This is a genomic window from Saccharopolyspora tripterygii, assembly GCF_054778355.1.
Genome location: NZ_BAAGZP010000008.1, coordinates 1 through 115,343, shown reverse-complemented (window position 1 = coordinate 115,343; position 115,343 = coordinate 1). Strand labels below are relative to the sequence as shown.

Annotated in this window: 100 protein-coding genes, 4 tRNA genes and 1 pseudogene (1 of these 105 running past the window's edge); 64 read left to right on the top strand and 41 right to left on the bottom strand. The window is 69.8% G+C overall.

Annotated features, from left to right (window positions below; genetic code table 11):
* A protein-coding gene (locus ACYVF3_RS05965; protein ID WP_461153181.1) for an N-acetylmuramoyl-L-alanine amidase crosses the window boundary here: on the top strand, positions 1–991 show its 3' portion. It extends 158 nt beyond the left edge of the window; 991 of the gene's 1,149 nt are visible here — the last part of the coding sequence; its start codon lies off the left edge, out of view; the stop codon is at positions 989–991.
* An 88-nt stretch (positions 992–1,079) separates the two neighbouring features.
* Here ACYVF3_RS05965 and ACYVF3_RS05960 read toward each other — a convergent pair whose 3' ends face one another.
* A complete protein-coding gene (locus tag ACYVF3_RS05960) occupies positions 1,080–1,706 on the bottom strand; it encodes a GNAT family N-acetyltransferase (protein ID WP_461153180.1) in 627 nt (208 codons plus the stop codon).
* A 382-nt stretch (positions 1,707–2,088) separates the two neighbouring features.
* Here ACYVF3_RS05960 and ACYVF3_RS05955 point away from each other — a divergent pair, with 382 nt between their 5' ends.
* Positions 2,089–3,426, top strand: a complete 1,338-nt coding sequence (locus ACYVF3_RS05955) for an aminotransferase-like domain-containing protein (protein WP_461153179.1) — start codon at positions 2,089–2,091, stop codon at positions 3,424–3,426.
* Between the two features lie 79 nt (positions 3,427–3,505).
* Positions 3,506–4,456: a D-alanine--D-alanine ligase family protein gene (locus tag ACYVF3_RS05950; RefSeq protein ID WP_461153178.1), complete on the top strand. Its 951-nt coding sequence runs from the start codon at positions 3,506–3,508 to the stop codon at positions 4,454–4,456.
* Positions 4,457–4,602: 146 nt separating this feature from the next.
* Here ACYVF3_RS05950 and ACYVF3_RS05945 read toward each other — a convergent pair whose 3' ends face one another.
* From ACYVF3_RS05945 to rpmH, 8 genes are all read right to left on the bottom strand, one after another.
* Positions 4,603–5,613, bottom strand: a complete 1,011-nt coding sequence (locus tag ACYVF3_RS05945) for a ParB/RepB/Spo0J family partition protein (RefSeq protein ID WP_461153177.1) — start codon at positions 5,611–5,613, stop codon at positions 4,603–4,605.
* Complete coding sequence (locus ACYVF3_RS05940) at positions 5,610–6,539, bottom strand: ParA family protein (RefSeq protein ID WP_461153808.1); 930 nt, start codon at positions 6,537–6,539, stop codon at positions 5,610–5,612. Before ACYVF3_RS05940 ends, ACYVF3_RS05945 begins: the two co-directional genes overlap by 4 nt.
* Before the next feature lie 62 nt (positions 6,540–6,601).
* Entirely contained in the window at positions 6,602–7,297 is a 696-nt protein-coding gene (gene rsmG / locus ACYVF3_RS05935; RefSeq protein ID WP_461153176.1) for a 16S rRNA (guanine(527)-N(7))-methyltransferase RsmG, read from the bottom strand.
* A 286-nt stretch (positions 7,298–7,583) separates the two neighbouring features.
* Positions 7,584–8,147 carry a Jag family protein gene (locus tag ACYVF3_RS05930; protein ID WP_461153175.1) on the bottom strand — a complete coding sequence of 188 codons (564 nt, stop codon included), beginning with the start codon at positions 8,145–8,147 and terminating at the stop codon, positions 7,584–7,586.
* A gap of 33 nt (positions 8,148–8,180) precedes the next feature.
* Positions 8,181–9,101, bottom strand: a complete 921-nt coding sequence (gene yidC / locus ACYVF3_RS05925; RefSeq protein WP_461153174.1) for a membrane protein insertase YidC — start codon at positions 9,099–9,101, stop codon at positions 8,181–8,183.
* A gap of 5 nt (positions 9,102–9,106) precedes the next feature.
* Positions 9,107–9,436: a membrane protein insertion efficiency factor YidD gene (gene yidD / locus ACYVF3_RS05920; protein WP_461153173.1), complete on the bottom strand. Its 330-nt coding sequence runs from the start codon at positions 9,434–9,436 to the stop codon at positions 9,107–9,109.
* A 17-nt stretch (positions 9,437–9,453) separates the two neighbouring features.
* The gene (gene rnpA, locus ACYVF3_RS05915) at positions 9,454–9,885 is read right to left on the bottom strand and encodes a ribonuclease P protein component (protein ID WP_461153172.1); all 432 of its coding nucleotides are present in this window, start codon (positions 9,883–9,885) and stop codon (positions 9,454–9,456) included.
* Between the two features lie 12 nt (positions 9,886–9,897).
* The gene (gene rpmH, locus ACYVF3_RS05910) at positions 9,898–10,041 is read right to left on the bottom strand and encodes a 50S ribosomal protein L34 (protein WP_461153171.1); all 144 of its coding nucleotides are present in this window, start codon (positions 10,039–10,041) and stop codon (positions 9,898–9,900) included.
* A 666-nt stretch (positions 10,042–10,707) separates the two neighbouring features.
* On the opposite strand from rpmH, the gene dnaA reads away from it, so the two are divergent.
* From dnaA to ACYVF3_RS05855, 11 genes and pseudogenes are all read left to right on the top strand, one after another.
* Complete coding sequence (gene dnaA, locus ACYVF3_RS05905; protein ID WP_461153170.1) at positions 10,708–12,585, top strand: chromosomal replication initiator protein DnaA; 1,878 nt, start codon at positions 10,708–10,710, stop codon at positions 12,583–12,585.
* A gap of 1,220 nt (positions 12,586–13,805) precedes the next feature.
* Complete coding sequence (dnaN, locus tag ACYVF3_RS05900; RefSeq protein ID WP_461153169.1) at positions 13,806–14,930, top strand: DNA polymerase III subunit beta; 1,125 nt, start codon at positions 13,806–13,808, stop codon at positions 14,928–14,930.
* Positions 14,931–15,102: 172 nt separating this feature from the next.
* The gene (gnd, locus tag ACYVF3_RS05895) at positions 15,103–15,990 is read left to right on the top strand and encodes a phosphogluconate dehydrogenase (NAD(+)-dependent, decarboxylating) (protein WP_461153168.1); all 888 of its coding nucleotides are present in this window, start codon (positions 15,103–15,105) and stop codon (positions 15,988–15,990) included.
* A 228-nt stretch (positions 15,991–16,218) separates the two neighbouring features.
* Positions 16,219–17,406 carry a DNA replication/repair protein RecF gene (recF, locus tag ACYVF3_RS05890; RefSeq protein WP_461153167.1) on the top strand — a complete coding sequence of 396 codons (1,188 nt, stop codon included), beginning with the start codon at positions 16,219–16,221 and terminating at the stop codon, positions 17,404–17,406.
* A 91-nt stretch (positions 17,407–17,497) separates the two neighbouring features.
* Entirely contained in the window at positions 17,498–18,085 is a 588-nt protein-coding gene (locus ACYVF3_RS05885) for a DciA family protein (RefSeq protein WP_461153807.1), read from the top strand.
* Between the two features lie 387 nt (positions 18,086–18,472).
* Positions 18,473–20,446 (top strand): DNA topoisomerase (ATP-hydrolyzing) subunit B, encoded by a 1,974-nt coding sequence (gyrB, locus tag ACYVF3_RS05880; RefSeq protein WP_461153166.1) that lies wholly within the window; start codon positions 18,473–18,475, stop codon positions 20,444–20,446.
* A gap of 49 nt (positions 20,447–20,495) precedes the next feature.
* On the top strand, positions 20,496–22,991 hold the full coding sequence (gene gyrA / locus ACYVF3_RS05875) for a DNA gyrase subunit A (RefSeq protein ID WP_461153165.1): 2,496 nt from the start codon (positions 20,496–20,498) through the stop codon (positions 22,989–22,991).
* Between the two features lie 77 nt (positions 22,992–23,068).
* Positions 23,069–23,962 (top strand): DUF3566 domain-containing protein, encoded by an 894-nt coding sequence (locus ACYVF3_RS05870; protein ID WP_461153164.1) that lies wholly within the window; start codon positions 23,069–23,071, stop codon positions 23,960–23,962.
* Positions 23,963–24,088: 126 nt separating this feature from the next.
* Positions 24,089–24,162: transfer RNA gene (locus tag ACYVF3_RS05865), tRNA-Ile, on the top strand.
* Between the two features lie 79 nt (positions 24,163–24,241).
* Positions 24,242–24,349: pseudogene (locus tag ACYVF3_RS05860) on the top strand (DLW-39 family protein); the annotation flags it as partial.
* A 45-nt stretch (positions 24,350–24,394) separates the two neighbouring features.
* A tRNA-Ala gene (locus ACYVF3_RS05855) sits at positions 24,395–24,467 on the top strand.
* A 169-nt stretch (positions 24,468–24,636) separates the two neighbouring features.
* Here ACYVF3_RS05855 and ACYVF3_RS05850 read toward each other — a convergent pair.
* Positions 24,637–25,203, bottom strand: a complete 567-nt coding sequence (locus ACYVF3_RS05850) for a hypothetical protein (protein WP_461153163.1) — start codon at positions 25,201–25,203, stop codon at positions 24,637–24,639.
* A gap of 163 nt (positions 25,204–25,366) precedes the next feature.
* On the opposite strand from ACYVF3_RS05850, the gene ACYVF3_RS05845 reads away from it, so the two are divergent.
* Entirely contained in the window at positions 25,367–25,915 is a 549-nt protein-coding gene (locus ACYVF3_RS05845) for a peptidylprolyl isomerase (protein WP_461153806.1), read from the top strand.
* Positions 25,916–25,942: 27 nt separating this feature from the next.
* Positions 25,943–26,860: a rhomboid family intramembrane serine protease gene (locus tag ACYVF3_RS05840; RefSeq protein WP_461153162.1), complete on the top strand. Its 918-nt coding sequence runs from the start codon at positions 25,943–25,945 to the stop codon at positions 26,858–26,860.
* A gap of 1 nt (position 26,861) precedes the next feature.
* On the opposite strand, the gene ACYVF3_RS05835 is transcribed toward ACYVF3_RS05840, so the two are convergent.
* Both ACYVF3_RS05835 and crgA read right to left on the bottom strand, forming a co-directional pair.
* Positions 26,862–27,272 carry a PH domain-containing protein gene (locus tag ACYVF3_RS05835; RefSeq protein WP_461153161.1) on the bottom strand — a complete coding sequence of 137 codons (411 nt, stop codon included), beginning with the start codon at positions 27,270–27,272 and terminating at the stop codon, positions 26,862–26,864.
* A 240-nt stretch (positions 27,273–27,512) separates the two neighbouring features.
* Complete coding sequence (gene crgA, locus ACYVF3_RS05830) at positions 27,513–27,779, bottom strand: cell division protein CrgA (RefSeq protein WP_461153160.1); 267 nt, start codon at positions 27,777–27,779, stop codon at positions 27,513–27,515.
* Between the two features lie 155 nt (positions 27,780–27,934).
* On the opposite strand from crgA, the gene ACYVF3_RS05825 reads away from it, so the two are divergent.
* Genes ACYVF3_RS05825 through ACYVF3_RS05815 form a run of 3 tightly spaced genes read left to right on the top strand, consistent with a single transcriptional unit; the run spans position 27,935 to position 29,613 of the window.
* Positions 27,935–28,768, top strand: coding sequence for a class E sortase (locus ACYVF3_RS05825; RefSeq protein WP_461153159.1), 834 nt, complete (start codon positions 27,935–27,937; stop codon positions 28,766–28,768).
* Entirely contained in the window at positions 28,768–28,923 is a 156-nt protein-coding gene (locus tag ACYVF3_RS05820) for a hypothetical protein (RefSeq protein WP_461153158.1), read from the top strand. The genes ACYVF3_RS05825 and ACYVF3_RS05820 overlap by 1 nt, the downstream gene beginning before the upstream one ends.
* A 51-nt stretch (positions 28,924–28,974) precedes the next feature.
* The gene (locus tag ACYVF3_RS05815; protein ID WP_461153157.1) at positions 28,975–29,613 is read left to right on the top strand and encodes an aminodeoxychorismate/anthranilate synthase component II; all 639 of its coding nucleotides are present in this window, start codon (positions 28,975–28,977) and stop codon (positions 29,611–29,613) included.
* A gap of 72 nt (positions 29,614–29,685) precedes the next feature.
* Here ACYVF3_RS05815 and pknB read toward each other — a convergent pair whose 3' ends face one another.
* The 7 genes from pknB to ACYVF3_RS05780 are packed head-to-tail and all read right to left on the bottom strand — an operon-like array spanning position 29,686 to position 39,135.
* Positions 29,686–31,641, bottom strand: a complete 1,956-nt coding sequence (gene pknB, locus ACYVF3_RS05810; protein ID WP_461153156.1) for a Stk1 family PASTA domain-containing Ser/Thr kinase — start codon at positions 31,639–31,641, stop codon at positions 29,686–29,688.
* The gene (locus ACYVF3_RS05805) at positions 31,638–32,990 is read right to left on the bottom strand and encodes a serine/threonine-protein kinase (RefSeq protein WP_461153155.1); all 1,353 of its coding nucleotides are present in this window, start codon (positions 32,988–32,990) and stop codon (positions 31,638–31,640) included. Before ACYVF3_RS05805 ends, pknB begins: the two co-directional genes overlap by 4 nt.
* Before the next feature lie 3 nt (positions 32,991–32,993).
* Positions 32,994–34,448 (bottom strand): peptidoglycan D,D-transpeptidase FtsI family protein, encoded by a 1,455-nt coding sequence (locus tag ACYVF3_RS05800; protein WP_461153154.1) that lies wholly within the window; start codon positions 34,446–34,448, stop codon positions 32,994–32,996.
* Positions 34,445–35,869 (bottom strand): FtsW/RodA/SpoVE family cell cycle protein, encoded by a 1,425-nt coding sequence (locus tag ACYVF3_RS05795; protein WP_461153153.1) that lies wholly within the window; start codon positions 35,867–35,869, stop codon positions 34,445–34,447. The genes ACYVF3_RS05800 and ACYVF3_RS05795 overlap by 4 nt, the downstream gene beginning before the upstream one ends.
* On the bottom strand, positions 35,869–37,311 hold the full coding sequence (locus tag ACYVF3_RS05790; protein ID WP_461153152.1) for a PP2C family protein-serine/threonine phosphatase: 1,443 nt from the start codon (positions 37,309–37,311) through the stop codon (positions 35,869–35,871). Before ACYVF3_RS05790 ends, ACYVF3_RS05795 begins: the two co-directional genes overlap by 1 nt.
* Positions 37,308–37,769: an FHA domain-containing protein FhaB/FipA gene (locus ACYVF3_RS05785; RefSeq protein ID WP_461153151.1), complete on the bottom strand. Its 462-nt coding sequence runs from the start codon at positions 37,767–37,769 to the stop codon at positions 37,308–37,310. Before ACYVF3_RS05785 ends, ACYVF3_RS05790 begins: the two co-directional genes overlap by 4 nt.
* A gap of 46 nt (positions 37,770–37,815) precedes the next feature.
* On the bottom strand, positions 37,816–39,135 hold the full coding sequence (locus ACYVF3_RS05780) for a DUF3662 and FHA domain-containing protein (RefSeq protein WP_461153150.1): 1,320 nt from the start codon (positions 39,133–39,135) through the stop codon (positions 37,816–37,818).
* A 214-nt stretch (positions 39,136–39,349) separates the two neighbouring features.
* On the opposite strand from ACYVF3_RS05780, the gene ACYVF3_RS05775 reads away from it, so the two are divergent.
* The 4 genes from ACYVF3_RS05775 to ACYVF3_RS05760 all read left to right on the top strand — a co-directional run bounded on the left by ACYVF3_RS05775 (position 39,350) and on the right by ACYVF3_RS05760 (position 42,665).
* Positions 39,350–39,432, top strand: a tRNA-Leu gene (locus ACYVF3_RS05775).
* 383 nt (positions 39,433–39,815) lie between these two features.
* Positions 39,816–40,604, top strand: a complete 789-nt coding sequence (locus ACYVF3_RS05770) for an IclR family transcriptional regulator (protein ID WP_461153149.1) — start codon at positions 39,816–39,818, stop codon at positions 40,602–40,604.
* A 348-nt stretch (positions 40,605–40,952) separates the two neighbouring features.
* Complete coding sequence (locus ACYVF3_RS05765; protein ID WP_461153148.1) at positions 40,953–41,594, top strand: hypothetical protein; 642 nt, start codon at positions 40,953–40,955, stop codon at positions 41,592–41,594.
* 414 nt (positions 41,595–42,008) lie between these two features.
* The gene (locus ACYVF3_RS05760; RefSeq protein ID WP_461153147.1) at positions 42,009–42,665 is read left to right on the top strand and encodes an SDR family oxidoreductase; all 657 of its coding nucleotides are present in this window, start codon (positions 42,009–42,011) and stop codon (positions 42,663–42,665) included.
* On the opposite strand, the gene ACYVF3_RS05755 is transcribed toward ACYVF3_RS05760, so the two are convergent.
* Positions 42,666–44,000, bottom strand: a complete 1,335-nt coding sequence (locus ACYVF3_RS05755; protein WP_461153146.1) for a D-arabinono-1,4-lactone oxidase — start codon at positions 43,998–44,000, stop codon at positions 42,666–42,668. It lies immediately after the preceding gene.
* An 86-nt stretch (positions 44,001–44,086) separates the two neighbouring features.
* On the opposite strand from ACYVF3_RS05755, the gene ACYVF3_RS05750 reads away from it, so the two are divergent.
* Entirely contained in the window at positions 44,087–45,295 is a 1,209-nt protein-coding gene (locus tag ACYVF3_RS05750) for an amino acid deaminase/aldolase (RefSeq protein WP_461153145.1), read from the top strand.
* On the opposite strand, the gene ACYVF3_RS05745 is transcribed toward ACYVF3_RS05750, so the two are convergent.
* Positions 45,265–45,957 (bottom strand): TetR family transcriptional regulator, encoded by a 693-nt coding sequence (locus ACYVF3_RS05745; protein ID WP_246110356.1) that lies wholly within the window; start codon positions 45,955–45,957, stop codon positions 45,265–45,267. The genes ACYVF3_RS05750 and ACYVF3_RS05745 overlap by 31 nt on opposite strands.
* A gap of 384 nt (positions 45,958–46,341) precedes the next feature.
* Here ACYVF3_RS05745 and ACYVF3_RS05740 point away from each other — a divergent pair, with 384 nt between their 5' ends.
* Positions 46,342–49,704 carry an L-tyrosine/L-tryptophan isonitrile synthase family protein gene (locus tag ACYVF3_RS05740; protein WP_461153144.1) on the top strand — a complete coding sequence of 1,121 codons (3,363 nt, stop codon included), beginning with the start codon at positions 46,342–46,344 and terminating at the stop codon, positions 49,702–49,704.
* Between the two features lie 717 nt (positions 49,705–50,421).
* Here ACYVF3_RS05740 and ACYVF3_RS05735 read toward each other — a convergent pair.
* Positions 50,422–50,760 carry a hypothetical protein gene (locus tag ACYVF3_RS05735; RefSeq protein ID WP_145740590.1) on the bottom strand — a complete coding sequence of 113 codons (339 nt, stop codon included), beginning with the start codon at positions 50,758–50,760 and terminating at the stop codon, positions 50,422–50,424.
* Between the two features lie 503 nt (positions 50,761–51,263).
* Between ACYVF3_RS05735 and ACYVF3_RS05730 the strand changes: the two genes are divergently transcribed.
* From ACYVF3_RS05730 to ACYVF3_RS05715, 4 genes are all read left to right on the top strand, one after another.
* Positions 51,264–52,634: a helix-turn-helix domain-containing protein gene (locus ACYVF3_RS05730; protein WP_461153143.1), complete on the top strand. Its 1,371-nt coding sequence runs from the start codon at positions 51,264–51,266 to the stop codon at positions 52,632–52,634.
* A gap of 54 nt (positions 52,635–52,688) precedes the next feature.
* The gene (locus tag ACYVF3_RS05725) at positions 52,689–53,597 is read left to right on the top strand and encodes a phosphotransferase family protein (protein WP_461153142.1); all 909 of its coding nucleotides are present in this window, start codon (positions 52,689–52,691) and stop codon (positions 53,595–53,597) included.
* 181 nt (positions 53,598–53,778) lie between these two features.
* Positions 53,779–54,087: a hypothetical protein gene (locus ACYVF3_RS05720; protein ID WP_461153141.1), complete on the top strand. Its 309-nt coding sequence runs from the start codon at positions 53,779–53,781 to the stop codon at positions 54,085–54,087.
* Positions 54,088–54,287: 200 nt separating this feature from the next.
* Entirely contained in the window at positions 54,288–56,705 is a 2,418-nt protein-coding gene (locus tag ACYVF3_RS05715; RefSeq protein ID WP_461153140.1) for an L-tyrosine/L-tryptophan isonitrile synthase family protein, read from the top strand.
* Positions 56,706–56,856: 151 nt separating this feature from the next.
* On the opposite strand, the gene ACYVF3_RS05710 is transcribed toward ACYVF3_RS05715, so the two are convergent.
* From ACYVF3_RS05710 to ACYVF3_RS05700, 3 genes are read right to left on the bottom strand one after another with little or no spacing between them, the layout of a single operon-like run.
* Entirely contained in the window at positions 56,857–57,396 is a 540-nt protein-coding gene (locus ACYVF3_RS05710) for a copper resistance CopC family protein (RefSeq protein ID WP_461153139.1), read from the bottom strand.
* Positions 57,393–58,124, bottom strand: a complete 732-nt coding sequence (locus ACYVF3_RS05705) for a YcnI family copper-binding membrane protein (RefSeq protein WP_461153138.1) — start codon at positions 58,122–58,124, stop codon at positions 57,393–57,395. The genes ACYVF3_RS05710 and ACYVF3_RS05705 overlap by 4 nt, the downstream gene beginning before the upstream one ends.
* Positions 58,125–58,157: 33 nt before the next feature.
* A complete protein-coding gene (locus ACYVF3_RS05700; protein ID WP_461153137.1) occupies positions 58,158–58,655 on the bottom strand; it encodes a hypothetical protein in 498 nt (165 codons plus the stop codon).
* A gap of 459 nt (positions 58,656–59,114) precedes the next feature.
* On the opposite strand from ACYVF3_RS05700, the gene ACYVF3_RS05695 reads away from it, so the two are divergent.
* From ACYVF3_RS05695 to ACYVF3_RS05675, 5 genes are read left to right on the top strand one after another with little or no spacing between them, the layout of a single operon-like run.
* Positions 59,115–60,716, top strand: a complete 1,602-nt coding sequence (locus tag ACYVF3_RS05695) for a BCCT family transporter (protein WP_461153805.1) — start codon at positions 59,115–59,117, stop codon at positions 60,714–60,716.
* A 4-nt stretch (positions 60,717–60,720) separates the two neighbouring features.
* Entirely contained in the window at positions 60,721–61,368 is a 648-nt protein-coding gene (locus tag ACYVF3_RS05690; protein ID WP_461153136.1) for an ABC transporter permease, read from the top strand.
* The gene (locus ACYVF3_RS05685; RefSeq protein WP_461153135.1) at positions 61,361–62,572 is read left to right on the top strand and encodes an ABC transporter ATP-binding protein; all 1,212 of its coding nucleotides are present in this window, start codon (positions 61,361–61,363) and stop codon (positions 62,570–62,572) included. The genes ACYVF3_RS05690 and ACYVF3_RS05685 overlap by 8 nt, the downstream gene beginning before the upstream one ends.
* Positions 62,569–63,336, top strand: a complete 768-nt coding sequence (locus ACYVF3_RS05680) for an ABC transporter permease (RefSeq protein WP_461153134.1) — start codon at positions 62,569–62,571, stop codon at positions 63,334–63,336. The genes ACYVF3_RS05685 and ACYVF3_RS05680 overlap by 4 nt, the downstream gene beginning before the upstream one ends.
* Positions 63,337–63,344: 8 nt before the next feature.
* Entirely contained in the window at positions 63,345–64,331 is a 987-nt protein-coding gene (locus ACYVF3_RS05675) for a glycine betaine ABC transporter substrate-binding protein (RefSeq protein WP_461153133.1), read from the top strand.
* A 51-nt stretch (positions 64,332–64,382) separates the two neighbouring features.
* Here the strand turns inward: ACYVF3_RS05675 and ACYVF3_RS05670 are convergent, their stop codons facing one another.
* Positions 64,383–65,138 (bottom strand): DUF6474 family protein, encoded by a 756-nt coding sequence (locus ACYVF3_RS05670; protein ID WP_461153132.1) that lies wholly within the window; start codon positions 65,136–65,138, stop codon positions 64,383–64,385.
* Between the two features lie 177 nt (positions 65,139–65,315).
* On the opposite strand from ACYVF3_RS05670, the gene ACYVF3_RS05665 reads away from it, so the two are divergent.
* Positions 65,316–66,950, top strand: coding sequence for a TM0106 family RecB-like putative nuclease (locus tag ACYVF3_RS05665; protein WP_461153131.1), 1,635 nt, complete (start codon positions 65,316–65,318; stop codon positions 66,948–66,950).
* A gap of 122 nt (positions 66,951–67,072) precedes the next feature.
* Here the strand turns inward: ACYVF3_RS05665 and ACYVF3_RS05660 are convergent, their stop codons facing one another.
* Both ACYVF3_RS05660 and ACYVF3_RS05655 read right to left on the bottom strand, forming a co-directional pair.
* On the bottom strand, positions 67,073–67,831 hold the full coding sequence (locus ACYVF3_RS05660; protein ID WP_461153130.1) for an SDR family NAD(P)-dependent oxidoreductase: 759 nt from the start codon (positions 67,829–67,831) through the stop codon (positions 67,073–67,075).
* Between the two features lie 56 nt (positions 67,832–67,887).
* Positions 67,888–68,844 (bottom strand): aldo/keto reductase, encoded by a 957-nt coding sequence (locus tag ACYVF3_RS05655; protein WP_461153129.1) that lies wholly within the window; start codon positions 68,842–68,844, stop codon positions 67,888–67,890.
* Positions 68,845–69,004: 160 nt separating this feature from the next.
* Here ACYVF3_RS05655 and ACYVF3_RS05650 point away from each other — a divergent pair, with 160 nt between their 5' ends.
* Complete coding sequence (locus ACYVF3_RS05650; RefSeq protein WP_461153804.1) at positions 69,005–70,309, top strand: UDP-glucose dehydrogenase family protein; 1,305 nt, start codon at positions 69,005–69,007, stop codon at positions 70,307–70,309.
* A gap of 80 nt (positions 70,310–70,389) precedes the next feature.
* Positions 70,390–72,192 (top strand): gamma-glutamyltransferase family protein, encoded by a 1,803-nt coding sequence (locus tag ACYVF3_RS05645; RefSeq protein ID WP_461153128.1) that lies wholly within the window; start codon positions 70,390–70,392, stop codon positions 72,190–72,192.
* Positions 72,193–72,330: 138 nt separating this feature from the next.
* Here the strand turns inward: ACYVF3_RS05645 and ACYVF3_RS05640 are convergent, their stop codons facing one another.
* From ACYVF3_RS05640 to ACYVF3_RS05620, 5 genes are all read right to left on the bottom strand, one after another.
* On the bottom strand, positions 72,331–73,467 hold the full coding sequence (locus tag ACYVF3_RS05640) for a glycerate kinase family protein (protein ID WP_461153127.1): 1,137 nt from the start codon (positions 73,465–73,467) through the stop codon (positions 72,331–72,333).
* A gap of 18 nt (positions 73,468–73,485) precedes the next feature.
* Complete coding sequence (locus ACYVF3_RS05635) at positions 73,486–74,907, bottom strand: SLC13 family permease (protein ID WP_461153126.1); 1,422 nt, start codon at positions 74,905–74,907, stop codon at positions 73,486–73,488.
* A 224-nt stretch (positions 74,908–75,131) separates the two neighbouring features.
* Entirely contained in the window at positions 75,132–75,794 is a 663-nt protein-coding gene (locus ACYVF3_RS05630) for a response regulator transcription factor (RefSeq protein ID WP_461153125.1), read from the bottom strand.
* Entirely contained in the window at positions 75,791–77,248 is a 1,458-nt protein-coding gene (locus ACYVF3_RS05625; protein WP_461153124.1) for a sensor histidine kinase, read from the bottom strand. Before ACYVF3_RS05625 ends, ACYVF3_RS05630 begins: the two co-directional genes overlap by 4 nt.
* Positions 77,238–77,513 (bottom strand): hypothetical protein, encoded by a 276-nt coding sequence (locus tag ACYVF3_RS05620; protein ID WP_461153123.1) that lies wholly within the window; start codon positions 77,511–77,513, stop codon positions 77,238–77,240. Before ACYVF3_RS05620 ends, ACYVF3_RS05625 begins: the two co-directional genes overlap by 11 nt.
* 140 nt (positions 77,514–77,653) lie before the next feature.
* Between ACYVF3_RS05620 and ACYVF3_RS05615 the strand changes: the two genes are divergently transcribed.
* Positions 77,654–80,875, top strand: coding sequence for a glycosyltransferase (locus ACYVF3_RS05615; protein WP_461153122.1), 3,222 nt, complete (start codon positions 77,654–77,656; stop codon positions 80,873–80,875).
* A gap of 72 nt (positions 80,876–80,947) precedes the next feature.
* On the opposite strand, the gene ACYVF3_RS05610 is transcribed toward ACYVF3_RS05615, so the two are convergent.
* Positions 80,948–82,207, bottom strand: a complete 1,260-nt coding sequence (locus ACYVF3_RS05610) for a hypothetical protein (protein ID WP_461153121.1) — start codon at positions 82,205–82,207, stop codon at positions 80,948–80,950.
* Positions 82,208–82,465: 258 nt separating this feature from the next.
* Between ACYVF3_RS05610 and ACYVF3_RS05605 the strand changes: the two genes are divergently transcribed.
* Positions 82,466–83,929 carry an acyltransferase family protein gene (locus ACYVF3_RS05605; protein ID WP_461153120.1) on the top strand — a complete coding sequence of 488 codons (1,464 nt, stop codon included), beginning with the start codon at positions 82,466–82,468 and terminating at the stop codon, positions 83,927–83,929.
* Positions 83,930–83,949: 20 nt separating this feature from the next.
* A complete protein-coding gene (gene msrA, locus ACYVF3_RS05600) occupies positions 83,950–84,606 on the top strand; it encodes a peptide-methionine (S)-S-oxide reductase MsrA (RefSeq protein WP_461153119.1) in 657 nt (218 codons plus the stop codon).
* Positions 84,607–85,020: 414 nt separating this feature from the next.
* Here the strand turns inward: msrA and ACYVF3_RS05595 are convergent.
* Positions 85,021–85,093, bottom strand: a tRNA-Gly gene (locus ACYVF3_RS05595).
* 92 nt (positions 85,094–85,185) lie between these two features.
* Positions 85,186–85,584: a PPOX class F420-dependent oxidoreductase gene (locus ACYVF3_RS05590; RefSeq protein WP_461153118.1), complete on the bottom strand. Its 399-nt coding sequence runs from the start codon at positions 85,582–85,584 to the stop codon at positions 85,186–85,188.
* A 250-nt stretch (positions 85,585–85,834) separates the two neighbouring features.
* Here ACYVF3_RS05590 and ACYVF3_RS05585 point away from each other — a divergent pair, with 250 nt between their 5' ends.
* The 15 genes from ACYVF3_RS05585 to ACYVF3_RS05515 all read left to right on the top strand — a co-directional run bounded on the left by ACYVF3_RS05585 (position 85,835) and on the right by ACYVF3_RS05515 (position 99,737).
* A complete protein-coding gene (locus ACYVF3_RS05585) occupies positions 85,835–86,272 on the top strand; it encodes a DUF983 domain-containing protein (RefSeq protein WP_461153117.1) in 438 nt (145 codons plus the stop codon).
* Positions 86,273–86,311: 39 nt separating this feature from the next.
* The gene (locus ACYVF3_RS05580; protein WP_461153116.1) at positions 86,312–87,163 is read left to right on the top strand and encodes an Fpg/Nei family DNA glycosylase; all 852 of its coding nucleotides are present in this window, start codon (positions 86,312–86,314) and stop codon (positions 87,161–87,163) included.
* Between the two features lie 168 nt (positions 87,164–87,331).
* Positions 87,332–88,585: a histidine kinase gene (locus tag ACYVF3_RS05575; RefSeq protein WP_461153115.1), complete on the top strand. Its 1,254-nt coding sequence runs from the start codon at positions 87,332–87,334 to the stop codon at positions 88,583–88,585.
* Between the two features lie 9 nt (positions 88,586–88,594).
* The gene (locus ACYVF3_RS05570; RefSeq protein WP_461153114.1) at positions 88,595–89,506 is read left to right on the top strand and encodes a S49 family peptidase; all 912 of its coding nucleotides are present in this window, start codon (positions 88,595–88,597) and stop codon (positions 89,504–89,506) included.
* 304 nt (positions 89,507–89,810) lie between these two features.
* The gene (locus ACYVF3_RS05565; RefSeq protein ID WP_461153113.1) at positions 89,811–90,650 is read left to right on the top strand and encodes a LytR/AlgR family response regulator transcription factor; all 840 of its coding nucleotides are present in this window, start codon (positions 89,811–89,813) and stop codon (positions 90,648–90,650) included.
* 10 nt (positions 90,651–90,660) lie between these two features.
* Positions 90,661–91,065, top strand: a complete 405-nt coding sequence (locus tag ACYVF3_RS05560) for a hypothetical protein (RefSeq protein WP_461153112.1) — start codon at positions 90,661–90,663, stop codon at positions 91,063–91,065.
* A 104-nt stretch (positions 91,066–91,169) separates the two neighbouring features.
* Complete coding sequence (locus ACYVF3_RS05555) at positions 91,170–92,909, top strand: sodium/solute symporter (protein ID WP_461153111.1); 1,740 nt, start codon at positions 91,170–91,172, stop codon at positions 92,907–92,909.
* 351 nt (positions 92,910–93,260) lie between these two features.
* Positions 93,261–93,575 carry a DUF485 domain-containing protein gene (locus tag ACYVF3_RS05550; protein ID WP_461153803.1) on the top strand — a complete coding sequence of 105 codons (315 nt, stop codon included), beginning with the start codon at positions 93,261–93,263 and terminating at the stop codon, positions 93,573–93,575.
* Positions 93,576–93,589: 14 nt separating this feature from the next.
* The gene (locus ACYVF3_RS05545) at positions 93,590–95,206 is read left to right on the top strand and encodes a solute symporter family protein (RefSeq protein ID WP_461153802.1); all 1,617 of its coding nucleotides are present in this window, start codon (positions 93,590–93,592) and stop codon (positions 95,204–95,206) included.
* A gap of 180 nt (positions 95,207–95,386) precedes the next feature.
* Positions 95,387–95,743 (top strand): rhodanese-like domain-containing protein, encoded by a 357-nt coding sequence (locus ACYVF3_RS05540; RefSeq protein WP_461153110.1) that lies wholly within the window; start codon positions 95,387–95,389, stop codon positions 95,741–95,743.
* Positions 95,740–96,651 (top strand): DUF4328 domain-containing protein, encoded by a 912-nt coding sequence (locus ACYVF3_RS05535; RefSeq protein WP_461153109.1) that lies wholly within the window; start codon positions 95,740–95,742, stop codon positions 96,649–96,651. The genes ACYVF3_RS05540 and ACYVF3_RS05535 overlap by 4 nt, the downstream gene beginning before the upstream one ends.
* 51 nt (positions 96,652–96,702) lie before the next feature.
* Positions 96,703–97,488: a glycerophosphodiester phosphodiesterase gene (locus ACYVF3_RS05530; RefSeq protein ID WP_461153108.1), complete on the top strand. Its 786-nt coding sequence runs from the start codon at positions 96,703–96,705 to the stop codon at positions 97,486–97,488.
* Positions 97,489–97,512: 24 nt separating this feature from the next.
* Positions 97,513–98,466, top strand: a complete 954-nt coding sequence (locus ACYVF3_RS05525) for a DUF5926 family protein (RefSeq protein ID WP_461153107.1) — start codon at positions 97,513–97,515, stop codon at positions 98,464–98,466.
* 165 nt (positions 98,467–98,631) lie between these two features.
* Entirely contained in the window at positions 98,632–99,210 is a 579-nt protein-coding gene (locus ACYVF3_RS05520; RefSeq protein ID WP_461153106.1) for a SigE family RNA polymerase sigma factor, read from the top strand.
* The gene (locus ACYVF3_RS05515; protein ID WP_461153105.1) at positions 99,210–99,737 is read left to right on the top strand and encodes a hypothetical protein; all 528 of its coding nucleotides are present in this window, start codon (positions 99,210–99,212) and stop codon (positions 99,735–99,737) included. The genes ACYVF3_RS05520 and ACYVF3_RS05515 overlap by 1 nt, the downstream gene beginning before the upstream one ends.
* A 53-nt stretch (positions 99,738–99,790) precedes the next feature.
* On the opposite strand, the gene ACYVF3_RS05510 is transcribed toward ACYVF3_RS05515, so the two are convergent.
* From ACYVF3_RS05510 to ACYVF3_RS05500, 3 genes are all read right to left on the bottom strand, one after another.
* Positions 99,791–100,351, bottom strand: coding sequence for a ferritin (locus tag ACYVF3_RS05510; protein WP_461153104.1), 561 nt, complete (start codon positions 100,349–100,351; stop codon positions 99,791–99,793).
* A 271-nt stretch (positions 100,352–100,622) separates the two neighbouring features.
* The gene (locus tag ACYVF3_RS05505; protein WP_461153103.1) at positions 100,623–101,843 is read right to left on the bottom strand and encodes an arginine deiminase; all 1,221 of its coding nucleotides are present in this window, start codon (positions 101,841–101,843) and stop codon (positions 100,623–100,625) included.
* 119 nt (positions 101,844–101,962) lie between these two features.
* Positions 101,963–102,772 (bottom strand): CPBP family intramembrane glutamic endopeptidase, encoded by an 810-nt coding sequence (locus ACYVF3_RS05500; RefSeq protein ID WP_461153102.1) that lies wholly within the window; start codon positions 102,770–102,772, stop codon positions 101,963–101,965.
* 133 nt (positions 102,773–102,905) lie between these two features.
* Between ACYVF3_RS05500 and ACYVF3_RS05495 the strand changes: the two genes are divergently transcribed.
* The gene (locus ACYVF3_RS05495) at positions 102,906–103,283 is read left to right on the top strand and encodes a hypothetical protein (protein WP_461153101.1); all 378 of its coding nucleotides are present in this window, start codon (positions 102,906–102,908) and stop codon (positions 103,281–103,283) included.
* Between the two features lie 85 nt (positions 103,284–103,368).
* On the opposite strand, the gene ACYVF3_RS05490 is transcribed toward ACYVF3_RS05495, so the two are convergent.
* On the bottom strand, positions 103,369–104,151 hold the full coding sequence (locus tag ACYVF3_RS05490) for a DUF2470 domain-containing protein (RefSeq protein ID WP_461153100.1): 783 nt from the start codon (positions 104,149–104,151) through the stop codon (positions 103,369–103,371).
* 332 nt (positions 104,152–104,483) lie between these two features.
* Between ACYVF3_RS05490 and ACYVF3_RS05485 the strand changes: the two genes are divergently transcribed.
* The 7 genes from ACYVF3_RS05485 (at position 104,484) to ACYVF3_RS05455 (ending at position 114,406) form a co-directional block, all read left to right on the top strand.
* Positions 104,484–105,365: a hypothetical protein gene (locus tag ACYVF3_RS05485; protein WP_461153099.1), complete on the top strand. Its 882-nt coding sequence runs from the start codon at positions 104,484–104,486 to the stop codon at positions 105,363–105,365.
* Entirely contained in the window at positions 105,362–106,567 is a 1,206-nt protein-coding gene (locus ACYVF3_RS05480) for a fumarylacetoacetate hydrolase family protein (protein ID WP_461153098.1), read from the top strand. Before ACYVF3_RS05485 ends, ACYVF3_RS05480 begins: the two co-directional genes overlap by 4 nt.
* Before the next feature lie 4 nt (positions 106,568–106,571).
* On the top strand, positions 106,572–107,258 hold the full coding sequence (locus tag ACYVF3_RS05475; protein ID WP_461153097.1) for an IclR family transcriptional regulator: 687 nt from the start codon (positions 106,572–106,574) through the stop codon (positions 107,256–107,258).
* A 172-nt stretch (positions 107,259–107,430) separates the two neighbouring features.
* Complete coding sequence (locus ACYVF3_RS05470) at positions 107,431–108,942, top strand: cytochrome ubiquinol oxidase subunit I (RefSeq protein ID WP_461153096.1); 1,512 nt, start codon at positions 107,431–107,433, stop codon at positions 108,940–108,942.
* 9 nt (positions 108,943–108,951) lie between these two features.
* A complete protein-coding gene (gene cydB, locus ACYVF3_RS05465) occupies positions 108,952–109,974 on the top strand; it encodes a cytochrome d ubiquinol oxidase subunit II (RefSeq protein ID WP_461153095.1) in 1,023 nt (340 codons plus the stop codon).
* The gene (gene cydD, locus ACYVF3_RS05460; protein ID WP_461153094.1) at positions 109,971–113,201 is read left to right on the top strand and encodes a thiol reductant ABC exporter subunit CydD; all 3,231 of its coding nucleotides are present in this window, start codon (positions 109,971–109,973) and stop codon (positions 113,199–113,201) included. Before cydB ends, cydD begins: the two co-directional genes overlap by 4 nt.
* Positions 113,202–113,257: 56 nt before the next feature.
* Positions 113,258–114,406: a GAF domain-containing sensor histidine kinase gene (locus tag ACYVF3_RS05455; protein ID WP_461153093.1), complete on the top strand. Its 1,149-nt coding sequence runs from the start codon at positions 113,258–113,260 to the stop codon at positions 114,404–114,406.
* Here ACYVF3_RS05455 and ACYVF3_RS05450 read toward each other — a convergent pair.
* Positions 114,403–114,798, bottom strand: coding sequence for an Rv3235 family protein (locus ACYVF3_RS05450; RefSeq protein WP_461153092.1), 396 nt, complete (start codon positions 114,796–114,798; stop codon positions 114,403–114,405). The genes ACYVF3_RS05455 and ACYVF3_RS05450 overlap by 4 nt on opposite strands.
* 109 nt (positions 114,799–114,907) lie before the next feature.
* Here ACYVF3_RS05450 and ACYVF3_RS05445 point away from each other — a divergent pair, with 109 nt between their 5' ends.
* On the top strand, positions 114,908–115,291 hold the full coding sequence (locus tag ACYVF3_RS05445; protein WP_461153091.1) for an HAD-IA family hydrolase: 384 nt from the start codon (positions 114,908–114,910) through the stop codon (positions 115,289–115,291).
* The last annotated feature ends 52 nt before the right edge of the window (positions 115,292–115,343 follow it).

Here is a 115,343-nt window from a genome sequence, read left to right as displayed (position 1 = left end):
CCTGATCACCGACGGCGTCGTCGGTCCGGCCACCTATCGCGCGCTCACCGACGCGCGCTGGCGCCTCGGCGACCGCTCCCTGGCCTTCCTGGTGTCCAAGCCGATCAGCGGCGACGACGTGTTCGCCCTGCAGGAACGCTTGCTGGAGCTGGGTTACGACGCGGGCCGCCCCGACGGGATCTTCAGCGCGGAGACGGAGCAGGCGCTGCGCAGCTTCCAGCGCGACTACGGGCTCACCCCGGACGGCATCTGCGGTCCCGGCACGTTGCGCGCGCTCAAGCAGCTCGCCCCCAAGGTCCGCGGTGGTCGGCCGGTGTTCCTGCGCGAGCAGGAGAAGGTCCGCAGGGCCGGGCCGCGACTGCGCGGCAAGCGCATCGTGATCGACCCCGGCCACGGCGGCGGCGACCGCGGTGTCACCGCAGGCGACGTCTCCGAGGCCGACCTGACCTGGGACCTGGCCCGGCGGCTCGAAGGCCGGATGGTGGCCACCGGCATGGAAGCGCTGATCACGCGCGGCCCCAACGCCTGCCCGCCGGACTCCGACCGCGCCAAGTTCGCCAACGAGGCCGGCGCCGACATGTTCCTGTCGCTGCACGCGGACGCCAACCCGTCCTCGCTGGCCGAGGGCGTCGCGAGCTTCCACTTCGGCACCGGCAACGGCACCACCTCGACGGTGGGGGAGGCGCTCGCCGGGTTCCTGCAGCGCGAGATCGTGGCCCGCACCGGCATGCGCGACTGCCGCACCCATCCGAAGACCTGGGACGTCCTCCGGCTGACGCGGATGCCCGCGGTGCGGATGGAGATCGGTTACCTGACCAACGAGGGCGACCGCAACCGGCTGCTCGACCCGGCGTTCCGCGACGTGGTGGCCGAAGGCCTGCTGGTCGCGGTCAAGCGCCTCTACCTGCTCGGCAAGGACGACCAGCCGACGGGCACCTTCACCTTCGACGACCTGCTGCGCCACGAGCTGGCGCGCGCCGAGGGCGCCTGAGAACTCCTGCACCCGCTTCCAGCGGCCACTTCCGGCACGAGCGCGTTCCCGGCCGTCGGAGAGCCGCTGGAGAGCGCGCGCTGCGGTCTTAAGCGCGTCCGACCGACGGCTCCGCCGTGGTGATCGTGACCGAGGTCAGCAGGCGCTCCAGGGCGGCTTCGACGTCTTCCTTCCAGCTGATGGCCGTGCGCAGCTCCAGGCGCATGCGCGGCCACTTCGGGTGCTGGCGGACGGTCTTGAAACCGACCTGCTGGAGGAACCCGGCCGGGATCACGCAGCCCTCGGCCTCTCCGCCGAGATCACCGAAGGCCTCGACGGCCTTCACACCGCGCCTGGTCAGGTCCTTGGCGACGTTCTGCACCAGCACGCGCCCGAGACCGCCCTCCTCGAACTCGGAGGTCACCTTGAGCGCGGTGAGCAGCACGGCGTCCGCGCTCACCGGAGCGGTGGGGAAGGACGCCGCTCGCGGCACGGCAGCCGGCGGCGCGTAGATCGCGTACCCGGCGGGAACGCCGTCGACGTAGATGATGCGGCCGCAGGAACCCCACTCCAGCAACACGCTGGAGACCCAGGCCTCCTTCTCCAGCTCGGTCTCGCCGAAATCCTCCGCCTGCTCCCTGATGTGCGGCGCCAGTTCCCAGTAGACGCACCGGCGACACCTCGGGGGCAGGTGGTCGAGGTTGTCCAACGTGACGCCGACCACACGTCGCGACACCTGACCTCCCGGAAACCAAGCAGAACCCGCGCACCACAACGGCGGGAGTATCTCGCCAGAATAGGCCGCTCGCCCGCCGGACGGGAAGCACCGCTACTCACGCGAACCGCCTCGAAGGGGTGACATCCCTAACCACCTGCGCGGACAAGATCCAACGGGCGAGCTGCGGCGACGAGCGCCAGCCTGTTGTTCCACGTGAAACATCCGGCACGAGCACTCACGAATAACAGTGCCGATGCCCCGGGCGGCACGGGTCGCGGGGGTCACGGGAGAGGCCTGTTACACGAGGGATACTCATCGACGATAGGGCCTATAGAATCGCCCGATCGTTTGTACGAGCTACAAACGCGCTGGTGCGCCTAACCGAAACGGGAGCGCGATTATGTCGGATCAAGGAAGCCAACCGGACCAGACTGACCACTCGGTGGACAAGGCCGCCCGCAACCTGGACGCGTACCGGGCGCGCTACGCCGAGCGGACGGCCGGGATGACGGCCTCCGAGATCCGAGCTCTCTTCGCCGTCGCCAGCCGCCCCGAGGTGGTCTCGCTGGCCGGGGGCATGCCCAACCTCGCCGCGCTGCCGCTGGACTCGCTGGCCACCGAGGTGGCCCGGCTGGTGTCCGAGGACGGGCAGGTGGCGCTGCAGTACGGCTCCGCGCACGGGGTTCCCGAGCTGCGCGAGCAGATCTGCGAGGTGATGGCCCTCGAAGGCATCAGCGCGCACCCGGACGACGTCGTGGTGACCGCCGGCTCCCAGATGGGCTTGGACATGGTCACCCGCATCTTCTGCGATCCGGGCGACGTGATCCTGGCCGAAGGCCCGTCCTACGTCGGCGCTCTGGGCTCGTTCGGCGCCTACCAGGCCGAGGTCGTCCACGTGGCGATGGACGAGGACGGCCTGCAGCCGGAGGCGCTCCGCCAGGCGATCGCCGACCTGGAGAAGCAGAACAAGCGGATCAAGTTCCTCTACACGATCCCCAACTTCCACAACCCCGGCGGCATCACCCTGGCGGTGAACCGGCGGGCGGAGATCCTGGAGATCTGCCGCCAGGCCGACATCCTCGTGGTCGAGGACAACCCGTACGGGCTGCTGGGCTTCGACGGCAAGCCGTACCCGGCGCTGCGCAGCATGGACCCGGACAACGTGGTGTACCTGGGTTCTTTCTCGAAGACCTTCGCCTCGGGGCTGCGGGTGGGCTGGGTGCTCGCCCCGCTGGCCATCCGGGAGAAGCTGGTGCTGACGGCCGAGTCCGCCACGCTGTGCCCGCCCACGTTGAACCAGATGATCGTCTCCCGCTACCTCTCGACGCACGACTGGCAAGGTCAGATCAAGATCTTCCAGGAGCAGTACCGGGAGCGCCGGGACGCGATGATGGCCGCGCTGGAGCAGTACATGCCGGCCGGGTGCACGTGGACGAAGCCCGATGGCGGCTTCTTCGTCTGGCTGACCGTGCCGGAGGGCGTGGACACGAAGGCGATGCTGCCGCGCGCGGTGACCCAACGAGTGGCCTACGTGTCGGGCACCGGCTTCTACCGGGACGGCTTCGGCAGCCGACAGATGCGGCTCTCCTACTGCTACCCGACGCCGGAGCGGATCCGCGAGGGCGTGCGCAGGCTCGCCAACACGCTGTCCGAGGAGATGGAGCTCGTCCGCACCTTCGGTACCGTGCCGCCCAGGAGCGTGCCGGGCCCGCAGGCGCCGTCGCCCGACACCGCGTGAGTTTGACCCATCCACACGACCGGTCCACTGCGCCTCATCCGGTGCGGTGGACCGCTACTTTTCCGAGGTGCTGAAGAGAGTGTCTGATCGCTGGGTTGCCGTGCTCGCCGGCGGGCTGTCGCACGAGCGCGATGTGTCGCTGCGGTCCGGCCGCAGGTTGTCCGCCGCGCTGCGCTCGGCCGGCATGACCGTGGCCGAATGGGACGCGGACGCGTGTCTGCTGTCCCGCCTCGCCGAGGAACGTCCGGACGCGGTCGTCATCGCCCTGCACGGCGGGGAGGGGGAGAACGGTTCCGTTCAGGCGGTGCTGGACATGCTCGGCATCCCCTACGTCGGCACCGGACCGCACGCTTCCCGTCGCACCTGGGACAAGCCCAATGCCAAGGCTGAGGTGGCCCGTGCTGGGCTGACGACGCCGGACTGGGTCGCACTCCCGCACGCGACCTTCCGCGAGCTGGGAGCGCAAGCTGTGCTCGACGCGCTCGTGAACAAGCTCGGCCTTCCCCTGATGCTCAAGCCGGACCAGGGCGGCTCGGGACTCGGCGCCCAGGTCGTGCGCGACACGACGAACCTGCCCTCGGCGATGGTGGGCGCGCTGTCCTACGGCGACGCGGTCCTCGTCGAGCGCTTCATCGAGGGGACCGAGGTCGCGATCACCGTCGTCGAGGGGACGAACGGCCCGGAGGCGCTCCCGGCCGTGGAGATCGAGCCGGCCGACGGCGTCTACGACTACACCGCTCGCTACACCGCCGGGCTGACGAACTACCGCTCTCCGGCGGACATCTCGGCGGAGGCCGCCGCGGCCGCGGGCGAGCTGGCGATCGCCGCGCACAAGCTGCTCGGTCTGCGCGACATCTCCCGCACGGACGCGATCATCGACACCGACGGCGTTCCGCACTTCCTCGACGCGAAGGTGTCGCCCGGACTGACCGAGACCTCGCTGCTGCCGATGGCGGTCGAGGCCGCCGGACGTTCGCTGGGGGAGACCTACGCGGGACTCGTCGAGCGGGCCATCGAGCGCGGCAACTGACTCGCGCCGTTTCACGTGAAACAAAGAGCGGCGGACTCCGTGGAGTCCGCCGCTCTTCTCATCGCACTGGCGACCAGCCGGACCGGTCGCGATCAGTGATGTTCAGTCACTCATGGTCATCGTCACCGTGACGTAAGGCCCCGGTGTCATTCCTCATTGATTCCGCGGGCTTCTTTGCCCAAGATCATCTCGGCGATGCGCTCAAGATCGTCGACCGACCCGTACTCGATCACGATCTTGCCCTTCCGGCTTCCACGGGACACCTTCACCTTGGTGTCGAAGTGGTTGGCGAGCCGGTCGGCGAGCCGATCGAAGCCGGGGGCCTGGATCTGCTTCTTCGCCGAGGACTTCTCCTTCGCCGGCGCCTCGGACTTCTTGAGGGTCACCTGCTCCTCGGTGGCGCGGACGGACAGTCCCTCCGCCACGATCCGCTTCGCGAGGTCCTCCTGGTGCCCGAGGTCGTCCAGACTCAGCAACGCGCGCGCGTGGCCTGCCGACAGCACGCCGACGGCGACCCGGCGCTGCACTTCGAGGGGGAGGCGCAGCAGCCGGATGGTGTTGGTGATGACCGGACGGCTCCGGCCGATCCGGTCGGCGAGTTCATCGTGGGTGACTCCGAACTCGTCGAGCAGCTGTTGGTAGGCCGCCGCCTCTTCCAGCGGGTTGAGCTGCACGCGGTGGATGTTCTCCAGCAGCGCGTCCCGGAGCAGTGCGTCGTCCTTGGTCTCCCGGACGATCGCGGGGATGTACTCCAGGCCTGCCAGCTGGGAAGCGCGCCACCGGCGCTCGCCCATGATCAGCTCGTACTCATCGCCCTCGATCTCGCGCACCACGATGGGCTGCATGAGCCCGAATTCGCGGATCGAGTGCTCCAACTCGCTGAGCGCTTCCTCGTCGAAGACCTGACGAGGCTGCTTCGGGTTGGGAGTGATCGATGCGATGGCGATCTCCTTGTAGACCGCTCCCGCAACGGACCCCTGCGCCGCGTCCTCTGTTTCACGTGAAACAGAGGACTCCGGCTCGGAAGTTCCGTAGGCGGGTCCACCGCGCACCCCGGAAGTCGTTCCGCCCATCGTGGCGCCATCGGCACCCACCGGGGGAGCGCTCGGGATCAACGCGGCGATGCCGCGGCCCAGACCACCTCGTCGCTCGGTCATGCTGTCTTCCTCTCGGCACCCCGCTCCGCGATCTCTCGCGCCGCGTCCAGGTAGCTCATGGAGCCTCGTGAACCCGGATCGTAGGTCAGCACAGTCTGACCAAAGCCCGGAGCCTCGGAAATCTTCACGCTACGCGGAATCACCGTCCGCAGGGTCAGATCACCGAAATGACCACGCACCTCGGCGGTGACCTGATCGGCGAGCTTGGTGCGACCGTCGTACATGGTCAGCAGGATCGTCGAGACCCACAGCGCGGGGTTCAGGTGCGACTGCACCAGCTCGATGTTGCGGAGCAGCTGTCCCAGGCCCTCCAGTGCGTAGTACTCGCACTGGATCGGGATCAGCACCTCGTGAGCCGCGACCAACGCGTTCACCGTGAGCAGGCCGAGCGAGGGCGGGCAGTCCACGAAGACGTAGTCGAAGTCCAGCGCCTCGACGGCCTCGGCGTTCAAGGCCTCCTTCAGACGACCTTCGCGCGCCACCATCGTGACGAGCTCGATCTCCGAGCCGGCCAGGTCGATCGTGGCCGGAACGCAGAAGAGGTTGTCGGACTGGGTGCTCTTGGCGGCAGCGTCCGCAACGCTGATCTCGCCGAGGAGGACCTCGTAGACCGACGGAACGCCGCCGCGGTGCTCGACGCCGAGCGCGGTGCTCGCGTTCCCCTGAGGGTCGAGGTCGATCACCAGGACCTTGAGCCCGTGCAGCGCCAAGCCTGCCGCCAGGTTCACCGTGCTCGTCGTCTTGCCGACGCCGCCCTTCTGGTTGGCCACGGTGATGATCCGCCGGTTCTTGGGCCGGGGGAGGTCCAGCTCGTCGGGGTGCAGCACGCGGGTGGCGCGCTGCGCTTCCTCCATGATCGGAGTCCAGCCGATGTCGTCACGGCCGAAGCTCATGGTGTTGCTCTCCGGGCCGGAGGGGAATCGCATGGCGCCCATCGCGCGCCCCCTTGTTTCACGTGAAACCCGACCCGCTCCGTTTTCCTCCGGATTCACCGTCCACGTTCCTTTCTCGCTCGACGTGTCTCACGACGCCGACCGGACGAGGTTCGGGCCGCCGCGACCCGCTCCACCACGACAACGGTCGTCGGCACATCGAGTACGCCGACACCGCATGATTTGACTTCGCCACGGCCGCCACCGACCGCGGCGATCGCCGCCGCATCCCGTTCCAGTTCTTCGGCCGCGCTTTCGCCCTTCATGGCGAGGAGGAGGCCGTCCTGACGCAGCAGCGGGAGAGACCACTTCGCGAGCCGTTCCATCGGTGCCACGGCGCGAGCGGTCACGACATCCTGATCGGCAAGTCGTTCACGCACCGGACCCTCCTCGGCACGACCACGCACCACCTCAACGGTGAGCGCCAACTCGGTGATGACTTCCTGCAACCACGTCACCCGCCGAGCCATCGGCTCCAGCAAGGTGAGGGTGAGATCCGGGCGAGCGATCGCCAACGGGATGCCCGGCAACCCCGCCCCAGAGCCTACGTCCACAACCCGGCTTTCAGGTGGGAGCAACTCCGCAATCACAGCAGAGTTCAGCACATGTCTTTCCCAGAGGCGGTCCAACTCGCGGGGACCGATCAATCCGCGGCGGATTCCATGCTCCTGGAGTAACTCGACGAACCTCTCCGCCAAGTCCACTCGGTCGCCGAAAACGGTCCGCGCCGCCTCGGGCACACCTCCGGTCAAGACATTCACCCCGCTGTTTCACGTGAAACCAAAGACTTCGCGTCTAGACTGCCGGATCGAGTTCCGGGGTCGTGCACCAACCCGCTGTTTCACGTGAAACCACGCCGAACGAGTACGCCGGCGGCGGCCAACGCTCATTCAGCCAGACCAGAGTTGCAGAAGCATTGCGGCACGACTACATGCCCAACCCAACCACGGTCCGGCGAGCTCCACATGTTCCCAAGTCGACAAAAAGCCCCCGTCGGACCGAAGTCCGGCGGGGGCGGTGCAGCGGGGGAGCGGTCCGTCAGCTCTTGAAGACGACCACCTTGCGGCTGGGCTCTTCGCCCTCGCTCTCGCTGTAGACACCGTCGATCGCGGCGACCGCGTCGTGGATGATCTTCCGCTCGAACGGGGTCATCGGACGCATGCGCACCTCCTGCCCGGTCTTGAGGACCTCCTCCGCGGTCGAGCGACCGAGATCGGAGAGCTCCTCGCGCCGCCCGGCGCGCCACCCGGACACGTCGAGCATGAGGCGGCTACGCACTCCGGTGTCCTGCTGGACGGCGAGCCGGGTCAGCTCCTGCAGCGCTTCGAGAACCTGGCCGCGACCGCCCACCAGCTTCTCCAGATCCGGGCCACCGTCGATGCTCACCACGGCACGGCCGGCTTCCACGTCGAGGTCGATGTCCCCGTCGTAGTCGAGCAGGTCGAGCAGCCGCTCCAGGTAATCGCCTGCGACGTCGCCCTCCTGCACCAGCAGGGTCTCCGTGTTGGACGCCTCGGGGGAGGAGTCGGCGGGGGCATCAGTGTTGGCGGGGGCGTTGGAGCCCTCGGCGACGGCCGGGCTCTCCTGCACAGTTTCAGACACTGGGTGTCTCCTCTCCAGGGGTTCGCGACGGGGTCAGCGGGACTCGCCGGGCTTGTCCGTGTCGCGAGCGCGGTCTTCGATCACCCCGGGGATCTCACCGGGTTGGTCATCGGACGCCTTCTCAGCGGTGGTGTCGACGGCTGCCGAATCCACGATCGCGGGCGCGTCAGCGGACGCAGCCTCCTCGCGGTCGATCCGGCGGTACACCACTCGTTGCTGTCCCAGCGTCCAGAAGTTGTTCGCGAGCCAGTAGATCAAGATGGCCAGCGGGAGGAACGGACCACCGACGATAGCGAACATCGGGAAGATCCACAGCATCAGTTTGTTGGTCATCTCCGCCTGCGGGTTGGCGGCGGCCTGAGCGCTCTGCCGCTGCAACGAGTGCCGGGCGGTGAAGTGGGTGGCGATGGCGGCCGCGATCATCAGCGGAACGGCCACGACCATCATCGACAGCCGGTCCGTCCCGAAGGCCGCGAGCACCTCGGGGGCCTGGCTGAGCGTGTTGGACAGCTTCGCGCCGAACAGGTCGGCCTCGACGAAGGAGGCGACGTCGGCTGCGTTGAACACGAAGTTCCCGGCAGCGCCGGGCTTGAAGCCGTTGAGCACGTGGAAGAGGCCGATGAACACCGGGATCTGCACGAGCATCGGCAGGCAGCCGGAGAGCGGGTTGAAGCCCTGCTCGGTCTGGAGCTTCTGCATCTCCGTCGCGAGCTTCTGCTTGTCGTCTCCGTGCTTCTCCTGCAGCTCCCGCACCAGGGGAGCGAACTCCTGCATCTTCTTCATCGAGCGGACCTGGTGCACGAACGGCTTGAACAGCAGTGCCCGCAGCGTGAAGACGAGGAAGATGACCGACAGCGCCCAGGCGAACCCGCTCGACGGTTCGAGCACGTAACCGAAGACCTTGTGCCAGAACCAGAGGATGGCCGACACGGGGTAGTAGATGAAGTCCAGCACGCGGGCTACTCCTCGGCGGGTTTATCGGAAAGGCGAATGCCTGCTCGCCGCTCACGGGGTGGTGGGACCGGGTCCAGTCCTCCGGGGTGCCAGGGGCCGCAGCGCAGGAGCCTGCGGACGGTGAGCCATCCGCCGCGGAACAACCCGTGCACGGTCAGCGCCTCAACAGCGTAGGCGCTGCAGCTGGGGTAGAACCGGCACATCGGCGGCAGCAGCGGTGAGATCGCCTTGCGGTACGCGTGGACGGGACCGAGCAGGATCCAGGCGGACAGGTCGGCTTTGCGCCCCGCACGACTTTCGTCATGCGAATCGTCATGCCGCCAATCCGGTGCCATCTCCTACAACCCCGCCATCAACTGCTGCCCGGGCCATCGGAGCAACGGATGCGAAGTTTCTTCAACGCTCCGTCGATGTCCGCACCGAGTTCCCCGCTGGACGCGCTCGCCGCCGGAGGCAGCGCTCGAACCACCACCAGTGTGCCAGCGGGCAGGTCCGGGATGCGGTCTCGCATCAGGTGACGCAGACGACGGGCGACCCGGTGGCGGACCACCGCAACGCCCACGGCCTTGCTGACGACAAAACCCACCCGGGTCGAAGCAGACGAGTCCCGGGTGGGTGCCGTATTAGCTTGAGCCTCCGGCTCGGCCTCACCACTCATCCGAGCCCGGACCTGGTCCGGGCGCAGGACGTGGACCACCAAGCGGGGGCGTCCTGCCCGACGACCACGACGGACCACCAGGCGGAAGTCCTGGTTCCTGGTCAGCCGGGCTGCCGTGGGAAGCACGGCCGGACGCGATCAGGCAGAAAGCTGCGCGCGGCCCCGGCGACGGCGCGCGGCCATGATGGCCCGGCCGGCGCGAGTGCGCATGCGCAGCCGGAACCCGTGCTTCCTGGCACGGCGGCGGTTGTTCGGCTGGAAAGTGCGCTTGCCCTTGCTCACGGTCGGATCTCCCGGTTACTACAGGCACCGATGGTCGCCTTCGGACCACGGTTCGGTCTTGGTGTCCCCGGTTCTTGAAACCCGCAGGTCTGCAGGGAGCAGACCTTGAGCCGCAAGGCCGGGCGTGATGTCGGCGCGCCGACATGCCCGCTGCACAAGCGGGGGACTGTACGAGGGTACGCCAGAGCCAACAGCAGGTGCACAGCCGGGGGTGGACATCCGGCGGTATCGGCGTCATAACGAAGGCCGTGGGGCCGGGCCGAGGGGTGATCGATCTTCTCCGACGAGTCCGCGCTGGTGATCGCGACACCGCTCGTCGACACCGGAGAGCCTGCCACATCACGATCTCCACGAGGCCCCGGGGATCTGCTTGTGGCGGCAGCCGGTGCTTGTTAGCGTGCCTCCCTGCGATGCCGCAGGACCGGTAGGTGGGAGCATCGGTTCGCAGTCAGGGGGACTGACCTCGATCGCAGAGGTAGGGCGGCCCCAGGGGGAAACACCGGAACGGTCTGCCGTACCTTCATACACACGTTGTGGACAACTCTGTGGACACGTGTGTCCATCGAGTCGCCCACCAGTTCCGCGGTACCCGCTACCCGTGCAACTGTGGGGGCTGGGGACCGGGGCCGCAACTGGGGAACTCAAGCGAGGGGAGGGGAGCAGGCGGTGTCCGACCACCAAGCCGATCTCGATCGAGTTTGGGACGAGGTGGTGCAGGAGCTGTCCTCCGGCACCCTCTCGCCGCAGCAACGCGCGTGGATGCGCGTCACCCGCCCCATCGGGCTGCTCGACGGGACCGCGCTGCTGGCCGCTCCGAGCGACTTCGCGAAGGAAGCGATCGAACGCGCGCTGCGCGACCCCATCACCGATGCTCTGTCCCGCCGACTGGGCCGCGACATCTCGCTGGCCGTGAAGGTCGACACCGCGGTGCCCGCGCCGACTCGTCCGGTCGCCGCACCGGCACCGGCACCTGCGCCCGCTCCGGAGACCTGGAGCCCGCGCGGCGGGGACGACCAGTCCTCGCCCACCTACATCTCGGTGCCCGGTTTCGGCGGGGACAGCTCCTACGGCCACACCGCTCACACCGGTTCGATCGGCCACACGGGTTCCATCCCGGTCGTGCCGCCCTCCGGTTCTTCCAGCTCAGAGGGCCCGGGCAAGCACGCCGCCCCGGATCCGCAGCCGGCGCAGGCCGCGAACATCGACTTCCCGACGGCCGAGTTCAAGTGGCCCAACGGCGACATCCCGAAGCCGCAGTCCGCCAAGCCGGACCCGGAGCCCGAGCCCGAGGAGGAGGAAGAACCGGCCGCGGAGACCTCCGCCGAACCGGACCCCTCCGACTCCGACGCCCGTCAGCCCGCCGCTGACACCGGTCAGCCCGCCGCCGACGAGGGCGTGTGGCCGACCTTCGGCCGCGGCCAGGGCGGTCAGAACGCGGGTCAGACGATCCCGTCGGCCGAGCCGCAGCAGGGTCAGCCGTTCACGGCACCCAAGCACGCGCCGCCGACCTCGCAGACCAGGCTCAACGCGAAGTACACCTTCGACACCTTCGTCATCGGTTCGTCGAACCGGTTCGCGCACGCCGCCGCGGTCGCCGCGGCCGAGGCACCGGCGCGGGCGTACAACCCGCTGTTCATCTGGGGCGAGTCCGGTCTCGGCAAGACGCACCTGCTGCACGCGGTCGGGCACTACACGCAGCGGCTGTTCCCGGGGATGCGGGTCCGCTACGTCTCGACCGAGGAATTCACCAACGACTTCATCAACTCGCTGCGCGACGACCGGCAGGTGGCGTTCCAACGCCGCTACCGCGACGTCGACGTGCTGCTGGTCGACGACATCCAGTTCTTGGAGGGCAAGGAAGGAACCCAGGAGGAGTTCTTCCACACCTTCAACACGCTGCACAACTCGAACAAGCAGATCGTGGTGTCCTCCGACCGGCCGCCGAAGGGGCTGCGCACCCTGGAGGACCGGCTGCGCACCCGGTTCGAGTGGGGTCTGATCACCGACATCCAGCCGCCTGAGCTGGAGACGCGGATCGCGATCCTCCGGAAGAAGGCCGCGCAGGACAGGATGAACGCGCCAGCCGACGTGCTGGAGTTCATCGCCTCGCGCATCGAGCGCAACATCCGCGAGCTGGAAGGCGCGCTGATCCGGGTCACGGCGTTCGCGTCGCTGAACCGGCAGCCGGTCGATCTGCAGCTGGCCGAGATCGTGCTGCGCGACCTGATCCCCGACTCGCAGACCCCGGAGATCACCGCGCCGACGATCATGGCCGTCACCGCCGACTACTTCGGCGTGACCATGGACGACCTGTGCGGACCGGGCAAGACGAAGGCGCTGGCCCAGGCGCGGCAGATCGCGATGTACCTGTGCCGGGAGCTGACGGACTCGTCGCTGCCCAAGATCGGTCAGTACTTCGGCAGCCGCGACCACACCACGGTCATGTACGCCGACAAGAAGATCCGCAAGGAGATGGCGGAGCGCCGGCGCGTGTACGAGCACGTCCAGGAGCTGACCGCCCGCATCAAGCAGCAGTCCCGCTGACCGACCGGTCCACGCCGAGAACAACCGCCGTCCGAGTTGTTCTCGGCTCTTCTTCTCCGCCGCCGGCCTGATCGGCAGGTCGGATCAAGCTCCTGACCTGCATGTTCAGAAACCCAGCCGCTCATTTGGCCGCTGACGGGCTTTTGCGGGTCCCCTGGTGTGATTCCCTAGGCCGCGAGCGGCCGATCTTTCTGGTAGAGCCGCCTGCCGCGATCCACCCGCCCGGGCAGAAACCTTCGGGCGCGGCAACCCCGGTTCACCCCCGCACCCGCGCCGGTGGGGAGACGTCCCCAGGCCGGTTCGCGATGTTTCTGATCGACCGCCCTGCTCCGATCCCCGGGCCCGAGCAGAAAGATTCGGGCCAGATCCGGGCGTGCCGCAGGGCGGCGGAACGCCTCGGCGCAAGGGTCCGGCCCGAAAATCACCACTTTCAGTGTTCGTGCGGGCGCGCTGCGTACGACCGGGAACATTCACGCCAAGAACTTTTCTGGCGGGCCCAGTGGCCTTCACCTCACCGCAGCGACAAAAAACCCTCGATGCCGCGAGCTGTCCACAGAAATTCAATCCCCAGGGATGACCTGGCATTTTCCCCATCCCATCCACATGCTGTGCACAAGCTGCCCACATGCTTCAGGCGGGTTGCCAACAGAGTTCCCACAACTCTGCCCACAACCCGACCGGTGGAGAACCCCCAATCCACCCCGGGATGGGTACAACCCGGGGTCCGACTGTGGATGGGAGTGTGGACAACTGGGGATGGCTGTGGAACAACTCAAGACGGTCAGAAGTTGTCCACCACCCGGCTGCCGCAGTCCCCGGTTACTTCCAGTGGTCATCCACACCGGAGCAAGCCACCCGACCAGCCCAAACGACGGTTGTCCCCACAACTCACAGGCCTTACTACTACTGCGGACATTTCTTCTCTTCTTAGAAAAAAAGAAAAGAGAACTAGGGGCGGTGGATAAGTGGACAACCGGCGCCGCGAACCCCGAACCCGCCTCCACCAAGTGCCCCGACCCGGATGCGGAGATCGGTGAGCACGCTCTACGGTGGAACTCCCCGCACCGAGAAGCCCCGGCTCGAACTCCGAGCGACGTTCTCCGGCGTTCTCGCTGCGGGATCGCTTCGCCCTCGATGCGGAGCACACCGAACCTTCCAGCCGCGCACGGCTCGACACAGTTCTCGGCAGCCGAGCCACGGCTGAAACCGAAAGGACACCCATGAAGATCCGCGTGGAGCGTGACGGTCTTGCCGACGCCGTCGCCTGGGTCGCGCGCAGCCTGCCGTCGCGGCCACCGGTTCCGGTGCTGGGCGGGGTGCTGCTCGATGCGAGTTCCGGGGAAGCGCTGACCATCTCCGGCTTCGACTACGAGGTCTCGGCGCAGGTCACCATCGAGGCCTCGATCGATGCCAGCGGGAAGACCCTGGTCTCGGGACGTCTGCTGGCCGACATCACGAAGGCGCTGCCGGCCCGCCCGGTCGAGCTGACCGTCGACGGCTCCCGGGTGACGATCACCTGCGGCAGTTCCCGGTTCAGCCTGCCGACCATGCCGGTCGAGGACTACCCGGCGCTACCGGAGATGCCCGAGCACGCCGGGTCCGTGCCCACCGACCTGTTCAGCGAGGCGGTCGGCCAGGTCGCCATCGCCGCCGGCAAGGACGACACGCTCCCGATGCTCACCGGCATCCGGATGGAGATCAACGCCGACAAGCTGACCATGGTCGCCACCGACCGGTTCCGGCTCGCGATGCGCGAGATCACCTGGGAGCCGGGCGCGGGCGTCGAGGACACCCAGGTGCTGGTCCCGGCCAAGACGCTCGCCGACTCGGCCAAGACGCTGGGTGCCGGCGCGAGCAAGGTCGAGATCTCGCTGGCCTCCGGTGACGGACTGCTCGGCCTGTCCGGCACGACCCGCCGGAACACCAGCCGCCTGCTCGACGCGGAGTTCCCCAAGTACCGCCAGCTGCTCCCGGCCGAGACCGCCGTGACCGCGAACATCGACGTCTCGCCGCTGGCCGAGGCGATCAAGCGCGTGTCCCTGGTGGCCGAGCGCGGCACGCAGGTCCGGCTCGAGTTCTCCGACCGGCTGCTGCGGCTGTCCGCCGGCGGTGACGACGAGGGCAGCGCCGAGGAAGAGCTCCCGATCGAGCTCGACGGCGAGGAGCTGACCATCGCGTTCAACCCGGCGTACCTGCTCGACGGGCTCAGCGCCCTGAAGTCCGAGCGCGCCCAGATGCAGTTCACCACCTCCAACCGCCCGGCGTTGATCAAGCCGATCGACGACAACGGCCAGGTCCAGGAGGGCTACCTCTACCTGTTGATGCCGGTCCGCCTGCCCGGCTGACGTCCGGCACGGCCGAGGTGGTGCGCGGCTCACATCCTGCGCACCACCCGGTCCGCTGCCCCGGTTCGTGGTCGTAGGCTCCGGCCAGATCGATTCAGCGGCGAGGTCCGCTGCGCGGCCGGCCACGCGCCGACCTCCACAAGTCGACACACAGTTCGGATAGGGAGTTCCAGTGCAACTCGGGCTTGTCGGCCTCGGCCGAATGGGTTTCAACATGCGCGAGCGGCTGCGCGCCGCCGGCCACGAGGTCGTGGGCTACGACCGCAACCCGGACGTCACCGACGCGGCGTCCGTGGCGGAGCTGGTCGAGAAGCTGTCCGGTCCGCGGGTCGTGTGGATCATGGTTCCGCACGGCGACCCCACCCGGCAGACCGTCGAGGAGTTGTCCGGCCTGCTGTCCGCGGGCGACCTGGTGATCGAGGGCGGGAACTCCAAGTTCACCGATGACCAGGCGAACGCCGCGCTGCTCGCGGAGCACGGGATCAAGTACCTCGACGTCGGGGTGTCCGGTGGTGTCTGGGGTGCGAAGAACGGCTACGGCCTGATGGCCGGCGGCGACGCCGAGGACGTCGAGCGCGCGATGCCGATCTTCGACGCCCTGCGTCCGGAGGGGCCGCGCGACGAGGGCTTCGCCCACGCCGGTCCGGTCGGTGCCGGTCACTACGCGAAGATGGTGCACAACGGCATCGAGTACGGCCTGATGCAGGCCTACGCCGAGGGCTTCGAGCTGCTCGCCGCCTCCGACGTCGTCACCGACGTGCCCGCCACGATCAAGGCCTGGAGCAAGGGCACCGTCGTGCGCTCCTGGTTGCTGGACCTGCTGGTCAACGCGCTGGAGGAGGACCCGGAGCTGACCGAGCTGCGCGGCTACGTGCAGGACTCGGGCGAGGGCCGCTGGACCATCGAGGAAGCGATCAACAATGCGGTCCCGGCGCCGGTCATGACCGCCGCGCTCTACGCCCGGTTCGCTTCGCGCCAGGACGACTCGCCCGCGATGAAGGCGGTCGCGGCGCTGCGCAACCAGTTCGGCGGCCACGCGGTGCAGAAGTCCGAGAGCTGACCTCCTGCTTCGTGGGGTGGGGGAAGTTCTCATGAGAACTTCCCCCACCCCACGAAGCCCTGGACGTGTCGACAAATCTCTTCGTCCGTCCGCGCCTGTCCGCGCTGGTCGCGGCACGCGGACAGGCGGTCCGGCACGGTCCGGACACCCCACTTCGGACGGTTCGGCCATCGTTGCCGAGCCGTCCGGGGCGAACCTGCCCGGCAAGAACAACTAAGTTGGATCGTCGTGTACGTGCGCCACTTGCAGGTCAACGACTTCCGGTCGTGGCCGCTCGCCGACCTCGAACTCGAACCGGGGATCACCGTGCTGGTCGGGTCGAACGGGCAGGGCAAGACGAACCTGGTCGAGGCGATCGGCTACGTCGCCACGCTCGGATCGCACCGGGTCTCCAACGACGCGCCGCTGGTCCGCTACGGAGCGGGCCGCGCGGTGGTGCGGGCCGCCGTGGTCAACAGCGGCCGGGAGCTGCTGGTCGAACTGGAGATCACCCCGGGCAAGGCCAACCGCGCCCGGATCAACCGGGGAGCGGCGGGCAAACCGCGCGATGTGCTGGGAATCCTGCGGACCGTGCTGTTCGCGCCGGAAGACCTGGCGATCGTGCGGGGTGACCCGGGCGAACGCCGCCGGTTCATGGACGAGCTGCTCGTCTCGCGCCAGCCGCGCTACGCCGGGATCCGGTCCGACTACGAGCGGGTGCTCAAGCAGCGCAGCGCGCTGCTGAAGTCGGCGGGTGCCGCGCGGCGGGGCGGGGCCAAGGCGGATCTGAGCACGTTGGCGGTCTGGGACGGTCACCTCGCGCGCTACGGCGCCGAGCTGCTGGCCGGGAGGCTCGCGCTGGTGTCGTCGCTCGCCCCTCACGTGACCAGCGGATACGCCAACGTCGCGGCGACCGACGAGGCCAGCACGCCCTCCGGACGAGTCGCTGACCTGCGTTATCGCAGCAGTCTGGGCGAATCGCTGCCGGAGCGCTACGGGGTACCCGGGGCCCCGGAAGTGCCGTGGGAGGAGGCTGTGCCGGAACTGGAGGCCGCTTTGCTCGCGGAGCTGGAGCGAGCGCGGCCGCAGGAGATCGAGCGCGGCGTGTCGTTGGTCGGCCCGCACCGCGACGATCTGGCCCTCCTGCTCGGCGAGCTGCCGGCGAAGGGCTACGCGAGTCACGGCGAATCGTGGTCGTTCGTCCTGGCGTTGCGGCTGGCTTCTTACCACTTGCTCACAGAGGATGGCGCCGAACCGGTGTTGATCCTGGACGACGTCTTCGCCGAGCTCGACCGCCGCAGGCGCGCCCGGCTCGCCGAGCTGGTCTCGGGAGCCGAGCAGGTGCTGGTGACGGCCGCGGTCTCCGAAGACGTCCCGCCGGAACTCTCCGGTGTCCGATTCGACGTCCGGGAAGGTGAGGTGCACCGTGCCGCCTGACGGAAGCGGACGAAAAGTTTCACGCAGAGTGACCACGACCACGGATGACTCCGTGGAACTACCCACATCTGGGGATAACCCTGTGGATGGTGTGGATAACTCCGCGCCTTCGCGCGGCTCCGACGGCGCCGCGCTGCCCGGCGACACAACCCCAGGTCAGGGGATCGACGGCAGCGAGCTGGCCGGTCCGGACCTGGCTCGCGCGGCGTTGCAGGCCGCCCGAGAGCAGTCGGCCGCCAAGTGCAAGTCGATGGGCAAACCGGGCAAGACCGGCAAGCTGCGCACGCGCAGGCGTCGTGGCTGGGCAGGGGCGGGGCCCGACGAGCGGGACCCGCAGCCCCTGGGCAGGCTCGCCGCGCGGATCGCCAAGGACCACGGCTGGACCGACCAGCTCTCCGGCGGTCAGGTCTTCGCCAAGTGGGGGGCGCTGGTCGGCGAGGAGATCGCCGAGCACACCAAGCCGCTGCAGCTCAAGGACGGCGAGCTCACGGTTCAGGCGCAGTCCACGGCGTGGGCGACCCAGCTGCGGTTGCTGCAGCGGCAGATCCTCAAGCGCATCAGCGACGGGGTGGGACGCGACGTGGTCAAGCGGATCAAGGTGCAGGGACCTGCGGCTCCGAGCTGGCGGCACGGCCCGCGGCACATCTCCGGACGTGGTCCGAGGGACACCTACGGCTAGTGATCCCCGGGTTGCGCGGGGTCCGCCGGCGTGCGCGCCGGGGTCCACCCGCAGGTCGGCGTCGTCCGGCGGCCGATCGGCGCGGAGAATTCCGAGCGAGCGCTCGCGGCTCTTCGAAGGTGGATTGATCCGAGTTCTCGACTCTGTGAGCAAGCTAGGGGCGTCCTTGCCCCACTTCTGCGGAGGGGGACCAGTAGAATCAACGTGGGTGTGACTCGACGCGCTCCCCGCTCGTTGGAGGGCGAGGGGTTCGCAGGCGGGTCGCACCGGGGTACGGCGCCGGCAGCCGAGTCGCCCCGAAGTGGTCGTAGAGCCGGAGCCGGTCACCGCGCCGGCATCGACCGATCACCGTGACAGCACAGTCGGCTCAAGGAGAAATCGAGGCCCGTGGCACCGAAGAAGAGCGAATACAACGCTTCATCAATCACCGTTCTTGAGGGCCTTGAGGCCGTCCGCAAGCGGCCCGGCATGTACATCGGTTCCACCGGTGAGCGCGGTCTGCACCACCTGGTGCAGGAGGTCGTGGACAACTCGGTCGACGAAGCGATGGCCGGGTACGCGTCCAAGGTCGAGGTCACCCTGCTCGCCGACGGTGGCGTGCGCGTCGTCGACGACGGTCGCGGCATCCCCGTCGACATGCACCCGGTCGAGAAGAAGCCGACCCTGGAGGTCGTGCTCACCGTCCTGCACGCGGGCGGCAAGTTCGGCGGCGACTCCTACGCCGTTTCCGGTGGTCTGCACGGCGTCGGTGTCTCCGTGGTCAACGCGCTCTCCACAGCGCTGGAGGCCGAGATCCACGTCGGCGGCAACGTGTGGCGGCAGCGCTACGAGGACTCCAAGCCGGTCGCCGAGGTCGAGCGCGGTGAGAAGACCAGCAGGACGGGTACCTCGATCACCTTCTGGGCCGACCCCAAGATCTTCGAGACCACCACGTACAACCTGGAGACGATCGCCCGCCGCCTCCAGGAGATGGCCTTCCTGAACAAGGGCCTGACCATCGTCCTGCGCGACGAGCGCGTCGCCGAGGACGAAGACGGTGGTGAGGACGCCCAGGGCAGCACGGCGAAGACCACCGAGCGCACCTACCACTACCCGGGCGGGCTCGAGGACTTCGTCAAGCACATCAACGCGACGAAGGAGCCGATCCACAAGAAGGTCGTCGCGTTCAACGCCTCGGGCAACGGGCACGAGCTCGAAGTCGCGCTGCAGTGGAACTCCGGCTTCAACCAGTCGGTCTACACCTTCGCCAACACGATCAACACGCACGAGGGCGGCACCCACGAGGAGGGCTTCCGCTCGGCGCTGACCCGCGTGGTCAACGCCTACGCCAAGGACAAGAAGCTGCTCAAGGACAAGGACGGCAGCCTGACCGGCGACGACGTCCGCGAGGGCCTGGCCGCGATCGTGTCGGTCAAGGTCTCCGAGCCGCAGTTCGAGGGCCAGACCAAGACCAAGCTGGGCAACACCGAGGTCAAGTCCTTCGTGCAGACCACCGCCTTCGAGTGGCTGACCGACTGGTTCGAGCGCAACCCCGCCGACGCGAAGACGATCGTGAACAAGGCGGTCTCCTCGGCGCAGGCGCGGATGGCTGCGCGCAAGGCCAAGGAGCTGGTCCGCCGCAAGAGCGCGATGGACATCGGCGGCCTGCCGGGCAAGCTCAAGGACTGCCAGTCCAACCAGCCCGACGAGTGCGAGCTCTACATCGTGGAGGGCGACTCCGCAGGTGGCTCGGCCAAGGAAGGACGCGAGTCCCGCTTCCAGGCGATCCTGCCGCTGCGAGGCAAGATCATCAACGTGGAGAAGTCGCGGATCGACAAGGTCCTCAAGAACAACGAGGTCCAGGCGATCATCACCGCGCTGGGCACCGGCATCCACGACGAGTTCGACCTGTCGAAGCTGCGGTACCACAAGATCGTGCTCATGGCCGACGCCGACGTCGACGGCCAGCACATCCGGACCCTGCTGCTGACCCTGCTGTTCCGGTTCATGCGCCCGCTGATCGAGAACGGGCACGTGTTCCTCGCGCAGCCGCCGCTCTACAAGGTCAAGTGGCCGCGCTCGGAACCCGAGTACGCCTACAGCGACAAGGAGCGCGACGCGCTGCTGGAGGCCGGTGCCGCCGCCGGCCGCAAGCTGCCCAAGGACGACGGCATCCAGCGCTACAAGGGTCTCGGTGAGATGAACGCCGACGAGCTCTGGGAGACCACGATGAACCCGGAGTCCCGGCTGCTGCTGCAGGTCTCGCTGGACGACGCGGCCACCGCGGACGAGCTGTTCAGCGTTCTGATGGGCGAGGACGTCGAGGCGCGTCGCTCGTTCATCACCCGCAACGCCAAGGACGCGGGCTTCCTCGACGTGTGATCCACGCGCAGGTCAACCACCGAACTCTCCGAACGAGCAAGGGAAGAGCATGACGGACATCCTGCCGCCGGAACACGGTCGGGTCGAACCGGTCGAACTCCAGCAGGAGATGCAGAACTCCTACATCAACTACGCGATGAGCGTGATCGTCGCCCGCGCACTCCCGGACGTGCGCGACGGTCTCAAGCCGGTGCACCGACGCGTGCTGTACGCGATGTACGACTCGGGCTTCCGCCCGGACCGCGGCTACGTGAAGTGCTCGCGCGTCGTCGGCGACGTGATGGGCAACTACCACCCGCACGGTGACTCGGCGATCTACGACACCCTGGTCCGCCTCGCCCAGCCGTGGTCGATGCGCCACCCGCTGATCGACGGCCAGGGCAACTTCGGCTCGCCGGGCAACGACCCGGCTGCCGCCATGCGCTACACCGAGTCGCGGCTGGCCCCGTTGGCGATGCACATGCTCGCCGACATCGAAGAGGACACGGTCGACTTCTCCGACAACTACGACGGGCGTACCCAGGAGCCCGACGTGCTGCCGGCGCGGTTCCCGAACCTGCTGGTCAACGGTGGTGGCGGTATCGCGGTCGGGATGGCGACCAACATCCCGCCGCACAACCTGCGCGAGGTCGCCGACGGTGTCGTCTGGGCGCTGGAGCACCCCGACGCCGAGGACGACGAGCTGCTCGAAGCGATGATGGAGCGGATCAAGGGGCCGGACTTCCCGACCCGCGGTCTGGTCCTCGGCACCAACGCGATCGCCGACGCCTACCGGACCGGCCGCGGCTCCATCAAGATGCGGGCCGTCGTCTCGGTGGAGGAGGACAGCAAGGGACGCACCATGCTGGTCGTCACCGAGCTGCCGTACCAGGTGAACCCGGACAACCTCATCGAGAACATCGCCTCGATGCACCGGGAAGGCAAGATCACCGGCATCTCGGACATCGCCGACGAGTCCAACAGCCGGCGCGGCATGCGGATCGTCGTCACGCTCAAGCGCGACGCGATCCCGAAGGTCGTGCTCAACAACCTCTACAAGCACACCCAGCTGCAGACGACGTTCGGCGTCAACATGCTGGCGCTGGTCGACGGCGTGCCGCGCACGCTCCGGCTCGACCAGGTGATCCGGTACTACGTCAAGCACCAGATCGAGGTCATCGTCCGCCGGACCCGCTACCGGCTGCGCAAGGCCGAGGAGCGCGCCCACATCCTGCGCGGTCTGGTCAAGGCGCTGGACATGCTCGACGAGGTCATCGCGCTGATCCGCCGCTCGCCGACGGTCGACGACGCGCGCACCGGCCTGATCGAGCTGCTCGAGGTCGACGAGATCCAGGCGAACGCGATCCTGGAGATGCAGCTGCGCCGCCTGGCCGCCCTGGAGCGCCAGAAGATCATCGACCAGCTGGCCGAGATCGAGCGGGAGATCGAGGACCTCAAGGACATCCTCGACAAGCCCGAGCGCCAGCGGCAGATCATCCGCGACGAGCTGATGGCGATCGTGGAGAAGTACGGCGACGACCGCCGCACCAAGATCGTCCCGTTCGAGGGCGAGGTCTCGATGGAAGACCTCATCGCCGACGAGGACGTGGTCGTCACGATCACCCGCACCGGCTACGCCAAGCGGACCCGCACCGACCTGTACCGGGCGCAGAAGCGCGGCGGCAAGGGCGTGCAGGGAGCAGCCCTGAAGCAGGACGACATCGTGTCGCACTTCTTCGTCTGCTCCACGCACGACTGGATCCTGTTCTTCACCAACAAGGGCCGGGTCTACCGCGCGAAGGCCTACGAACTGCCGGAGGCCAACCGGACCGCCCGCGGTCAGCACGTGGCCAACCTGCTGGCGTTCCAGCCGGACGAGCAGATCGCCCAGGTCATGCAGATCAAGGACTACACCGCTGCGCCGTACCTGGTCCTGGCGACCAAGAACGGCCTGGTCAAGAAGTCCCGTTTGACCGACTTCGATTCCAACCGATCGGGTGGTCTCATCGGTGTGAACCTGAAGGACGAGGATGAGCTCGTCGGCGCGGTGCTCTGCTCGGCCGACGACGACCTGCTACTGGTGTCGGCGGAGGGGCAGTCGATCAGGTTCCACGCCTCCGACGAAGCGCTGCGCCCCATGGGCCGCGCCACCTCGGGCGTTCTGGGCATGCGGTTCAACGAGGGCGACGAGCTGCTGGCGATGGGCGTGTGCCGGGAGGACCGGTACGTCCTGGTCGCCACGGCGGGTGGCTACGCCAAGCGGACCCCGATCGAGGACTACCCGGTCCAGGGCCGCGGCGGGAAGGGCGTGCTGACTCTTCAGTACGACCGCAAACGTGGCAGGCTTGTAGGCGCGCAGATCGTCGAGCTGGAGGACGAGCTGTACGCGATCACCTCCGCCGGCGGAGTCATCCGGACCACCGCCAAGGAGGTGCGCAAGGCCGGTCGGCAGACCAAGGGCGTTCGCCTGATGAACCTCGACGAGGGCTCGACCCTGCTGGCCGTGGCGCGCAACGCCGACGAGGCCGCGGATCCGGACGCCGCACCGGAGCCCAAGCAGGCGTGAGAGCAGCGCCGAAGAACTGAACACGCCGTGGTACGCCACGGGGCACACCGACACCGACGATCACCGAAGGATCGCTCGTGACAAGTTCCGAGAAGCCGGAGTCCTCGGACCCGCAGCAGGATGCGGGCCGCTCTTCGGCCAGCACCCAGACAGTCGACGACAAGGTCTCCACGACCGATTCCGAGGCTGCTGCCTCTGCGAACGGGACCGAGGAGTCCGGCTCGACGGCCGAGTCGACCGTCGGCGACGGCGGCGGGGAGGCCCTCGACGGCACCGACGCGCCGCCGCCGTGGCAGCGCGGATCGGCGTCATCGGAGGACTCCTCCTCCGATGACGAGCAGGATTCGGGCAGCCTTTCGGGATCGCTCGCGGCGGGCGCCCTCGGCGGCGCTGCGGCCGGCGGTGCCACCGCTTCGGCGGCGGGCGGCCGCGACGCCGAGGACACCCAGACGATCCCGAAGACGGTGGCCGACCAGGAGACGGTCCGCACGCAGATCCCGCAGTCCGCGCGCACCCAGGTGTCCTACACCGGTGCGGGCGCGGGTTCGGGCAGCGGCTCGGCGGCCTCCCGCAGCGCGGCCGGGACCTCCGCGCGGCGCCCCAGCCGGGGACCGCGCCGGGCGAGCCTGCAGATCAAGCGGTTCGACCCGTGGTCGGTGCTGAAGCTGGCGCTGGTGCTCAGCGTCGCGCTGTTCTTCGTGTGGATGATCGCCGTGGCGGTCCTCTACGGCGTGCTGGACGGCATGGGCGTCTGGGAGCAGCTCAACGGGACCTTCACCGAGCTGACCCAGCCGGACGACGCGGTGAACGAGCCGCTGATCAGCGCGGGCCGGGTGTTCGGCGTCGCCTCGATCATCGGTGCGATCAACATCGTGCTGATCACGGCGCTGGCGACGGTGGCCGCGTTCATCTACAACGTGGCGGCCGACTTCGCCGGTGGCATCGAGATCACGCTGTCCGAGCGCGAATGAGCCGTTGACCGGGCTGCGGCGGCGTTTTCCGAGGTGGGGGAGCGTCGCCGCACCCGGCTTAGGCCGGATGACCCCCCGTCACCGTGGTGGTGAACCGTCCTGTAATGTTTGCAGCACAACGAACGAGGGCCTATAGCTCAGGCGGTTAGAGCGCTTCGCTGATAACGAAGAGGTCGAAGGTTCAAGTCCTTCTAGGCCCACTCGGGAAGTTCTTTCCCATCCCTCAGGTAGACCCGAACACCAACGGCAACAGGTGCCGTGTTCTAGGAGGCGACCGGAATGAAGAAGCTGCTCGCACTTGCCGCAGTTGCCGGAGTCGTGCTGTTCGTGGTCCGTCGCAACAAGGCCGCCAAGGCCGAGGCCGACCTCTGGCGCGAGGCCACCGCGGAGGCCTGATCCTCAGGCCGGGGGCCCTGACCTCCGCCGCCGTTGGGGGACGTAGCTCAATTGGCAGAGCACCGCCTTTGCAAGGCGGGGGTTAGGGGTTCGATTCCCCTCGTCTCCACTCCGCTGGAATGAACGCCCCGCTCGATGCGGGGCGTTTCGTGTGTTCGGAGCCCTCAGGTTCCCCCTGCTGCTGAATTCTGAGTGCTGAGCAGTCAGTGCTCGCAGCCAATAGTAATAGTGCATAAGAAGAGGCCGGGCCCGACGGGCCCGGCCTCTTCTGCGTTCGGTCAGTGCTTCGGGGGGTTCGGCCTGGGAGTTTCCACCTTGGGCGGCTCGTGGTGGTGTCCGTCGACCTCCGCCGGGGCGCGGTGGCGGGGCGGGTTCGTGCCGGGGGTCTGGGAGTCCCAGGGCTCGTCGTCGGCCGCTGCCAGCGGGAGCTCCTCCGGGCGACGGGTCAGGGCGAACGCCGCCGCGGCGAGGCCGAGCACCATCAGCAGCAGGAGCATCCAGGGCCAGCGGCGCCGCTTGCGCACCGGCGTCGGGTCGATCCGGGCGGCCAGCCGCTTGCGGGACTCGGTCGTCCGCTTCTCCCACTCCTTCCGCCTCGCCTTGGCCTGCTTGGCGAGTTCCTTGCGGGACTTGCCCGTGGCGCGCTGCGCGATGAGCTCCTGCAGCTCCTCCGTCGAGTAACCGCGGTCGGTCAGCTCCTGCTCGGCCCTCGCCGCAGCTTGCTTGGACAGCACGATGCCCTGCTCGCCGGCGAGCTTCGCGCCGTGGCGGGCCTGCTTGATCCCGGTACCGACCGCCTTCCCCACGGTCTCGCCGGCCTTGGCCATCGCGTTCACTTCATCCATCGCCTGTTGACCTCCTTGGCCTGGCTCTCCCACACAAAACCCGTTCGTAGCCTATGAGCACATGTCAACCACGCCTCCGCCGCAGAGCCGGGCAGAAGGGCGCGGACCCGCCCATATTGCACCCAGACACCGCAATCGGCCCGCTCGATGGCAGGATGGTCGGGTGGCTGAAGACAACGGATCGCTCGTTGGGACGAAGTTGACCGCGACCCTGCACACCAATCAGGGCGAAATCCGGATCAACCTGTTCCCCGACCAGGCGCCCAAGACCGTGAAAAACTTCGTGGGCCTCGCAGAAGGAACCCAGGAATACACGGAGCCGAACGCCAAGGGCGAACGCTCCGGCCCGTTCTATGACGGGGTGATCTTCCACCGGGTCATCGAAGGCTTCATGATCCAGACCGGTGACCCGACCGGCACCGGCCGTGGCGGCCCCGGTTACCAGTTCGGGGACGAGTTCCACCCGGAGCTGCAGTTCACCAAGCCGTACCTGCTCGCCATGGCGAACGCGGGGCCGAACACCAACGGCTCGCAGTTCTTCATCTCCGTGGCGGCCACGTCCTGGCTGAACTACAAGCACACCATCTTCGGTGAGGTCGCCGACAAGGAGTCGCGCGAGGTGGTCGACACGATCGCCGGCACCGCGACCGGTCGCAACGACCGCCCGGTGAACGACATCGTCATCGAGAAGGTTTCGATCGAGCGCGGCTGACACCGCCCGGGAAAGCAGGTCTCACCTGTGACTGTGCCACCCGGACCGACGCCCGGACCGGACGGGGCGCCACCGCAGTTACCCAGCTGCGCGCGGCACCCCGACCGGCCGACCGGGCTGCGCTGCACCAGGTGCGAACGACCGGCCTGTCCGGAATGCCTGCGCGACGCCTCCGTCGGGCAGCACTGCGTCGATTGCGTCCGCGAGAGCGGAGCGACCGTCCGGCGGCCGGTGACGGTCGCCGGTGCGACGCTGCGCGACAAGCCGATCCTGGTGCCGCTGCTGATCGCGGCGAACGTCGCCGCGTTCGTGCTCACCGCCGTGTCGGCTGGCAACTTCGGCGCGAACTTCCGCTCGGACCTGTTCGTCGACTACGCGCTGGTGCCGTTGACGGTCGCCGGCGGCCAGTGGTGGCGGCTGATCACGTCGGGCTTCCTGCACATCGGCGTGCTGCACCTGGTGATGAACATGATCGCCCTCTGGGTGATCGGGCGGGACCTGGAGCTGCTGCTCGGTCGTGCCCGGTTCGCCGCCGTCTACGGGTTGTCCCTGCTCGGCGGCAGCACCGCGGTGTTCTTGCTCGGTGACGCCATGACCCCGGTGGCAGGTGCTTCCGGTGCGGTGTACGGCCTGATGGGCGGCATCGCCGTCGCCGCGCTGCGGCTGAAGGTCAGCATGCGGCCGGTGATCACCGTGATCGCGCTGAACATCGCCGCGAGCGTGCTCATCCCCGGCATCTCGCTGCTCGGGCACATCGGTGGACTGATCCTGGGGGCCGCGTCGACGGCCGCCCTGGTCTACGCGCCGCGGCAGCGGCGCAACGCCGTGCAGGCGGGTGCGCTGATCGGACTGCTCGTGGTGCTGTTTGTCGTGCTGCTGGTCCGGGACACCGCCCTCGGCGACCTGTCCTGCATCGGGTCCGGTTACGGCATCCGATGCGGCTGAGTCACCTGCGCAGCGCGTGCAGGGCGTCGGCCGCGTCGTAGGGGTCCTCGCCGAGGTCGAGCCGGGTGAGGATCGTCAGGTCCGGGTTCGCGTCGAGCTCCAGGCTGGTGCCGGTCAGGCCGAGCCTGCGGGTCTCCCGGACCCGGATGGTGATCTCGTCCCACGAGTAGTGCCTGCGACCGGTCAGGGAGCGCACGGTGATGCCGGTGCCGTCGGCGTGCAGCCGCGGGCGGCAGAGCGTGCCGAACGCGGACGCGGCCAGCAGCGCCAGGGCGAGCGCCGCCACGAAGACCCGGTCGGTCGGGGTCGAGGCGAGCACGGCCCAGGTGGCCGCTCCGGCGGTGAGCACCCAGCCGCAGCCGACCAGTGCGGCCGGGGGCGCCCAGCTCATCGAGTGCTCCGCGGTGTTCATGCCCATCCCGATATCGATGAGTTATCCACAGGACTTATCCCCACTGGGGACTAGTTACACATGTGTGTTTCGCTGACCGTCTGTCAAGTCATCAAAGGGATGAGTGAGCTCCGAAGGAGTTGACCCCTTCGGAGCTCGTGCACGAAGCGTCGTTGTGCTATCCGCTCGAATTGCGAGCATCGCCATCCGGCTTTAGGGGAATGCGCAAGCCGAACGTCCTCGCAGGTCAGCGGGGTGGTGTCAGCGCCACCGCATGGTCATCAGCAGCCCGACGATCATGAATGAGAAACCGACGGCGAAATTCCACCCGCCCAGGTCACTCATGAATCCGATCTTGTCGCCCGCGATGTAGTTGGTGACCAGCCAGAGCAGCCCGATGAGCATCAGGCCGAGCATGACGGCGACGTAGATCGGGTGCGACGGGCCGACCGACTTCGCCTTGACCGGCGTCCGGCGATCGACAACCGGGTTGGAGTCGTCCTTCTTGCGGACCTTGGACTTCGGCATAGGTGTCCTCGCCAGGTGATGCGGCACCGCCGTCCCGCGCCCGTCCGGGCTCTTCGCCGAGGGCGGCGGCACGGCTCCATTTCCACCTACCACGTTAACGTAATCACAGCGCTGATCCAGCACCCCTCGCAAAGCCGTGACCGGAGAGGAACGTCGTGGTTTCGTCCGTTCAGAGTCCGCCCCGGCCGCCACGGGATTCCGGGGGCAGCGCGCGAGCGGCGATCCGCGTCTCCGGCGAGCTGATGATCACCGCCGGCCTGGTGCTGCTGCTGTTCGTCTTCTACGTCGTCTACGTGACCGACCTGTTCACCGCGCGGGAGCAGGCGGAGGCGACCGGGCGGATGCGCAGCGGGTGGGACGCCCAGCAGCGGCACCCGATCGCCGAACCGCCGCCGCCCGCGCGCGGGGCCGGGTTCGCTCAGCTGTCCCTGCCGACGCTCGGGCCGGACTCCGACTTCACCGTGCTGGAGGGCACCGACCTCGCGACCCTCAGCGGCGGACCGGGCCACTACTCCGGCACGGCCTGGCCTGGGGAGCAGGGCAACTTCGCGGTCGCAGGCCACCGGATCGGACGGGGCGCTCCGTTCAACGAGCTGGACGAGCTGCGCTCCTGCGCGCCGATCGTGGTGGAGACCGCGACGCACTGGTACGTCTACCGGGTCCTGCCGATGCCGGGCGAGGCCGCGAGCTGGAACGACCGCGGCGGCGACCCGCGCTGCCAGGGCGTCGCGCCGATGCCGCCGCCCTACGACCACGTCGTCGGACGGCACATCGTGCGGCCCGAGCAGGGCGAGGTGATCTTCCCGGTCCCGGGCCTGCCACCGGAGGCGCTCCCGCGCGAGCAGCGCACCAGGCTGATCACCCTCACCACCTGCAACCCGGAGTTCTCGGCGCGCGAGCGGCTGATCGTCCACGGCGTGCTCACCACGCAGTACCCCAAGCTCGCCGACCACCCCGAGCTGCGGCCACCGGAACTGGAGGAGCGCTGATGTACGCCTGGATCTGGCACCACCTGCCCGGCCCGCTCCCGGCCAGGGCGCTGCTGGCGCTCGCGCTGGTCGCCGCGGTCGTCGCGCTGCTGCTGTTCGTGGTCTTCCCCTGGCTCGAACCGCTGCTCCCGTTCAACGCCGTCACCACCGGGTAGGGCGGGGATCGGCCGGAAAAACGCGTTGAACCGGACGCGTAGGGTGGCGGGGTGCGTGTACTCGTGGTCGACAACTACGACAGCTTCGTCTACAACCTCGTCCAGTACCTCGCCCAGCTCGGAGCCGAGTGCGAGGTGCGCCGCAACGACGTGGTCACCGATGAGGACGTGGCCGCCGCCGACGGCGTGCTGTTCAGCCCCGGTCCCGGTACGCCGGACCGCGCGGGCCGGACGATGGAGCTCGTCCAGCGCTGCGCCGCCGAGCGCAAGCCGGTCTTCGGCGTGTGCCTCGGGCACCAGGCCATCGGCGCGGTGTGGGGCGGCACGGTCGAGCGCGCTCCCGAGCTGCTGCACGGCAAGGTCAGCGAGATCGAGCACTCCGGGGCGGGCGTGTTCGCCGGACTGCCGCAGCCGTTCATCGCGACCCGGTACCACTCGCTGATCGTGCGCGCCGACACCATCCCGGACGACTTCGAGGTCACCGCCCGGACCGATTCGGGCATCGTGATGGGCATGCGCCACCGCGAGCTGCCGGTCGAGGGCGTCCAGTTCCACCCGGAGTCGGTGCTCACCGACGGCGGTCACCGGATGCTCGCCAACTGGATGGCCTCCGCCGGACACCCGGTCGCCGGGCACCTGGTCGACCAGCTGGAAGCTGAGATGCGCGAGGTCGCGGCAGCAGCGCGCTGACCCCGCAGCTCCCCGAACGCGAAGCGGGGCGGTGGCCGAGTGGCCACCGCCCCGCTGTCGTCAGGACGTCGATCAGGGGAAGGGGAAGATCCCGCCGTCGCCCGGGGGCGAGCTGGTGCTGGAGCTGTCGTAGTCACCGATGTAGAGGGTGATCGACTGGTCCTTGCTGATCTTCTGCCCCGCCTGCGGCGAGCTGCTCACGACCTTGTCGTCCTTGGTGATGTCACCGGTGGACTGCTTGGACTCGCTGATCTCGCCGTTCCAGCCCGCGGCCTTCAGCGCGGACTCTGCCTGCGACTTCGACATGTTCTCCAGCTTGGGCATGGTGATCTGGTTGCCCTTGGAGACCACCAGCGTCACGGTCGAGCCGGTCCGGGCCTTGCTGCCGCCCGACGGGGACTGGTCGATGACCGTGTTCGAGGGCTGGTCGGAGTCGCGCTGCTCGACGCTGACCTTGAACCCGGCGCCCACCAGGAACGCCTTCGCCGTCTCCAGCTGCTGGCCGCGGAAGTCCTGCAGCTCGGTCTGCGGGATCGCCTGGCCGACGACGACGTTGATCGTCGTGCCCTTGGAGACCTCGGTGCCCTTGCTGTCCCAGTCCAGGATCTTGTCGACCAGCTTCGGGTCGGACGTCTCCTTGCGGTCCGGGTTCAGCCCGATCTTCAGACCGGCCTTCTCCAGCTCCTGCTGCGCCTCGGTCATCGTCATGCCGGACAGGTCCGGGACCTGCGTGGACTCCGGTCCGGTACCGGCGCACAGCTCGATCTTGGTGCTCTCCTTGACGCCCAGCGCCCCAGCCGCAGGGGTCTGCTTGACGATCTTCCCGCGCTGGTCCTCGGGCGAGGGGCACGAGCGCGGCAGCACCATCCAGCCCTCGGACTTGGCCTTCTCGGCCGCGGCCGGGGCCGTCATCTGGACCAGGTTCGGGACCGGGACGCGATCCGGATCACCCGCTCCCACCAGCATCGTCACCAGCCAGGCGGCCAGCGCGAACACGGCGACGCAGGCCAGGGTGACCAGCGCGACGACGGTGTTCTTGCTGCGCCGCCGCTCCGGCTGGGCCGGGGGGTAGTCCTCCAGCTCGTCCGAGCGGTGCCTGCCGGAACCGATCATCTCGGTGGCGCCGCCGCCCTGGCCGAGCATGGCGGTGTGCTCCTCCTCCGACATGATCATCGGAGCCTTCGGGCGCTGACCGGACAGCACCCGCACCAGGTCCGCGCGCATCTCGGCCGCCGACTGGTAGCGGTTGGCCGGGTTCTTGCTCAGCGCCTTGAGCACCACCGCGTCCAGCGAGGCCGGCGTCGCCGGGACCACGTCGGACGGCTTGCGGGGCTCCTCCCGGACGTGCTGGTAGGCGACCGCGACCGGCGAGTCACCGGTGAACGGCGGCTCTCCGGTGAGCAGCTCGAACAGCACGCAGCCGGAGGCGTAGACGTCGCTTCGCGCGTCCACCGCTTCGCCGCGCGCCTGCTCGGGGGAGAGGTACTGGGCGGTGCCGATGACCGCGGCAGTCTGGGTGACCGCCGCTTGGCCGTCGTGCAGCGCTCGGGCGATGCCGAAGTCCATCACCTTCACCGCGCCGGAGCGGGTGATCATGATGTTCGCCGGCTTCACGTCGCGGTGCACGATCCCGTGCCGGTGGCTGAAGTCGAGAGCCGCCGAGCCGTCCGCCATGACCTCCATCGCCCGCCGGGGCGACAGCGGCCCCTCGGTCTTGACGATGTCGCGCAGCGTCCTGCCGTCGACGTACTCCATGACGATGTAGGGCAGCGGCCCGCTCTCGGAGTCCGTCTCGCCCGTGTCGTAGACAGCCACGATCGCCGGGTGGTTCAGCGCTGCGGCGTTCTGCGCCTCGCGGCGGAAGCGCAGCTGGAAGGTGGGGTCCCGGGCTAGGTCGGCACGCAGGATCTTGACCGCGACGTCGCGGCTCAGGCGGGTGTCGCGGCCTTTGTGCACCTCCGACATACCGCCGTAGCCGAGTGTCTCGCCAAGCTCGTAGCGGTCGGATAGCAGTCGAGGTGAACTCATCGAATCGTCGTTCCGATCCTTGTCAACGATCGTCCCATCTCACCCGCTGGAGGCATTCCGATCATGGGTCCCTGCCGTTGCGAAGTTTGTCCCAAACCGTTCGTGGAATCCAGGCTCGACGCGACCGCCGGACCGCGTCCGGGCATGCCCAGGTCGAGGCTGCGGATCCCCCAATAGGTCAGCAGACCGATGGCGACCAGCAAGACTACCGCCAGCAGCGCGACCAGGATCCAACCGATGACCCTGGTGTTGCCGCTTTCCCGGTGAGCATTGCCACCCATGGCCCCTGCCACTCCCGCGGTACCGGCCGGAACCGGCATCGGGGCCTGCTGCTGTGAAACCTGGTGTTGCTGCACCGCCTGCACGGGTTGCTGGGGCGGGATGATGCCGGGCGGATAGGTGTTGCCCATCGGCGGCGGACCCGGCGGAACCGGGTGCACGCCGGTGCCCGGCCCGTGCACGTTCACCGGCCGCTGCTGTTGCGCGACCAGCGCCGACGGTGTTGGAAGCGGGCGACCCGCGCGCACCGCGGCGACCGCGGCGGCGAACTCCCCGCCGTCGGCGTAGCGCCGGCGCGGGTCCTTCACGAGGGTCGCCTCGATCAGCGCCCGCACTCCCGGCGGAACGTCCGGCGGGAGCGGCGGAGCGATGTCGCGGATGTGCATCATGGCGACCGTCACCGCGTTCTCGGAGAGAAACGGGCGGTGCCCCATCAGGCACTCGTAACCGACCACGGCCAGCGAGTACACGTCGCTGGCCGTGGTCGCGTCACTGCCGAGCGCCTGCTCCGGCGCGATGTAGTGCGCCGTTCCCATCACCATCCCGTTGCGGGTGACCGGTGCCGCGTCGGCCGCCTTGGCGATGCCGAAGTCGGTCAGCTTCACCTTGCCCTCGGGGGCGATCAGGATGTTGCCGGGCTTGACGTCCCGGTGCACCAGACCGCGCTCGTGCGCGGCCTGGAGCGCCTGGCCGGCCTGCTCGAGCATGTCCATCGTGTGATCGGTGTTGATCCGCCGTTCCCGAGCCAGGATCGCCGCCAACGGCTCTCCTTCGACCAGCTCCATCACCAGGTAGGCGGTGTCCTCCGGACCGTCCGGAACGGCAGCGGTCTCGCCGTAGTCGTGGACCGCTGCGATGCCCGGGTGGTTCAGCGACGCCGTGGTGCGGGCCTCGGTGCGGAAGCGGTGCAGGAACTCGGCGTCCCCGCACAGCTCGGCCTTGAGCACCTTGACCGCCACCGTCCGGTCCAGCCGGACGTCCACCGCCTCCCACACCTCGCCCATGCCGCCGACCGCGATGCGGCGGCCGAGGCGGTAGCGCTCGGCGAGTAACTGGCCGGTGGTCAGCACGGATCAGCCACCTCCCCGCAGACCGGCCCGGATGACCTCCCGGCCGATCGGCGCGGCCAGCGAACCACCGGTGGCCTCGTCGCCCTCGTCGCCACCGTTCTCCACGAGCACCGCGACGGCGATCGTGGGGTTGGCGGCGGGCGCGAACGCGACGTACCAGCCGTGCGGCTTGTCACCGGGGTCGCCGTGCTGGGCCGTGCCCGTCTTGGAGGCGATCTCGATCCCGGTGATCTTGCCGGAGCCCTTGGTGTTCTGCTCCGACTTGATCATCATGTCGCGGATCTTGCCCGCGACGTCCGGGCTGATCGCCTGGCCGAGCTCCTCCGGCCGGAGGCTGTCGAGCTCCTCCATGTCCGGTGCCTTGGTCGAGGCGACCGCCTGCGGCTTCATCACCTTGCCGCCGTTGGCGATCGTCGCGGCCATCATCGCGTTCTGCATCGGCGTGACGCGCACGTCGCGCTGGCCGATGCCGCTCTGGTACAGCGCCGCCGGGTCCGACATCGGCCCGAGGTCCGACTTGGCCACGCTCATCGGCATCTGGAGGTCCTGGCCGAAGCCGAAGGACGCCGCGGTCTCGCGCAGCTTGTCCGCGCCGACCTTGCCCGCGATCTCGGCGAACGCGGTGTTGCAGGAGTGCGCCAGCGCCTCGGTCAGGGTGTTGCCCGAGCACTTCTTGCCGCCGTAGTTCGGCAGCGGGGTCGACGAGTTCGGCAGCGTGATCGACGCGGCGTCCTGCACCTGGCTGTTCGGGTTGTACCCGTTCTCCAGCGCGGCGGCCGTGGTGATCAGCTTGAACGTCGAACCGGGCGGGTAGATCTCGGAGACCGCGCGGTTCGCCATCGGGTTGCCCTCGGCGTTGTTGAGCGCTTCCCACTGCTCGGCGACCTGGTTGTTGTCCGGGCCGGTGAGCAGGTTCGGGTCGTAGGACGGCGCGTTGACCATCGACAGGATCTCGCCCGTCGACGGGTTCAGCGCCACGACCGAGCCCTGGAAGCCCTTCTTGGTCAGCTGCTCGTAGGCGACCTGCTGCATCTCCGGCTTGATCGTCAGTTCGACGCTGCCGCCTCGCGGCGTGCTGCCGGTGATCATGTCCGAGAGCCGGCCGAACGCCATGCTGTCGTCCGTGCCGTTGAGGATCTTGTCGTTGGCCCGCTCGACGCCGTTCGACCCGTAGAAGAACGAGTAGAACCCGGTGACCGGCGCGTACATCGGGCCGTTCGGGTAGTTCCGCTGGAACTTGTAGCGGTCGTTCTCGATCGGCTGCGAGGTGGCCACCGACTGGCCGGCCGCGATGATCTGGCCGCGCTCCCGGGAGAACTCCTCCAGCTGGGTGCGCGTGTTCCGGGAGTCATCGCGGTACTCATCGGCCTTGATGACCTGGACGTAGGTCATGTTGCCCATCAGCAGCAGGACCATCGCCATCATGGCCAGCGCCACCCGGCGCAACGGCTTGTTCATCGGGGACGCTCCACCAGTTCCGTATGTGCTTCCGCGATCGGCGCCTGCTTCGGCTTCGGCTTCGCGGGGGCCTGCGGGCGGCGGGCCGCGTCCGACACCCGCAGCAGCAGTGCGATCAGCACGTAGTTGGCGAGCATCGACGAACCACCGGCCGCCAGGAACGGTGCCGTCAGACCCGTCATCGGGATCAGGCCCGTCGAGCCGCCCGCGACCACGAACAGCTGCAGCGCGATGGTGAACGACAGGCCGCCCGCGAACAGCTTGCCGAAGGAGTCGCGCACCGCCAGGGCGCTGCGCAGCCCGCGCATCATCAGCAGCACGTAGATCAGCAGCACCGCCATCAGCCCGATCAGGCCGAGCTCCTCGCCCAGCGCGGGGACGATGAAGTCGCTGAACGACAGCGGCGTCACGTTCGGCATCCCGCTGCCCAGGCCCGAACCGGGGATGCCGCCGTGCGCCATCCCGAACAGGCCCGTGCGCAGCTGGTAGCCCGGGTCCGACTCGCCGTCCGGGACCTGCATCATCGGGTCCAGCCAGGTGTTCACCCGGACCTGGACGTGCGAGAACAGGTTGAACGCGAGCACGGCGCCCAGCGCGAACATGGACAGGCCCAAGCCGACCCACACCGCGCGCTCGGTGGCGATGTAGATCATCACCAGCACGATGCCGAAGAACAGCAGCGACGTGCCCAGGTCCTTCTCCAGCACCACGATGCCGATCGACAGGACCCAGGCGACCAGCACCGGGGCCAGGTCGCGCGGACGCGGCCAGTCCACGCCGAGGAACCGCTTGCCCGCCGTGGTGAACAGCTCGCGCTTGCCCACCAGGAACGAGGCGAAGAAGATCAGCAGCAGGATCTTGGCGAACTCGCTGGGCTGGATCGAGATGAAGCCGAGGTTGACCCACAGCTTCGCGCCGTTGGCCTCCGAGATGCTCGCCGGCAGCACACCGGGCAGCGCCAGCAGCGCCAGCCCGACGAAACCGCAGGTGTAGCCGTACTGCGCGAGCGTGCGGTGATCCTTGACCAGCCACAGCACCAGCGCGAACATCGCCACGCCCGCCGTGGTGTAGAGGATCTGCTTCGGCGTGTACGGCGCACCGATCACGGGCGCCAGGTCCAGCCGGTGCAGCATCACCAGACCGACCCCGTTGATCAACGAGACCAGCGGCAGGATCAGCGGATCCGCGTACGGCGCGAAGTAGCGCACCGCGAAGTGCGCGGCGCCGTAGAGGACCAGGAACGCGACACCGTAGAACAGCAGCTCACGGGTGACGGTCTGCTCCTGCGAGACCTCCACGACGACCAGCGCTGCGGTCACGATGATCGCCGAGAAAACGAGCATGAACAGTTCGGTGCCCCGCCGAGTGTTCACTCGGGGGGCCCCGTTGACTGCTCCGGACGTAGCGGCCGGTTCGGACATCAACTCACCGTCCGGCAGTTCACGCCCGGCTTCGGCTCCTCCGGTTGCAGCGGCGTCGCGTCCGCCGCGGAGGACTCCGGCGGCAGGGCCTGACCAGGCGGCGGAGCGCCCTGGGTGGACGGCACCGTCGGCTGACCCGGAGGTGTCGGCGCTCCCGGGGGAGTGCCGCCCGGAGCGGGCGGAACCGTCGGCACCGAAGGCTCGGGCGTCTGGCACTCGGGCAGCAGAGCGGTCATCCGCAGGCGCCGCATCGCCTCCCGGGCCTCCGTGAGGCCGTTGACCTCGGTGATGCCGTTGCGCACGTCGGGCCGCTGAGCTTCCTGCAGGTCGCTCAGCTTGATCGGCTGGCAGTCCTTGGCCGAGTCCGGCGCGCACGAGGTCTCGACCTGCCAGTTCAGCGCGACACCGACGGTGCTGCCCTGAACGCCCTGGTAGATCACGACCTCATCGGCGCTGTTCACGCCGATGTAGTACTGGTTGAGCACCCACCAACGCCCAACCAGCGCGACAGCCGCCAACACGATGAGCACGCCGCATGCCACCACCAGCGACCAAAGCCAGCGCCGTTTGCGCGGCTGCTGCGCTGGAGGTGAGGTGGGCTCGAAACGCTTCGGCTGCGGCCGCGGCATGGTCACCGCGGAAGCGCGCGCCGCCGACGAATCGGGTTGCGGATGCTCATCGCCATTTCCCGCCGCACCCCCGACTATGGGGGCGTCGTCGCCGAACTCGACGTCGACGACGTCGGCGATGATGACGGTCACGTTGTCCGGACCGCCGCCCTTCAGCGCGAGCTCGATCATCCGGTCCGCGCACTGCTGCGGATCCTGGATGCGCAGCGCTTCCGCCATCGTCTCCGTGCTCACCGGGCCGGTCAGGCCGTCGGAGCACAGCAGGTAGCGGTCGCCCGCGCGAGCTTCGCGGATCGCCAGGCTCGGTTCCACCTCGTGGCCGGTCAACGCGTGCAGCAGCAACGAGCGCTGCGGGTGGTTGGCGGCCTCCTCCTCGGTGATCCGGCCTTCGTCGATCAGCGACTGCACGAAGGTGTCGTCGTGGGTTATCTGGGTCAGCTCGCCGTCGCGGACCAGGTATGCGCGGGAATCGCCGATGTGCACCAGACCCAGCTTGCTGCCTGCGAACAGGACAGCGGTGAGGGTGGTGCCCATCCCGTCGAGCTCCGGGTCGTTGGCCACCAGCTCGGAGATCGCACCGTTGCCGTCCAGCACCGCGTTGCGGAGCTGTCCGAGCAGGTCGTCACTCGGCTCGTCGTCGTCCAACGGCGCCAACGCCGCGATGACGACCTTGCTGGCGACCTCACCGGCGGCATGTCCACCCATGCCGTCCGCGAGGGCGAGTAGTCGTGGGCCGGCATAGACCGAGTCCTGGTTGTTGGAGCGCACCAGGCCGCGGTCGCTGCGGGCTGCGTAGTGAAGGACGAGGGTCATGAGCGCAGCTCGATCACCGTCTTGCCGATTCTGATCGGAACGCCGAGCGGAACCTTGGTCGGTCCCGTGACCTTCGCCCGATCGAGGTATGTGCCGTTAGTGGAGCCTAGATCCTCCACGTACCAGTCGGAGCCGCGGAGCGACAACCGAGCGTGCCGGGTCGACGCGTAGTCGTCGTCCAGCACCAACGTGGAGTCATCGGCTCGGCCGATCAGGATCGGCCGGCCGTCCAGGGAAATGCGCGTGCCGGCGAGAGCGCCGTGCGTGGCCACCATCTGGCGGGGCACCTTGCTCTTGCCCCGGGACTTGCCCGGGGCTCGACTCGCACCTGGCATCGGGACTCGCATCCCCGACGCGGAGTAGAGATCTGAACGAACCACGCGAAGCGCAGCTAGCACGAACAACCAGAGCAGGGCGAGAAACCCTGCTCTGGTCAGCTGAATAACCAGCTCCGGCACTTGTTGTGAACGCTCCTACTCGTATCCGGGGACCGGCGATCCGCGCTCAGCCCTGCTGGGCGCGGAAGACCAGGGAAGAATGCCCGACCCTGATCACGTCACCATCTGCCAACTGCCAAGTCTGCACCGGAGTGCCGTTCACCGTGGTGCCGTTTGTCGAACCGAGATCAGCCAGCATCGCGCTCTGACCATCCCAGGTGATCTCGATGTGCTTGCGCGAGACCCCCGTGTCGGGCAGTCGGAACTGGCCCTCCTGGCCGCGGCCGATGATGTTCGAGCCGTGCTGCAGCGTGTACGAGCGGTTCGAACCGTCGTCCAGGTGCAGCGTGGCGGTCATCTGACCACGCGGACCGCCGACCGGGTAACCGCCGGGTGCGCTCTGCGGGTAACCACCGCCGGGCTGACCGAAGCCGCCCTGGTCCGGGAAACCGCCCGGGGCGCTCTGCGGGTAACCGCCACCCGGCTGACCGTAGCCCTGGTCGAAACCGGGCTGCTGCGGGTAGCCCTGGTCGAATCCCTGCTGCGGCTGACCGTAGCCCTGGTCGAAACCGGGCTGCGGCTGACCGTAACCCTGGTCGTAACCCTGCGGCGGCTGGCCATAGCCCTGGTCGTAGCCGGGCTGCGGCGGCTGGCCGTAGCCGGGGTCGAAGCCCTGCTGCGGCGGCTGGCCATAGCCCTGGTCGAAACCGGGCTGCTGGGGCGGCTGACCGTAACCCTGGTCGTAGCCGGGCTGCGGCTGACCGTAGCCCTGGTCGTACCCGGGCTGCGGCGGCTGGCCGTAGCCCTGCTGGTCGTAACCCGGCTGCTGGCCGTAGCCCTGGTCGTACCCGGGCGGCTGGCCGTAGCCGTAGTTGGGGTCCTGGCCTTGGCCGTACCCCTGGTCGTAGCCGTACTGCCCCTGCTGGTTGTACGGATCTCCCTGGGGGTAGTGGCCTGGTGGCTGGCTCATGGGTCGGTCTCCTGCGGTACGCGGTTGTGTCGGCCGTCGAGTTACATCGGGGTCAACGGTCGAACTGATTCGAAACTGTCCCGTGTGCAGCGTCTCAGAGCGCTCCAGGGAGACTACGACGTCACCATATGTGTCCCACGCTTGCTCGGTGAGATGCTCTTGAACGCAGTCGGCGAGGAGGTCCGTGACCCGGTCCTCATCGCCCGAGAGTCGATCATGGTCCGACGGGCTCAATTGCACAACGTAGTGGTTACAAGCGAGCAACCGTCCACCGGCAAGCTCCCTGACCTTCAGCTCGGCATCTCGCTGCAGCGCCTGGGCGACTTCCTGGGGGACGACCTTCCCGCCGAACACGCGCGCAAAGCCATTGCCGACCACGCCTTCGATCCGGCGCTCAAAGCGCTGCACGAGGCCCACGGCAATATCCCTCCACGCGTACGACTCCTGCTGACCATCGTATCTGGGCCCGCGGCCCGAGACACCGCCCTGTTCCCAACTTCCTGACCCCCCTGCGCAGACCCCTCACGGACCCGTGCTAATGTTCTTCTCGCCAACAGGGCAGCAGGGAAAGTCGAGGCCAACCCCGCTGCACGACGGTGAGAAGCGGCAAGCTAAGCTTCCATCGTGCCACGGGCGAGTGGCGGAATGGCAGACGCGCACGGTTCAGGTCCGTGTGTCCGAAAGGACGTGAGGGTTCAACTCCCTCCTCGCCCACCGAGAAATCCCCTCCCGGCTCATGCTTCGCCGGGAGGGGATTTCTTTATGTTGGGGGGTCGAACCCCCCACGCCCCCCCACGGTGCGGCTGGGCGCTTGTGGCTTGCTCCCTCGGGTTTTCGAGGGGAGGGCCTGCTCTCGGACCAGCAGTTCGTTGCTCGGCTCACTGTTCCTCTCGGGATTTCAGGCTGGTTCCGGTCTCCTCTTTCTCCCGCTTCTCCTCTCTTCTCCTGTCTTGTTGGTCTGGTTTGGGGTTGTGCTGTTTGTCATGGGGTGGGGTTCAGCGTTGAGCGAAATCTTTTCGTGATCTTTCTTGGTGTTCTGCGGGTGGTGTGCTGGGGTGGGGATGTCCGGCTGGGGGTTGGTGCTCGGAGGTGGCCTCGTGGCGGGAAACAGTCGGGATCCCGGGCGGTCGGTGACCGCTCGTGCGTTGAGCGTGCTGACGGCCTTCGACGCCGATCACCCCAGGCTGACGCTGACGGCGATCGCCACGCGCGCCGACATCCCGCTCGCCACCGCGCACCGCCTCGTCCGCGAGCTGGAGCTATGGGGAGCGCTGCAGCGCGACTCCGACGGGCGGTACATCATCGGCCTGCGCCTCTGGGAGATCGGACTGCTCGCGCCGGTGAGCGGTCGGCTGCGCGAAGCCGCGCTGCCCTACATGCAGGAGCTGTGCGAGACCACGCACGACAACGTGCACCTCGCCGTGCGCGACGAGCTCGACGCCGTCTACGTGGAGAAGCTCACCACGCCCCGGAGCGTGCCCATCATCTCCAGGACCGGCGGGCGGTTACCGCTGCACGCGACCGGAGTCGGCAAGGTGCTGCTCGCCCACGCGCCCGCCACCGCGCTGCACGCCTGCTGCGAGCGCGGCCTCACCCGGCACACCGCCTACACCATCACCGAACCCGGACGGCTCGGCCGCGAGCTCCAGGGCGTGCGGACGCGCGGCTACGCCTCCGCCAACGAGGAGATGACCCTCGGGAACTGCTCGGTGGCGGTCCCCGTCCACGACACCTCCGGAACGGTCGTCGCGGCCCTCGGCGTGGTTGCCCACAGCGTCCGCGCGGACGTCGCCCGGCTCGTCCGCGCACTGCTGCCCGCAGCCGACGGCATCCGGCAGCGCCTGGCCGACGGCGAACGGGTCAACCTCGACGTGCTTCAACGATGAATAATCTTCCGCTTACTGGGTGAATAATCGTCCGGATGTACATTTGTGCAGGTCGGATGACCGGCGCAGATATCATGCGGCGATTTCGCGGGCCACGAATGATGGGTGGAAGGCGTTGTCGGGCGGGTGTCGGGTAGCGATCACCTGTTTGGCCGCATCGCTGGGCTGAAGCCCCCATGTCATTCGTCGACCGGTCACCGACAGCTGCCCGCCGCCGATCGCAGCGACCCCCGATGAGCAGCGCAGAACCGCCTCAGAGCTGTTTTAGTCAACATGGCCCCGCACTGGTGGCCGGGGGAAGTTGAAGTCGTGGAGCGAGTGCACGAAGCGCGAGGGAGGCGGAACGCTGTGACCGCATTGCCGGGACATACCTGGTCCGAAGACGAGCTCCGAGCCTGCTCGACGACGCAGGTGCGGTCGCAGCTGGGCCAAGCGGCCTCGATGGGCCGGCTCGCCCAGCGGTCGGTCGACGCCATGGGCTGGTCCGGCAGCGTGCTGCCGCCGGTCAAGCTGCTCGGGCGTCAGGTCATCGCCACCGCGGAGGTCGTGCCGGACGCGCACGCCGAGCGCCTGGTGTTCGGCAGCGACCCGGTCCTGGACCGAGCGGAGATCGCCACCTGGGTCTGGCCCGAGATGGACGGCCGGGTGCCGCCGCCCGCAGCCCGCATCACCGGAGTCCTGGCGCCGGCCCGGCACTGGCGCACCGCGCTGACCGCCGCCGTGCCGTTCGCCCGCTTCGCCAACGCGGCCATCGTCGTGCCGCGCAGCGTGGCCGTCGCGCCGGACTTCGCAGCGACCTGCCTGATCCGCGCCCGCCAGTTCGGCATCGCGGTGCTCAGCGCCGACGGTGACGACGTGCGGGAAGAGCTCCCGGGCCACAGCTTCGACGACGCTCCGCCCGTCGAGCACACCGCGATCTCGCGGTGGGTCAACGAGGTCGTGTACCAGCAGCTGCTGTCGGCTGAAGCCCCGACGCCGTCGCGCAGCTGAGGAGCCCCTGGGCTGCAGTTCCAGCTGGACCGGGGGGCTTCAACTGGAACTGCACTTCCAAAACCGGCGGGCGGGGAGTTGCCCACCGGGAGGGGGGAGAGGAGCGGACGGAGGCCCGCCCGAACCACGCACCGCGCAGCGTGGGCGGGACTCCGTCCGCTGCGGCACGACGAGATCTGTGATCAGGTGAGAACCCAGGCACGGACTCCGTCGCCCTAGAACCGGGCAAACCCCAGTTCTAGTCAGAACCGAGGCGCTTCCGCGCCCGAAATGTCCGCTCAGTTAGGACTAAAACCGGGCTCGGGCAGAGTTGTCCACAACTCTGTCCACAGGTGTGTTGTCCACAGGAATCGGGAGTTGTCCACAGGCTGCGCTTGAACGGTTGAGCAGCGCTTCCGGGCATACCGTGGGGACATGCGCATCGTCATCGCAGGAGCCCACGGGAAGATCGCCCGACCCCTCGGTCGGCTGCTCTCCGAACGGGGCGATCAGGTCCTCGGAATCATTCGCAATCCCGACCACGCGGCCGACCTCGAAGCCGACGGAGTCGAGCCCCTCGTGCTCGACCTGGAGACCGCGGAGACCCCCGCGCTGGCCGACCGGCTGTCCGGAGTGGACGCCGCAGTCTTCCTCGCCGGAGCGGGCCCGGGCAGCGGTGCCGCGCGCAAGGACACAGTGGACCGCGGCGCCTCCGCGCTGCTCGCGGATGCCTGTCAACAGGCCGGAATTCGGCGTCTCGTGCAGGTGAGCTCGATGGGCACCCGGGGCCCGAACCCGCCCGACGTGGACCCGGTGTTCGGGGCCTATTTGGACGCCAAGCGGGCGGCGGAGGAGGACCTGCGCGGACGCGATCTCGACTGGACGATCCTGCGTCCCGGGCGGCTCACCGACGACGAGCCGACCGGCCGGGTCACGCTGGCCGAGGACGTCGGCCGGGACGTCGTCACGCGTCGCGACGTGGCCGCCGTGCTGGCGGCTCTGCTGCGCGAACCGGGGACCGCCGGACGGGCCCTGGAACTCGTCGGCGGTGACGTGGAGATCGCCGACGCCGTGCGTGCCGTGGCGGGGTAATCAGTTCGGGTTATCCACAGGCCCCAGGACGCGATCCAGGTACGAGTTGTGGAAGATCCCGCCCGGATCGACCGAGGCGCGGACCTGCCGAAACCGGTTGAACCGGGGGTAAAGCCCGGATAGCGCCTCGGCGTCCAGGCGGTGCATCTTCCCCCAGTGCGGTCGTCCGCCCGCGTCCCGGGCGATCGATTCGAAGGCGTCGAAGAAGTGCCGGTAGGGCATGCCCCGGTACTGGTGCACCGCCACGTAACCGGTGTCGCGGCCGTGCGCGGTGGACAGCCACACGTCGTCGGCCCGGGCGACCCGCACTTCCACCGGGAACATCACCGGGTCGGCCAACCGCCCGGCCACGACGCGCAGCTCGCGCAGCACGTCCGGGATCTGCTCGCGCGGGAACGCGTACTCGGTCTCCACGAAGCGGATCCGGCGGGGCGTCACGAACACCCGGTGCGAGCGGTCCTGGTACGAGCGGGCCGACCAGGTCGCGGCGCACAACCGGTTCAGCGGCCGGACCAGGGAGGGAACCCTGCGCCCGACGCCGCACAGCGCGCCGAACAGGCGGTTCTCCATCACCTCGTACTCCAGGAAGTGCCGCGCCGGGTGCAGCGGGCGCGGCGGGCCCGGGTGCCGGTTGTTGCGCTTGACCATGGCCTGCCGGCTGTGCGGGAACCAGTGGAACTCGAAGTGGTCGTTGTCGTCGGCCAGCCGGTCGAAGTCGGCGAGCACGTCCTCCAGCGGCGCCGGGCGCTCCTCGGCCGCCAGCGTGAAGGCCGGGACGCACGCCAGCGTGACCGTGGTGATCACGCCGAGCGCGCCGAGACCGATCCTGGCCGCCGCGAACAGGTCCGGGTTCTCCGTCGCCGAGCAGCGCACCTCGGATCCGTCGGCGAGCAGCAGCTCCAGCGCCTCCACCTGCGTGGCCAGGCCGCCGAGACCGGCTCCGGTGCCGTGCGTTCCGGTCGAGATGGCGCCGGCGACGGTCTGCTGATCGATGTCGCCGAGGTTGGCCATCGCCAGGCCCAGCGAGTCGAGCTCGGCGTTGAGGACGTGCAGCGGCGTGCCGCCGTGAGCGGTGACCAGGCCGGTGGCCGGGTCGGCGTGGACGATCCCCGACCAGTGCCGGAGGTCCAGCGCCACACCGGATTCCGGTGAGGCCACGGCCGAGAAGGAGTGGCCGGACCCGATCGGCCGCACCCGCAGGCCTTCCCGGGCGGCGGCGCGGACGGCGTCCGCCGCTTCGGCGGTGTCGCGGGGCGCCACGACCCGTGCCGGGTTCGCGGTGGTGGTGCCGCCCCAGTTCGTCCAGGAATGCGCGGTGGCCGGATCACGCTGCATGGCCGGGCCTCCAATGGGTGAGGTGGTCGGCGCGATGGGCTGAAGTTATGTGAAACCAATTCACATAACAAGCCCCCAGGCATACGGTGATCCCCGTGCGCCGGATCGACGAGATCACCAGCGAAATCGAGCCACCCTTTGCCGCGGTGGACTTGGCAGCCTTCGACGAGAACGCCCATGACATGGTGCGCCGAGCGGCCGGTGTGCCGATCCGGATCGCCACGAAATCCGTCAGATGCCGCGAGCTCATCGCCCGCGCGCTGCGGATCGACGGCTACTCGGGCCTGATGTGCTACTCCCTGGCCGAGGCGCTGTGGTTGCACGGCGAAGGCGTCAGCGACGACCTCCTCGTCGCCTACCCGACCGCGGACCGCTCCGCGCTGCGGGAGCTCGCCGCCAACCCGGCCGCCGCGGCGGCGATCAGCCTCATGGTCGACTCGACCGGTCACCTCGACCTCATCGACGCCGCCGTCGGGCGCGACCGCCCGGACATCCGGCTCTGCGTCGAGGTCGATGCCTCCTGGCGACCGCTGCCCGGGATCCACATCGGCACCCGACGTTCCCCGCTGCACTCGGCCGCGCAGGTCCGGCGCTTCGCCGAGACCGCGCAGCGCCGCGCGGGATTCCGGGTGGTGGGGTTGATGGCCTACGAGGGGCAGATCGCCGGGCTCGGCGACGCCCCGCCCGGCAGGCCGCTGCGCGGGGCGCTGCTGCGCGCGATCCAGCGGCGTTCCGCGGCCGAGCTCGCGCAGCGGCGCGCCGCGATCGTCCGGCAGGTCCGCGAGGTGGCGGACCTGGAGTTCGTCAACGGCGGCGGTACCGGCAGCCTGGAGCGGACCGCGGTGGAAGACGGGATCATCACCGAGGTCGCGGCGGGTTCCGGCCTGATCGGCCCGACCTTGTTCGACGCCTACCGCGCTTTCCGGCCGCGGCCGGCGCTGCTCTACGCCCTGCCGGTGGTGCACCGCCCGGCCGGGCGCATCGCGACGTTGTTCGGCGGTGGCTACATCGCTTCGGGACCGCCTGGGGCGGACCGGGTTCCGGCGCCGCACTGGCCGGAGGGGCTCGGGCTGCTGGGCGCCGAAGGAGCGGGTGAGGTGCAGACGCCGGTGACCGGTGCGGCGGCACGCGGCCTGCGCATCGGTGATCGGGTCTGGTTCCGGCACGCCAAGGCCGGTGAGCTGGCGGAGCGCTTCAACGGGTACCACCTGGTCGACGGCCGCCTGGTGAGCGTGGGGAGCTCGGCCGTCGAGGAGGTGCCGACCTACCGCGGTGAGGGCAAGTCGTTCGGGTAGCCCGGCATGATCGTCTGCGCGACGACGGTCGGGTTCGCCCGTTGTTCTCCGGTGATCCTGTTGGACAGGTACCCGCGGACCAGGTCCTTGGCCTCGGCCAGCATGGCCGGGTCGCCGTTGGGGTCGCGCCGGAACGCCATGTGGAGCACGGCGTCCGCCGCTTCGACGGCCACGGTCAGGGGCAGGGCCAGGTCGGCCGGGTCGAGCTGGAACTCCTCGGCGATCAGCCCGGTGAGCTTCTCCGCGATGACCGCGTTGTTGTCCTTGCCCGGGTCGAGCAACCGCAGGTCGACCACGTCACCAAAGTGCAGCCGGCTGAACGCCGGTACCTCGCGGTGCATGGTCAGGTAGGTGTCGAAGACGGCGTCCACGGCATCCCACCAGTGCGCCAGTTCCAGCTGCTCGAAGCGGCTGGAGACCGTCCGCACGAAGCGGTCGAGGTTGCGCAGGGTCAGCTCTTGCACGACCGCGCGCTTGTCCGGGAAGAACTGGTAGAGCGATCCCACCGCGACTCCGGCCCGTTCCGCGATGAGGGTGGTCGTTAATCCGTCGTAGCCCACCTCGTCGATCAGGCCGGCGGTGGCGGCGAGCATCTTCTCCACTCGCTGGGCACTCCGCTGCTGCACGGGCTTGCGCCGCAGCGGTGCTATTTCTGCAGGCAATGCGACTCCCTGGGTTGGAGTTGTGTCGACCAGTCTGCTGCTGAGCCGACATCCGTGCGTTCCGGACATGCCGCGACATCGTAAGGCAAAAGGGTGAATTCGATGGGCGTCACTTGACCTGAGCCCAGTGTTACATCCCATGCGGGTGAAAAGCTGATTCGGCCTGGTGATCCGTGAGCGTTACAGGAAATCGGTATGCATTGAGTCATGTTGTCAACGCGGAGGGTCGCTATCTAGTGTGACGTGAGTCGTCATTCTCCGTGACAGAAGGGTCATTGTGGGTTACTGCGCGGCTGCCTCACGTCTGCTCGCCGCACCCGGATTCCCCCGCCGGTGTGCCGAGACCGTTCGCCCGGCCACGACCCCGTGACGGCCCGGGACACCATGACGGCGCGCCAGGCGGACACCGACCTGCCGCTGCTGGCGGAGGGCGACGACTGGCCGGTCGAGGAGTTCCCGGCCCCCGGCCCGTGGCGATCGCTCACCATCGCCGAGGCCAACGACCTGCTCACCGCGGGCGGTTACGGGCTCTGGGTGGAGCAGCGCGCCGGCGGAGGCCTGCTACTCGCGGGCATCGGCACCGGAATCCCGCTGCGCGCCGACGCCACCTGGGCCGACCTGTACCGGGCGCTCGTCCGGCTCCGCCGCACCCGGCGGGTTTTCGACGCGGCGTGGCTCAACCGGCTGGCCGGCTCCCTCACCCCCCAGAATCCCGGAACCGCGCAGATCACCGAGGTCCCGGCCGAGCGCGTCGACCTGCTGCCCGGTGCCGACCGCGAACTCGCCCACCGCGTGCTCGCGTCCCTGCACGGCCCCGGAACCGGCCGGAAGGTGCCCTTCCCCGAAGCCCGCGTGACCGTGGGGCGACGAGAACGCGCCGTTCGCGTGCAGGCCATCGACTCCCAGGACCGCGCGATGCAGGAACTCCGCGGCTGGGAGCGGTTCGCCTCCGTCGTCGCCGCCGACCCCGACCTGCGGATGCACTGCGCAACCCAGCCCGTGCCCGGCGCCGTCGTCGACACCGGCACCGGGACCACCGCGCTGCTGCGCGTCGTCGACCCCGCCCCCGCGCACCCGAGGCACCCCGGTGGCACCATCGCCGCCGACCTCGACGCGCTGCTGCACCAGGACTCCGACGGCGCGCCCCAGCTGCTGCGCGTCGTGCTGGACAACCGGTTCGCCCGGCGCGAGGACGAGCTCGACCACTTCCTGGAGCACTTCGTCCGCCCGCTGCTGCGGGTGTTCCGCCTCGCGCTCGACGCCCACGACCTCGGGATGTTCGCGCTGGACGAGACCGGATTCGCCGTCGAGCTCTCGCCCGAACTGCAGGCCACCGGCCGCATCGTGGTCACCGACCACGAGCGCATCGTCGCCGCGCCCAGCCGCGCCGAAGTCACCACCGGGGTGCGAGCGCTGGTCAGCACGCTGGAACGGCTCGGCGAGGGATTCGCCGCGCTGCGACCCGACGACCGCGGCCACGAGATCCGCGACGCGGTTTGGCGGGTCATCGCCGAAGAACTCCGCTACCTCGCACCGCACACCGCCGACCTGCTCTCCGGCGAGCAGCCGCTGCAGAGCTACGCGCACACCGTCCCGGAAAGCCAGGACACCGTGCTCAAGACCGTGCTCGACCGCGTCCAGCGAGGAACCCGCGAACGCAGGTGGAACCCGCGGGCCGGAACACCCACCGTCGTCATCGACGTCGACCTGTGCGGCCTGATCCCGCTGCAGCGGATCACCGACGCCGCGCGCAGCGTCTCCGGGCCGCGCCCCGGAGCACCCGGCGGCATCCTCGAACTCGCCGGACCGGCCGCGCTCCCCGTGCTGCCCACGCACCTCCCCGGCAGCTGGGAGAAGTTCGTCCAGGACACCGGTCTCGGTGACCGCTACCCGGCCGTCGACTGGGACGAACTGCGCGGCGACTTCCTCCGCGCCTTCCAGTCACGCCCGCGCGAACGCCTCCGCACCGACGAGGTCAACGCCGGTCTCGCCCGCTTCGTCTGGGACGTGCAGGACGCGGGCGGACGCGTCGTGTTCTGCACCGCCCGCAAGGAGCGGTTCCGCGCGATCACCGAACAGGTCCTGGCCGAAGCCGGCGTGCCCGACGCGACCACGCTCGTCGTGCCCAGCGACGTCTCCCGGCCCATCGCCGAAGTCAAAGCCGAGCGGATCAGCGCCCTCAGCGGCCTCGACGTCGTCGCCGTCTTCGACGACGAGCCCGCCAACCGGGACGCGATCCGCGCCGAACTCGGCGACGTGCTCCCCATCGCCGTGGAGATCCCCGGACTCGCCGCGCAAGGACACCCCGCCACCGACGACGCCGTCGTCGCCACCTTCGAAACGCGGCCCAGCGCACCCGGCGGACCGAAGCTGTCCAACACCCACTCGCTCGAAGAGCTCCAGATCGGCGCGCTGCGGCGCAACCGCCTCGTCCGCCGCTGGGCCGTGCACCTCACCGAAGCCGAAACCCAGACCATCGTCGACTCCATCGTCGCTGACACCGACCGGGCCGCGCTGCGCACCGGACGCAGCGCCGTCGCCAAGTTCGGCCTCGACGAACACCCCCACGACGTGGGAAGAGTGCTTGCCGGTCTGCACCACGTGCTGACCCGCAAGCAGTTCATCAAGGGGTCCCGCGCCAACTACAAGCTCGACGACCTCGCACGCGACGCCGAAACACCGGTGCGTGCGGGCGAACCCATCGACGTCGTCCTCCTCGGCTTCCCCGTCAAGCAATGCCTCAACCGGCTCAAGGCCTCAGGCCCGCTCCCGGACCTCGCCGAACTCGGAGCCATGGCGCGACTGCGGGAGATGCACCGGGCAGTCGCCGCCGTGTACCCGCCAGGGCTCCGCTTCAACATCCTCACCGACGGCAGGCACTTCCGGAGCAGGCCCGCCGCCATCGCCGACGCCTACCAGCGGAAACTGCGCGAATACGTCGGACTCGTCGGCATCGGCGACCGGACCGTCGTCGCCGACATCGACGAGATCGCCGAACAGCGGCTCGGCCCCGGGCTGCCGGCGGAACGCGCCCGGCGGATCGCCAACTACCGGAAACTGCTCAGCGACCGGCTGCGCGACTTCGACATCACCGACAACCCGCTGCGCACCCTGGAATCCGTGCACGACTGGTCCACCACCGAAACCGACTTCGCGCCGCACGTCATCGGGCTCTTCCGGGAGATCCTGATGTCGCTCGTCTACTCGGTGCCGGTGACCGTCCCCGCAGGCACCGACCGGCTCGAATGGTCCGCCGCCCTCTACGCCGACATCTACAACGTCACCGACCACAGCGCCTCCGCCGCGGTTCTCCAAGGCCGCCGGGCAGTGCTGCGCCGCGCCTGGCACACCGTGATCCGCTACATGGCGACCATGCAGGTCGACGACGAGTTCGGCTACGAGCTGATGTTCCCCCACCGGGTCCGGCTCACCCTCAGCGCCGTCCGGCCAGGCTGCCTCGGCTTCACCTACCTCGGCGGCTCCGGCCTGCTCCCCTGGCAAGGCACCGGAGTGCTCGATCCGCGCGGCCGCGTCGCCATCGACTTCGCCATCTCGCTGCTCGACCAGGGATTCGTGCCCGTGTACTCGCCGCTGCTCGGGCCTCGTCAGCCTTGGGCCATGGTTCCCGCTGATCGGACTCAGCTGATCGAGCCGCCTCATGTGCCCGTGCCTCGGCGGGATTCGCTTCGGGTGGGGTTGCAGCTGGACCCGGAGTTCGCCCGGAAAGCACGTCTTCGCCGGAAGTAGCTCTCCTTCGGGGCTTTCTGTCGTCTTGGTTGAGGCACGGCGGCCGCGGTGCCGTCTTGGTTGCGTCTTACTGCAACTACTCAGTGGTCCCTCTGCTCGGCGGTGCGGGTAGCGGAACCTCAGACGCCTTCTGGCTCCGGGATCCGAGGCTTATGTATGCCAATACACGGCACGTCGGCTGTCCTCCCCAGAAGACGTCTGAGAACCCGCGGCGGTGCCGGTTGCTGGGGTGGGTACTGAGAAACCGGCTTCGCCGGTTGCCTGACGTGGGGAAGTTTTCATGAAAACTTCCGTCTTGCGTCCGAGAACCGGGGCGGTGCCGGTTGCTTTGGGGGGTACTGAGAAAGCACCTTCGGTGGTTGCCTGACGTGGGTCGTGGGGAAGTTTTCATGAAAACTTCGGTCTTGCATGTGGAAAGGCCCTGGGCGCGAGTCGGGGAGATCGCGTCCAGGGCCTTTTCCGCCTCCGGGCCGTCCGGGGAAACGGTGTTCCGGAGTGGTTGGAGTCCGCGGACCGGTACCGGTCGGGGGGAGGGGAGTGCGTCAGCACCGGCCCGCGGAAGTCTGCTGTTGGGACGGGGGTTGGAGCTTGGTGGCGGCCGACTCGCGTTGGCCGGGGTCGGGGATTCGCGACTAAGCGCTCATCGGCCGCCACCCTGGCGGTTCTCGGTCCCGGGTCGGGGAGGAGGTGCTGCTGTCCGGGACCGAGTCCGCCGGCTTACGGCACCGGCGTGGCCGGCTGCAAAGCGTGCGCCGGTCGCAGGTGCCGTGCGGGACGGGGTGCCAGGGCGCCCGCCACCAGGTGCTCGTACGCCGACTCCCACACCGAGCACGGTGCTTTCATCGGGCGTCGACGTCCGGAGCACTCCGGGCAGTTGCCCTTCTCGTCGGCTTCGTGCGCGGTGAGCAGCGCTCGCCATCCCGCGGTCAGGCGCGGGATCTCGGAGCGCGCCACGGAGAGCAGGGAGGAGGCGTCCGCGCGGTCGGCGAGCTCGGAAAGAACATCGAGCCGCTCACGGACCGCGCCGCGCAACACCTGCCCCAGGACCTCATCCATGAGACGTCACCGTCACTTTCTCGCCTGCGTTGCGGCATCCCGCAACGCCATCGACAACTGGCCAGCGCCACGGCTTTCGACTTCCGCGGCGTGACCGGGCGGTCCGACGAGCACCACCTTGTCCCCATTGACGAGCACGGCCAGGCTTCGGTGGGCGTTGGCGACATCGCGGCAGTCGACGTGCCACCAGCGACGGCGGTTGGCGGGGGCCGGAACGTACGGGGATCCGCCACCCTCCTGCCGCCTGTTCGTCGCTCGTGAGTCCATCTGCTCGATCCCGTCCGTCCGCTCGGTTCCCGGCTGTGCTCGCTGCTTGCTGATGACTACATTGGTGCCTGGCGGTCGCTTCGCCTAGAGGACAGGCGACGACCGGACCGAAGACCGCGACGAGCGGTAAGCGGACTTCACCGCAACCGATCACCTCTACCGATACGGGCTTCACCGAGTTGCCGCAGTGCGCTTACTCTGCGATCAACGCCCGTTCGAGAGCGTCAGGGGGTCAAATGAACATCATCGGATCTGGCGGCTCGCCCGTTACTCCCGACGTCTGGAACGAGCGGGACATGCGGGATGCGCTGGCCCGGAGAGACGTCAGCGAGGTCTACCGGCAATTACGCCGGCACGGCGTCTCGCAGAGGCAGATCGCCGCCTCGACGGGGCAGTCCCAGTCCGAGGTGTCCGAGATCCTCAAGGGCCGGCAGGTCATGGCCTATGACGTGCTGGCCCGAATAGCCGACGGGCTCGGCATCCCGCGGGGCTACATGGGCCTCGCCTACGACGGGACGACCGCGATGCGGGTCGCGAAAGCGACGAACGCCCTGGAAGCTGAGGAGGACGAATCGGTGAAGCGTCGGAAGTTCCTGTCCCACGCGGCCGCGGTGACCATGGGCGCCGCGGTGTTCGGCACCGAGGACAGTGCCTGGGCGCCCGCCAGCGCCTCGACTCCGGCTCCGGCGCGCATCGGCATGACCGATGTGCAGCAGATTCAAGCCGCCACCAAGGCCCTGCGCGACCTCGACTACCGCTACGGCGGCGGCACCTGCCGCGACGCCGTGGTCGCCCAGCTCTCCTGGGCGCAGCAGCTGCTGGACTCCACCTCCAGCGACCCCGTGCGCAAGCAGCTGTTCGTGGCCCTCGCGGACATGCACAGCCTGGCCGGCTGGACCTCGTTCGACGTGGGCCTGCTGGACCCGGCGCGCAGCCACTTCGGCCGCGCGCTGGAGTTCGCCAAGCGGGCCGATGACGACAGCCTCGTGGCCAGCGTTCTGTACCGGATGGGCCGGGTCTACCTGCACTACCAGGAGCCCAACGAGGCGCTGAAGCTCTTCCAGCTCGGCCAGATCGCCGCGCAGGAATCGGGTTCTTCGCTGACCGTCGCGGTGCTCTGCGCGAACGAGGCCTGGGCCTACGGGATGCTCAACAAGCCCGACCAGGTGCAGAAGATGGTGGGCCGCACCAAGGACGAGTTCGCCCGCGCCAACGTGGACGACGCTCCCGACTGGGTCCGCTTCTTCACCGAGAACGACCTGCACGGCATGATCGGCTCCGCGCACGACGCGCTGGCGGTGTTCGATCCCAAGAAGCACGCCTCGATCGCGGTCGCCGAGACCATCAAGTGCAACGAGGCCTATGGCGCGGACATGCAGCGAACCCACGTTTTCGGGCTGAGTCTGCAGGCAACCAACCACTTCCGGGCAGGCGACGTTCAGGAAGGCCTGAAGGTCGGGCGTCGTGCGCTGCAGTTCGGTGAGCGCGTGAAGTCCGCCCGTGTCGCCGACCGGCTCAAACCACTGGAGCTGGAAGCGGGCAAGCACCGGGCCAACTCGGATTCCCGTGACCTCTTCGAGGAAGTCCGGCGGTTCCGCCAGGCGTGAGGTCGCCCCGCACTCGGGTGGCCCGCCGGCGACGTCGGTGTTGAGAACATGCGCATGAAGACATACCAGGTTCACCAGGATCAGAGCGTCCCGCCGGAACTCGAACTGGCGCTGACCGAGATCTGCGAGACCGTCGGCCTGAACCCTCGTGGTGCCCGGCTGATCAGGTTCATCAACAACGGGGTTTTCCTGCTGCGGGACGAACCCGTCATCGTTCGCGTCGTGCTGTCCTCGTCGTTCGCCCACCGGGCCCGCACCGCCGTCGAGGCGGCGCACTGGCTGGCGATGCACGGGGTGCCCGCGGTCCGGTTGCTCCCCGGTGTGGAGCAACCGGTCCACTCGGGCGCGCACTGCGGGACGCTGTGGCAGTACGTGCCGGAGGAAGGCCGGGTCCCAGGCAGCGCCGACCTGGGGAATCTGCTGCGGCAGATGCACTCCCAGCCGCTGGCCGAGGAGACCTTCAAGCCCTGGAAGCCGATGGCCGACATCCGGCGCAGGCTGAACGACGCGGTGGACATCGACCCGGAGGATCACGCGTTCCTCCAGCAGCGGTGCGACTACCTGGAACAGCAGCTCGACGAGCTGGAGTTCCCGCTGCCGCCCGCGGTGATCCACGCGGACGCGCACCTGGGCAACGTGATCGGCGGCCCGGACGGCCCGCTGCTCTGCGATCTCGACTCGCTGTGCATCGGTCAACCGGAGTGGGACCTGACGCCGATCGCGGTGGGCAGCCTGCGGATGGGCTACCCGGCCGAGTGGCACCGAGAGCTGGCCGACGCCTACGGCTTCGACATCACGTCGTGGGAAGGCTTCCCGGTGCTGCGCGAACTGCGCGAACTCAAGATCACCACCGGGGTGCTGCCGATCCTGCGCACCAACCCCGGCGTGCGGGAGCAGCTGACCTGGCGCCTGCGCACGATCCGGGAAGGCGATCTGGACACCCAGTGGGCGCCGTACAGCTGACCGCCCCTCGGGCGGCAGCACCAGGTGATCCGTTCAGATCAACCTCGATGCGTCTGATCGGACCATCTTGACCGGTTTGCGACGTCTTTCTCGTCGTTCGCGGTCGCAGGACTCGACCTGGAGGGGTAGACCATACGAGCGAACTGGTGCATCGAGTCGGTGCTAAGCGGATGGGCTGTCGATGAGGATCGCTGAGTTCTCGCCGGGTGAGCAGGTTCCGCGATCGCGCCGCGACCGCGCGCTGGCCAGCGCGCGGCTGCTGGACGAGATCGTGGACGACCACCTCCAGTCGATGCGGCAGCTGCCGCCGGACGTGCGCGAGCCCTACGCCGACCACCTCGCCGAGCTGGTGATGGTGGCCCAGGCGTACCGGCACTACGCGGCAGGCTGGATCTCGCGCCGCGAGCTCCAGCGGCGCGCCCGCGCCGCGCTCCGGCGAATGGACGGGCCGAACGGTCTCGCTCCGGTGCAACTCGTCGACGGTGAATGACCGCTCGCAGACTTGCGCGTCGTCGTCTGCCGGGCCGTGCCCCGCACCGCCCGGAGTGCCGAAACTCCCGCGGTGACCTGCGGGTTCGCCGATCGGTCGTAGTCGGTTTCGGCCGAACCGAATTTTCGCGCCTCCTCGCGCAGCCGCCATCCGCCACACGTGGAAGGCCTGATGAGCGCTGCAATCGTTAAGGAGACGCGGTGTACGCAACCGGCACGCTGCCGGAACGCGCGCTGGAGGAACTCGCGCGCGACTCCCTTCTCGCGAAGTACTGCCTGGTCGGAACCGCCCCGAACGGCACCGTCGGCCTGACCGACCCGCTGGATCTCAGCGAGGACGAGATGATCGAGCGCGTCGTGAGACCCGTGGTGATCACCGTCCGGGGGTTGCTGGCCGCTGGGAAGGTCCCGAGCGGCGAGCTCGGTGTCGACCTCGCGAGCGGCCGGGTGGTGGTCCCGCGCCTGGACCCCGCCGGCCCGGACCGCGCGGCCGAGGTGATCACCCGGCTGCACCGGCGGCTGACCGCGCTCAGCCCGCACGTGGACGAGGTGCTGGCGGACGAGCTGCGGTTCTGCTCGGCCGGGCTGCTGTCGGTGCTGACCGGCGAGCACCCCTGGCACCGGCACCGGCATCACGTCCCGTCCGCCCAGCACGAGGTCCTGCAGCGGGTGCTGCTGCTGGTCAAGGACCGCGCGGCCGCGCACCGCCGGGACCCCGCAGCGCCGCGGCCGCTCGTCGCCCTCGACCTGGACTTCTGCGCCTTCCACCCCCGTGCGCGAGTGCGCGCCGCGGTGGAGGCCCTCGGCGTGACCGATCCGCTGCCCGTGCTGCCGGGGTTGTACGAACCGGGGTGGCGGCCGTTCCGCGATCGGGCCGGTCTGCCTGCGGAGGTGGAGCACGCCGAGTTCCGGCAGGCGATCTCCTGGGACCGGGAGGCGCTGCTGACCGACGACCTCGCCCCCGGCGTCCGCCAGTTCGCGAGCGACGTCGAGCAGGCGGGTGGACGGGTGCTGCTGCTGACCGGACGCAGGCACCGGATGCGGGCGGCGACCGAGGAGGCGCTCGCCCAGCACGGTCTCGGGCACCTCGAACTGCGCACCTGCGACGAGGGCGCGGACGTCGGGGAGCAGAAGGTCGCGGCGCTGCGGGCCGCGACCGGCTGGGAACCGGTGGCCGCCTTCGACGACAAGACCGCCAACCGGGTGGCCCTGCGGACGGCGTTCCCGCAGGCGCTGGTCGTGCCGGTGGCCGCGCCCGGCTTCACCGGGGTCGACGAGCCCGACGCCATCGGCACCTTCGAGACGCTGCCGCAGCCGGCGCCGCTGGGGCGCGGTCACCTGGCGAGACCCGCTCTGTCGCACGCCACCTCCGTGGCCCAGCTCCGGCTCGGCGAGATGCGCACCCGGCCGACGGTGTGGCGCCAAGGCGTCCGGCTCACCGAGCAGCAGCAGGCGGAGATCGTGGACGGGCTGTGCCGGAGAGCGGTGGAGACCGGGGTCCGGCTCGGTGACCGGGTGGCGGCCATCGAGACGGGCACGACCCGGGCGATCTGGCAGGTCGTGCAGGCCAAGCTGTTCGGGGCGTCCCGCAAGGCGTACCCGCTGGAGCAGGCGGAGGCGGACCTCTCGCGGTCGACGGCGGCCGGGGAGCCCGCGGAGTTCGTGCTGCTCGGGCCGCCGACGAAGCAGGACGGTTCGCGGCTCAAGGCGCTGGGCGGACTGCCGGACCTGGCGGAGGTCGCGATGCTCGCCCGGCTGCTGCAGCTCGACGCGGCGGTGAGACGGGTCCACCCGCCGGGGATCCGGGTGACCGCGCTGGCGGACCCGAGCCACTTCCGGGTCCGGGACGAAAGCCGGTACCGCGACTACCAGCGGGAATTCCGGCGGATGCTGGAGCTGACCGGGGCGGATCGGCTGATGTCGGTGCGCAACGTCGACGAGGCGGCCGCGGAGTGCGGCTGCGGGGACGAGGCCGAGCGGGCGGAACTGCTGGAGCATCACCGGGGCCGCTACGAGTCCGCCTTGGCCGGCCTGGACGTGCGCGATGATCCGCGCGCCGCCCTGTCCGCGGCCGACGAGCGCGATCCGGGTTGTCCCGGTCAGCCCGGGTTCGCGGAGATGTTCCGCTCGATCGTGCACTCGGTCGACGTCCCGGACGCCGGTGACGATCCGGTGGAGTTCTCCCGCCGCGTCTACACCGCCCCGTTCGACCTGGGCGATCCCGAGCTGGGCGGCACCCGGCGGGAGCTGCTGGCCCTGGCCTGGGGAGAGACGGTCACGTACCTGGCCAACAAGCACGTGGACGCCGAGCTCGACTACGCCGCCCTGTGGCGGCACGACAAGGTCCGGATGAGCCTGTCGCTGCGTCCCGAGCCGGGCCGGTTCCGGTTCGTGCCGCTGGGCGGCTCGGCGGTGATGCCGTGGCAGGGGACGGCGGCGCTGGGCAGGGGGAACGAGGTCTCGACGGACTTCGCGATCTCGTTGATCGACCAGGCCCACCTCCCGGTCTGGGGACCGGAGGACCGGTCCCAGCCGTGGCTCGTGGTCCCGCCGAACCTGGTTCGCGACGGCGTCCTCGACCGGTCGGTCGCCGAAGGGATCCAACTCCGCACGAAGTGATCGGCAATTCCGCGGAATAACGGAACGAGAAATTCCACAAATAGCGTTCCCGGGGTTCTCCCCGAGAACGATGATCTGTGAATTTCACTAGATTCGAAGAGGTAAGGGGAGGGCGCCCGGGCGCGAAACCCGGACGCCCTCCCCGCGGCGATCAGCTCTTCGGCTTGCCCAGGCGCAACGCCAGGACGAGACCGAGGACCACGACCAGGACGGCACCGGCGATCCACGGCCAGATCGGCATCCCACCGGACTGCTCTGCCTGTTCAGAGGGCTGACCGGTGTCCTGTCCGCCCTGCGGGCCAGGTGCCGGGGTGCCCTTGCCGGGGGCGGTCAGCGAGAAGGTGACCTTGCCCGGGACCGGGTGCCCGTCGCTGGAGAGGATCCGGTAACCCACGGTGTAAGTACCGGCCGGTCCGAGCTCGCGGACCGGGGCGACGACCGAGTTGCCCTCGACCCGTGCCGGGCCGTCCGCCCAGAACGAGCCGTCCGGACCCACGACGTTGACGGTGTTGTAGGACTCGCCCGCGCGGACCGGCTGGTCGAAGGTCAGCCGGACCTCCCGCGGACCGGCGGGCAGCTGCGCGCCCTCGGCCGGATCGCTGCCGACCAGCACGTTGTGCGCGAGGGCCGGAGCGGCGCCGCCGACCAGGGCGACCAGTGCGAACGCGCCGACGGTCAGCAGCCGCCTCATGATGCGTCCCCACCGGAACGACGTCCGCGGACCAGGGCACCGGCACCGACGCCGAGGCCCAGCGCACCCACGAGCAGTCCGGCGCCGCCGAGGTAGCGGGCCGTGTCGTCGCTCGAACCGTGCTGGTCAGCGGCCTGCTCCGGCTGGCCGGACGAGCCGGCGCTGTGGCTGTGGCCCTCACCGCTGCCCTCGACGAGCTTCAGCGTCGGTGCCGGGTGCTCCGGCTCCTCGCCGCCCGGTGCGGGCGGGGCGTTCCAGTCCACGACCTTGCCGTTGTCGTAGGTCTGCGTGGTGGGCAGGACCAGCTGGTCGGTGTTCTCCGGCAGGGTGCCGAGGGTGGCCTCGAACTCGTTGAACTCGTTCGGGCCGATCCGGGTTCCCGGCTGCGCGGTCCAGGTGATGGAGCGGACCGCCTCGGTGACCTGGGCTCCGTCCACCATCACCGGTGCGATCGGTCCCTTCTCGACCTGCGCGGTCCAGCCGGGGACCGGCTTGGTGCGCACCGAGCTCAGCGGGTACTGCTCGGGCAGCGTCACCTTGACCTGCACGGTTCCGGCGACCGGGTCCTCGTTGGGGACGCGGAAGGCGATCTTGGCGTGGTCGCCCTTCTCGGCCTCCTCGGGCTGCGCGGAGACGTGCGCGAAGGCGGGGGCGGTGCCCATCGCGAGGGCCACGCCGCTCACCACGAGCCAGCTCGCGGACCGCGCGAGGAATCGATTTGTCGACATGTTCTCTTGAAATCTCCCGTAGTAGTCGGCTAATCACGCGCGTTTAGGCGCGAATGCGGTGAATTGCAATGATCGATCGGTGATGTACACCGGATCGTTGCTTTCCACGGGAGATTCCGGTGGTCCACGACGTGCGTGAATCCGCTGGTAGATCAGTTGGGCGAGGGTCCGCGGAACCGGCCCGGGCACGCAGATCGTGGGCGGCGGTGTCACAACCGGTAACGGCGTCGTCTTCTTGGGGAGGATCGCCTGCAACAACCGGGTGACTACGAACAGTACCTGTTCGGCATGGGCCATGAGCAGGGCTGTTGCCAGGGTCGCGAGCACGTGCGCGAGGGTCATGAGCGCCGGCGAGAGCGGGATCGGGGCGGGTCCGTGCCCATGTCCGGATCCGTGGTGGCCGAGGGCCGTCAGCTCGAGAAAGAAGTGAAGCGCCAGCTGGCTGACCGACAGTGCCCCTAGAATGCCCCACGACCCGCGCTTGCGATCAGCCAACGCCACCCCGGCGCCGGCCAGCAGAACGGTGATCACGACGGTCGTTCCCATCCCCGGGAGCGACCCGCCCGCGGCCGCGTGAGCGGCTACGGACAGTGACGCCGCTGTGCAGGCCAAACCAGCACCGCGCAGGACGCGCAGAGCGCCCCGCGTAGGTGTCAGACCAGCCTTCACGGTTGGTCAGTCTAGGTGTCGGTTCGGCCACGCTGACCGCAGGTGAGCTTGCCTTGTTAACCCGATTGGGTCACGGTTTATAGGTTGACGACGATTTGGAGCCACCAACGGCCGGATTAAGCGGTTCGATTGTTGGGGAAAGCGTCGTAACTGACGACGGAGAGGAGGGGGCGTCGCCGAAAGTCGGCGCCGATACCTGTGTCGACCGAAACTGAACAAAGCGGTGGCCCCGCCAAGGGCGGTCAATCCACCGAACCTGATGCCGAGTTCCTCGGCAAACCCAGAACGGACTGGGTAGTGTTCGGCGTCACGGCGATCATCATGTTCTTGGTGGTCGCCTGGGGCGCCGTCGCGACCGAGTCGCTCAGCACCGCCTCCGGCGCAGCGCTGGACTGGTTGATCAAGAACACCGGCTGGGGCTTCGTGCTCGCGGCCACCGGGTTCGTCGTCTTCGCCCTGTTCCTGGCCTTCAGCAAGTACGGCCGGATCCCGCTGGGCCGCGACGATGAGGGACCCGAGTTCCGCACGGTGTCCTGGATCGCCATGATGTTCAGCGCCGGTATGGGCATCGGTCTGATGTTCTTCGGCGTGAGCGAGCCGCTGAGCCACTTCGTCTCGCCGCCGCCGGGGATGGACCCGAGCCAGAGCGAAGAGGCCATCAAGACGGCCATGTCCACTTCGCTGTTCCACTGGACCCTGCACCCGTGGGCGATCTACGCGGTGGCGGGTCTGGCGATCGCCTACAGCAGCTTCCGCCGTGGGCGCAGGCAGACCATCTCGGGCGTCTTCACGCCGCTGATCGGCAAGAAGGCCGCCGAGGGTCCGCTCGGCAAGGTCATCGACATCCTGGCGCTGTTCGCGACGCTGTTCGGCTCCGCGGCCTCGCTGGGCCTCGGTGCCCTGCAGATCAAGTCGGGCATGAAGGCGGCCAACTGGCCGATGGGCGATGCCGGGACCGGCGTGCTGGTCGCGATCATCGTCGTGCTGACGCTCTGCTTCATCCTCTCCGCGGTCTCGGGCGTGGAGAAGGGCATCCAGTGGCTGTCCAACATCAACATGGTGCTGGCGGCCATCCTGGCGCTGTTCGTCTTCGTCCTCGGGCCGACGGTGTTCATCCTGGACCTGCTGCCCACCTCGGTCGGCTCCTACTTGAGCGACTTCGGTGAGATGGCGTCGCGCGCCGGCGCTACCGGCGGTGCGGAGATGCAGGACTGGCTGAGCAGCTGGACCGTCTTCTACTGGGCCTGGTGGATCTCCTGGACGCCCTTCGTCGGCATGTTCATCGCCCGGATCAGCCGGGGCCGCACGATCCGCCAGTTCATCGGCGGCGTGCTGCTGGTTCCCAGCGCCGTGAGCCTCGTGTGGTTCGCGATCTTCGGTGGTGCCTCGATCGACACCCAGAAGCACGTGGACGTCTACGGGGACGGCAGCGCGGAGGCGCAGACCTTCGCGGTGCTCGAGCACCTGCCGCTGCCCCTGGTCACCGCCGTCCTGGTGATGATCCTTGTCGCGATCTTCTTCGTGTCGGGTGCCGACGCGGCGTCGATCGTCATGGGCACGCTGTCGCAGCGCGGCGCGATCGAACCGAGCAAGTGGGTCGTCATCTTCTGGGGTGCGGCCACCGGTGCCGTCGCCGCGGTGATGTTGGTGATCGGGCAGGACAAGGCGTTGGAAGGCATCCAGAACTTGACGTTCATGGGTGCGTTGCCCTTCGCCATCGTGATGATCTTCATGTGCGTGGCGATGCTCAAGGACCTGCGCTCGGACGACATCACGGTGCGCGACCAGAAGGGCGCCGAAGTGCTGGAGCAGGCGGTCATCGCGGGCACCGAGGAGCACGACGGCGAGTTCCAGCTGGTCACGACGCCAGCGGAGGCTTCCGACGAGGAGTCCGAATCGGCGGATGCCGACAAGAAAGAGTAAATAATTGAATCTCCTGGACTACGTAGCATCCAGGTGGCAATCGTTGCTGGTGAACTCGTACCAGCACGTCAGCATGGTGGTTCAGTGCATCCTGCTGGCAACGATCATCGGCGTCCTCGTCGGGGTTGCGGTCTACCGCAGCCCCGCCGGGGCGGCGATCGCCACCGCTCTCTCCAGCGCGATCCTGACGATCCCGTCCTTCGCGCTCTTCGGGCTGCTGATCCCGGTGTTCGGCCTGGGCGTGGCCCCGTCGGTGGTGACGCTCGTGCTCTACGCACTGCTGCCGATCGTGCGGAACACGATCGTCGGCCTGTCGAACGTCGATCAGCCGATTCTGGACGCGGCGCGAGGGATCGGCATGAACCGGTTCAGCGTTCTCACCCGCGTCGAACTCCGCCTGGCCTGGCCGGCGATCCTCGCCGGCATGCGGGTGAGCGCCCAGATGTTGATGGGCATCGCCGCCATCGCCGCGTACGCGAAGGGCCCTGGTCTCGGGAACCTGCTGTTCCAGGGGCTGGGCCAGTTGGGCGGCGCGAACGCGTTGAACATGGCCATCTCCGGCACCGTCGGCGTGGTCATCCTGGCACTCGTGCTCGACGCCTTGTTCGTGCTGTTCGGGCGGTTGACGACTTCGAGAGGTATCCGTGGCTGACGACGAGAAGAAGACCGCCGGGCACGGCGTGGAGATCAAGCTCGAAGAGGTCTCCAAGCGCTACCCGGGGCAGAAGCAGGCGGCCGTCGATTCGGTGACCATGACGATCCCCGCAGGGGAGACGGTGGTTCTGGTCGGGCCTTCGGGTTCGGGCAAGACCACCACCATGCGCATGATCAACCGCCTGATCGAACCGACCTCCGGCAAGATCACCATCGGCGGGCAGGACGTGCTCAGCCTGGACGCGGACAAGCTGCGCCGCGAGATCGGCTACTCGATCCAGCAGGCCGGGCTGTTCCCGCACATGACCGTCGGCGACAACGTCGGCATGGTCCCGGGCATGGTCGGCTGGGACCGCAAGCGCATCGCCGAGCGCGTGGACGAGATGCTCGACCTGGTCAACCTCGACCCGACCGAGTACCGGGGCCGCTACCCGCGGCAGCTCTCCGGTGGGCAGCAGCAGCGCGTCGGCGTTGCCCGCGCGCTCGCGGCGAACCCGCCGGTGCTGCTGATGGACGAGCCCTTCGGCGCGGTGGACCCGATCACCCGCGGTGTGCTGCAGGACGAACTCATGCGCCTGCAGGCAGACCTGGGGAAAACGATCGTGTTCGTCACGCACGACTTCGACGAGGCGGTCAAGCTCGGCGACCGGATCGCGGTGCTGGGCGAGCGCTCGAAGATCCTGCAGTACGACACCCCGGAAGCGATCCTGACCAACCCGGCCGATGACACGGTCGCCGGATTCGTCGGGGCGGGCGCGGCGCTCAAGCAGCTCACGCTGCGCCGCGTGCGCGAGATCGAGGTCGGCGAAGTGCCGACCGCGAAGGTCGACGACGCACCTTCGGTGCTGCGCGAACGTCTGGGCACCCGCCGTGGCGCGATCGGCTTGGTGCTCGACAAGCGCAACCGCCCGGTGCGCTGGGCGACCGCTCGCGAGGCGGGCTCGGTGTCGGATCTGTCGCGGGCCGGCCGTCCGGTCGAGGACTCGGTCTCGCGGGCCTCGACGCTGCAGGACGCCCTGGAGGCGATCCTGACCGACGACGACGGCGTCGCCGTGGTGACGGGTTCGCGCGGTGAGTACGTCGGCGTGGTCGACATCGACACCGTGATGAACACGATCAAGGCGCTGCGCGAGGAGAACGCCTCCGACGACGCCGACGAGCCGGCGGCGGAAACCACCGGGTCTGGGGCTGACGCCTCATGAGCAGCGCTTACGCTTCCGACTCCGGGTCCACGCGGGCCGAGCGGCTGCGGCTGCTGGTCCAGCCGGTGACCGTGGTGGTGCTGGTCGCGGCGGTGCTGCTCTGGGCCTTCACCAGGGACAACGACGAGGTGACGCTCCGGAACCTCAACCCGTCGACGATCCTGGGCCTGACCTGGACGCACTTCATGATCAGCTTCACCGTGGCGCTGATCGTCGTGCTGGTCGCGGTACCGCTGGGCGTGGTGCTCAGCCGGAGCTGGGCACGCCGGGTCGCACCCGTGGTCATCGGCATCGCCAACATCGGCCAGGCGGCCCCCTCGATGGGCTTGCTGGTGCTGTTCTTCCTGTTCACCGGTGGTTCCACCGGGTTCTGGATCGCGGCGCTGCCGATCGCCTTCTACGCCCTGCTGCCGGTCCTGCGCAACACGATCGTCGGGCTGCAGTCGGTGGACGCGTCGCTGGTCGACGCCGGTCGAGGCATCGGCATGTCCGGTTCGAGCGTGCTGATGCGCATCGAGATGCCGCTGGCGGTGCCGTTCATCCTCGCCGGTCTGCGGACCTCGCTGGTGCTCGCGGTCGGCACCGCGACGCTGGCGCTGTTCGTGGGCGCGGGTGGCCTCGGCGAGCTGATCGACACCGGGTACAAGCTCAACGACTACACGGTCATGATCGTCGGCTCCGTGCTGGCGATGGCCCTGGCGCTGCTGGTCGACTGGCTCGGCGCGCTGGCCGAGACCTACCTGTCGCCGAGGGGGTTGCGATGAATCTCCGCATGCGCAGTCGTGCGCTCAAAGCGGCCTCGCTGGCGATGGCCGGGTTGCTGCTGTCGAGCTGCGGGCTCAGCTCCGGTTCGTCGCTCCCGCTGGCGGTCGAACCGGGCATCATCCAGCCCGTTCCGGAGCTGGAGGGCCAGACGATCACGGTCGGGTCGAAGAACTTCACCGAGCAGCTCATCATGGGCTACCTCGGCGAGTTCGCTCTGGCCGCTGCGGGCGCCAACGTGCGGGACCTGAGCTCCATCCAGGGCTCGACCACCGCGCGCAACGCGCTGACCAGCAACCAGATCGACATCCTGTGGGACTACACGGGCACGTCGTGGGTCAACTACAACGGCAACAACGACCCGATCCCGGACGCCCGCGCCCAGTTCGAGGCCGTCAAGAAGCAGGACCTCGAACGCAACGGGGTGGCCTGGACCGCGATCGACTACCAGGTGGACAACACCTACACGTTCTCGGTCAACCAGGACGCCGCCAAGCGGCTGGGCGTGGAGAAGGTCTCGGACATCCCCAGGGTCATGGCCGAGCACCCGGAGGACGCCACGTTCTGCGTGGACACCGAGTTCGCCAGCCGCAACGACGGGCTGCCGGGCGTGGAGCAGGCCTACGGGTTCAAGACCGACCCGGGCAAGGTCAAGGTGCTCACCGAAGGTGCGATCTACCAGGCCACGGCCCAGGGGACCTGCACGTTCGGCGAGGTGTTCACCACCGACGGCCGGATCCAGTCGCTGAACCTGAAGCTGCTGGCCGACGACAAGCAGTTCTTCCCGCGGTACAACATCGGAGTCACGCTCCGCGACGAGATGCTGAAGCGCTACCCGCAGCTGACGCAGGTCTTCGCGCCGGTCTCCGAGCGGCTGACCAACCAGGAGCTGATGAAGCTCAACGCGCAGGTGGACGTCGATGGCCGGGACCCGGCCGACGTCGCGCGTGACTGGATGGTCGAGAAGGGCCTGGTCAAGATCCCCGGTCAGGGCTGATCACGTGCGAAGGGCGGGGCGTCTGACGATCAGGAGGCGCCCCGCCCTTCTTCACGCCGTGGGCACGCCGAAGCGGGTGAGCAGCTCGGTCTCGATCCGGGAGAGCTCCCCGTCCACGGCCCGGTGCGCGGACCGGCGGCGGTGCGTGGGCATCCGCTCGGCGGCGCGGACCGCGCTGCTCAGCTGCGCCAGCCGGGCCTCGGCCTGGTCGGCGTAGGTCGCGGCGTGGCCTCGTTCGTCCCCCTTGGCCTGCTGGCGCAGATCGCGCACGGCGGCCGAGTCCCCGGCGATGCGCGCGTGCAACGAGGCGCCGTGCCCGGTGAACTTGCCGAGGTCGTCGACCGGGACCCCCAGCTTGCGGGCGCGGGACTTGTCGTAGCCCGCCCGCGCCTTGCTCATCGCGCGCAGCGCGTAGGGGGCGAGCAGCGGGCCGACGATCTTGAGGATGCCGACGACCTTCTTGGCGTTGCCCGGGGTGACCGTCCCGAACTCGCCCTTCTTGATCGCCTTGGCCGTCTGCTTGTCCGCCTTGAGCAGCGCCTTCGCCGCCTTCTTGCCCACCGGCGCGGAGGTCAGCGGCGGCGGGGTCCCGGGGGCTTGCTGCTGCTCGGTCGCGGGCTGCTCCTGCTTCGCGGCCTTCTGAGCCGCCTTCTGCTCGGCCGCCTTCTGGGCGGCTTCCCGCTTGGCCGATTTGTCGACTCGGCGCCGAGTCCTCTTGTCGGCCTTCGACTTCTTGGCGGCGCACCTCCGGCACCCCCGCTGGGCACCCTGAGTGCTCTTCCCGCGTCGCTTGGCGAGTCTCCTCACCGCGCACACCTCCCCGGATCCGCGTACTCCCTCCCACCGCGATCACCATAAGTCCGGATGGACCAGCGCACGAAAGCAGAACGCGATCGTGTGTGCACCGGGAGTGGTCGTCGCAGGCCTCGGACGTCACCGGGGTGATGGGCGCGGCTGTCAGGGCCACCGCATACCCTTTTACCCGTGAAGGATGAGGTGCTGCTCGACGCAGGCGTGGTGACGCGGTGCCGTCGACGCGTGCACCTGGAGAACGACCCGACGATGCGCGACGCGCCGACCTCGCCGCTGGACCTGGGGGTCGAGCAGCGGATCGCCGACGCGGCCGAGCACCGCCGCTCCGTCGCCGCCCAGCTGGGTGAACTGCTCGGGACGCAGCGGACCGAGGTCCCGCGCGGCCTGCCCTACGCCGAGCGCGCCACCCTCACCCTCGACGCGATGCGCGAGGGGGTCGGCTACATCTCCGGCGCGCAACTGCCCGACGACGCCGAAGGCGGCCGTCGAGGGGCGATCGACCTCCTGGTGCGCAGCGGGAACGGCTACGTGCCCGTGCTGGTGGTCCGGCACAAGATCACCGACCCCGGCCGCGGCGCGAAGACCTCGCCGATCGAGCACCCGGTGCCCGAGGCGGCGCAGGCCGACCAGAAGCGGAAGGTCCGGCCGCAACCCCGCGACCAGCTGCGGCTGGTTCACGCGATCCGGTTGCTGGAGGCCTGCGGTTTCGACGCGGGCGACCGGACCGGCGGCGCGATCGGCGTCGAGGCCGATGCGGTCGTCTGGCACGACCTGCGCAGCCCCAACTGGCCCGGTGGCCGCACCGCGCTCGCCGAGTACGACGCCCGGTTCGGCGACCGGCTCGCGATCGCCACCGCCGCCGCCGCCGGCGACGAACCGCTGGCGCAGCCGTCCCGGATCACCGAGTGCCGCGGCTGCCCGTGGTGGCCGATCTGCGAGTCCCAGCTGCGCGAGTCGAACGACGTGAGCCTGGTGGTGCGCGGCGAGGACGCCACCGTGCTGCGCGAGCGGGGCATCACCACCGTCGACCAGCTGGCCGGGATGCCGCTGGAGAGCGCCGAGGACCTGCAGCTCACCGGCGTGCGCAACACCGACGCGATCCTGCTGGCCAAGGCGTGGCTGCGGGAGATGCCGCTGGTGCGCCGGGTCCGCGATCTCGACGTGCCGCGCGGTGACGTCGAGATCGACGTCGACATGGAGAGCTACGCCGACGCCGGCGCCTACATGTGGGGCTGCTGGCTGTCCGGCGCCGACATCGACGAGGCGCAGGGCTACCGTGCGTTCGTCACCTGGGAGCCGCTGCCGGACGACGACGAGGCGCGGTCCTTCGCGGAGTTCTGGGGCTGGTTCACCCGGGTCCGCCGCACGGCGTTCGAGCGCGGCCTGAGCTTCCGCGCCTACTGCTACAACGAGCTCGCGGAGAACCGCTGGATGCTGGCCTCCGCCGAGCGCTTCGCCGGGAAGCCGGGCGTTCCGCCGGTGTCCGAGGTCAAGGAGTTCATCCAGTCCGCGGAGTGGGTCGACCTGTTCGCGGTGGTCCGCGACCAGTTCCTGTGCCCGAACGGCAAGGGGCTCAAGGTGATCGCTCCCAGCGCCGGGTTCGGCTGGCGCGACCCGGAGGCCAGCGGCGAGAACTCGATGCGCTGGTACCGCGACGCGGTCGCCCTCGACGGCGGGGAGCGGGACCTGACGCAGCGCGAACGCCTCCTCACCTACAACGAGGACGACGTCCGCGCCACCTTCACCATCCGCACCTGGATGACCTCCGAAGCGGCCAACGAAATCCCCTACGCCGAAGACCTCTGAAAGCCGTTCCGAGCGGGGGACTTCCTGCGAAGGTGTGACCGGGAGTCGGGCAGTTTTGGTCCGAATTGACCGGGCAAAACGGTCATTGATCATGGACGGTTCGGACCAAAACTGCCCCTCGGTCAGCGGGGGGCCATGCGGAGGGCTCCGTCCATCCGGATGACCTCGCCGTTGAGGTAGTCGTGCTCGACGATGTTCAGCGCCAGCTGCGCGTAGTCCTCCGGGGTGCCGAGGCGCTTGGGGAACGGGACGCCGTCGGCCAGCCCCTGCCGGAACTCGTCGCTCACGGTCGCCAGCATCGGGGTGTCCACGATGCCGGGGGCGATGGTCATGACCCGGATCCCGTTCGACGACAGGTCGCGCGCGGCCGGCAGCGTCAGGCTCGCGACACCGCCCTTGGACGCGGCGTAGGCGGCCTGCCCGATCTGCCCGTCGTAGGCGGCCACCGACGCCGTGTTGATCACCACGCCGCGCTGCCCGTGCTGGTCGGCCTCGGTCTCACCGATCGCCGCAGCGGCCAGCCGCATGACGTTGAAGGTGCCGAGCAGGTTGATCTCCAGCACCTTGCGGAACAGGTCGAGGTCGTGGACGCCCTTGCGGCCGGCGATGCGCGCGGACGGGCCGATCCCCGCGCAGTTCACCACGATCCGCAGCGGGTTCCCCGACCCGGCGGCCTGCTCGACCGCGGTCTGCACCTGGTCGGCGTCGGTGACGTCGGCCGCGGTGTAGGTGATGCCGTCGACGATCGGCGCCTTCTCGATGCCGCTCGGCAGGTCCACCGCGAACACCTTCGCGCCCCGCCCGGCCAGCGCCCGGGCGGTGGCGGCGCCGAGTCCGGAGGCTCCGCCGGTGACGATCGCTGCGGTGTCGGTGATCTGCATCGTGGTGCGTCCTGTTCTCGAACTCGGTTCGTGATCGGTGGTGGGGAGGAGTTGTTTCAGACTGCCGGGCAGAGGGCGTTGAGCGTTGCGAGGTCGGCGTCGTCCGGGGTCCAGTTCGCGGCCTGCGCGTTGGCCTGGACCTGCTCCGGGCTGGTGGCGCCGGCGATGACCGAGGCGACGGGGCTCTGCGCGGCGAGCCAGCCGAGAGCGACGGTGCTCATCGTGATGCCGCGCTGCTCGGCGAACAGCCGCAGCTTCTCGATCCGGTCCCACGGCGCCTCGGTCAGCAGCTGCGCGCGCCCGGCCAGCCTGCTGTCCGCCGGTGGGATCTGGTCGCGCCGGTACTTGCCGGTCAGCAGACCGTTGGCGAGCGGGAAGTACGGCAGCAGGCCGAGTCCGAAGCGCTGCGCGGCGGGCACGACCTCGCGCTCCACCTCGCGGGAGAGGAGCGAGTAGTGGTGCTGGCTCGACACCGGTGCGGTCAGCCCGGCGGAGGTCGCCGTCCAGCTGGCGTCGGCGACCTGCCAGCCCGCCAGGTTGCAGTGCCCGACGTAGCGGATCTTGCCCTCGCGGACCAGGTCGTCGAGCACCGAGAGGGTTTCCTCCAGCGGTGTCAGCGGGTCCGGCCGGTGCAGCTGGTACAGGTCGATCCAGTCGGTCGCGAGCCGTCGCAGCGAGGACTCGACGGCCCGCCGCACGTACCGGCGGGAACCGCGGGCGCCGAAGTCGGGCCCGTTGGAGCCCTGCATGTCCATGCCGAACTTGGTGGCGATGACCGCCAGGTCCCGCCGTCCCGACAGCGCCTGCCCGAGCAGTTCCTCGCTGCGGCCCCGCGGTGAGCCGTAGGTGTCGGCCACGTCGAAGAAGGTGATCCCGGCATCCAGCGCCGCGTCCACGACGGCGCGGGTTCCGGACAGCGTTTCGGTCGCGGTTCCGGGTCGTCCGAGGTTGTTGCAGCCGAGGCCGACCGCGCTCACCGCGAGACCCGATTCCCCCAAGCGTCTCTGATCCACGCGCGCAGCCTAAACGGCAGGTTCCCAACTCGTCACCTGCGTCATATAGCTCGTGAACTCTGGGCGAAGCGGGTTTTCCCAGCTCGAAGATGTGCCACGATCAATTTCCGAGGGGGCAGAGGCGACCGGCTGGTCGTTCGAGGTGAAGGGGTTGGGGCCTGTGTTCGCCCGTCGCATCGTCGTTGTCGGCACCGGTTACGTCGGATTGACCACCGGTGCGTGTCTGGCTTCGCTCGGCCACCGGGTGGTCTGCAGCGACGTCAACGAGGAGAAGGTCGCGGAGCTCTCCCGGGGTGAGGTCCGCATCCACGAGCCCGGTCTCGCCGAGCTGGTGCAGGAGGGCATCGCCGCGGGGCGGCTCGATTTCGTCGTCGGCTCGGCCGGTGCGGTCGCCGACGCCGAGGTCGTGTTCCTGTGCGTGCCGACCCCGATGGGTTCCGGCGGCGCCGCGGACCTGGCCGTGGTCGAGGCCGTGGCCCGCGAGGTCCGCGAGGTGCTGCCCGCCGGGTGCGTGATGGTCACCAAGTCGACGGTCCCGGTGGGGACGTCGCGGCGGCTCGCCGAGCACCTCGGTCGCGAGGACGTCGCGGTGGTCAGCAACCCCGAGTTCCTGCGCGAGGGCTCGGCGGTGCACGACTTCCTCAACCCGGACCGCATCGTCGTCGGTTCCGACACCCAGGACGCGGCCGAGCGCGTCGCCGCCCTCTACGCGCGGCTGGGCGCTCCGACGGTGCTCACCGACGCCTCCAGCGCCGAGATGGTGAAGTACGCGGCGAACTGCTTCCTGGCCACCAAGCTCTCCTACGTCAACGCGATCGCGGAGCTCTGCGAGCAGCTGGGCGCGGACATCACCGACGTCACCGAGGGCATGGGCTACGACCGGCGGATCGGCCAGTCGTTCTTGCAGCCCGGGCCGGGCTGGGGAGGGTCGTGCCTGCCCAAGGACACCGCGGCGCTGCTGCAGGTGGCCGAGGCGGTCGAGTTCGACTTCCCGCTGCTGCAGGCCACGATCTCCTCGAACGCCCACCAGCGGCAGCGGATGGTCGGCAAGGTCCGCGACGCGTGCGGCGGTTCGCTGGAGGGGGAGCGGATCGGCCTGCTGGGCTTGACGTTCAAGGCGGGCACCGACGACCTGCGCGATTCCCCCGCCCTGGAGGTGGCCTGCCTGCTCGCGCAGGAGGGCGCCGAGCTGATCGCCTACGACCCGGGTCTGCGCGGTGACGAACCGGAGCTGCCCGCGGGGTTGACGCTCGTCGACGACCCGTACCAGGCGGCGAAGGAAGCGGCGGCGCTGGTGCTGCTGACCGAGTGGCAGGAGTTCCGCGCGCTGGACTGGAACCTCGTCGCCGAGGCCCTCAGCGGTCTGGTCGTGGTCGACACCCGCAACCACCTCGACCCCGACGTCCTGCGCCGGGCGGGCCTGTCCTGCCGCGGCGTCGGCCGGACCCCGGTCAGCGCCGCCTGATCCTGATCGTCCCCCCGCGCCGATGGTTCCGGCTGCGGTCGGTTCTGGTCGGACGGTTTTCGGGTGCATAGGGTTGGTGGGTGTTCACCACTCGACCCGAGCTCGCCGGCACCCACGGGATGGTCGCCTCCACGCACTGGCTGGCCTCGGCGGCCGGGATGGCCGTGCTGGAGGACGACGGGAACGCCTTCGACGCGGCCGTCGCCGCCGGTTTCGTCCTGCAGGTCGTCGAACCGCACCTCAACGGGCCGGGCGGTGAGGTTCCCGCGCTGCTGGCGACCGCGGCCGATCCGCGTCCGCGCGCGCTGTGCGGTCAGGGCCCGGCCCCGGCCGCCGCGACCGTCGAGCACTACCGCGACGAGCTCGGCCTGGACCTGGTTCCCGGCACGGGTTTCCTGGCCACCACGGTGCCAGGGGCGTGGGACGGCTGGCTGACGCTGCTGCGCGACCACGGCACCAAGACGCTCCGCGAGGTGCTGACCTTCGCGATCGGCTACGCGCGCGGCGGATATCCGATCGTGCCGCGCATCAGCGAGACCATCGGGCTGGTCGCCGACATGTTCCGCGGGCACTGGCCGAGCTCGGCGGAGCGCTGGCTGACCCCGGGCGGTTCGGTGCCCGAACCGGGCTCGGTGCTGCGCAACCCGGTGCTCGCCGACACCTGGGAGCGGCTGCTCGCGGAAGCGGAGTCGGTCTCCGGCAGGGAAGCGCAGATCGACGCCGCCCGCCGGGCCTGGTCGCAGGGGTTCGTGGCCGAGGAGGTGGAGAAGTTCGTGCGGGTCCCGCACCGGGACAACTCCGGCCGCGATCACGCCGGCGTGCTCACCGCGCAGGACATGGCCGAGTTCTCCACCACCTACGAGGACCCGCTGACGGTCGACCTGGCCGGGGGCTGGACGCTCGCGAAGTTCGGCATCTGGTCGCAGGGACCGGCCCTCGCGCAGCAGCTGAAGCTGCTCGACGACTTCCCCGTGTCCTACGTGGACGGTTCCGCGACGGCCGACGTGGTGCACGCGTCGGTGGAGGCCGCCAAGCTCGCGTTCGCCGACCGCGAGGCCCACTACGGCGATTCGGCCGATCCCGGCGTGCTGGCGGACCTCGTCTCCGACGAGTACGCGGTGCAGCGCCGGGACCTGGTGGGCCCGAGGGCTTCGCTGGACCTGCGGCCCGGATCGCCCGGTGGCCGCTCGCCCCGGTTACCCGCGTTCGTGGCCGAAGGCCGTGGCGTGGGCGGGTTGTCGGACCCGAGCGGTGTCGGGATCGGCGAGCCCACCGTGCTGCCCAACGGCGAGAGCCGGGGCGACACCGTGCACGTCGACGTCGTGGACCGCTGGGGCAACATGATCTCGGCGACCCCGTCCGGCGGGTGGTTGCAGTCCTCGCCGACGATCCCGGAGCTCGGGTTCTGCCTGGGCAGCCGGGCCCAGATGTTCTGGCTGGAGGAGGGCCTGCCGAACTCGCTGGTGCCGGGCAAGCGCCCGCGCATCACGCTGAGCCCGTCGCTCGCGCTGCGCGGAGGTGTGCCGGCCCTCGCCTTCGGGACGCCCGGCGGTGATCAGCAGGACCAGTGGCAGTCGTGCTTCTGGCTGGCGCACGTGCGCGGCGGCCTCGACCTGCAGGCCGCCATCGACGCTCCCGCCTGGCACACCACCGCGTTCCCGCGCTCGTTCTACCCGCGCGAGTGGGAACCCGGTGCGGTGGCGGTGGAATCCCGGCTCGGCGCCGAGACCATCGCCGAGCTGGAATCCCGGGGGCACGAGGTCATCGACCACGGGCCCTGGTCGCTGGGCCGGCTCTCGGCGGTGTCCCGGGATCCTGAATCCGGGCTGCTCAAGGCCGCCGCCAACCCGCGCGGAGCCCAGGGTTACGCGGCGGGCCGTTAGGTACCCGGCTTCGGTTCCGTTGTGTGGGGGGTGGGGGAAGTTTTCATGAGAACTTCCCCCACCCCCCAACCGAACCCACCACCAGAACGGAACTCACTCCACAACCGAACAACCCGGTCTGATCAGGACGTCGTGGGCTCACGCGGCTGTGAGGGTGGTGCCGAGCAGCAGCATCCGGAGGGTCCGGGCGGTCGCGTCGGTGATGAGGGCGGGTGCCTTGGTGATGGCGTCGGACAGCGCCACCGGCCCGGTGAGGATGCCGGTGATCGCGTCGATCCCGTGCTCGTAGCTGGTGTCGGCGCCGGGACCGATGGTGCCGCACAGCGCGATCACGGGTTTGCCGTGCCGCTTGGCCCGGCGCGCGACCTCGGTGGGGATCTTGCCGAGCGCGGTGGACGCGTCGATGGCACCTTCCGCGGTGATCACCAGGTCCGCGGTCCGCAACCGCTGGTCCAGGTCGGTGCTGGTCAGGAACACGTCGAAGCGGGATTCGAGCCGCGCGCCCAGGGCTCCGGCCAGGCCGGCGGCCAGTCCGCCGGACGCGCCGGCGCCCGCCATCCCGGTCAGGTCCGCGTCCAGCAGCCGCGCCCAGCCGGCCATCGCGGAGGACAGCAGGTCCGCGGTCTCCGCCGAAGCGCCCTTCTGCGGGCCGTAGCGGCGGGCGACCCCGTCCGGTCCGCAGAGCGAGTTGCGCGGGTTCACCGCCACGGTCATGTCCACATCGGACAACCGGGGATCGGCCCCGGAGACGTCGACGCGGTGGGCCTGCAGCAGTGCGGCGCCGCCCGGTCCGATCTCCCTGCCGCGGTCGTCGGAGATCCGCACGCCCAGCGCCTGCAGCGCTCCGGCACCGCCGTCGCAGGTCCCGGAGTCGCCGCAGCCGACCACGATCCGGCGGGCCCCGGTGCCCAGCGCCGCGCGGATCAGCTCGCCCACGCCGCGGCTCGTGGTCCGGCACGGATCCCGTCTGCTGGGCGGGACCAGGGATAACCCCGCGGCGGCGGCCATCTCCACGAACGCGGTGTCCTCGTCGAGCATCGCGAAGTGCGCCGCGACCGGATCGCCGACCGGACCGGTCACGGTCACCGGCACCAGCGTGCCGCCGGTGGCGCGCGCCAGCAGCCGGGCCGACCCCTCGCCGCCGTCGATCAGCGGAACGGTGTCGACGACGCTGCCGGGGATCACCCGGCGGACGCCCGCCTGGATGGCGTCGGCGACCTGCTCGGCGTCCAGGCATTCCTTGAACCCGCTCGGCGCGATGACGATCCGGAACATTCTTCCCTCCACGGTGGATCAGACGGACAAGCCCAGCAGGGGCCAGATGAGCAGCGAGAACAGCAGCACGAGCGCGGCGGCGACCGGCCCGAGGACGATCGCGAGCCTGCGCAGCTCGCGCGGTTCGTAGTGCTCGGCGAACATCGCGAGCGGTTTGGCCGAGGCCGGCAGCGAGTGGCAGAACCCGGCGGCCGCGGTCGAGGCGAACGCCACCGCGACCGGGTTCGCGCCGACGGCCACGGCGGCCGGAACGAGCAGCGGGATCAGCACCGCCGAACGCGCCGAGCGGGACGTGACCAGCAGGTGCAGCGCGGTGCTCAGCACCACGGCCGCCACCAGCAGCGCCACCGGGCTGTCGCCGACCAGCGCGTGCCGGGCGATCCACCCGGCCGCGCCGGAATCGGTGAGCGCGGTGCCGAGCGCGCCCGTCGCCGCCATGAACAGCAGCAGCGACCAGGGGATCTCACCGACCGCCGCCTTCAGCGGCACCGTTCCGACGCGGGGCGAGGTGACCAGCAGCGCCGCGCCCAGCGCGACCAGCGCCGGCGGCAACCCGTGCCAGGCCTCGGTGCTCCAGAGCAGGACCACGACGCCCAGCAGCGCTCCGGCCCGGACCTCGGCGGGGCGGAGGTGTTCGGGGACCTCGAGCTGGGCGCGCAGCGCGGGCACGTCGATGCGCAGCGGTGTCCGCCGGTCCGCCCCGCCGGTGCGGAGCACGAGCTCGGCGGCCACGTGCGAGCTGACCAGCGCGAGCGGAAGTCCCCAGCACAGCCACCAGCCGAATCCGATGCCCTCGCCCGTGGTCGCGGCGAGCACCTGGCTGGTGATCAGGTGCGCCCCGGCACCGGTGAGGGTGGCGATGGCGGACAGCAGGATCACGACCGGCACCAGCAGTCCGACGGTCCGGACGAGCGGGCCCGGGAGGGCGGAGGACAGCGCCCGGTGCAACGGAACGGCCATCGCCGCCCGGCCGCTGGTGCTGGGGATCAGCAGCGCGGTGCCGACCAGCCCGAGCGCGAGCAGGTGGCACAGCGATCGCGGCGTCGTGGCCCGGGCGACCAGCGCGAGGGCCAGCCGCGCGGGCAGCCCGGTCCGGTTGATCCCGGAGGCGAGCATGAACGCGGCCACCAGCAACCAGATCTGGTCCTCGCCGAGCGCGGCGAACAACCGCTCGGACTCCAGCACTCCCAGCACCGCGAGCACGGCCGCGGCCAGCAGCGCCACGAAGGTGTCGTCGATCCTGGCCCGAGTCCAGCCGATGACGGCCGCGCCGAACACGATCAGCGTGAGCAGCGCGTCGCGGTTGAGCTCCTCGCCCAGCGCGTGGTCGGGGACGGTGAGCACGGCTAGGGCTCCGAAGACGCCGACGCCGGCGAGGGTGAAGGCGACCGCCCACCCCCAGCCCGCGACCGGGTCTTCTCGCACGTTTGTGACCTGCACGAGCACTACTCTCGGGCGCGGGCCTGAGGCTTCCGTGAAGCTCCGGTGAGAGCACGTTCATCGAGTTGTCCACAGACATGTGGAGAAAGTTGTCCACAGGGCTGCGAGCTGGGGATTCACATCCTCTCAGGCGTGGTTATGCACAGCTGTGGACAGAGTTATCCACACCTGTGCACACACCCCGCAGCACGACCCGCCCGCGAACTCGGGTTCCGGGCGGTGCCTCAGCCGCCGAGCCGGTAGCCCATGCCGCGGACGGTGCCGATGTGGCCGTTGCCGATCTTGCGCCGCAGCGCGCGGACGTAGACGTCGACGACGTTGGAGCCGGGATCGAAGTCGTAGCCCCAGACGTGCGAGAGGATCTGCTCGCGGCTGAGCACCTGCCCCGGATGCCGCAGGAACAGCTCCAGCAGCGCGAACTCCCGCGCCGTCAGGTCCACCGTGCCGCTGGGCACCTGGGCTCGGCGGGTGCGCAGGTCCAGCGACAGCTCGCCGTCGCGCAGCACCGTGATCTCCTCGGCGCGCTCGGCCGAGCGCAACCGCAACCGGATGCGGGCCAGCAGCTCCTCGAAGCGGAACGGCTTGGTCATGTAGTCGTCCGCGCCGCCCTCCAGCCCGGCGACCGTGTCGTGCACGGTGTCCCGCGCGGTGAGGATCAGCACCGGCAACGTCACCCGCTTCGCGCGCACGTCGCGCAGCACCGCGAACCCGTCGCGGCCGGGCAGCCCGAGGTCGAGCACGGCCAGGTCGTACCCGCCGTCGACCAGGTGGTGCAGCGCGGCGTCGCCGTCGGCCACGACGGTGGTGGTGAAGCCGTTGGCGCGCAGCCCCTTCTCGATGAACGCGGCGATGCGCTCCTCGTCCTCGACGATCAGGATCTTGCTCATGCCTCGTCCCCCGTGGTCTTCGCGGGCAGCTCCAGCCGGAACGTCGCGCCCGAGCCGGGCGTGGAGCGCACCCGGACCCGGCCGTGGTGGGCGTCGGCGATCGCGCGGACGATCGCCAGCCCCAGACCGGCGCCGCCCTTGCGGCCGCTGCCGTGGGTGAACCGCTCGAAGATCTTCTCCACCTCGGAGGGATCGACGCCCGGCCCCTCGTCGGTGACCCACAGCTCCACCGCGCCGTCGCCGACGGCCGAGCCGATCCGGATCGTCGATCCGGCGGGGCTGTGCTGCACCGCGTTCTGCGCCAGCTGCACCATCGCCTGGGTGATCCGCTGCCCGTCCAGCGCGAACTCGCCCTCACCGATCTCCGACAGCACCCACCGCCGATCGCCCAGCGTCCGCACCTTCGCGTCGATGTCGCTGGTCAGCTCCGCCAGCGAGACGGTGGTGGGGGAGACGAAGTCCGGCCGGTCGGCCTTGGCCAGCACCAGCAGGTCGTTGACGATCCGGGTCATCCGGTCCAGCTCGTCGGTGCACAGCCGGACCACCTCGTCACGCTCGGCGGGATCGACGCCGAGCAGTTCCAGGTTCCCGCGCACGATCGTGATCGGCGTGCGCAGCTCGTGGCCGGCGTCGTCGACGAACTGCCGCTGGATGCGGAAGGCGTCCTCCAGCCTGTCCAGCATCGCGTTGAACTGATCGGCCAGCGCCGCGATGTCGTCGCGGCCCTCGACCGGGATGCGCCGGGTCAGGTCGTGCTCGGTGATCTCGGCCGCGGCTTGGCGCACGGCGCGCACCGGGGTCAGGATCAGGCCCGCCACCACCCAGGAGATCAGCGCGGCCAGCAGCACGCCCAGTGCGCTGACCAGCAGCAGGATCCGGACGCTGCCGTCGACCTCGGCGGTCTCGGCGGCGGTGTGGCGCTCGACCACGAACCACGCGCTGCCGCCGTTCGCGGTTTCGGCGCGCACCTTGACCCAGTGCACCGGGCCGGCTGCGGTGTCGAGCACGCCGTGCGCGCTGGGGGCGTCGACGATCCGCTGCAGCACGGTCCGGTCCTGCGCTACGGCCTTGATCGGCTCGGTCTGCTCCTGGGAGACCACGCCGAGACCGCCTGCGACGGGCCACGCGCCGATCAGCGCCTCATCGGTGTCCGGGTACTGGTGGCCGAGGTAGTTGTGCAGCAGCGTCGCCGGATCGCCCAGCGTCCGGCCGCTGACCGGGTCCTGGCCGCGCTCGGCGAAGGCGACGAACTCCTTCGCCTCCTGCTCCAGCGAGTTGGTGACCCGGCGGCCGACCTCGTCGTGCAGGTACTCGCGGACGATCACTATCACCGTCAGCAGCACCAGGACCAGCACGAGCAGCAGCCAGCCCATGATCTGCGCGCGAGCCGGGACGCGGGTGCCGCGACGACCGGCGAGGCGGGTCAGCGGACGGGTGGGTCGGTCAGTCGTCATGGCCGTCCGTCGCGTCGTCGTCATCGTCCGCGTCGTCGTGGGGAGCGGGTGGCGGCAGCTCCGCGGGCGGCGGCAGGTCGGACGGGCCGGGGGCGACGGGGATGACCGGGGCCGGGCTGCCCGGACCGGGCGTGCTGCCGACGTGCACGGTCTCCGGGATCTCGGGAGCACGGGCACCACCGGTCAGCGCGAAGCTGACCAGCACGGCGACGACGGGCAGTGCCAGGGCCGCCAGCAGCAGGGCTCCCCGGGGAACGGAACGCATGGCACCCACTCTGGCGTCTCGGGGGCAACCGCAGGTGAAACCGGGATGAGAACCTCCTCATCTTCCTCGCCGGAACCGGCCACGGCGGCCTGCGGAGGGGCGATAACCTGCGAGCGGATTCACAACTCGGTGAGGGGCCCATGGACGAGCGGCTGATCGACTGGACCGGGGAGCGCTGCGTGCCCTGGACCGAAGACGTGCAGGTGGTTTACGAGCACTACCACCGCTACGCGCTGGCGGCCCCCTTCGCACGAGGCAAGCGGGTGCTCGACCTCGCCTGCGGTGAGGGCTACGGCGCCGCTCTGCTGGCCGCTGAAGGCGCCGAGGTCGTCGGCGTGGACATCGACGAGCGGACCATCGACCACGCCCGGCACAACTACGCCAACCGCGACGTGAGCTTCGAGGTCGGTTCGATCACCGACCCGGAACTGCTGGCCGACGCCAAGCCCTTCGACGTGGTGGTGTGCTTCGAGGCCATCGAGCACGTCTCCGACCACGCCGCCGTGCTCCGGCTGGTCAGGTCGCGAATGAAGCAGGGCGGGCTGTTCCTGTCCAGCACCCCGGACACCGCCGTCTACAGCCACGAGCACGGCAACGACAACCCGTTCCACGTCAAGGAGCTCACGGCCCGCGAGTACGAGTCGATGCTGGAGGACGCCTTCCGGCACGTGGCGGTGCTCAAGCAGAACGTGACCGTGGGGTCGATGGTGGTGCCGGCCGATCACGGCGACCGCGACACCGCGATCGAAGGCGTCCGCCTGCAGACCATCGAGCGCACCGAGGCGGGGGACTGGGCGGTCAGCCAGGGCGTCCCGCACACGTACCTGCTGGGCGTCGCCTCCGACAAGCACCTGCCGAAGCTGCCGGCGGCGGCCGTGCTCACCGACGCGCAGCTCACCCTCGCCCGCGCGGGCGACGCGGGGGAGCTGATCGCGCAGCGCGACGAGGCGGTCGCCGACGTCACCAAGCTAAACGAGCTCTACCAGCGCAGCCGCGGCGAGGCCGACGAGCTCAAGGCCGCCATCGGGCGCCTGGAGGAGCTGCGCAAGTCCGAGGAGCAGCGGGCCGACGCCCACAACCGGGAGCTCGCCGAACTCCGCGAGCAGCTGCGGGAGCGCGAACTGCGAGCGCAGCGCGACGCCGCCCGCGTGGAGTGGCTGCGCGACACCGCGGCCCGGCTCGAAGGCGGCCTCGCCGACGCCGAGGGCCGCGCGGAGCGGCTCACCGCTGAGAACGCCGAGCTGGCCGCGCAGAACTCGGCGCTGGTGCAGCGCGTCGTCGGCAAGTACCGCAAGGTCGTCGAGCGGGTCGCCCCGCGGGGCACCACCCGGCGCGACGCCTACGAGCTCGCGCTGGGGCGCAAGCCCGGCGTTCCCGAGGTCGCCGCGGAAGCCGAGACCGGGCCGCTGCCGGTCCCGTTCAGCGACCAGCCGCTGGTCAGCGTGATCGTGCCGGTGCACGGGAAGTGGCCCTACACGCGCCAGTGCCTGCGATTCCTGGCCGGTCACCTGGTGTCGGTGCCGTTCGAGGTGATCGTCGTGGACGACGCCTCACCGGACGACAGCGCCGAGAAGCTCGCCGCCTGCGAGGGCGTCCGGCTGGTGCGCGCCGAGCGCAACTTCGGCTTCATCGGCGCCTGCAACCTGGGGGCGGAGCACGCGCGCGGCGAGTACCTGTTCTTCCTCAACAACGACGCCGAGGTCACCGAGTCCTGGCTGGACGTGCTGGTCGACACGATCACCTCGGACCCCCGGATCGGGCTGGTCGGCGCCAAGCTGGTCTACCCGGACGGCCGGCTGCAGGAGTGCGGCGGCATCGTCTGGGCCGACGGCAACGGCTGGAACTACGGCCGCGGGACCGACGGCAGCGGTGCGGAGTTCAACGTCCTGCGCGACGTCGACTACTGCTCGGGCGCGGCGATCCTGGTGCGCGAAGCCCTGTTCCGGCAGGTCGGCGGCTTCGACGCGCGCTTCGCCCCCGCCTACTACGAGGACACCGACCTGGCCTTCGCGATCCGCGCGGCCGGCTACCGCACCGTCGTCCAGCCGAAAGCCGTGGTGGTGCACCACGAAGGCGTCTCCAACGGCACCGACACCGGTTCGGGCGTGAAGAAGCACCAGGAGCTCAACCGGCAGGTCTTCGCCGAGAAGTGGGCGGACGTGCTGGCGGCCGAGCACCTCCCGGAGGCGTCGCCGCGCAACCTGTGGCTCGCGCGGCAGCGCGGCACGCACGGGCACCACGGCCCGATCGTGCTGGTCAAGGACCACCAGGTGCCTCGTCCGGACTTCGACTCCGGTTCGGTGCGGATCTTCCGGGTGCTGTCGCAGCTGGTCGAGCTCGGGTACCGGGTGGTGTTCTTCCCGGCCAACCACGCGCCCCTGCAGCCCTACACCGACGACCTCCAGCAGGTCGGCGTGACGGTCCTGCCGCAGCCGGAGCTGCAGCAGGCGTTCCTGCACGAAGCGGGGCCGGAGATCTCGCTGGCGCTGCTGTCCCGCCCGCAGGTCGCGTGGAGCCTGGTGGAGGAGCTGCGCACCCGAGCACCGCAGGCCGTGATCGCCTACGACACCGTCGACGTGCACTTCCTGCGCCTGGAGCGGGAAGCCGAGCTCGCCGAGCGCCAGGGCGAGGCGGACCGCGCGCAGGCGTTGCGCCGCAAGGCCTTCGCCTCCCAGCAGATGGAGCTCGGGCTGGCCAGGGCCTGCGACGTGACGCTGGTCGTCTCGGAGGCCGAGCGGTCCCTGCTGGGCGAGCTGGTCCCGGACGCCGACGTCCGCGTGCTGTCCAACGTGCACGTGATCGACAGCGCCCCGGTCCGCGTCGAGGGCCGCAGCGACGTGCTGTTCGTCGGCAGCTTCGACCACCCGCCGAACGTCGACGCGGCCCGCTGGGCGGCTCGCGAGATCATGCCGCTGGTCCGCGAGGAGTGCCCGGACGCCGTCCTGCACGTCATCGGCAGCAACCCGACCGCCGAGGTCGAGTCCCTCGCGGGACCGGGCGTCGAGGTCCACGGCTGGGTCGAGTCCCTCGAACCGCACTACGCGCGGGCCCGGGTCACCATCGCTCCGCTGCGCTTCGGCGCGGGTGTCAAGGGCAAGGTCGGCGAGAGCCTCGCCGTCGGTGTCCCGGTGGTGGGCACCGGTGTCGCGTTCGAGGGCATGCACCTCAAGCCGGGCCAGGACGTCCTCGTGGCGGACGAGCCGGAGGCCTTCGCGGCTTCGGTGACGCGCCTGCTCACCGAGGACGAGACCTGGACCGCGCTCGCCTCGTCGGGACGCACCGCCATCGAGGCCCAGTTCGGCCCCGCGGCCTCCCGCGACGCACTCAAGTCCCTCCTCGCCAAGCTCGACCCGGCGGACTGACCCGCGCGGTTCCTGGCACGAAGAACGGCCGCTCACCTCGGTTCGAGGGAGCGGCCGTTGGCGTGTGCCGGGTCAGTCGCGGACCGTCGGCGGGGTCTGGGTGAGCTGCTGGTCGAGGACGGCCTTGAAGGCCTGCGTCGCCGCGTCCTTCTGCTCCGGCGGGCCGCTCACGTCGATGATCACCGCGTAGTTGTGCGCCACGTAGGCCGTCCGGAAGGTCGAGCCGGCGGAGACCACCGAAACGCCCTGGTAGGAGAGGTCTTCGACCTCGGACAGGCCCTGCTGCGCGGCCAGGTACTTCTCGGCCACGGTCTGGGCGGCGTTGGTGTCGGGCATCTTCAGCGCGAGCAGCGTCGTCTTCGGCTGCACGCCTTCGGTGCCGTTGAACCAGCCCTCGGCGAGGCCGTTCTGGAACGCGGTGTCGAGGACGGTCTTGGGCTGGAGCAGTCCGCCCTTGGCGCCCTGCAGGTTGGGCAGGTCCAGCAGGCCGGCCCACGGGTGCGCCGGGCCGTTCGCGGCGACCAGCACCTCCTGCGTCGTGGCTGGAGGAGCCTTGGCGGCGGGCGGCTGCGGCAGCTCGACCGTCGTCGGTGCGGGCGGCGCGGGCGGAGCGGCCGTCTCCTGCTCGGGCCGGCTGTCGCCGCCTGCGAAGTAGAAGATCACGGCGACGATCACCACGACCAGCAGCACGGCGCCGATGGACAGCCCGGCGATCAGCTTGCCCTTGCCGGGCTTGCCCGCCGATTCGAAGACCTCCGGGCCCTGGCGCATCCAGGGCGCTTCGCCCGAGTCACCGGATCCCGGCAGGTCATCGCCCCAGGGAGTGCCGGTCGTCTCCACCGGACCCCAGCCCTGCTGCTGGCCGTTCCACTGCTGCTGCGACTGGTTCCACTGCTGCTGCGGCGGCTGCTGCGGGGCCTGCGGCTGCGGGGTCTGCGGGACGCTGACGATCTGCGTGCTGCCGGAATCGGCGGGCGGCTGGTTCTGCTGCTGTTGCTGGACGAACGGGTTCTGCACGACCTGCGTCGCCTCGTTGTTGCCCGCCTGCTGCTGCGGTTGCTGCTTGGCGGCATCGCCCCAGCTGAACGCGGGCGGGAACGGGCTCGACTGCTGCTGGCCGGGCTGCTGCTGCGGGAACCCCCCGGAAGAGGGTTCAGCCGGTGGTGTCTGGTCCTGCTGGGGGAAACCGTCCGGGTTCGAGGGCGTTTGCCCGGTCTGCCCGCTCTGGGCCCGGCCCAGCACGGTGTCCCTGCGCTGTCGGTACTCCTCGGCGGAAATGCGTCCCGCCGCGAGTTCGGCGTCGAGGTTCTGCAACTCGTCTTGCCAGGTCACCGATAGCGCCCTTTCCGGATTTCCACGAACGCCGCTGCTGCGAACGAAGCTATTCTGGCACTCCGCGACACCTTCGCGGTGCACCGGCCGAATAACGATACGGTCTGCGGTCTGGTCCGGACGGGTGTCTGGGTTGTAAAGGGTCCCGAACCGCTGAGCCCTTGGCTAGGCTACGCAGCGTTGACGTCCAGGTCGGGCACAAATTCGATGGGGTGAGCTGGGTTGAGTGCTGCGCGTGTTGTGCACGCTCGCCCTGAGTTGTTCGCGGCCCCCAACCACGGCTTCGCCTGGATCCGCATGATCGGTGCGCTGCTGGTCATCTACGGCCACAGCTCCCCGCTGGTGGGCAGCGGTGAGCTGTTCCCGCCGGAGTGGCCGGTGCAGCCCGACGAAGGCGTGCTGATGGGCTTCTTCGCGCTGAGCGGCTTCCAGATCACCGAGAGCTGGATGCGCGATCCGCACGCGCTCCGCTTCGCCGTCAAGCGGGTGCTGCGGTTGTGGCCGCCCATGCTCACGGTGTCGGTCGGCATGGCCCTGATCGTCGGACCGATGATCACCAGCCTCTCGGTCGGTGAGTACTTCAGGTCCCACGAGACCTGGGGTTACATCGTCAACAACGCGGGCCTGCTGACCTTGCGCCACGACCTGCCGGGGGTCTTCGAGAACAACCCGTGGCCGGACGCCGTCAACGGTTCGCTGTGGACGCTGCCGATGGAGCTGCTGGCCTACGGCGGCCTGTTCGCGCTGCTGGTGCTGGGCACGGCCAAGCAGCGGTTCCGCTGGCTGACGGTCGTCGCGCTGATCGCCCTGGTCGTCTGGGACCGGCACCTGGAGGAGATCCCGGGTTCGGAGTCGGCGGGTTCGCTGCTGAGCGTCCCGGTCGAATCGCTGGTGGCGTTCCTGGTCGCCTTCGCGCTGGGCGTGCTGCTCAACCTCTACCGGATCCCGCTGTCGCCGCTGGCCGCGGGCGCCGGTCTGGTGGCGCTGCTCGTGATGCCCAACAGCATCACGACCTCGGCGTTCATGCCCTTCGCGGTGAGCTACGCGGTGATCGTGACCGGGCACTTCTGGCCGTCGCGGCTGACCGTGCCGGGGGTGTGGGTCAACGGCAGCTACGGCGTCTACGTCTGGGGTTTCCCCGTCCAGCAGCTGCTGGCGATGGCCGGGATCGCCAACCAGTGGCTCATGCTGCTGTGCGCCGCGCCCGCCGCCTACGTGCTGGGAACGCTGTCGTGGAAGTACGTCGAGGACCCCACGATGCGCCTCCGCCACCTCATCACCCCGCTCCCGAAGAAGGAGCGGGCAGGGGAGGAGCCCGAACCGGAGGAAGTCCCGACGGACACCGCGATCCCCCGAGCCGGCACCGTCGACGTTCCGGAGCGGACGGACGTGGTTGCGCCGAGGGCAGAACCCGCTGGACACCGAGGTGCCGACCGGCCGCTCCCGGAACGGCCGCGCGGGGCTTGGCCGCCCCCTCCGCGCCCGCCGAGCGCCGGCGCGCCGCGACCGGGGGACCGCGTGCCCCCGCCGGATCAGGGACCGCCGCCGGACCGGAGAGGTCAGCGACGGCCGCCGCCTCGCTGGTCGCCTCCCGAGGAGTCACCGCTGTCGCGGCGGTTGTCCGGCGAGGTCGAGGAACCTCAGCAGGGCAGGCACGCGCGTCGTCCGATGCCGCCGGACCCGGGCCGCTACGGCGATCCCAACCGGCTGGACCGGCGTTGACCACGGCGTAGGCTGGGAACATGTTCGGTGCGAAGCTGAAGATGATCGACCCGTCGTCGGCGCTGCCCGGCCGCGATTCGGCGATGCCGGTGGACGAGCACCACGCGGTCTTCCCGGACCGCCGCATCGTTCCGCCGTTCCCAGAGGGCCTGGCCACCGCGGTGGTCGGGATGGGCTGCTTCTGGGGCGCGGAGCGCGTGTTCTGGCAGACCGAGGGCGTGTGGAGCACGGCCGTCGGCTACGCGGGCGGCTACACGCCGAATCCCAGTTACGAAGAGGTCTGCTCCGGTCTGACCGGCCACACCGAGGCCGTCCTGGTCGTGTTCGACCCGAAGAAGATCAGCTACGCGCAGGTCCTCAAGGAGTTCTGGGAGAACCACGACCCGACCCAGGGCATGCGCCAGGGCAACGACCTCGGCACCCAGTACCGCTCGGCGATCTACGCCACCGACGATCAGCAGCTGCGCGAGGCGGAAGCCGGCGCCCAGGCGTTCCAGCAGGCCCTGACGGCCGCGGGCAAGGGCGAGATCACCACGGAGATCGCCCCGCTGAAGGACTTCTACTACGCCGAGACCTACCACCAGCAGTACCTCTCGGACGCCAAGAACCCCAACGGCTACTGCGGCCTGGGCGGCACAGGAGTCTCGTGCCCCATCGGCCTCGGCGTCGAGGGCTGATCCCACCCGCTACCCGCCGCACCTGCTCCGCTGACCTGGGCACCTCCCAGTTTTAGTTGTGATGTCCGGGGTGGTTGGTCAGTGGGGTGGGGAAGTTTTCATGAAAACTTCCCCACCCCACTGACCAGACATTTCAGGCGCGAAACCCTCCACGTCTAGTTGTGATGTCCGGGGAGGTCGTCCCGGTGGGTTGTCCGTAGACAGGTGAAGGCCTCTGGTTGTGAAGTGCCTCTCGCAGCTGGCGAGCGCGGCTACCGAGCGGCATTCGGGTGCGCAGGCGGAGTTCTTCGTCGCCTTCGCGTGCGCCGGAGGCCTTCCGGCCGCGTTGACCCGCTTCCAGCGGGGTTCGGACGACCGGTCGTGACGCGGAAACAGCAGTGGGGCCGAGGTGAAAACCTCGGCCCCACTGCGACGAGCGGATGACGGGACTCGAACCCGCGACCCTCACCTTGGCAAGGTGATGCGCTACCAGCTGCGCTACATCCGCATATTCATCGCGTCCCGTTGGCTTCCGCCGCCGGTGCGCTGTTGGTGAATACTTTAGCCCATGGTTCGGCGGCCGTTCACCGGGGGTCCCCTTCAGCCGACCGCGCGGGTCGGGGTGAGCCGCAGCAGCACGCGGTTCTCGGAGCGCATGGCCTCGCGGTAGGAATCCCAGTCCTCGTGCTCGCCGGAGAGGGAGCGGTAGTAGTCCTCCAGCAGCGGCAGGGCCTCGGGGAGCGCGACGATCTCGACGTCGGCGTCCAACTGGAACCAGCGGCCGAAGAACGCGTCCGGCAGCACGCACAGCCAGGCGCGCGGGTCGCGGCGGAGGTTGCGGACCTTGCCCGAGCCGGACCTGGTGCTGACCACCGCTCGGCCCTGCTCGTCGACCGCCGCGAGGACCGGGGTCATCAGCGGTGTTCCGTCCTCGCGCAGGGTTCCCAGCACCGCGTGGTGCTGGTCGCGGATCAGTGCCACGGCCTCGTCGACGTCCATCGGATGCCTCCCGGGATCAGGTGTGCCCGGAGCGTAGTGGTTCGAGCGGGTTGTTCTCAGGCCGAGAGGGTTGGCCGGAGGCGCCGTCATGATCGACAATGCTGAGGTGGTGATGGTCCCGCCGCGTGCGGACGATCACCCTTCGGGCCGATGACAGGAGCGGTACCGTGGCACCACGCTCGGTGACAGGTGTGGTTCGAGTGGCGAGTGTGCGATCGAGTGACCAGCCCGGGTGGGCGGGGAGGCGACGATGAACCGGGTGGTTCGAGGCTCCGACGGCCGGGAGTGGACGATCAGGGCGAACCTGGAGTGGTCCAACCCGATCGTGGTGGACGAGTTCGAGCACGACGTCAACGGCGGTTCGACGCCGGCGATCGTGGTGGGGGCCGCGCTCGCGGCCCTGGTGGTGGTGTTCATCGCGTGGACGCCCCAAGAGGTGATCATCCCGTGGTGGTTCATCGCGATCGTCGTGATCGCGATCCTGTTCTTCCCGGTCCGATGGGTGCTGCACCGCCCGTGGACGCTCACCGCGTCGACACCGGGTGACGCCGACGAGAACCCGCCGGAGACCTGGGTGGGCATCGTGCGCGGCTTCGTCGAGGTGCGCACCGAGGTGTCGCAGGTGGCTCGGCACATCGAGCTGTACGCGGAGCCGGACATGAACGGCAGGCTGCAGCCGACGGAGTAGAGCGGCGCTGACGTCCCCTCGGTGGGGCACACTGGAGTCGTGCCCGAACTTCCCGAGGTGGAGGCGCTGGCGAAGCACCTCCGCGATCACGCCGTGGGGCGGATGGTGGCGCGCGTCGACGTCGCCTCGATGAGCGTGCTCAAGACCGCGGACCCGCCGTGGACCGCGCTGCACGGGCGCGAGGTCACCGGCGCCGTCCGGCACGGCAAGTACCTCGACCTGGACTGCGGCGGCCTGCACCTGGTGTGCCACCTGGCGAAGGCCGGTTGGCTGCGCTGGTCGGACAAGCTCTCGGCGACCCCGCCGAAACCGGGCCGGGGTCCGATCGCGCTGCGCGTCCACCTCGGCGGGGTCGGGTTCGACCTGACCGAGGCCGGCACCCAGAAGAGCCTCGCCGCGTGGATCGTCGAGGACCCCGCGGAGGTCCCCGGGATCGCGCGGCTGGGGCCCGACGCCCTGGAGGTCGACGTCGACGCGTTCGCCGCGCTCCTGGAGGGCCGCACCGAGCGGATCAAGACCGTGCTCACCGAGCAGTCCACGATCGCGGGCATCGGCAACGCCTACTCGGACGAGGTCCTGCACGCCGCGAAGCTCTCCCCGTTCGCCACGGCCGGCAAGCTCGACGCCGAGGCGGTGACCCGGTTGCACGGTTGCGTCCAGGAGATCCTCCGCGACGCCGTGGACCGGTCGCTGCGGCAGGACGCCGCGCGCCTCAAGGCGGAGAAGCGGTCGGGGATGCGGGTGCACGGCCGCACCGGTCTGCCGTGCCCGGTGTGCGGTGACGCGGTGCGGGAGGTCTCCTTCGCCGACCGGTCCATGCAGTACTGCCCGACGTGCCAGACCGGGGGTAAGCAGCTGGCGGATCGCAGGATGTCCCGCCTGCTGAAATGAGTTGTCCCCAGGCTGTGGACAACTCCTGGCCTTGCGCACCGGCAGGATCTGCTGAACGGGCGGAGCGGTTCCGCTGAATGGAACGAACCTGGACCGTTCACCGATGGAAAACCGGCACTGGCCGTAGCCGTCTTGATTCAGAGCGTGCGACTCGGGCAGATTGATGTTGTGGCGGAGTTGTTGACAGAGCGGACGGTCCTGACCACGCTCGCGGCGCTCGCCGTGCTGGGCATGTTCGTGCTGCTGTGCCGGGCGCGTCGGGTGAGCACCTCGGTGGAGGACGCCACGCTGGCGGCTCTGCATCGGGTGACCAGTGCGGCGCCCTACCTGCGCGAAGGCCTGAACCAGGAATCGGCGGACAAGACCGGTCCGCACCTGAGAGAGCTTCTGGCCTGCGTCGCCGTCGGCATCGTCGACGCGGACGGGACCTTGCTGACCTGGGACGGCGAGGCCAACCACCACTACGCCGACCTGCGGACCAAGATCGAGCAGGTGCTGCGCACCGGCAAGCGCGACTTCCTCGACCACGGCGACGTGGTCTGCGAGCAGCGGCCCTGCCCGATGCGGCACGCGGCCGTGGTGCCGCTGGAGGTCGAGGGTCAGGTCCGCGGTGTGCTGACCGTCATCGCCGACGGAGACCGCAAACGACTCCTGCGCGCCGCCGCCGAGGTCGCCCACCACGTGTCCACCCAGCTCGAACTGGCCGAGCTGCAGGAGTCCAAGGAGCGCCTGGCGCAGGCCGAGGTGCGGGCGCTGCGCGCGCAGATCTCGCCGCACTTCATCTACAACGCGCTCAACACGATCTCCTCGCTGATCCGTACCGACCCGGAGCACGCGCGCGACCTGCTGCAGGAGTTCGCCGACTTCACCCGCTACTCGTTCCGGGCGAGCGGCCTCTACACGACGCTCGCCGACGAGATCCGCAACATCGACCGCTACCTGACGCTGGAGAGCGCGCGGTTCGGACCCGATCGGCTGAACGTGCAGCTCAAGATCGCCCCCGAGGTGCTGCCGGTCGTGGTGCCGTTCCTCGCGCTGCAACCCCTGGTGGAGAACGCGGTCCGGCACGGCCTGGCCAACAAGCCCGGCGGCGGGACCGTGTCGGTGACCGCGGAGGACAGCGGTTCCGAGGCGCTGATCAGCGTCGACGACGACGGCATCGGGATGGACCCCGAGCTGCTGGACGCGGAGCTCGCCAACGCCCACCTCACCGGTGCGCACGTCGGGCTCGGCAACATCAACAACCGGATGCGCGCCACCTTCGGCAACGACTACGGGCTCGTCGTGGAGACCGAGAAGGGCGCAGGCATGAAGGTCATCATGCGGGTGCCCAAGTTCGCCCCCGGAGTCCGGCCGGAGCCGCTGCCCCCGGTGGACGAGCCGGGAGTGGGTTTGGCCGCCGGACCGGCCGCTGGCCGGTAACGTCGAGGTATGGACGAGAAGGCACCGCAGAAGTTCGCCGACATGGTCACGGCGAAGCTGCCCAAGGAGCTGACCGAGAAGTTCGGCGGGAAGCTGCCCGGCATGGCCGAGCGCGGCCCCGTCGTGGCGGTGGTCAAGTTGCACGGCGTCATCACGCCGCAGCCGTCGCCGATGGGACGGCCCTCGATCTCGTTGCAGACCGTGGACTCGGCTCTCAACCGCGCGTTCTCGCACGACCGGCTCAGCGCCGTGGTGCTGTCGATCAACTCCCCGGGCGGTGCCCCCACCCAGTCCGCGCTGGTCGCGGACCGGATCCGGGGTCTGGCCGCGGAGAAGAACGTGCCGGTGCTGGCCTACTGCGAGGACGTCGCCGCCTCCGGCGGGTACTGGCTGGCCTGCGCCGCCGACGAGATCTACGCCCACCAGACCTCGCTTGTCGGCTCGGTCGGCGTGGTCAGCGCGAGCTTCGGGATGACGGGCCTGCTGGACAAGCTCGGCGTCGAACGCCGCGTCTACACCGCGGGTGAGAACAAGGTGCGGCTCGACCCGTTCCGCCCGGAGAAGTCCGAGGACGTGCAGTGGCTGCGCGGTCTGCAGGACGAGCTGCACGGCCAGTTCACCGACTGGGTGCGCGAGCGCCGCGAGGGCAAGCTGAGCGGCGGCGAGGACGAGCTGTTCTCGGGCGAGGTGTGGACCGGCGCGAAGGCCGCGGAACTGGGTCTCATCGACGGTGTCGGGACGCTGCGCGAGATCATCGAGCGCAAGTACCCGGACGCCCAGGTGCAGACCGTGGAGGGCCGCAAACCGCTGCTGGCGCGGCTCGGGATGTCCTCGGGCGTCTCGCGCAATCCCGTGGCGAACCTGGTTTCCGGGCTCGACGCGCTCGAACACCGCGCCATGTGGGATCGTTTCGGCCTGTAGAGGCTTGTGATTCGGGTCCCTGCCGGGAAAGCTCGGCGGGGACCCGTTTTGCGCGTTGTTCCGGAGAGTGTTGATCCGGTTCGCCCAAACGGTGATGCCTCGATCAGCCGAGAAATTGATCCGTTCGGGCGAAAATCAGCTTCGTGAAGCAGATTCTTGTCGCTGAGCCCTCGTGGAGGACCCTCGTTCTGCGCTAACAACTAGGGTCCGCAGGCACGTTCGCAGGGCCGGCGCGGGAGGCGTCGAGCGGCAGGAGCACGGACATGGACAGTGCGCCGGAGGCGCGGCACGATATGGCGTTGCATTGAGTACACGAGAGAATCCCGCCGGGCTCGTCGTCCTTGCCGTCGACGACGAGCGGGCCGGGCTGGACGAGATGAAGTTCCTGCTCGGCAGCAACCCTCGCGTCGGGCGGGTGCTGACCGCGTTCGACGCCGCCGAGGCGTTGCGCCTGCTGCGCAGCGACGACCCGGAGCTGATCGCCGGTCGCGAGGAGAACGAGTCCATCGTGGACGCCGTGTTCGCGGACGTGTCGATGCCCGGGCTGTCGGGGATGGAACTCGCTCGCGTGCTCACCGCGTTCCGCATCCCGCCCGCGCTGGTGTTCATCACCGGGCACGAGGAGAACGCGCTGGAGGCGTTCGAGGTCGGCGCGCTGGACTACATCATGAAGCCCGCGAACGCCGACCGCGTCGACCGCGCGCTGCGCACCATCGAGAAGAACAAGGAGCAGTCCGGCAAGAGCGGGAGCCCCCAGCCCCTCGAAGCCGCGGCGCCGGACGACGACGAGGTCATCCCCGTCGAACTCGCCGGCACCACGCGGATGATCCCGCGCAAGGAGGTCCGCTGGGTCGAGGCGCAGGGCGACTACGCGCGACTGCACACCACGGAAGGCTCGCACCTGGTGCGGATTCCGCTGGCGCAGCTGGAAGAGCGCTGGGGAGAGGCCGGGTTCCTGCGCATCCACCGGTCGTTCCTGGTCTCGCTCGCGCTGGTCAGCGAACTGCGGATGTCCTCGTCCGGCTATTCGGTGGTGCTCGGCGGCGGACCGCCGAAGGAACTGCCCGTGTCCCGGCGCCACACCAGGGAGCTCAAGGACCGCCTGGTGAAGGCGCCGCGCGACAACTGGGGACAGCAGCAGTGAGCGGCGCCGGATGAGCCCGGAGGGCTTCGACGTCCGGGCCCGGCTGGGCGACTACTCGCCCCGGCCGAGGCGCAAGCGCGTCGTGCTCGCCGACCGGCGCGGGCCGCACGTCCCGCGGGTCCGCGTCGAGGTCGAGGAGCAGAACGGCGCGCTCGAAGGCCTGGTCCGGGACCTCGTCGAGAAGCAGCTGCGGGCTGCGCTCCGCCTGTCCGGGATCGTCGCGGTCGTGCTGCTCGGCCTGCCGCTGATGTTCTGGCTCGTGCCCTCCACCGGTGATCTGGAGGTCCTGGGGCTCCGGCTGCCGTGGTTGCTGCTCGGCGTCCTGGCGTACCCGTTCCTGGTGGTCGTCGGGCTGATGTACACCAAGAGGGCCGAGCGCAACGAGGACGATTTCCTCGGAATGCTGGAGGAGTAGCGAGTTCCTCGTGCGCGGCGGATTTCAGGTGAGCTGCTTCGGGTTCGCCGACCGTTCTGCGTAAAGTGGTCGCGACTCTTCGAAAAGCCGGGTGGCTGGGTGAGATGTTGTCGAATCTGTGGTCCTTGGGCGGCGTGCTGCTGATCGTCGTCGCGACGCTGGGCATCGGGCTGTGGAGCTCGCGCTCGGCCGGGACCACCGATTTCTCCGCCGCCCGCAAGCCAGTCCGGGAAGAGCGCAACGCCGCCGCCATCTCCGGCGAGTACCTCTCCGCCGCCTCGTTCCTGGGCGTTGCCGGGCTGGTGATGAAGGACGGCGTCGACGCGCTCTGGTACCCGATCGGCTTCGCCGCGGGCTACCTGGCGCTGATGCTGTTCGTGGTGGCGCCCATGCGCCGATCCGGCGCCTACACGATGCCGGACTTCGTCGAGGCGCGGCTGAACTCGTTGAGCCTGCGCTCGATGACCACGCTGGTCGTGGTGGTCATCGGCTGGCTGTACCTGGTCCCGCAGTTGCAGGCGGCCGGCATGGCGCTGTCCGCGATCGTCGGTTTCCAGTACCAGGCCGGGATTCTCGTGGTCGCGCTGATCGTGCACGTCAGCGTGGTCGGCGGGGTGCTGCGGGCGGTGACGCTGGTGCAGGCGTTCCAGTACTGGGTGAAGCTGTTCGCGATCACCTTGCCCGCGTTCGCGCTGCTGATGGTGTTCCTGGTCAGCGAGCAGCGGCAGGCCCTGGACGAGCCGCAGGCGCCGTTCTTCCAGGAGGACACCGCGGTCCGCGTCGAGACGGACGTGACGCTGGAGGTCGGCGAACCGGTCTGGATGACCGCCGCGGAGGACTCGGGAGCGGTGGGCGCGGTGTACCTGCAGCCTGGGCAGCACCCGGTGCGGGCGGGCAGCGAGCTGCGCTTCCCGGCCGGAGCCGCGGTTCCGGTGGTGACCGGCTCCGCCCCGGACAACGAGAGCTGGCTGCGACCGCAGCAGGACGGGCTCCCCGGGGTGCTGCAGACCTACTCGGTGCTCATCGCGACCTTCCTGGGCACGATGGGCCTGCCGCACGTCCTGGCGCGCTTCTACGCCAATCCCTCCGGCGCGGGTGCGCGCCGGACCGCGCTCTACGTCCTGGGGCTGCTGGGCGCGTTCTACCTGTTCCCCACGATCTTCGGGTTGCTCTCGCGGCTCTACGTGCCGCAGCTGCTGGTCACCGGCCGGACCGACGCCGCGGTGCTGCTGCTGCCGCACGCGATGCTGGGCAACTGGGTCGGCGGCGTGCTGGCCGCGATCACCGCGGCGGGCGCGTTCGCCGCGTTCCTGTCCACCTCGTCGGGCCTGGTGATGAGCCTCGCCGGGGTGCTGTCCTCGCGAGACGTGCTGTGGGGCCGGACGATGCGGTTCGGCTCGGCGGCGGTGCTGTCGTGCGCGGTCCCGGTGGTGCTGGCCCTGGCGGTCGACGATCACGACATCGCGCGAAGCGTCGGGCTGGCCTTCGCGATGGCCGCGTCGACGTTCTGCCCGGTCCTGGTGCTGGGCATCTGGTGGCGCGGGCTGACCGCCGCCGGTGCTGCGTGGGGCATGCTCACCGGTGGTTCGCTGGTGCTGATCTCGGCGCTGAGCGCGTACTTCGCCGAGGGCGGCTGGTGGTCGCAGCTCGCCCAGCAGCCTGCGCTGGTCACGGTGCCGCTGGCGTTCGCGGTGACCTACCTGGTCAGCCTGGCCACGCGGTCCCGCGTGCCCAGCGGTGTCTCTCGGCTGATGCTGCGGCTGCACGCGCCGGACCGGCTGGGCTTCGTGGACAGCAGGCCAACCGCCGAATCGACGCCGCGCCAGGGCCGCCACGAGCGGTGAGATCCCGGAATCAATTCTTCGGCTGCGGAGTACCGAGCGCCTGAACGTGCAGTTGCCTCCGCAGTCAGTTACTTTCTGTCGACCGAATTGGTAGATAGGAAGACGATCAATACTCCGTTAGAATGAAAACCTTCCCATCCGACGCAATTCGCTACACCATGTTGCGGTGTCAACCTTCACTCGATCGTTAGCACCCGTACTCCCAATGGGCCTACCCAGCGGAGCGTCGGATTCCGTAGCGTTCCGGCGTTGTGTGATTCAGGCTCACGCTTGGCGATAACGCGAGGCTGGGCCTTTCTTTGTGGAGGGAGAGCCGTGAGCGCCACGGACCAAAACGGGTCCGGGTCCGGTATTGACGCCGAAACCTGGGCCGCTGCGCAAAGCAGCCCCGAATTCGCCCAACTGCGCAAACGACTGCGCAACTTCGTATTCCCCGTATCGGCGTTATTCCTGGTCTGGTACCTGGTGTACGTGCTGCTCGCCGACTACGCGCACGGCTTCATGAGCATCAAGCTGGTCGGCAACATCAACGTGGGACTCGTGCTCGGCCTGCTCCAGTTCGTGTCCACGTTCGTGATCACGACCTGGTACGTGCGCTACGCCAACAAGAACCTGGACCCGGTTGCCGAGCAGATCCGGGAAGACGTTGAGGGAGGCGGCAAGTGAGCACGTTCCAAGCGATGACCGCCACCCAGCCGCTCGCGCAGGACGCGCCCGCCGGTGGCAACTCGTTGCTGAACATCGGCATCTTCGCGATCTTCGTCGCGGTCACGATGGTGATCGTGTTCCGCGCGAGCCGGAACACCAAGACCGCATCGGACTACTACGCCGCCGGGCACGCCTTCAGCGGGCCGCAGAACGGCATCGCGATCTCCGGTGACTACCTGTCCGCGGCGTCGTTCCTCGGCATCGCGGGAGCCATCGCGGTCAACGGGTACGACGGCTTCCTCTACTCCATCGGCTTCCTGGTCGCGTGGCTCGTCGCGCTGTTGCTGGTGGCCGAGCTGCTGCGCAACACCGGCCGCTACACGATGGGCGACGTGCTCTCCTTCCGGATGCGCGAGCGTCCGGTGCGCACGGCGGCCTCGCTGTCCACGCTGGTGGTGAGCTTCTTCTACCTGCTGGCCCAGATGGCCGGTGCCGGTGGCCTCATCGCGCTGCTGCTGGGCATCACCGACAAGGGCGGGCAGGCCATCGTGATCGCCGTGGTCGGCGCGCTGATGATCCTCTACGTCCTGGTCGGCGGCATGCGCGGCACGACCTGGGTGCAGATCATCAAGGCGGCCCTGCTGATCGCCGGCGCCTTCGTGATGACGCTCTGGGTCCTGGGCATGTACGGGTTCAACCTCTCCAGCCTGCTCGGCCACGCGGCCGAGGTCGCAGGGGACAAGGTGCTCAACCCGGGCGCCCAGTACGGCAAGACGGAGACGAGCAAGCTCGACTTCATCTCGCTGGGCATCGCCCTGGTGCTCGGCACCGCGGGCCTGCCGCACGTGCTGATGCGCTTCTACACCGTGCCGACCGCCAAGGAGGCGCGTCGTTCGGTGGTCTGGGCGATCTGGCTGATCGGGCTGTTCTACCTGTTCACCCTGGTCCTCGGTTACGGCGCCGGTGCGCTGGTGGGTCCGGACGCGATCAAGGACGCCCCCGGCGGCGTGAACTCGGCGGCTCCGCTGCTGGCCTCCTACCTGGGTGGCCCGCTGCTGCTGGGCTTCATCTCCGCGGTCGCCTTCGCGACGATCCTCGCGGTGGTGGCCGGTCTGACGATCACGGCCTCGGCCTCGTTCGCGCACGACATCTACGCGAACGTGATCAAGAAGGGCAAGGTCGACGACAAGCAGCAGGAGGTCCGCGTCGCGCGGATCACCGCGGTGGTCATCGGCATCGTGTCGATCCTCGGCGGCATCGCGGCCAACGGGCAGAACGTGGCCTTCCTGGTCGCGCTGGCCTTCGCCGTCGCCGCGTCGGCGAACCTGCCGACCCTGCTGTACTCGCTGTTCTGGAAGCGGTTCAACACCACGGGCGCGCTGTTCAGCATCTACGGTGGTCTGGCGATCACCATCGTGCTGATCATCTTCTCGCCCGCGGTCTCCGGTGGCGAGGAAGCGATGTTCCCGTCGATGGACTTCGCGCTGTTCCCGCTGAAGAACCCGGGTCTTGTGTCGATCCCGTTGTCCTTCCTGCTCGGTTACCTCGGTACCAAGCTGAGCAAGGACGAGAACGGTGGCACGAAGTATGCGGAGATGGAGGTCCGCTCCCTCACGGGTGCGGGCTCGGAGAAGGCGGTCCAGCACTGACCTGATCCACCTCTCGTGCGAAGCGCCCCGGGCCACCCCAGGTCCGGGGCGCTTCGTCGCGCCAGGGGACAGTTTTGGTCCGAACTGACCGGGCGAAACGGACATCGATCATGGACGGTTCGGACCAAAACTGCCCGCACCCTCACGTCGGGAACACGTGCGGCGTGGCAGCATCGGGGTGTGACTACTCCACCTCCTGGACAGGTTCCCCGCGTTCAGCCGGAAGAGCTTCCCGAGAACCTGCCGTCGAACAGCGTGCTGCTGGACGTCCGAGAGGACGACGAGTGGCAGGCGGGGCACGCCCCCGAGGCCGTGCACATCCCGATGAGCAAGATCATCGACCGCCTCGACGACATCCCCGAGGCCGATCAGGTCTACGTGGTGTGCCGGTCCGGCGGCCGCTCCGCGAAGGTCACCGCCTACCTCAACGCCAACGGCTGGGACGCGGTCAACGTCGAGCGCGGCATGCACGGCTGGTCGAGCCTCGGCCGACCGATGGTGTCCGGTGAAGCCGACGGCGAGCCGTACGTGCTGTGACCGATCAGCCCCAGCCCGACCGGACGGAGTGGATCGCCACTCCGCCCGGCGGTCCGCGCCGCGCCCGGCAGACCCGCCGGCCGCGGCCCTACACCGGCCCGCCCTCGTATCCGGCGCCTCCGCGCTGGGGCTTCCCGCTGCTCGCCTGGCGCTGGCCGCTGGCGCTGCCCACCCACGGCCGCGTCGACCACGCCGAACGGGCGGGCGCGACCGGCGCCACCGCCATCGCCGCGCTGTGGGTGACCGCCGGAGTCGGTGCGCTCGCGACCGTCGCCGAGGTGTGGCGCTACGTCCTGCTGCTGCTCAGCAGGGGTGAGGCGCTCTCGCGCACGGTGCTGGCGATCTCGGACGCACTGGTGGGCACCACCGGGCTGATCCTGGTCCTGATGGGCGTGCTGACCGGAGTGCTCGTGGTGCTCTGGGGCCTGCGGGCGCGGTTCGCGGCGACCGAGCGGATCGGTGTCCGCAGCGCCCGGCCGGACTGGCAGGTCGTGGCAGGCGTCCTGGTCCCCGGGCCGAACCTGCTGATCCCCGGCGCGGCGGTCGCCGAGCTGGAGCACTCCCTGCTGGTCGCCGAGGGCGATCGGGAGAAGGGCGCGCGCCCTTCTCCGAGCCTGCTCGTCCGGTTCTGGTGGGCGCTGTGGGCGGCGACCGTGGTCGTCGGCCTGCTCACCTTCGGCTGGACGTTCCGCGAGGGGGTCCAGGCGCTGGCCGACGGCGTCGTGCTGCACGCGGTCAACAACGCGCTGGTCACGGTCCTGGCGGTGGTGACCGCCCGGCTCATCGACCACTTCATGCGACTGCTGCTGCCGCCCGACCCGGCCGACCTGAGCCTGATGCGGGTGCACGCGGTCCGCGCCGCGCCGCCGCCGCAACGCGCCGCGCGTCCGGACACGGCCCGCCGCTGAAGTGGGTCACAAGTGACGGCGGCGCCCACGTCCGGTCCGGATACTGGTGGCGTGGCGGAATTCCCCGAGGTCGTCGCGCACCGGGGCGCGTCGGCGCACCGCGCCGAGCACACCCGGTCCGCCTACGAGCTCGCATTGGAGCAGGGCGCGGACGCCCTGGAGTGCGATGTCCGGGTCACCCGGGACGGGCACCTGGTCTGCGTGCACGACCGGCGCATCGACCGGACGTCCACCGGCCGGGGCGTGGTCAGCGCGCTGACCATCGCAGCGATGGCCGAAGTGGACTTCGGCCGGTCGGCCGCCGAGTACGGCGTGCTCACCCTCGACGAGCTGCTCGGCATGGCGCGCGCGAACCCGCGCCCGACGAGGCTGTTCGTGGAGACCAAGCACCCGGTCCGCTACGGGGGGCTGGTGGAGCACAAGCTCGTCGCGCTGCTGGCGCGGCACGGCCTGGCCGCGCCGGACGACCAGGCGGACTCGCCGGTGTTCATGATGTCCTTCGCGCCCGCCGCGGTCCGCCGCTTCAAGGAGGCCGCTCCTCGGGTGCCGACGGTCCTGCTGTTCTCCCGCTTCACCGGTGTCCGCCGCGGTGGGGTGCTGCCGCCGTGGGCGGACCTGGCCGGTCCGGACGTGCGGCTGCTGCGCGAGGACCCCGGGTTCGTCGCTCGCGCCGCCGCGCTGGGCCGCGACACCTACTGCTGGACGGTCGACGATCCGGAGGACGTCGACCTGTGCCGACGCGCGGGCGTGCGCCACATCGCGACCAACTCGCCGGAGGCCACCCGGCTCCACCTGGCTGATCCCGATCGCGCCCGCTTCGGTAGCGTCACGGGGTAGTCACCGCCAGCGATTGGATCAGCCGTGTCGAAGCGAGCCGCGACGAAGCCAGCCCAGCCAGAAGGCGCCGTCGGTCCCCGCCAGCCCTGCCCGTGCGGTTCGGGCAAGCGCTACAAGGCCTGCCACGGCAAGGCCGGTGGCGCCGCGGACGTGATCGTGACCCGGCCGTTCGAGGGCCTGGCCGCCGAGTGCGAGCTGGTGGCGCTGCGCGAGTTCGTCCCGTCGGCGATCGCGAAGCTGCCGATGCGCGACGGCTCGGAGATCACCCTCGCGACCGTGCTGCCGATGGCCGCCGCCGCGCTGCACCGCAACGACGGGGCGCGCTTCGTCGGCCTGCAGGTGCAGACCCACTCCGGTGACATCAGCCGCGACCTGGCTCGCGCCATCGAATGGGTCCAGGAGGCCGAGACCGGGCAGTCGCTGTCGGTCGTCGGTCCGGAGACCGCCGAGACGGGCAGCGTGCCGTCGCGCTTGCAGGACCTGATCGCCCCGGACGCCGCGCTCGACGTCGAGCTGCACTCCGACTTCGCCTGGTGGCTGCCCGAGGACGTGGACCCGACCGGCGAGGTCGCGCTGTCGCTGGAGCGCGCCAACGCCGCGATCATGCCCACCGACCGCCTCCGGGGCGAGCGGGTGACCTCCGCGTACTGGGTCGACGCGGGCGAGAAGGCGCACCTGCGCTGGGTCCGCCCGGAGCCGGAGGAGAAGCTGCTGGCCGCGCTGGCCCGGCTGTCGGCGCGCGGTGAGCTGGCCCTGGGCGAGGAGAGCCGCTACGCGGGCTCGTTCCGCGCGCACGGACTGCTGGTCCCGGTCTGGGACCTCGACCGCGAGCTGCACGCCCGCGAGTGGGACGAGCCGGCGGCCGCTCTCGGCGACCGCATCGACGAGGCCGTCGCCTCCCTCGACGACGAGCCCTTGACCAGCACCGAACGCCGCGCGCGGGACGGTCTCAGGGGTCGTCAGATCACCATCCGCTGACATCGGGCGAGCACCCACCTGAACAACCCGCAGCAGGAGCTCTCCGGTCCGAGATCACCGGAGGGCTCCTGCTCCGTTCGGGTGGTCCGTGTTGATGAGGACAACGGACTGGCGGGGTGCTGCGTATCCCTCCACAGTGGTACCCGGCGTCTAGGGGGTGGAGGGGTGACCGCGCACTCGCCTGCCGTGCCGGCCGCTGCCGAGGCGTCCGGAGTACCTGTTGGGCGGGCGCGCCGGGGGGACATGGCTGCGACAGAAGACGATTTCGCCGAGTTCGTCCGGGTGGCGCTGCCTGGGCTGATGCGTTACGGCCACGCCCTCACCGGAAATCCGCACGACGCCGCCGACCTGGTGCAGACCGTGCTGGAGAAGGTCGGAGCGCGCTGGAGCAAGATCAGCCGCACCACCGAGGACCCCACCGCCTACGTGCGCAAGGCGATGGCGAACGCGCACATCAGCCGCTGGCGCCGCACCCGCCGCGAGACCCTGCTGGCCGAGTTCCCCGACGTGCCCGCGATCCCCCAGCAGGACCGCCTGGAGAACGAGCCGGTGTGGCAGGCGCTGCGCGATCTGCCGCCGAGGCAACGCGCGGTGGTCGTGCTGCGTTACTACGAAGGTCTTTCCGAACTGGAGATCGCCGACACCCTCGGCGTCAGCTGCGGAACGGTGAAGAGCCAGGCGAGCAAGGCGCTCACGTCCTTGCGGAAGCGGCTCGGCGACGTCCTCGAGGGAGGTGACGCGTGATGGATCTGGATCGAGAGCTGGAGCGCCTGCTGGGCGACGACCGACTGGACGTCCCGGTCCGCACCGGTGCCGAGTGGTCGCTGGTCGCCGCAGCGCGTCGCCGTCGGCAGCGCAACGGGATGCTGGCCGCCACCGCCGCGGCGATCGGATCGGTGCTGCTGGTGGGCGGGGGAGTGGCCCTGGTCAACCAGGACTCGGGGCCGCTGCAGCCGGCGCGGCCGCCCGTCGTCCAGCAGCCGGGCCCGAACGTTCCGCCGCCGCTACCGCCGAGCGGGTCCTCACCCGTTCCGCACACCGGGCACCTCGTCCCGCCGCACTCCTCGCCCGGCACGCCGGGTCAGCGGACGAACCCGCAGGAGCCGGTGCCATCGACCAGCGAGTCGTTCGACCCGTCGATCCTGCGCACGGCTCCGTCGCAGACGGGCGACCCGGAGACCTCGCAGCAGCCCGACCCGGAGACCTCCCAGAAGCCGGGTCCGTCCGAGCAGAGCCCGCCGAGCGAAATGCACATCACCCCGAGCGGCTGAGCCGCCCGGGGTGATGTCGTCTTCGAGCGGTCAGGCCGCTCGGCATCCCTCGATCAGAGAGCGCCGCCCGCCGCCTTGGGGGCGGTGGCGTCGGCGCCTTCGTCGCCCACCGACTCGCGGGCGAGGAAGTTCTCGACGTCGAAGAGGTTGCCGTTGGAGCGGTCCACGACGTTGAGCAGCGTGGACATCGAGGCGACTTCCTCGACCTGCTCCTTGAGGAACCACTGCATGAACTGCTCGCCGATGTAGTTGCCCTCGTCGCGGGCGGTCTTGGCCAGCGTCTCGATCTCGCGGGTGACCTCGCGCTCCTGCTCCAGGGCGAGCGCGACCAGTTCCCGGGTCTCGGAGAAGTCGTTGCGGACCTGCTCGATGGCCGGGATGTGCGGCTTGACGCCGTTGTCCATCAGGTACTGGACGATCATCATGCCGTGGTTGCGCTCTTCCAGCGCCTGCTTGTAGAAGTGCGAGGCCAGCTGCGGCAGATCGCTGTCGTCGAACCAGACCGCGACCGCGATGTACTGCTGCGAGGCGGTGAACTCGTTCTTGACCTGTTCCTGCAGCAGGTGCTCGAACTGCGATTCCTTGTGCTGAATCTTCTTCGCGGTGACAGCCATGGCATCAATATAACTTTGAATTGGTCCAGTTACATTCCAGGTAAACCTAATTATGATATGGGTAGCCTTAGTTGCTCGGGCTCCGAAGATAGGTTTGCCTCAATTAATCAAGCCAAGCCATGCCTTGGTGTTTTCGCTGGCAGCAGCCCTGATGACAGCGAAAACACGAAAGGTTGCAGATTCGCGCTCAGCGAGCGAGTGGGGTCGCGCTCGAATCGGCCTTCGCAGATCTTCGACTTGTTTTCCATCACACTCGACGAAGTTCGCCCGATCAGGTGGCGGCGATTCTTGATTCACCCAGCGGCGCACGGCTGATCGGGCACGACATGCAGCGCGGGCCACCCCGGCCGGAACCCAGTTCCGAACCCCTGATCCGCAGCACCTCGATGCCGGCGTCCTCCAGCCGGGCGTTCGTCTCGGCGTTGCGCTCGTAGGCCACCACCGCGCCGGGTGCCAGCGCGAGCGTGTTGTTGCCGTCCTCCCACTGCTCGCGCTCGGCCGTGACGGGGTCGAGCCCGGTGTCGATGACCCGCAACCGGTCGATGCCCATGGCTTCGGCCGCCGCGTCCAGGAAGGGCTGCGGACCGGACACGTCGAGCTCGCCGTCCTTGGGGCGCAGCGCGTAGGCGTGCAGCGAGTGCTGGATCGCCGGGTACATCACCACCGCGTCGCGGTCGACCATCGTGCACACGGTGTCCAGGTGCATCGACGCGCGGGCCTGCTCGATCGGCACGGCCAGCACCGTGTGCGCCAGGTCGTCGGCGAACATCGAGCGGGCGAGCGATTCGGCGCCTGCCGGGGTCGTGCGCTCGCCGACGCCGATCGCGACGACGCCCGGTGCCAGCAGCAGCACGTCCCCGCCCTCCACGGGCGCCGAGTGCGCGCCGTACGCGCGCGCGGCGTGCGAGAACCGCGGGTGGTAGGCGTAGATCAGGTCGGTGATCGCCGACTCCCGGCGCCGAGCCGGCATCGCCAGCGCGGCGATGGCGACCCGGTCGCCGATCCACACCGACGAGTCGCGCGTGAACAGCAGGTTCGGCAGCGGCTCGATGGCGAAGTCGTGCGGCTGGTGCATCCGGCGCACCAGCGAACCGCCGTCGGCGTCGGGCAGCTCCTCGAAGGTCATCCCACCGATGAGCACCTCGGTCAGCGCCCGGTCGGGGACGCCGGACAGGTGCGAGCGCAGCGAGTCCGCCACGTCGGTGCCGAGCTTCAGCTCGTCGAGGCCGGTGTGCACGGCGGCGGCGCGCGCACGGGGGTCGGCGAGCGCCTCGGTCAGCAGGTCGCGCAGGAGCAGCACCTCGGTGCCGCGCCCGCGCAGCACCTCGGCGAAGGCGTCGTGCTCCTCCTGCGCCCGGTCGACCCAGGGGATCGCGTCGAACAGCAACTGGTCGGTGTTGCGCGGCGTGAGGCGCTTGAGCTCGGAACCGGGCCGGTGCAGCACCACCGAGTTCAGCGGTCCGACTTCGCTCTGGACGTGCGGTCGAGTCACATCACGGAGCCTAGCCCCGGCGAACGTAACCGTCGCTGATCAAGCCCGATTTCGATGGAACGTTAACTTTCCGGTGTACTGAACGATCGTTTCGTTGCGTCCGGTGCGGGATTCCAAGATCACGGGAGCCAGCCGACGTGACCGCGCAGCGCCGAGTAGCCGACGAACGCCACGACGTCGATCAGCGCGTGCCCGACGATCAGCGGGACCAGCCGGTTGGTGCGCTGCCAGATCCGGCCGTAGACCAGACCCATCACGACGTTGCCCACGAAACCGCCGAAGCCCTGGTACAGGTGGTAGCTGCCGCGCAGCACCGCGGCCAGCCACAACGACCGGTTCTCGCCCCAGCCGAGCTGTCGCAACCGGGTCAGCACGTAGCCGACGACCAGGACCTCCTCGGCGAAGGCGTTGCCGAACGCCGCCAGCACCAGGACCGGTGCCCGCCACCACGCGTCGGTCAGCGTCGACGGCTGCACGGTCAGGCTCAGGCCCAACGCGTGGGCGAGCAGGTACAGCCCGAGGCCGGGGATCCCGATCAGCGCGGCGAGCCCGGCGCCGCGCAGCGCGTCGCCGCCCGGCCGGGTGCGGTCCAGGCCGATCCGCCACAGCGCCATCCCGCCGCGCCACAGCAGGAACGCGCCCAGCGCGCCCCACGAGAGGAGCCGCAGCGCGTTGACCAGCTGGGCCAGCATGTCGAGCAGCCCAAGGCCCGCCTGCGGCTGGTTGATCGCGACCTGCTGCTGGGCCAGCGGCGCCGGTTGCAGGAGCGCGTCGAGTAACGAGATCAGGCTCTGCAGCCCGGACATACCCAGGGTCACGGCGAACACCACGATCAGCTCGATGCCGATCGCCCTGCGTTCCGCCGGACCGGTGAACTCCGCGGGCTCAGCGGGGCGTGTAGGGCTCAGCCAGGCGCGCAGGGTGCTCACCGGACGAACCGTACCCGCACCGGCGGTTCCGCCGGATCGCTGACGCACCTGGCGGAGGGGAAGCGGTTCCGGAGGGAACCGGGGGAGGTCCGGTTCCCGTCGCAGGAGTGGTCGCCGACGCCGGAGGGGTGGCGTGGACGTTTACGTGTGGGGCACGCAGGACGCGGAGCCCATGGCAGAGACGCTGCCCGCGCTCGCGATGCGCGTGCTCCGGGAGGTTCGCGAGTTCGATTCGATCAACTGCGCGCTGGGCGCCACCGACTTCTTCGGGATTCGCAACGGCGTGCTGGTGGAGCTGCGGTACGCGGATCCGGGAGGGCTGCAGGTCCGCTTCTCCGACGGTCTCCGCGCAGGTCAGGCTTGGTCGGTGGCGCACGCCTTCCTGTGGCTGGTGACGCGGCAGACCCAGGTAGCCGAAGCCGTCCTGCTGGGCGGCGACGACGGGTCGCTGCGCTTCCGCCACGGCCGGATCACGCGTGCCGCGACCTGGTTCTCCGACGAGCTCTCCTGACGAATTCCCAGTTTTAGTCCAAACTGAGCGGACATTTCGGGCATTGATCATGCTCAGTTATGACTAAAACTGGGAAGTGCCGAGGTCACGAACCCTTGCGCTGCTCGGCCAGGAAGGGGCAGCCGACGAGGCGGCGGAGTTCGAAGCCGAGGCGCTCGGTGGTGTCGGCCGGGCGCGAGAAGCCGAGCCGGACGTCGTGATCGCCGTCGGAGGACTCGACGCGCAGCCGCAGGCCGTAGCGGTCCAGCCCGAGCGGGCGGATGTGCCCGCCGCGCAACTGCTCCGGCAGGTGCCGGGCGAGCAGACCGACGACGTCGCGGTGCGAGAGCTCCAGGTGCCGGAGCCAGTCGTCCTCGAAGGTGCAGAACGGGTCCGGGGTGGCGGCCTGGAACTCGGTGGTGTCCACCGAATCCGTCCCCTCCGCGTCGGCCAGCACGATCGACGCGGACTCCAGCCGCAGCACGCGCGCGCCGTGGCCGGCGTCCAGCAGCCGCGGGTCCGGCCGGTCGTCGACGATCGAGAGCACCTCGTGGTGCGCTTCCTCGGCGTCGAGCAGCCGCAGCCAGCCGGTGAGCCAGAGCAGTCCGCGGACCGGTTCGCGCAGCCGCACCGGGGTCGGGTCGGCGACCTCGATGACGGCGGCGAGCTCCCCGCGCGGCGCGTGCCAGGTGGCCGCGATCAGCGGGTGGTCGTCCGCGAGCAGCACAGCGGCGCTGCCGTCCGAGTGCACGTGGTGCAGCAAGGGGGCCACGCGGGCCGAGACCTCGCCGGAGGGCAGCAGTGCCGCCTTCCCGCCACGTTTGGCAATGCTCCTGGCCCGTTCCGCGACACTGGGCCTGGCCGGCCTGCGGATCGTCTTCTCGCCCACCTGCTCACCTCCAACTTAGGCAAGCCTAACTTAAGCTGGTGCGCGACGAAAGCCCCCGACCCGGTGAGCGGATCACGGATTTCGCGGACTTCCCGCGCGATTCAACGCCCTTACTACCAGGTGCGACGGTCTCGCGGGGAGCTGACCGGAGTAGTGAGCGGGGGCCGTGCGGGTGGTCTTCGGGGCGATCCACCCGGGTGGTGGATGCCCTGACTACGCAGGGGTGCATGATGTCGGCCAAACCCGTCGTCGGGAGGCATATATGACCCGGTCAGACGTCCGTTATTCGGGCATCTTTGTTCACTGGGCGCAACGGCACTAGCGTGTCCCACGTGTCAAGCGCTGTTGAGCTTCGCGCGCCAGGTCCGCGAGGCATCCCACCCCTGTTCGCCCGACTGGTCGATGACGCCGCGCTCTTCCCGCCCGGGAACCGCGAGGAGGTGGCCACTCCGGTGCCGCAGGCGGTCGCCGAGCACCTGGACGCGCGGGCCGGTGAGTTCGCCGGCCTCTTCGGGCCGATGCTGTGCCAGGCGTCCCGGCTCGCCGAGCTGATCACCGAGCTGGCCAAGGCCAAGCCCTCCACCCCGGTTCCGCTGTCGCTGGTCTGCGACACCGGTCTGGGCGGGGTGCCCAAGGCGCTGTCGATCATCGAGGGCCGGCAGGAGCTGCTCGCGCTGCGGATGGTCGAGATGCCCGCCCCCTCCGACGTCGACGACATCTGGCTGGAGCGCGTCTCCGAGTTCGTGCCCGAGGACATCACCCGGGTCGTCGAGCCGCGCCGCGGTGGCGAGGGATGGCTCGACGGCATCCGCCGCGTCGCCGGTCACGGCTGCTGGCCGAAGCTGCGCACCGGCGGTCAGACCGCGGAAGCCGTGCCGACCGTCGACGAGGTCGCCGAATTCCTCGCCGTCGCCGGATCGCTGGACGTGCCGTTCAAGGCCACCACCGGCTTGCACGCGGCCGTGCGCGGCGCGGATCCGGAGACCGGGTTCACCCATCACGGTTTCCTCAACCTGCTCGTCGCGACCGCGCGGTCCCTTTCCGGGAAAGATGTGCGAGCGGCGTTGGAAAGCACTGACGGCGCCGCGCTGGCCGAGGAGGCTCGCTCGCTGTCCGACGACGCGGCCAACGCGGTGCGCGACGTCTTCGCCTCCCACGGCTCGTGCTCGCTGAAGGACCCCGTCGCCGAACTGGAAGGATTGGGGTTGCTTTGAGCTGGATCGAGGACGCGGAGTTCGCCCCGGACAAGCCGTTCGGCCCGCAGACCCTCCCGTACGGGGTCCTGGTCACGGGCAGCGGTCCGGTGGTCGCGGTGCGCGTCGGGCGGCACGCCCTGCCGCTGCGCGGCATCGCAGGAGAACTCGGTCCTCGGCTGGCCGACCTCGTTTCCGGCCACTCCCTCGACCCGCTCCTCGCCGCAGGCCGGGACGCCTGGCGCGAACTGCGGGAACGGCTCGTCGGCATCGTGACCGCCGACCGGGCTCCCGCCGGTGCCGAGCTGGTGCGCACCGACTGGCACACGCTGTCGATGCCGTTCACCGTCGGCGACTACGTCGACTTCTTCGCCTCCCGGCACCACGCGGAGAACGCCGGCCGCATCATGGCGCGGGGTTCGGCCCCGCTGCCGGAGAACTGGACCCACCTGCCGGTCGGCTACCACGGTCGTTCCGGCACGGTCCGGGTTTCGGGCACCGACGTCCACCGCCCCAGCGGTCAGCGCAAGGCCGCCGGTGACGCGCACCCCGCGTTCGGCCCGACCCGCCGGCTGGACTTCGAGGCCGAGGTCGGGTTCGTCTGCGGCGGTGAGGCCGCCGCGCAGATCCCCACCTCCGAGTTCGCCGATCACGTCTTCGGCGTGGCGCTGGTCAACGACTGGTCGGCGCGCGACGTCCAGAGCTGGGAGTCCAAGCCGCTCGGACCGTTCCTCGCGAAGTCCTTCGCGACCTCCATCGCGGGCTGGATCACGCCGCTGGAGGCCTTCGAGCACGCCAGGATCCCGGTGCCGACGCCGGAGCAGCCGCTGCAGCCCTACCTCGTGGAGGACGAGTCGTGGGGTCTCGACCTGCGGCTGGAGGTGCGCTGCAACGAGACCTTGCTGTCGAAGCCGAGGTTCGCGGACATGTACTGGTCGGCCGCTCAGCAGCTGGCGCACATGACCGTGGGCGGTGCCCCGGCCCGTCCGGGCGACCTGTTCGCCTCCGGCACCGTGTCCGGGCCCGAACGCGATCAGCGCGGCTGCCTGCTGGAGCTGACCTGGGGCGGATCGGACCCGATCACCCTCTCCGACGGCGAGCAGCGGACCTTCCTCCAGGACGGCGACCGCGTGACACTGAGCGGCAGCGCACCGGGTCCCGGCGGTTCCGTCGTCGGGCTCGGCGAGGTGACCGGCACGGTGCTCGCGGCGGCTCGGAGGTGACGCGATGGCTCAACCCGATCCGGCGCACGCCGCCCCGCGCCTGCCGCACGAGGTGCCCGCGAGCACCAAGGAGAGCTCGCTGACGCTCGAACGCGGCCTGAGCCTGCTGCAAGCGGTGGCCGACGCGGAGAGCGAAGCCCCCACGATCAGCGATCTCGCCGCCCGGATCGGCGTGAGCCGCGCGGCGGTGTACCGGCTGCTCGGGCCGTTGCAGAGCCGTGGCCTGGTGCGCCGCGAAGGATCCCGGGTCCGGTTGGGCCTGGGCGTGCTGTGGTTGGCGGGACGGGTCCTGCCGCAGCTGCGTGTCGCCTGCACGCCCGCGTTGCGCGGACTCGCGGAGAAGGTGGGTTCCACGGCGCACCTGACCGTCGCCGACGGCAGCGAGGCCCAGGCCGTCGCGGTCGTCGAACCGTCCTGGACCAGCTATCACGTGTCCTACCGGGTGGGCACCCGTCATCCCATCCAGCGCGGCGCCGCCGGGCGGGCCGTCGACCTGCCTACCGGTGCTCCCCGCTGGATCTCCAGCAGCGGTGACCTGCAGCAGGGCGCGTTCGGCGTGGCGGCGCCGGTGCGCGGGGTCCCCGGCCTGCGCGCCAGCGTCGGAGTGGTGGCGCTGCAGCCGATCGCCGCCGATGAGATCGGTCCGATGGTCGTGGAAACGGCGGAGGCCGTGGCCGAAGCGCTGCGATGACCGTCCGCCCCGGCCGGGCCACCTGATCGTTCGGACGGATCGGCCCGGACGGGCGTCGTGGATCGCGCTGCGTCGATGAGGACCTTGGTCCTGCGCGGACCGGGACGCTCGACCGGGCGATTGGGGGCCCTTGCCCCTGCGCGCGCGGGCGAGCGCGCGGCAGTGTGGTGTTGTGGATCTGCTCGACATCGCGCGCTGGCAGTTCGGGATCACGACCGTCTACCACTTCCTGATGGTGCCGCTGACCATCGGACTGGCGGTCCTGGTCGCCGGGATGCAGACGGCCTGGTACCGCACCGGGAACCGCCGATACCTGAAGATGACCAAGTTCTGGGGCAAGTTGATGCTGATCAACTTCGCCATGGGCGTGGTCACCGGGATCGTGCAGGAGTTCCAGTTCGGCATGGCCTGGAGCTCCTACTCCCGCTTCGTCGGTGACGTCTTCGGCGCGCCGCTGGCGATGGAGGGCCTGCTGGCGTTCTTCGTCGAGTCGACCTTCCTCGGCCTGTGGATCTTCGGCTGGGACAAGCTGTCCAAGGGCGTGCACCTGGCCTGCGCGTGGGCGTTCTCGCTGGCCACCGTGCTCTCGGCGTACTTCATCCTGGCCGCCAACTCCTGGATGCAGCACCCCGTCGGCATCCGGATGGTCGAGGGCAAGCCCGAGCTGATCTCGATCTGGGCGGTGCTGACCAACTCCACCGTTCTGGCCGCGTTCCCGCACACGATCTTCGGCTGCTTCGCCGTGGCCGGCGGGTTCCTCATCGGCATCGCGGCCTGGCAGATCGTCCGGCAGCGCAAGCAGGCCGACAAGACCGGGGACGCCGTCGACGAGGAGGACCGGCGGACCTGGCACGGGTCGATGCGGCTCGGCGCCTGGGTGGCCGTGTTCGCCTTCGCCGGGCTCGCGATCAGCGGCGACGTCCAGGGCAAGCTGATGTTCGACCAGCAACCCATGAAGATGGCCTCCGCCGAGGCGCTGTGCCACAGCGAGGCGCCTGCCAGCTTCTCGATCTTCGCGATCGGCGACGTCCGGAGCCCCAACTGCGAGGACGTCAAGAGCCTGACCGTGCCCTACATCCTGTCCTACCTCGCGGAAGGTGACTTCACCAGCGAGGTCGACGGGGTCAACGAGCTCCTCCCGCGCTACCAGGCCCTCTACGGCACGCACTACCCGGACGACCCGCGGCTGGGCCAGTACGCGGGACAGCCGATCGACTACCAGCCGCTGCTCCCGGTGACCTACTGGGGATTCCGGTTCATGATCGGATTCGGCGGGCTGGCGGCGCTCGGCTCCGTGGTCGTGCTGTGGCTGACCCGCAAGCAGCGCTTCCCGAAGGGCAAGCTGTGGGCTCCGCTGGCGCTGCTGGGCATCGGCGCCCCGTTCGCGGGCAACATCGCGGGCTGGGTGTTCACCGAGATGGGACGCCAGCCGTTCGTGGTCGCGCCCAACCCGAACCCCTCGGGCGTGGACGGCGTGTTCATGTACACCGCCTCCGCCGTGTCCTCCGGTGTCACGCCCGGCGAGATGCTGACCTCCGTGATCAGCCTGACCGCGCTGTACGGGGTGCTGCTGGTCGTGGAGGTGTTCCTGATGATCCGCTTCGCGCGCGGCGGCTTCGCGGCGGTGATGCCGCCGGAGAAGAAGCCGGGATCCGACGACGACGCCCTGTCCTTCGCGTACTGAGAGGCCGAGATGGATCTGCCCACCTTCTGGTTCCTCGTGATCGCCCTGCTGTGGCTGGGGTACCTGTTCCTCGAAGGCTTCGACTTCGGCGTCGGCATGCTGCTGCCGATCTTCGGATCGCGCAGGAACGAGGGCGGCGAGACCCGCCGCAGGGTCATGATCAACACCATCGGGCCGGTCTGGGACGGCAACGAGGTGTGGCTGATCGTGGCCGGTGGCGCCACCTTCGCGGCCTTCCCCGGCTGGTACGCCTCGCTGTTCTCCACCGCCTACCTGCCGCTGCTGGTGCTGCTGCTCGTGCTCATCGGCCGCGGCGTCGCCTTCGAGTACCGCGGCAAGGTCGACAGCGACCGCTGGCGCCGCACCTGGGACGCCGTGATCGTGCTGGCGTCCTGGACCGCGCCCGCGATGGTGGGACTGGTGCTGTCGGCCAACGTCTTCGGCCTGCCGCTGGACGCCAACGGCGACCGGCTCGGCGGCTGGTGGACGATCTTCAGCGTGCCCAGCGTCGTCGGCGCCGTCGCCGTGGTGACCTTCTCGATGCTGCACGGCGCGGTGTTCCTGGCGCTCAAGACCGAAGGTGAGATGCGGGCGCGCGCCCGGCGGTTCGCGCTGGTCGCCGGTGTGCCGCTGCTGCTGCCGGTGGTCGCGCTGGTGCTGCTCGCCCAGTTCCGCGCGGGCTCGGCCTGGACCTGGGTCCCGCTCGGCATCGCCCTGGTCGCCGGACTGCTCGGCGTCGCCAGGGTCGCCGCCGGCCGCGAGGGGCAGGCGTTCTTCCTGCAGGCCGTCGCCCTGACCGGTGTGGTGGTGACGCTGTTCGGCTCGCTGTGGCCGAACGTCATCCCGTCCACCGTGGACCCGGCGTTCTCGCTGTCGATCGCCGACACCGCCGCGAGCGACTACCCGCTGGTGATCATGACCTGGGTCGCGGCGTTCGGCACCCCGGCCGTGATGGTCTACCAGGGCTGGACCTACTGGGTCTTCCGCAAGCGCATCGGCACCAAGCACATCCCGCCGGTGCACGCGCCATGACCGGGCCGCTCGGCGCGCTGCCCCGGCTGTCCGCGGCGACCCGGCGCGCGCTCGTCCTCGCGGGACTGCTCGCCGTCGGCAACGCCGTCGCGCTCATCGCGCAGGCGTGGGCGATCGGCAGCGCGCTCGCCGACGTCGTCGTCCGCGGCGTGCCCGCAGCCGAGATCAGCGATCGCCTGGTGGTGCTGGCCGTCGCCGTGATCGCCCGCGCCGCGCTGAGCTGGGCGACCGAATCGGTGTCCGCGCGCGCCGCGGCCGGAGCGAAGGAAGAGCTGCGCGGACTGCTGCTGGACACCGCGCTCCGGCGCGGGCCCGAGTGGATCGGCAAGCGCGGACCCGCCGAGCTGACCGCGCTGGCCACCCGCGGCCTGGACGCGCTCGACGCCTACTTCACCAAGTACCTGCCCGCGCTGGTCACCGCCGCCGTCGTCCCACCGCTGGTCGGCGCCTGGATCCTCTGGTCGGACTGGGTGTCGGCGCTGGTCGTGGTGCTGACCGTGCCGCTCATCCCGCTGTTCGCCTGGCTCGTCGGCCGCTACACCGAGAAGCGCACGGCCCGCGCCACCGACGCCGAGCACCGGCTGTCCGCCCGGCTGCTCGAACTGATCCGCGCGCTGCCGGTGCTCACGGCGTTCCGCCGCGCGCGGGCGCAGCGCGAGGTGGTGGCCCGGGTCAGCGAGGACCACCGCCGCAGCACCGTCGCCACGCTGCGGATCGCGTTCCTGTCCGCGCTGGTGCTGGAGCTGTTCTCCTCGTTGTCGGTTGCGATGGTCGCCGTCGGCATCGGCCTCCGGCTCGTCTCCGGCGACCTCGACCTGACCACTGGACTGCTCGTGCTGGTCCTGGCGCCGGAGTGCTACCTGCCGCTGCGCGCGGTCGGCGCCGCGCACCACGCCAGCGAGGACGGCGTGGAGGCCGTCCGGCGAGTGGACGAGATCGTGTCCGAGCCCGACGGCACCGGGTTCGCGATCACCGGAGCCCCGGACGACGGCCCCGGCGTGCTGCGCGTGTCCGGACTGCGCGTCCGCCGCCGCGACGCCTTCGTGCCGGACGGGCTGAGCTTCACCGCGCGCCCCGGAACCGTGGTCCGGCTCGCCTTCGGCGACATCGGCCCCAGCGGCAGCGGCAAATCGACCGCGCTGGCCGTGCTCCTGGGCTTCGTGCGCCCGGACTCCGGCACGGTGACCTGCGGTGGAACCGATCCCGGGGTTTCGGAGTGGCGGCGCCGCATCGCGTGGGTCCCGCAGCACCCGACCTTCACCGGCGGCACCGTCCGCGACGAGCTGCTGGTGGCCGGCGCCGACCAACCCGACCTGTCGGCGCACGTCGACGAGGTGCTGACCGAGGCGAACGCCGGACATCTGCGGGACCGGCGCATCGACGAGCTGTCCGCCGGTGAGCGCCAGCGGGTCGCCGTCGCCCGGGCGCTGCTGCGGCTGCGCGGCGAGGCGAGGTTCCTGCTGCTCGACGAACCCACCGCCCACCTGGACGCGGCGAGCGCGCAGCACGTCGACGCCGCGATCGAACGGGCCGCCGCGGCAGGCGCGACCGTCGTCCTGGCCAGCCACCGCCCGACGGGCGAAGGCGTCGAGGTCGAGACCTCGGCACCGGCCGCCGAGGTGGAGGCCCCCTCGCACGGAGCCCAGCGCGGGCGGCTGCGAGATCTGATCGGACCCCGGGTCCTGGCCGGATCCGGCCTCGGGGCGCTGTCGCTGCTGTCCGGACTGGCGCTCACCGCGGTCTCGGCCTGGCTGATCGCTCGCGCGTCGCAACAACCGCCGATCCTGACGCTGTCCGTCGCGGTCGTCGGGGTCCGCACGTTCGCGCTCTCCCGCGCCACCCTGCGCTACCTGGAACGGCTCGTCACCCACGACGCCGCCTTCCGGGTTGCCGGTCACCTGCGAGAACGGCTGTGGGCGGGGCTGGTTCGGCTCGGGCCGGTGCGCACTGCGGGCTTGCGTCGCGGGGAAGGCGTGGCGCGGCTCGTCGACGACGTCGACAAGGTCCGCGACCTGATCCCGCGCGTCCTGCTGCCACCGCTGATCGCCTTCGCGGTGCTCGCCGCGGCCGTCGTCGTGCAGTCGCTGGTGCTGCCGGAAGCCGGGCTCCTGCTCGCCATCGCCCTCGTCGTGGCCGGTGTCGCGACCCCCGTGGTCGCGGTGATCGCCGAACGCCGAGCCAGCGACGCGGTCGCCGAAGGTCGCCGCGCGGTGGCCGCGCGGGTGCTCGCGCTCCTCGACGGCGCGGCCGAGCTGCTCGCCTTCGGGGCGCACACCGGTCGCCGGGCGGAACTCGCGGCAGCCGACACCCGGCTGGCCTCCCGCGCACGGCGCGCCGCCTTCGGAACCGGTGCCGCGACCGCCGTGCACACGCTGCTGATCGGTCTCGCCGTTCTCGGCAGCGCCCACCTCGCGGCGGTCGCCGTCGCCGAAGGCCGCCTCGCCCCCGAACTCGCACCGCTGCTCGGGCTCGTCCCGCTGGCCGCGGCCGAAGCCGTCGCGCTGCTCCCGCCCGCCGCGCAGCAGTGGCGGTCGCTGCGCACCGCCCACGACCGGATCGCGCCGCTGCTGACCGGTGACGACGACGAGCCGGTGACCGGCCGGACCGACGGCGAGATCGAACTGGTCGATGCCGACGTCTCCTGGCCCGGCGGCGAACCGGTGCTCGCCGGCGTCGAGGTGACCATCCCCGCCGGATCGCACGTCGCCGTGGTGGGTCCCTCCGGAGCGGGCAAGTCGACGCTGGTCGCCCTGCTGCTCGGGTTCCTGCCGCCCGCTCGCGGCCTGGCCCGCGTGCCCGAACGCGTCGCGTGGTGTCCTCAGGACCCGCAGCTGGTGACCACGACCGTCCGCGAGAACCTCCGGCTGGCGGCCCCCCGCGCCACCGACGCCGAGCTCGCCGAAGCGCTCGACGTCGCCGGGTTGCCCGGCTGGGACCTGGGCACACCGGTCGGCAGCGGTGGAACCGAGCTGTCCGGTGGCGAAGCTCAGCGGCTCGCGCTGGCCCGCGCGCTGCTCGCCGACGCCGACCTGGTGCTGCTCGACGAACCCACCGCGCACCTCGACGCCGAGACCGCCGACGCGCTGCTGGACCGGCTGCGCGCGCGCCTGCGCGGCCGGACCGTGGTGCACGTGACCCACCGGCTCGACGAGACCGCAGGCGCCGACCTGGTGCTGCGCGTCGACGGCGGCACCGTCATCACCACCGCCACGGCGGATGTGTCATGAACCGCAGTCGCAACTCCCTTCACCGCGTGTACGGGCGCTATAGCCTCGAAAGCGTCATGGATTCCACCCTCGCCAGGCGGATGCTCACCGCGTCCACCGAGATCACCAGGGTGGCGCTGTCCGCGGAAGACCCCGAGGCCGTGCTGCCCCTGGTCGTCCGCCGCGCCGCCGAGCTCGCCGAGGCGGACCTCGGCGTGGTCACCGTGCGCTCGGACGACGGCAGGCTCACCGTCGAGGCCGCCTACGGCGCACCGAGCGCGACGGGTCCGCTCGCCGACCCGGTCGGCACCGTGCTGTCCTCCCGCTCCGCCGCCGCCCGCGTCGCGCGCAGCGGCGTTCCCGTGGTCGTCGACGACCTGATCGACGATCCGCTGACCGCGCCTTACGTGCCCGCGTCGCTTCGGGTCTACGGCCCGTTCGCCGTGGCGCCCTTCGGCACCCGCGAGCGACGTCTCGGCGCGCTCGCCGTCTACCGCCGACGCGGCGCCTCGACCTTCAACCGCGTCGCCGTCGACGTGCTCACCTCCTTCGCCGCGCAGGCCGGACTCGCGCTCGTGCTCGCCGAGGGCTCGACCGCCCGGCAGCGGATCGCCGTCTACCAGGAGCGCGAGCGCATCGCCCGCGACCTGCACGACGTGATCGTGCAGCGGCTCTACGCGGCCGGGGTGCAGCTGGACGTGCTGCAGCGCCGGGTCGCGGGCAGCCTGGAGGCCGCCGACGGCGATCGGTTGGCCGAGACCGTCGAGCAGATCGACCAGGCGATCGCGGAGGTCCGCGCCACGGCGCGCACGCTGCGCTCCGCCGACCCGGAAACGCCCACGCACGCCCCCGCGCTCGACGACTCGATCCGTTCCGAGGTGCAGATCGCCGGCGAGCTGATGGGCCGGCCGCCGACGCTGGAGATCGACGGCGACCTCGCCGACGTCCCGGTCCCCGTGGCCGACCACGCGCGGGCCGCGCTGCGCGAGGCCCTGTCCAACGTCGTCCGGCACTCCGGAGCCCGCACCGTGCTGGTCCGGGTCCGCCGGTCGGAGGCCGGGCTGCGGTTGCAGGTGGTCGACGACGGCTGCGGCATCCCCCGCGACGTGAGCAAGCGCGGACTTCGGAACCTCGAAGAACGCGCCGCCGCGTCCGGCGGCCGCTGCACCCTGACCTCCTCCCCGGACAGCGGCACCACGGTGACCTGGGAAGTCCCGCTCGACTAGGCCGCGCCTCGCTCGATCGGCGACAACCGGGTGCACACCCAGCGCTCGGACCGCCGCTCCAGTCGCAGGACCAGCGCCCGGATCCGGTGCGTGCCCACGATCAGGCAAGCCTCGACGGCCGAGTCGCCGATCGCGCAAGCGTGGACCGAACGCAGCCGGTACTCCGGGGAGTGCGCCTCGCGCAGCCGGGAGCTGATCAAGTTCCCGAAGACGGCGCCCGTCAGGTGGCCGCGCACCTGTTCGGCGCGCATTCGTCCGGCCAGCACGGCGAAGAGCTGGGCACCGATCGTCGAGGCCACCGCCGCAGCGGTCCGCTGAGCGGCGTCGGGGGACGCCGGCGGTGGTGGATCGGTGCGGGGCAGGAGCGCGGTGCTGGTGCGGACTGCGTTCATGGGGCCTCCCGGGTCGTTGATTCGCCTCCGACGTGGAAGAGGCACGAGGACCCCCATTTCGGTCACCTTTCGGCCGGTACCACTCGATCGTGTGGCATACGGTGCTCCCGTGGATCTGCGAGGACTGCTGCTGGACTACGCCGGCGTGCTGGACCAGCCGGGCATGGACGTCGTGGCGAGAGCCGTGCGCGCCGCGGGGGTGCGGACCGCCGTCGTCTCGAACGCCGACCGGCTTCCCGACTCGGTCCGGTCGACGGACTTCGACGCGGTCGTGCTCTCCGGAGCGGCCGGATGCGCCAAGCCCGATGCCGAGATCTACCGGCTCGCCGCGCGCAGGCTCGGGCTCGTGCCGGGGGAATGCGCGTTCGTCGATGACCTCCGCCGAAATGTCGACGGAGCGGTCGCGACGGGAATGGTCGGCGTCCACCACTCCGACGCCGAATCCACGACCTTGGAGCTCCAGGCGGTCTTCGACCTGGAACTAGGCCTGTGACCTGGGGTTTTGTCTTTAGAGGGGGGTGGTGTTCACCGGGTTTTTCGGGGTG

Coding starts and splice junctions, on each gene's coding strand:
- ACYVF3_RS05475 (WP_461153097.1), top strand. CDS start 106,572: ATGGCTCAACCCGATCCGGCGCACGCCGCCCCGCGCCTGCCGCACGAG.
- ACYVF3_RS05800 (WP_461153154.1), bottom strand. CDS start 34,448: ATGAACAAGCCGTTGCGCCGGGTGGCGCTGGCCATGATGGCGATGGTC.
- ACYVF3_RS05675 (WP_461153133.1), top strand. CDS start 63,345: ATGCGCAGTCGTGCGCTCAAAGCGGCCTCGCTGGCGATGGCCGGGTTG.
- ACYVF3_RS05590 (WP_461153118.1), bottom strand. CDS start 85,584: ATGGACGTCGACGAGGCCGTGGCACTGATCCGCGACCAGCACCACGCG.
- dnaN (WP_461153169.1), top strand. CDS start 13,806: ATGAAGATCCGCGTGGAGCGTGACGGTCTTGCCGACGCCGTCGCCTGG.
- ACYVF3_RS05725 (WP_461153142.1), top strand. CDS start 52,689: ATGAAGACATACCAGGTTCACCAGGATCAGAGCGTCCCGCCGGAACTC.
- ACYVF3_RS05630 (WP_461153125.1), bottom strand. CDS start 75,794: ATGAGCAAGATCCTGATCGTCGAGGACGAGGAGCGCATCGCCGCGTTC.
- ACYVF3_RS05740 (WP_461153144.1), top strand. CDS start 46,342: ATGACGGCGCGCCAGGCGGACACCGACCTGCCGCTGCTGGCGGAGGGC.
- ACYVF3_RS05560 (WP_461153112.1), top strand. CDS start 90,661: ATGAGCCCGGAGGGCTTCGACGTCCGGGCCCGGCTGGGCGACTACTCG.
- ACYVF3_RS05850 (WP_461153163.1), bottom strand. CDS start 25,203: ATGGATGAAGTGAACGCGATGGCCAAGGCCGGCGAGACCGTGGGGAAG.
- ACYVF3_RS05545 (WP_461153802.1), top strand. CDS start 93,590: ATGACCGCCACCCAGCCGCTCGCGCAGGACGCGCCCGCCGGTGGCAAC.
- ACYVF3_RS05660 (WP_461153130.1), bottom strand. CDS start 67,831: ATGCAGATCACCGACACCGCAGCGATCGTCACCGGCGGAGCCTCCGGA.
- gyrA (WP_461153165.1), top strand. CDS start 20,496: ATGACGGACATCCTGCCGCCGGAACACGGTCGGGTCGAACCGGTCGAA.
- ACYVF3_RS05680 (WP_461153134.1), top strand. CDS start 62,569: ATGAGCAGCGCTTACGCTTCCGACTCCGGGTCCACGCGGGCCGAGCGG.
- ACYVF3_RS05695 (WP_461153805.1), top strand. CDS start 59,115: ATGTTCTTGGTGGTCGCCTGGGGCGCCGTCGCGACCGAGTCGCTCAGC.
- ACYVF3_RS05760 (WP_461153147.1), top strand. CDS start 42,009: ATGCGCATCGTCATCGCAGGAGCCCACGGGAAGATCGCCCGACCCCTC.
- ACYVF3_RS05955 (WP_461153179.1), top strand. CDS start 2,089: ATGTCGGATCAAGGAAGCCAACCGGACCAGACTGACCACTCGGTGGAC.
- msrA (WP_461153119.1), top strand. CDS start 83,950: ATGTTCGGTGCGAAGCTGAAGATGATCGACCCGTCGTCGGCGCTGCCC.
- ACYVF3_RS05720 (WP_461153141.1), top strand. CDS start 53,779: ATGAGGATCGCTGAGTTCTCGCCGGGTGAGCAGGTTCCGCGATCGCGC.
- ACYVF3_RS05515 (WP_461153105.1), top strand. CDS start 99,210: ATGGATCTGGATCGAGAGCTGGAGCGCCTGCTGGGCGACGACCGACTG.
- ACYVF3_RS05615 (WP_461153122.1), top strand. CDS start 77,654: ATGGACGAGCGGCTGATCGACTGGACCGGGGAGCGCTGCGTGCCCTGG.
- cydB (WP_461153095.1), top strand. CDS start 108,952: ATGGATCTGCCCACCTTCTGGTTCCTCGTGATCGCCCTGCTGTGGCTG.
- yidD (WP_461153173.1), bottom strand. CDS start 9,436: ATGGCACCGGATTGGCGGCATGACGATTCGCATGACGAAAGTCGTGCG.
- ACYVF3_RS05940 (WP_461153808.1), bottom strand. CDS start 6,539: ATGCGATTCCCCTCCGGCCCGGAGAGCAACACCATGAGCTTCGGCCGT.
- ACYVF3_RS05450 (WP_461153092.1), bottom strand. CDS start 114,798: ATGAACGCAGTCCGCACCAGCACCGCGCTCCTGCCCCGCACCGATCCA.
- ACYVF3_RS05710 (WP_461153139.1), bottom strand. CDS start 57,396: ATGAGGCGGCTGCTGACCGTCGGCGCGTTCGCACTGGTCGCCCTGGTC.
- pknB (WP_461153156.1), bottom strand. CDS start 31,641: ATGAGTTCACCTCGACTGCTATCCGACCGCTACGAGCTTGGCGAGACA.
- ACYVF3_RS05640 (WP_461153127.1), bottom strand. CDS start 73,467: ATGTTCCGGATCGTCATCGCGCCGAGCGGGTTCAAGGAATGCCTGGAC.
- ACYVF3_RS05730 (WP_461153143.1), top strand. CDS start 51,264: ATGAACATCATCGGATCTGGCGGCTCGCCCGTTACTCCCGACGTCTGG.
- ACYVF3_RS05570 (WP_461153114.1), top strand. CDS start 88,595: ATGGACGAGAAGGCACCGCAGAAGTTCGCCGACATGGTCACGGCGAAG.
- ACYVF3_RS05945 (WP_461153177.1), bottom strand. CDS start 5,613: ATGACCGAGCGACGAGGTGGTCTGGGCCGCGGCATCGCCGCGTTGATC.
- ACYVF3_RS05790 (WP_461153152.1), bottom strand. CDS start 37,311: ATGACCCTCGTCCTTCACTACGCAGCCCGCAGCGACCGCGGCCTGGTG.
- crgA (WP_461153160.1), bottom strand. CDS start 27,779: ATGCCGAAGTCCAAGGTCCGCAAGAAGGACGACTCCAACCCGGTTGTC.
- ACYVF3_RS05835 (WP_461153161.1), bottom strand. CDS start 27,272: ATGAACACCGCGGAGCACTCGATGAGCTGGGCGCCCCCGGCCGCACTG.
- ACYVF3_RS05555 (WP_461153111.1), top strand. CDS start 91,170: ATGTTGTCGAATCTGTGGTCCTTGGGCGGCGTGCTGCTGATCGTCGTC.
- ACYVF3_RS05705 (WP_461153138.1), bottom strand. CDS start 58,124: ATGTCGACAAATCGATTCCTCGCGCGGTCCGCGAGCTGGCTCGTGGTG.
- cydD (WP_461153094.1), top strand. CDS start 109,971: ATGACCGGGCCGCTCGGCGCGCTGCCCCGGCTGTCCGCGGCGACCCGG.
- ACYVF3_RS05755 (WP_461153146.1), bottom strand. CDS start 44,000: ATGCAGCGTGATCCGGCCACCGCGCATTCCTGGACGAACTGGGGCGGC.
- ACYVF3_RS05735 (WP_145740590.1), bottom strand. CDS start 50,760: ATGGATGAGGTCCTGGGGCAGGTGTTGCGCGGCGCGGTCCGTGAGCGG.
- ACYVF3_RS05585 (WP_461153117.1), top strand. CDS start 85,835: ATGAACCGGGTGGTTCGAGGCTCCGACGGCCGGGAGTGGACGATCAGG.
- ACYVF3_RS05795 (WP_461153153.1), bottom strand. CDS start 35,869: ATGTCCGAACCGGCCGCTACGTCCGGAGCAGTCAACGGGGCCCCCCGA.
- ACYVF3_RS05620 (WP_461153123.1), bottom strand. CDS start 77,513: ATGCGTTCCGTTCCCCGGGGAGCCCTGCTGCTGGCGGCCCTGGCACTG.
- ACYVF3_RS05510 (WP_461153104.1), bottom strand. CDS start 100,351: ATGGCTGTCACCGCGAAGAAGATTCAGCACAAGGAATCGCAGTTCGAG.
- ACYVF3_RS05455 (WP_461153093.1), top strand. CDS start 113,258: ATGGATTCCACCCTCGCCAGGCGGATGCTCACCGCGTCCACCGAGATC.
- ACYVF3_RS05625 (WP_461153124.1), bottom strand. CDS start 77,248: ATGACGACTGACCGACCCACCCGTCCGCTGACCCGCCTCGCCGGTCGT.
- ACYVF3_RS05820 (WP_461153158.1), top strand. CDS start 28,768: ATGTACGCCTGGATCTGGCACCACCTGCCCGGCCCGCTCCCGGCCAGG.